111 protein-coding genes and 1 tRNA gene (1 of these 112 only partly in view) are annotated in these 113532 nt (G+C 60.1%); 76 read left to right on the forward strand and 36 right to left on the reverse strand.

The features are described from left to right. From purB to CFE47_RS00030, 6 genes are all read right to left on the reverse strand, one after another. Positions 1-922 (reverse strand): adenylosuccinate lyase (purB, locus tag CFE47_RS00005; protein ID WP_286834907.1); only part of this gene is annotated, 922 nt, incomplete at its 3' end. A 123-nt stretch (positions 923-1045) separates the two neighbouring features. Next, positions 1046-1669 carry a high frequency lysogenization protein HflD gene (gene hflD / locus CFE47_RS00010; RefSeq protein ID WP_185706642.1) on the reverse strand — a complete coding sequence of 208 codons (624 nt, stop codon included), beginning with the start codon at positions 1667-1669 and terminating at the stop codon, positions 1046-1048. After that, a complete protein-coding gene (gene mnmA / locus CFE47_RS00015) occupies positions 1666-2790 on the reverse strand; it encodes a tRNA 2-thiouridine(34) synthase MnmA (RefSeq protein WP_286834908.1) in 1125 nt (374 codons plus the stop codon). Before mnmA ends, hflD begins: the two co-directional genes overlap by 4 nt. A gap of 59 nt (positions 2791-2849) precedes the next feature. Beyond that, the gene (locus CFE47_RS00020) at positions 2850-3296 is read right to left on the reverse strand and encodes an NUDIX hydrolase (protein ID WP_286834909.1); all 447 of its coding nucleotides are present in this window, start codon (positions 3294-3296) and stop codon (positions 2850-2852) included. A gap of 62 nt (positions 3297-3358) precedes the next feature. After that, on the reverse strand, positions 3359-4576 hold the full coding sequence (locus tag CFE47_RS00025; protein ID WP_502695415.1) for a serine hydrolase domain-containing protein: 1218 nt from the start codon (positions 4574-4576) through the stop codon (positions 3359-3361). Positions 4577-4748: 172 nt separating this feature from the next. Further along, on the reverse strand, positions 4749-6974 hold the full coding sequence (locus CFE47_RS00030; protein WP_286834910.1) for an NADP-dependent isocitrate dehydrogenase: 2226 nt from the start codon (positions 6972-6974) through the stop codon (positions 4749-4751). A gap of 493 nt (positions 6975-7467) precedes the next feature. On the opposite strand from CFE47_RS00030, the gene icd reads away from it, so the two are divergent. Beyond that, positions 7468-8724: an NADP-dependent isocitrate dehydrogenase gene (icd, locus tag CFE47_RS00035; protein WP_286834911.1), complete on the forward strand. Its 1257-nt coding sequence runs from the start codon at positions 7468-7470 to the stop codon at positions 8722-8724. 81 nt (positions 8725-8805) lie between these two features. Here icd and cspD read toward each other — a convergent pair whose 3' ends face one another. Continuing rightward, a complete protein-coding gene (cspD, locus tag CFE47_RS00040; protein WP_286834912.1) occupies positions 8806-9084 on the reverse strand; it encodes a cold shock domain-containing protein CspD in 279 nt (92 codons plus the stop codon). A gap of 224 nt (positions 9085-9308) precedes the next feature. Here cspD and clpS point away from each other — a divergent pair, with 224 nt between their 5' ends. Further along, a complete protein-coding gene (gene clpS, locus CFE47_RS00045) occupies positions 9309-9677 on the forward strand; it encodes an ATP-dependent Clp protease adapter ClpS (protein ID WP_185706654.1) in 369 nt (122 codons plus the stop codon). Between the two features lie 29 nt (positions 9678-9706). Further along, positions 9707-11977 carry an ATP-dependent Clp protease ATP-binding subunit ClpA gene (gene clpA / locus CFE47_RS00050; protein WP_016975531.1) on the forward strand — a complete coding sequence of 757 codons (2271 nt, stop codon included), beginning with the start codon at positions 9707-9709 and terminating at the stop codon, positions 11975-11977. Between the two features lie 258 nt (positions 11978-12235). On the opposite strand, the gene infA is transcribed toward clpA, so the two are convergent. The 3 genes from infA to aat all read right to left on the reverse strand — a co-directional run bounded on the left by infA (position 12236) and on the right by aat (position 13998). Next, positions 12236-12454 (reverse strand): translation initiation factor IF-1, encoded by a 219-nt coding sequence (gene infA / locus CFE47_RS00055; protein ID WP_002553999.1) that lies wholly within the window; start codon positions 12452-12454, stop codon positions 12236-12238. 100 nt (positions 12455-12554) lie between these two features. Continuing rightward, positions 12555-13262: an arginyltransferase gene (locus CFE47_RS00060; protein ID WP_286834914.1), complete on the reverse strand. Its 708-nt coding sequence runs from the start codon at positions 13260-13262 to the stop codon at positions 12555-12557. Between the two features lie 55 nt (positions 13263-13317). After that, positions 13318-13998: a leucyl/phenylalanyl-tRNA--protein transferase gene (gene aat, locus CFE47_RS00065; RefSeq protein ID WP_286834915.1), complete on the reverse strand. Its 681-nt coding sequence runs from the start codon at positions 13996-13998 to the stop codon at positions 13318-13320. Positions 13999-14496: 498 nt separating this feature from the next. On the opposite strand from aat, the gene CFE47_RS00070 reads away from it, so the two are divergent. From CFE47_RS00070 to cysG, 6 genes are read left to right on the forward strand one after another with little or no spacing between them, the layout of a single operon-like run. Continuing rightward, entirely contained in the window at positions 14497-16905 is a 2409-nt protein-coding gene (locus CFE47_RS00070) for a DNA translocase FtsK (RefSeq protein ID WP_286834917.1), read from the forward strand. Positions 16906-16959: 54 nt separating this feature from the next. Beyond that, positions 16960-17583, forward strand: a complete 624-nt coding sequence (gene lolA, locus CFE47_RS00075) for an outer membrane lipoprotein periplasmic chaperone LolA (protein WP_286834919.1) — start codon at positions 16960-16962, stop codon at positions 17581-17583. 27 nt (positions 17584-17610) lie between these two features. Then, the gene (locus tag CFE47_RS00080) at positions 17611-18933 is read left to right on the forward strand and encodes a replication-associated recombination protein A (RefSeq protein ID WP_286834921.1); all 1323 of its coding nucleotides are present in this window, start codon (positions 17611-17613) and stop codon (positions 18931-18933) included. After that, entirely contained in the window at positions 18933-19307 is a 375-nt protein-coding gene (gene crcB, locus CFE47_RS00085) for a fluoride efflux transporter CrcB (RefSeq protein WP_286834923.1), read from the forward strand. The genes CFE47_RS00080 and crcB overlap by 1 nt, the downstream gene beginning before the upstream one ends. Before the next feature lie 16 nt (positions 19308-19323). Continuing rightward, complete coding sequence (gene serS, locus CFE47_RS00090; RefSeq protein ID WP_286834925.1) at positions 19324-20604, forward strand: serine--tRNA ligase; 1281 nt, start codon at positions 19324-19326, stop codon at positions 20602-20604. Further along, positions 20605-21999: a siroheme synthase CysG gene (cysG, locus tag CFE47_RS00095; RefSeq protein WP_286834927.1), complete on the forward strand. Its 1395-nt coding sequence runs from the start codon at positions 20605-20607 to the stop codon at positions 21997-21999. 137 nt (positions 22000-22136) lie between these two features. Here cysG and CFE47_RS00100 read toward each other — a convergent pair whose 3' ends face one another. The 6 genes from CFE47_RS00100 to tusD form a co-directional block, all read right to left on the reverse strand. After that, positions 22137-23135 (reverse strand): glutathione S-transferase family protein, encoded by a 999-nt coding sequence (locus CFE47_RS00100; RefSeq protein WP_286834929.1) that lies wholly within the window; start codon positions 23133-23135, stop codon positions 22137-22139. Positions 23136-23223: 88 nt separating this feature from the next. Then, positions 23224-24225, reverse strand: a complete 1002-nt coding sequence (locus CFE47_RS00105) for a glycosyl transferase family protein (RefSeq protein WP_286834931.1) — start codon at positions 24223-24225, stop codon at positions 23224-23226. After that, positions 24222-24557 (reverse strand): TusE/DsrC/DsvC family sulfur relay protein, encoded by a 336-nt coding sequence (locus CFE47_RS00110; protein ID WP_185706675.1) that lies wholly within the window; start codon positions 24555-24557, stop codon positions 24222-24224. Before CFE47_RS00110 ends, CFE47_RS00105 begins: the two co-directional genes overlap by 4 nt. Beyond that, positions 24554-24832 (reverse strand): sulfurtransferase complex subunit TusB, encoded by a 279-nt coding sequence (gene tusB, locus CFE47_RS00115; protein WP_185706677.1) that lies wholly within the window; start codon positions 24830-24832, stop codon positions 24554-24556. Before tusB ends, CFE47_RS00110 begins: the two co-directional genes overlap by 4 nt. Next, on the reverse strand, positions 24832-25182 hold the full coding sequence (gene tusC / locus CFE47_RS00120; protein ID WP_185706679.1) for a sulfurtransferase complex subunit TusC: 351 nt from the start codon (positions 25180-25182) through the stop codon (positions 24832-24834). The genes tusB and tusC overlap by 1 nt, the downstream gene beginning before the upstream one ends. Before the next feature lies 1 nt (position 25183). Further along, entirely contained in the window at positions 25184-25576 is a 393-nt protein-coding gene (gene tusD, locus CFE47_RS00125) for a sulfurtransferase complex subunit TusD (RefSeq protein ID WP_286834933.1), read from the reverse strand. Between the two features lie 157 nt (positions 25577-25733). Between tusD and CFE47_RS00130 the strand changes: the two genes are divergently transcribed. Beyond that, a complete protein-coding gene (locus CFE47_RS00130) occupies positions 25734-26897 on the forward strand; it encodes a CaiB/BaiF CoA transferase family protein (RefSeq protein WP_286834935.1) in 1164 nt (387 codons plus the stop codon). 105 nt (positions 26898-27002) lie between these two features. Here CFE47_RS00130 and CFE47_RS00135 read toward each other — a convergent pair whose 3' ends face one another. Further along, complete coding sequence (locus CFE47_RS00135) at positions 27003-27497, reverse strand: SprT family zinc-dependent metalloprotease (protein WP_185706685.1); 495 nt, start codon at positions 27495-27497, stop codon at positions 27003-27005. A gap of 129 nt (positions 27498-27626) precedes the next feature. Further along, complete coding sequence (locus CFE47_RS00140) at positions 27627-28229, reverse strand: Yip1 family protein (protein WP_185706687.1); 603 nt, start codon at positions 28227-28229, stop codon at positions 27627-27629. Positions 28230-28591: 362 nt separating this feature from the next. Here CFE47_RS00140 and ttcA point away from each other — a divergent pair, with 362 nt between their 5' ends. Further along, the gene (ttcA, locus tag CFE47_RS00145) at positions 28592-29416 is read left to right on the forward strand and encodes a tRNA 2-thiocytidine(32) synthetase TtcA (protein WP_185706689.1); all 825 of its coding nucleotides are present in this window, start codon (positions 28592-28594) and stop codon (positions 29414-29416) included. 67 nt (positions 29417-29483) lie between these two features. Then, entirely contained in the window at positions 29484-30155 is a 672-nt protein-coding gene (locus CFE47_RS00150) for a DNA-3-methyladenine glycosylase I (RefSeq protein ID WP_185706691.1), read from the forward strand. A 95-nt stretch (positions 30156-30250) separates the two neighbouring features. On the opposite strand, the gene CFE47_RS00155 is transcribed toward CFE47_RS00150, so the two are convergent. Genes CFE47_RS00155 through arsC form a run of 3 tightly spaced genes read right to left on the reverse strand, consistent with a single transcriptional unit; the run spans position 30251 to position 31615 of the window. Beyond that, positions 30251-30667 carry a DUF2069 domain-containing protein gene (locus tag CFE47_RS00155; protein ID WP_286834938.1) on the reverse strand — a complete coding sequence of 139 codons (417 nt, stop codon included), beginning with the start codon at positions 30665-30667 and terminating at the stop codon, positions 30251-30253. Further along, complete coding sequence (gene wrbA, locus CFE47_RS00160; RefSeq protein ID WP_185706695.1) at positions 30651-31265, reverse strand: NAD(P)H:quinone oxidoreductase; 615 nt, start codon at positions 31263-31265, stop codon at positions 30651-30653. The genes CFE47_RS00155 and wrbA overlap by 17 nt, the downstream gene beginning before the upstream one ends. Further along, on the reverse strand, positions 31262-31615 hold the full coding sequence (arsC, locus tag CFE47_RS00165; protein ID WP_286834940.1) for an arsenate reductase (glutaredoxin): 354 nt from the start codon (positions 31613-31615) through the stop codon (positions 31262-31264). The genes wrbA and arsC overlap by 4 nt, the downstream gene beginning before the upstream one ends. Positions 31616-31730: 115 nt before the next feature. Between arsC and CFE47_RS00170 the strand changes: the two genes are divergently transcribed. Beyond that, positions 31731-32192, forward strand: coding sequence for a TlpA family protein disulfide reductase (locus CFE47_RS00170; protein ID WP_286834942.1), 462 nt, complete (start codon positions 31731-31733; stop codon positions 32190-32192). 117 nt (positions 32193-32309) lie between these two features. On the opposite strand, the gene CFE47_RS00175 is transcribed toward CFE47_RS00170, so the two are convergent. From CFE47_RS00175 to CFE47_RS00190, 4 genes are all read right to left on the reverse strand, one after another. After that, a complete protein-coding gene (locus tag CFE47_RS00175; protein WP_286834944.1) occupies positions 32310-32714 on the reverse strand; it encodes an META domain-containing protein in 405 nt (134 codons plus the stop codon). After that, on the reverse strand, positions 32711-33151 hold the full coding sequence (locus CFE47_RS00180) for a hypothetical protein (RefSeq protein ID WP_286834946.1): 441 nt from the start codon (positions 33149-33151) through the stop codon (positions 32711-32713). The genes CFE47_RS00175 and CFE47_RS00180 overlap by 4 nt, the downstream gene beginning before the upstream one ends. A 71-nt stretch (positions 33152-33222) precedes the next feature. After that, positions 33223-34212 (reverse strand): 2-hydroxyacid dehydrogenase, encoded by a 990-nt coding sequence (locus CFE47_RS00185; RefSeq protein ID WP_286834948.1) that lies wholly within the window; start codon positions 34210-34212, stop codon positions 33223-33225. Positions 34213-34436: 224 nt separating this feature from the next. Beyond that, entirely contained in the window at positions 34437-37190 is a 2754-nt protein-coding gene (locus CFE47_RS00190) for a response regulator (protein ID WP_286834950.1), read from the reverse strand. Positions 37191-37395: 205 nt separating this feature from the next. Here CFE47_RS00190 and CFE47_RS00195 point away from each other — a divergent pair, with 205 nt between their 5' ends. Continuing rightward, complete coding sequence (locus CFE47_RS00195) at positions 37396-38124, forward strand: response regulator transcription factor (RefSeq protein ID WP_185706707.1); 729 nt, start codon at positions 37396-37398, stop codon at positions 38122-38124. Further along, a complete protein-coding gene (locus CFE47_RS00200) occupies positions 38111-39481 on the forward strand; it encodes a HAMP domain-containing sensor histidine kinase (RefSeq protein WP_286834952.1) in 1371 nt (456 codons plus the stop codon). The genes CFE47_RS00195 and CFE47_RS00200 overlap by 14 nt, the downstream gene beginning before the upstream one ends. 3 nt (positions 39482-39484) lie before the next feature. On the opposite strand, the gene CFE47_RS00205 is transcribed toward CFE47_RS00200, so the two are convergent. Continuing rightward, positions 39485-40000: a DUF2062 domain-containing protein gene (locus CFE47_RS00205; RefSeq protein WP_286834954.1), complete on the reverse strand. Its 516-nt coding sequence runs from the start codon at positions 39998-40000 to the stop codon at positions 39485-39487. Between the two features lie 135 nt (positions 40001-40135). On the opposite strand from CFE47_RS00205, the gene CFE47_RS00210 reads away from it, so the two are divergent. From CFE47_RS00210 to murB, 8 genes are all read left to right on the forward strand, one after another. Next, positions 40136-42361, forward strand: a complete 2226-nt coding sequence (locus CFE47_RS00210) for a DNA internalization-related competence protein ComEC/Rec2 (RefSeq protein ID WP_286834956.1) — start codon at positions 40136-40138, stop codon at positions 42359-42361. Between the two features lie 98 nt (positions 42362-42459). After that, a complete protein-coding gene (pocA, locus tag CFE47_RS00215; RefSeq protein WP_185706715.1) occupies positions 42460-43095 on the forward strand; it encodes a flagellar polar localization protein PocA in 636 nt (211 codons plus the stop codon). After that, the gene (gene pocB / locus CFE47_RS00220) at positions 43092-43520 is read left to right on the forward strand and encodes a flagellar polar localization protein PocB (RefSeq protein ID WP_185706717.1); all 429 of its coding nucleotides are present in this window, start codon (positions 43092-43094) and stop codon (positions 43518-43520) included. The genes pocA and pocB overlap by 4 nt, the downstream gene beginning before the upstream one ends. Next, on the forward strand, positions 43520-44530 hold the full coding sequence (lpxK, locus tag CFE47_RS00225) for a tetraacyldisaccharide 4'-kinase (RefSeq protein WP_286834958.1): 1011 nt from the start codon (positions 43520-43522) through the stop codon (positions 44528-44530). The genes pocB and lpxK overlap by 1 nt, the downstream gene beginning before the upstream one ends. Positions 44531-44554: 24 nt before the next feature. Then, positions 44555-44740, forward strand: coding sequence for a Trm112 family protein (locus tag CFE47_RS00230; protein WP_105522807.1), 186 nt, complete (start codon positions 44555-44557; stop codon positions 44738-44740). Further along, a complete protein-coding gene (gene kdsB, locus CFE47_RS00235; RefSeq protein ID WP_159957693.1) occupies positions 44737-45501 on the forward strand; it encodes a 3-deoxy-manno-octulosonate cytidylyltransferase in 765 nt (254 codons plus the stop codon). The genes CFE47_RS00230 and kdsB overlap by 4 nt, the downstream gene beginning before the upstream one ends. Then, positions 45501-45965: a low molecular weight protein-tyrosine-phosphatase gene (locus tag CFE47_RS00240; protein WP_286834962.1), complete on the forward strand. Its 465-nt coding sequence runs from the start codon at positions 45501-45503 to the stop codon at positions 45963-45965. The genes kdsB and CFE47_RS00240 overlap by 1 nt, the downstream gene beginning before the upstream one ends. Then, on the forward strand, positions 45962-46981 hold the full coding sequence (gene murB / locus CFE47_RS00245; RefSeq protein WP_286834963.1) for a UDP-N-acetylmuramate dehydrogenase: 1020 nt from the start codon (positions 45962-45964) through the stop codon (positions 46979-46981). The genes CFE47_RS00240 and murB overlap by 4 nt, the downstream gene beginning before the upstream one ends. 69 nt (positions 46982-47050) lie before the next feature. Here murB and CFE47_RS00250 read toward each other — a convergent pair whose 3' ends face one another. Continuing rightward, entirely contained in the window at positions 47051-47722 is a 672-nt protein-coding gene (locus tag CFE47_RS00250; RefSeq protein WP_185706727.1) for a Bax inhibitor-1/YccA family protein, read from the reverse strand. A 152-nt stretch (positions 47723-47874) separates the two neighbouring features. On the opposite strand from CFE47_RS00250, the gene CFE47_RS00255 reads away from it, so the two are divergent. The 4 genes from CFE47_RS00255 (at position 47875) to CFE47_RS00270 (ending at position 50873) form a co-directional block, all read left to right on the forward strand. Then, positions 47875-47965 (forward strand) — tRNA-Ser (locus CFE47_RS00255). Positions 47966-48262: 297 nt separating this feature from the next. Then, positions 48263-48637: a hypothetical protein gene (locus CFE47_RS00260; RefSeq protein ID WP_286834965.1), complete on the forward strand. Its 375-nt coding sequence runs from the start codon at positions 48263-48265 to the stop codon at positions 48635-48637. Positions 48638-48854: 217 nt separating this feature from the next. Continuing rightward, the gene (locus CFE47_RS00265) at positions 48855-50117 is read left to right on the forward strand and encodes a serine hydrolase domain-containing protein (RefSeq protein WP_286835675.1); all 1263 of its coding nucleotides are present in this window, start codon (positions 48855-48857) and stop codon (positions 50115-50117) included. Positions 50118-50375: 258 nt separating this feature from the next. After that, complete coding sequence (locus CFE47_RS00270; protein ID WP_286834967.1) at positions 50376-50873, forward strand: YuaE family lipoprotein; 498 nt, start codon at positions 50376-50378, stop codon at positions 50871-50873. A 266-nt stretch (positions 50874-51139) separates the two neighbouring features. On the opposite strand, the gene CFE47_RS00275 is transcribed toward CFE47_RS00270, so the two are convergent. Together CFE47_RS00275 and CFE47_RS00280 are read right to left on the reverse strand one after the other, a co-directional pair. After that, positions 51140-51613, reverse strand: coding sequence for a hypothetical protein (locus tag CFE47_RS00275; protein WP_286834969.1), 474 nt, complete (start codon positions 51611-51613; stop codon positions 51140-51142). A 476-nt stretch (positions 51614-52089) separates the two neighbouring features. After that, positions 52090-52557 (reverse strand): hypothetical protein, encoded by a 468-nt coding sequence (locus CFE47_RS00280; RefSeq protein ID WP_286834970.1) that lies wholly within the window; start codon positions 52555-52557, stop codon positions 52090-52092. A gap of 173 nt (positions 52558-52730) precedes the next feature. Here CFE47_RS00280 and CFE47_RS00285 point away from each other — a divergent pair, with 173 nt between their 5' ends. The 4 genes from CFE47_RS00285 to CFE47_RS00300 all read left to right on the forward strand — a co-directional run bounded on the left by CFE47_RS00285 (position 52731) and on the right by CFE47_RS00300 (position 58452). After that, the gene (locus CFE47_RS00285) at positions 52731-53792 is read left to right on the forward strand and encodes an NAD(P)/FAD-dependent oxidoreductase (RefSeq protein ID WP_286834971.1); all 1062 of its coding nucleotides are present in this window, start codon (positions 52731-52733) and stop codon (positions 53790-53792) included. Between the two features lie 583 nt (positions 53793-54375). Further along, positions 54376-55785: an NAD(P)/FAD-dependent oxidoreductase gene (locus tag CFE47_RS00290; RefSeq protein ID WP_286835676.1), complete on the forward strand. Its 1410-nt coding sequence runs from the start codon at positions 54376-54378 to the stop codon at positions 55783-55785. After that, positions 55772-57010: an NAD(P)/FAD-dependent oxidoreductase gene (locus CFE47_RS00295; protein WP_286834972.1), complete on the forward strand. Its 1239-nt coding sequence runs from the start codon at positions 55772-55774 to the stop codon at positions 57008-57010. Before CFE47_RS00290 ends, CFE47_RS00295 begins: the two co-directional genes overlap by 14 nt. A 26-nt stretch (positions 57011-57036) precedes the next feature. Then, the gene (locus tag CFE47_RS00300) at positions 57037-58452 is read left to right on the forward strand and encodes an FGGY family carbohydrate kinase (RefSeq protein WP_286834973.1); all 1416 of its coding nucleotides are present in this window, start codon (positions 57037-57039) and stop codon (positions 58450-58452) included. Between the two features lie 3 nt (positions 58453-58455). Here the strand turns inward: CFE47_RS00300 and CFE47_RS00305 are convergent, their stop codons facing one another. Further along, entirely contained in the window at positions 58456-59238 is a 783-nt protein-coding gene (locus tag CFE47_RS00305) for a DeoR/GlpR family DNA-binding transcription regulator (RefSeq protein ID WP_286834974.1), read from the reverse strand. A gap of 313 nt (positions 59239-59551) precedes the next feature. Between CFE47_RS00305 and eutH the strand changes: the two genes are divergently transcribed. From eutH to CFE47_RS00385, 16 genes are all read left to right on the forward strand, one after another. Next, the gene (eutH, locus tag CFE47_RS00310) at positions 59552-60799 is read left to right on the forward strand and encodes an ethanolamine utilization protein EutH (RefSeq protein ID WP_286834975.1); all 1248 of its coding nucleotides are present in this window, start codon (positions 59552-59554) and stop codon (positions 60797-60799) included. Between the two features lie 57 nt (positions 60800-60856). Continuing rightward, positions 60857-61213, forward strand: a complete 357-nt coding sequence (locus tag CFE47_RS00315; protein ID WP_286834976.1) for a DUF1937 family protein — start codon at positions 60857-60859, stop codon at positions 61211-61213. A 538-nt stretch (positions 61214-61751) separates the two neighbouring features. Then, complete coding sequence (locus tag CFE47_RS00320; protein WP_286835677.1) at positions 61752-62465, forward strand: hypothetical protein; 714 nt, start codon at positions 61752-61754, stop codon at positions 62463-62465. A gap of 163 nt (positions 62466-62628) precedes the next feature. Continuing rightward, positions 62629-62886, forward strand: coding sequence for a hypothetical protein (locus CFE47_RS00325; protein ID WP_286834978.1), 258 nt, complete (start codon positions 62629-62631; stop codon positions 62884-62886). Between the two features lie 349 nt (positions 62887-63235). Continuing rightward, entirely contained in the window at positions 63236-64084 is an 849-nt protein-coding gene (locus CFE47_RS00330; RefSeq protein WP_286834979.1) for a glycine betaine ABC transporter substrate-binding protein, read from the forward strand. Positions 64085-64172: 88 nt separating this feature from the next. After that, positions 64173-65285, forward strand: coding sequence for a quaternary amine ABC transporter ATP-binding protein (locus tag CFE47_RS00335; RefSeq protein ID WP_286834981.1), 1113 nt, complete (start codon positions 64173-64175; stop codon positions 65283-65285). Then, entirely contained in the window at positions 65282-66130 is an 849-nt protein-coding gene (locus CFE47_RS00340) for an ABC transporter permease (protein ID WP_286834983.1), read from the forward strand. Before CFE47_RS00335 ends, CFE47_RS00340 begins: the two co-directional genes overlap by 4 nt. Next, positions 66127-66972 carry an ABC transporter permease gene (locus CFE47_RS00345; protein ID WP_286834985.1) on the forward strand — a complete coding sequence of 282 codons (846 nt, stop codon included), beginning with the start codon at positions 66127-66129 and terminating at the stop codon, positions 66970-66972. Before CFE47_RS00340 ends, CFE47_RS00345 begins: the two co-directional genes overlap by 4 nt. A 1-nt stretch (position 66973) precedes the next feature. Next, positions 66974-67987: a transcriptional regulator SouR gene (gene souR, locus CFE47_RS00350; protein WP_286834986.1), complete on the forward strand. Its 1014-nt coding sequence runs from the start codon at positions 66974-66976 to the stop codon at positions 67985-67987. A gap of 138 nt (positions 67988-68125) precedes the next feature. Beyond that, positions 68126-68848: a GntR family transcriptional regulator gene (locus tag CFE47_RS00355; RefSeq protein WP_286834988.1), complete on the forward strand. Its 723-nt coding sequence runs from the start codon at positions 68126-68128 to the stop codon at positions 68846-68848. Positions 68849-68931: 83 nt separating this feature from the next. Continuing rightward, positions 68932-70251: an NAD(P)/FAD-dependent oxidoreductase gene (locus CFE47_RS00360; RefSeq protein WP_286834990.1), complete on the forward strand. Its 1320-nt coding sequence runs from the start codon at positions 68932-68934 to the stop codon at positions 70249-70251. Positions 70252-70411: 160 nt separating this feature from the next. Then, positions 70412-71743: an MFS transporter gene (locus CFE47_RS00365; protein ID WP_286834992.1), complete on the forward strand. Its 1332-nt coding sequence runs from the start codon at positions 70412-70414 to the stop codon at positions 71741-71743. A 38-nt stretch (positions 71744-71781) separates the two neighbouring features. Continuing rightward, positions 71782-72684 carry a dihydrodipicolinate synthase family protein gene (locus tag CFE47_RS00370; RefSeq protein ID WP_286834994.1) on the forward strand — a complete coding sequence of 301 codons (903 nt, stop codon included), beginning with the start codon at positions 71782-71784 and terminating at the stop codon, positions 72682-72684. Further along, complete coding sequence (locus CFE47_RS00375; protein ID WP_286834996.1) at positions 72684-74180, forward strand: aldehyde dehydrogenase; 1497 nt, start codon at positions 72684-72686, stop codon at positions 74178-74180. Before CFE47_RS00370 ends, CFE47_RS00375 begins: the two co-directional genes overlap by 1 nt. A 115-nt stretch (positions 74181-74295) precedes the next feature. Next, the gene (locus tag CFE47_RS00380) at positions 74296-75174 is read left to right on the forward strand and encodes a DMT family transporter (protein WP_286834997.1); all 879 of its coding nucleotides are present in this window, start codon (positions 74296-74298) and stop codon (positions 75172-75174) included. Between the two features lie 281 nt (positions 75175-75455). Further along, the gene (locus tag CFE47_RS00385) at positions 75456-75965 is read left to right on the forward strand and encodes a hypothetical protein (protein ID WP_233081340.1); all 510 of its coding nucleotides are present in this window, start codon (positions 75456-75458) and stop codon (positions 75963-75965) included. Positions 75966-76015: 50 nt separating this feature from the next. Here CFE47_RS00385 and CFE47_RS00390 read toward each other — a convergent pair whose 3' ends face one another. Next, the gene (locus tag CFE47_RS00390) at positions 76016-76642 is read right to left on the reverse strand and encodes a helix-turn-helix domain-containing protein (RefSeq protein ID WP_286835000.1); all 627 of its coding nucleotides are present in this window, start codon (positions 76640-76642) and stop codon (positions 76016-76018) included. A 5-nt stretch (positions 76643-76647) separates the two neighbouring features. Then, positions 76648-76806, reverse strand: a complete 159-nt coding sequence (locus CFE47_RS00395; protein ID WP_185706819.1) for a hypothetical protein — start codon at positions 76804-76806, stop codon at positions 76648-76650. Positions 76807-77029: 223 nt separating this feature from the next. Here CFE47_RS00395 and CFE47_RS00400 point away from each other — a divergent pair, with 223 nt between their 5' ends. The 3 genes from CFE47_RS00400 to CFE47_RS00410 all read left to right on the forward strand — a co-directional run bounded on the left by CFE47_RS00400 (position 77030) and on the right by CFE47_RS00410 (position 80829). Beyond that, entirely contained in the window at positions 77030-79144 is a 2115-nt protein-coding gene (locus CFE47_RS00400; RefSeq protein ID WP_286835002.1) for a TonB-dependent receptor family protein, read from the forward strand. A gap of 213 nt (positions 79145-79357) precedes the next feature. Continuing rightward, on the forward strand, positions 79358-79900 hold the full coding sequence (locus CFE47_RS00405; RefSeq protein WP_185706823.1) for a sigma-70 family RNA polymerase sigma factor: 543 nt from the start codon (positions 79358-79360) through the stop codon (positions 79898-79900). Beyond that, a complete protein-coding gene (locus CFE47_RS00410; RefSeq protein ID WP_286835003.1) occupies positions 79897-80829 on the forward strand; it encodes a FecR family protein in 933 nt (310 codons plus the stop codon). The genes CFE47_RS00405 and CFE47_RS00410 overlap by 4 nt, the downstream gene beginning before the upstream one ends. Here CFE47_RS00410 and CFE47_RS00415 read toward each other — a convergent pair. After that, a complete protein-coding gene (locus CFE47_RS00415) occupies positions 80826-82637 on the reverse strand; it encodes a sigma-54-dependent Fis family transcriptional regulator (RefSeq protein WP_286835005.1) in 1812 nt (603 codons plus the stop codon). The genes CFE47_RS00410 and CFE47_RS00415 overlap by 4 nt on opposite strands. 239 nt (positions 82638-82876) lie before the next feature. Here CFE47_RS00415 and CFE47_RS00420 point away from each other — a divergent pair, with 239 nt between their 5' ends. The 6 genes from CFE47_RS00420 to CFE47_RS00445 are packed head-to-tail and all read left to right on the forward strand — an operon-like array spanning position 82877 to position 88802. Continuing rightward, positions 82877-83971 (forward strand): ABC transporter ATP-binding protein, encoded by a 1095-nt coding sequence (locus CFE47_RS00420; protein WP_185706829.1) that lies wholly within the window; start codon positions 82877-82879, stop codon positions 83969-83971. Then, a complete protein-coding gene (locus tag CFE47_RS00425) occupies positions 83971-85068 on the forward strand; it encodes an ABC transporter ATP-binding protein (RefSeq protein ID WP_286835006.1) in 1098 nt (365 codons plus the stop codon). Before CFE47_RS00420 ends, CFE47_RS00425 begins: the two co-directional genes overlap by 1 nt. Further along, the gene (locus CFE47_RS00430) at positions 85065-85931 is read left to right on the forward strand and encodes a carbohydrate ABC transporter permease (protein ID WP_286835007.1); all 867 of its coding nucleotides are present in this window, start codon (positions 85065-85067) and stop codon (positions 85929-85931) included. The genes CFE47_RS00425 and CFE47_RS00430 overlap by 4 nt, the downstream gene beginning before the upstream one ends. A gap of 10 nt (positions 85932-85941) precedes the next feature. After that, positions 85942-86742 carry a carbohydrate ABC transporter permease gene (locus CFE47_RS00435; protein WP_003174634.1) on the forward strand — a complete coding sequence of 267 codons (801 nt, stop codon included), beginning with the start codon at positions 85942-85944 and terminating at the stop codon, positions 86740-86742. An 11-nt stretch (positions 86743-86753) separates the two neighbouring features. Then, entirely contained in the window at positions 86754-87026 is a 273-nt protein-coding gene (locus tag CFE47_RS00440; protein WP_286835008.1) for a DUF2160 domain-containing protein, read from the forward strand. A 33-nt stretch (positions 87027-87059) separates the two neighbouring features. Then, positions 87060-88802, forward strand: coding sequence for an ABC transporter substrate-binding protein (locus CFE47_RS00445; protein WP_185706837.1), 1743 nt, complete (start codon positions 87060-87062; stop codon positions 88800-88802). 114 nt (positions 88803-88916) lie between these two features. Here the strand turns inward: CFE47_RS00445 and CFE47_RS00450 are convergent, their stop codons facing one another. After that, positions 88917-89345: a hypothetical protein gene (locus CFE47_RS00450; protein ID WP_286835010.1), complete on the reverse strand. Its 429-nt coding sequence runs from the start codon at positions 89343-89345 to the stop codon at positions 88917-88919. 164 nt (positions 89346-89509) lie between these two features. Here CFE47_RS00450 and CFE47_RS00455 point away from each other — a divergent pair, with 164 nt between their 5' ends. Beyond that, the gene (locus tag CFE47_RS00455; protein WP_286835011.1) at positions 89510-90523 is read left to right on the forward strand and encodes an ABC transporter substrate-binding protein; all 1014 of its coding nucleotides are present in this window, start codon (positions 89510-89512) and stop codon (positions 90521-90523) included. Between the two features lie 67 nt (positions 90524-90590). Here the strand turns inward: CFE47_RS00455 and CFE47_RS00460 are convergent, their stop codons facing one another. Next, positions 90591-91487, reverse strand: coding sequence for a LysR substrate-binding domain-containing protein (locus CFE47_RS00460; protein ID WP_286835012.1), 897 nt, complete (start codon positions 91485-91487; stop codon positions 90591-90593). Between the two features lie 172 nt (positions 91488-91659). Here CFE47_RS00460 and CFE47_RS00465 point away from each other — a divergent pair, with 172 nt between their 5' ends. From CFE47_RS00465 to CFE47_RS00495, 7 genes are all read left to right on the forward strand, one after another. Next, positions 91660-92607 (forward strand): branched-chain amino acid ABC transporter permease, encoded by a 948-nt coding sequence (locus CFE47_RS00465; RefSeq protein WP_185706848.1) that lies wholly within the window; start codon positions 91660-91662, stop codon positions 92605-92607. After that, complete coding sequence (locus CFE47_RS00470) at positions 92604-93689, forward strand: ABC transporter permease subunit (protein WP_286835013.1); 1086 nt, start codon at positions 92604-92606, stop codon at positions 93687-93689. The genes CFE47_RS00465 and CFE47_RS00470 overlap by 4 nt, the downstream gene beginning before the upstream one ends. Next, positions 93686-94459, forward strand: a complete 774-nt coding sequence (locus CFE47_RS00475) for an ABC transporter ATP-binding protein (RefSeq protein ID WP_185706852.1) — start codon at positions 93686-93688, stop codon at positions 94457-94459. The genes CFE47_RS00470 and CFE47_RS00475 overlap by 4 nt, the downstream gene beginning before the upstream one ends. Beyond that, entirely contained in the window at positions 94452-95168 is a 717-nt protein-coding gene (locus tag CFE47_RS00480) for an ABC transporter ATP-binding protein (protein ID WP_286835014.1), read from the forward strand. Before CFE47_RS00475 ends, CFE47_RS00480 begins: the two co-directional genes overlap by 8 nt. Positions 95169-95237: 69 nt before the next feature. Further along, on the forward strand, positions 95238-96377 hold the full coding sequence (locus tag CFE47_RS00485; RefSeq protein ID WP_286835015.1) for a branched-chain amino acid ABC transporter substrate-binding protein: 1140 nt from the start codon (positions 95238-95240) through the stop codon (positions 96375-96377). 56 nt (positions 96378-96433) lie between these two features. Beyond that, positions 96434-96913, forward strand: a complete 480-nt coding sequence (locus CFE47_RS00490) for an L-2-amino-thiazoline-4-carboxylic acid hydrolase (protein WP_286835016.1) — start codon at positions 96434-96436, stop codon at positions 96911-96913. Beyond that, positions 96906-98141, forward strand: coding sequence for a Zn-dependent hydrolase (locus CFE47_RS00495; protein WP_286835017.1), 1236 nt, complete (start codon positions 96906-96908; stop codon positions 98139-98141). Before CFE47_RS00490 ends, CFE47_RS00495 begins: the two co-directional genes overlap by 8 nt. Before the next feature lie 133 nt (positions 98142-98274). Here CFE47_RS00495 and CFE47_RS00500 read toward each other — a convergent pair whose 3' ends face one another. Continuing rightward, complete coding sequence (locus CFE47_RS00500; protein WP_286835018.1) at positions 98275-99063, reverse strand: AraC family transcriptional regulator; 789 nt, start codon at positions 99061-99063, stop codon at positions 98275-98277. A gap of 85 nt (positions 99064-99148) precedes the next feature. Here CFE47_RS00500 and CFE47_RS00505 point away from each other — a divergent pair, with 85 nt between their 5' ends. From CFE47_RS00505 to CFE47_RS00560, 12 genes are all read left to right on the forward strand, one after another. After that, the gene (locus CFE47_RS00505) at positions 99149-100147 is read left to right on the forward strand and encodes a bile acid:sodium symporter family protein (protein ID WP_286835019.1); all 999 of its coding nucleotides are present in this window, start codon (positions 99149-99151) and stop codon (positions 100145-100147) included. A gap of 106 nt (positions 100148-100253) precedes the next feature. Beyond that, positions 100254-101039 carry an EAL domain-containing protein gene (locus CFE47_RS00510; protein ID WP_286835020.1) on the forward strand — a complete coding sequence of 262 codons (786 nt, stop codon included), beginning with the start codon at positions 100254-100256 and terminating at the stop codon, positions 101037-101039. Between the two features lie 64 nt (positions 101040-101103). Beyond that, on the forward strand, positions 101104-101730 hold the full coding sequence (locus tag CFE47_RS00515) for a response regulator transcription factor (protein ID WP_286835021.1): 627 nt from the start codon (positions 101104-101106) through the stop codon (positions 101728-101730). Next, positions 101731-105357: a transporter substrate-binding domain-containing protein gene (locus CFE47_RS00520; RefSeq protein ID WP_286835022.1), complete on the forward strand. Its 3627-nt coding sequence runs from the start codon at positions 101731-101733 to the stop codon at positions 105355-105357. Positions 105358-106454: 1097 nt separating this feature from the next. Further along, positions 106455-107000, forward strand: a complete 546-nt coding sequence (locus CFE47_RS00525; protein ID WP_286835023.1) for a fimbrial protein — start codon at positions 106455-106457, stop codon at positions 106998-107000. A 62-nt stretch (positions 107001-107062) separates the two neighbouring features. Then, positions 107063-107800 carry a fimbria/pilus periplasmic chaperone gene (locus CFE47_RS00530; protein WP_286835024.1) on the forward strand — a complete coding sequence of 246 codons (738 nt, stop codon included), beginning with the start codon at positions 107063-107065 and terminating at the stop codon, positions 107798-107800. Positions 107801-107837: 37 nt separating this feature from the next. Then, complete coding sequence (locus CFE47_RS00535; RefSeq protein ID WP_286835025.1) at positions 107838-110372, forward strand: fimbria/pilus outer membrane usher protein; 2535 nt, start codon at positions 107838-107840, stop codon at positions 110370-110372. Positions 110373-110385: 13 nt separating this feature from the next. Continuing rightward, entirely contained in the window at positions 110386-111504 is a 1119-nt protein-coding gene (locus CFE47_RS00540; RefSeq protein ID WP_286835026.1) for a fimbrial protein, read from the forward strand. A 9-nt stretch (positions 111505-111513) separates the two neighbouring features. Next, positions 111514-112725 carry an EAL domain-containing response regulator gene (locus CFE47_RS00545; RefSeq protein WP_286835027.1) on the forward strand — a complete coding sequence of 404 codons (1212 nt, stop codon included), beginning with the start codon at positions 111514-111516 and terminating at the stop codon, positions 112723-112725. Continuing rightward, positions 112722-112925, forward strand: a complete 204-nt coding sequence (locus tag CFE47_RS00550; protein ID WP_286835028.1) for an ANTAR domain-containing protein — start codon at positions 112722-112724, stop codon at positions 112923-112925. Before CFE47_RS00545 ends, CFE47_RS00550 begins: the two co-directional genes overlap by 4 nt. A gap of 73 nt (positions 112926-112998) precedes the next feature. Further along, complete coding sequence (locus CFE47_RS00555) at positions 112999-113352, forward strand: type 1 fimbrial protein (RefSeq protein ID WP_286835029.1); 354 nt, start codon at positions 112999-113001, stop codon at positions 113350-113352. Between the two features lie 123 nt (positions 113353-113475). Continuing rightward, on the forward strand, positions 113476-113532 hold the start of the coding sequence (locus CFE47_RS00560; protein WP_286835030.1) for a sugar transporter. It continues 1128 nt past the right edge of the window; 57 of the gene's 1185 nt are visible here — the first part of the coding sequence; it begins with the start codon at positions 113476-113478; the stop codon falls past the right edge of the window.

Here is a 113532-nt window from a genome sequence, read left to right on the forward strand (position 1 = left end):
AGTCGATCGGGTTGACCTTGTGCGGCATGGTCGACGAACCGATTTCACCGGCAATGGTGCGCTGCTTGAAGTAGCCCAGGGAGATGTAGCCCCAGATATCGCGATCGAAGTCGATCAGGATGGTGTTAAAGCGCGCAATGGCGTCGAACAGCTCGGCGATGTAGTCGTGCGGCTCGATCTGCGTGGTGTACGGGTTGAAGCCCAGGCCCAGTTCGTCTTCGATGAAGGCGCGGGCGTTTTCTTCCCAGTCGATCTCAGGGTAGGCGGAGATGTGGGCGTTGTAGTTACCCACGGCGCCGTTGATCTTGCCCAGCAGCGGCACGGCCGCGACTTGAGCGATCTGACGCTCCAGGCGGTACACCACGTTGGCCAGTTCTTTGCCCAGGGTAGTCGGCGATGCCGGTTGGCCGTGGGTGCGCGACAGCATCGGCACGTCGGCAAAGCGGATAGCCAGTTCGCGGATGGCGTTGGCGGTCTGGCGCATCAGGGGCAGCATCACGTCATCACGGCCTTCACGCAGCATCAGGGCGTGGGACAGGTTGTTGATGTCCTCGCTGGTGCAGGCAAAGTGGATGAACTCGCTGACCTGGGCCAGTTCCGGCAGCTTGGCCGCTTGCTCTTTGAGCAGGTACTCGATGGCTTTTACGTCGTGGTTGGTGGTGCGCTCGATCTCTTTCACACGTTCGGCGTGTTCGAGAGAGAAGTTTTCCGCCAGGGTGTTGAGCACAGCGTTGGCTTGCGCGGAGAACGCCGGCACTTCGCTGATGGCGGGGTGAGCGGCCAGGCGCTGGAGCCAGCGCACTTCAACCAGAACACGAGCACGGATCAGGCCGTATTCGCTGAAAATAGGGCGCAGGGCCTGGGTTTTGCCGGCGTAGCGGCCGTCAACAGGGGAAACCGCAGTGAGCGAAGAGAGCTGCATGGGGTGTTCTCGGACAGTCGGGCAACGAAATGGGGCGCGTATCATACATGAAAAAATCCGCCGGTCCGTCGCCAACTGACCGGCGTATTACGCGTAATGCTTGAACGTGGTGGTTGCTGCGACTTATTCGTTGCGCATCAACGGGTAAAGCTCTTTGAGCAATTTGCGACGGCTGATGACCAGCTGCCAACGATGACCCCCCAACTGGCGCCACAACCGCGCCGAACGAATACCGGCCAGGAGCAGGGCGCGGATTTTCGAGGCGTTGTTCGGTTGCTGCAAGTTGCGCATGTCGCCGTGGACCTGGATCCGCTGGCGCAAGGTGCTCAAGGTGTCCTGGTACAGCGCACCGCAGGCCGCGATCACGTTTTCGTGGGCTGGGCCGAAATGTTCTACCTGGGACTGAATCTGTGGAAGACGCTTGCCGATGACTTCGAGCATATCTTCGCGCTTGGCCAATTGGCGCTCAAGGCCGAGCATCGACAGCGCATAGCGCAACGGCTCGCGCTGCAGGGTGCTGGGGTCGCGCTCCAGGGCGCCGATCAGCGCTCGGTACCCTTCACGCAGCGCCAAGTCGTCGCCACCATAAACTTCCAGGGTGTCCTTGGGGTCGCGGATCAGCAAGCTGCCGAGCATGCAGGTCAGGCCTGCCTCGGTGACCTGGCCGGTCTTGGCGATCTTGTCCACCAGTACGGCGGCGAGGAAAACCCCGCCCAGCGCCGTCAACTGCTCCTGGATTGGGTTCATGCCTTGTTGCTCCAGGCTTGCGCGACTTCAATCACGCCGCCGCCCAGGCAGATTTCGCCGTCGTAGAACACCACAGACTGGCCAGGGGTGACGGCGCGTTGCGGGTCATCAAAGGTGGCGCGATAGCCGGTAGCGGTTTTTTCCAGGGTGCAGGGCTGGTCGCTCTGGCGATAGCGCACCTTGGCGGTCAGGCGGCGTGGAGTACTCAGGTCGATCGGGTTGACCCAATAGATTTCCGAGGCCAGCAGGGCGCCCGAGAACAGCAAGGGGTGTTCGTTGCCCTGGCCGACGATCAGCTCGTTGTTTTCAAGGTCTTTGACCAGCACGTACCACGGCTCTTCGCCGGCGTCCTTCAAACCGCCGATGCCCAGGCCCTGGCGTTGGCCGATGGTGTGGTACATCAGGCCATGGTGGCGGCCGATGACTTCGCCTTCGGTGGTCTTGATCTCGCCCGGTTGTGCCGGCAGGTATTGCTTGAGGAAGTCGCTGAAGCGGCGCTCACCGATAAAGCAGATCCCGGTGGAATCTTTCTTCTTGGCGGTGGCCAGACCGTGTTTCTCGGCGATCTTGCGCACTTCGGGTTTTTCCAGCTCGCCCACCGGGAACAGGGTCTTGGCGATCTGTTCACCGCCGACTGCGTGCAGGAAGTAGCTCTGGTCCTTATTCGGGTCCAGGCCCTTGAGCAGTTCGGTGCGGCCATCGATGTCGCGGCGGCGCACGTAGTGGCCAGTGGCGATCAGGTCTGCACCCAGCATCATGGCGTAGTCGAGGAACGCCTTGAACTTGATTTCGCGGTTACACAGGATGTCCGGGTTCGGCGTACGGCCGGCCTTGTATTCGGCCAGGAAGTGCTCGAACACGTTGTCCCAGTACTCGGCGGCAAAATTGGCAGTGTGCAGCTTGATACCGATCTTGTCACACACGGCCTGGGCGTCCGCCAGGTCGTCCATGGCGGTGCAATATTCCGTTCCATCGTCTTCTTCCCAGTTCTTCATGAACAGGCCTTCCACCTCATAACCCTGCTCCATGAGCAGAACGGCGGAAACGGAAGAGTCCACGCCGCCGGACATGCCGACGATGACGCGCTTCTTTTGTGTGTCAGAAGGGGCTGGATCACGCATAGGGTTTCAACGGGTGTCTTGAAAAAGGACGCGATTCTATCAGGCTCGGGCCTTCAAGGCTAAAGAGAAGGGCGGATCAATTCGAGACTGTGACGCTGGCCTGCCAAATAATCATCGATGCAGCGGATGATCAGCTCGCTGCGCCAGGCGTCGCGAACGTCCATCAGTTCGTCGCGTGTCAGCCAGCGGGCGCGCAGGATGCCTTCGTCGAGTTGATAGTCGGGGTGGTGTTTCAGCGCTTTGGCGATGAAGCAAACCCGTTGATAGGTCACGCCATTGCTGGGCGCGGTGTACAGGTAGATGCCCACGATACCGGTGGCTTCGACGTCCCAGCCGGTTTCTTCGAGGGTTTCGCGTACCGCGGCCTCGGTCAGGGTTTCGTGCGGGTCGAGGTGGCCGGCAGGCTGGTTGAGTACGGCGCGGCCGCCCTTGAGTTCTTCGACCATCAGGAAGCGGCCGTTGTCTTCGACGATGGTGGCGACGGTGATGTGGGGTTGCCAGGTCATGGAGAGGTCTCGAACGATCGGAGGGGCAGGCGCACATCATACAGAGGCGCCGCCCCAACCGTTTACTTCGCGGCTTTGGTAATGGCGTCGAAGGCGACCATGTCATCGATCACTTCGCCGCCCGTGGCTTTGGTTTGCGCTTGCCACACAACGATCACCACATTCTGGGTGGGGTTGAGGTAGATGAACTGACCGAAGATGCCTGCGGCCGTAAAGGCTTTGTCGGCCTTGGAGGCGTCAGTCCAGGCGGGCCACCACATGGAGGCGAAGTCGCCATATGCGGGGTCGGTGCCGGTGGTGGCGCTGGCGAAGCTCATCCAGCCTTGGGGCAGGACTTGTTGGTTGCCGGCTTTGCCGCCGCTGAGTACGAACTGGCCGAAGCGACCGTAATCCTCCAGCGTTGCGCTGATACCGCTACCGCCCACTTCGTTGCCGTTGGGGCCGTCGAGCCACCAGTTGGCGTCGGTTTGCATGCCGTAGGGGGCCCAGATCTTCTCGCTCAAGTACTGCGCCAAGGGCTTGCCTACGGCAGCGCTGACCAGTTGCCCCAGCACTTGTGTCTCGCCGGTGCTGTAGTTGGTACGGGTGCCAGGGGGCGCCGCGCTGGGCAGGCTCGCCATGAACTTCAGGGCTGAGCCGGGCACTTGTTCGGTTTGCAGCTTGAGCATCATGCGCCGGTCGGAAGTGGGGTCGGCGTATTTCTCGCTCCATTTCACCCCGGAGCGCATCGCAAGCACCTGGCGTACGGTGGCCTGGTCGTAACCGCTGCCGGCCAGTGCGGGCAGGTAGCGGGTCACTTTGTCGTCCAGGCTTTTGATGGAGCCATCCTGCAGTGCGGCGCCCACCAGGGTTGAGGTAATGGACTTGGCCACCGACATCGACATCCAGCGGGTCGCCGGTGTGTTGCCTTTTTCGTAGCGTTCAGTAACGACTTGGCCGTTCTTGATCACCAGCAAGCCTGTTACCCGATTGAGGGTGACGTAGTCATCGAGGCTGTAGTGCTTGCCTTCGTAGTCGAACGAAACCGCACCCAGGGGTTGGCTGCTGCGCGGTAGTGGAAAGGGATGGCCGCCGGCTGGAATGGTACGCACCGGAAACAGGCGGTCGATATTGCGGAAGGTGCTGACGGCGGCGTCGGGACTGAGTTTGCCGTCGTACATTGTTTGCACGTCGCCTATGGATTCTTGTGCATGGGGGTAGGTGGGTGAGTGGCTTGCGCAGGCGCTGAGCAATGCAATTGCCGAGGCCCAGGTCAGCACCTTGAAATGGGTTCTTTGCATAATGACTTCCCTTTTATTGTTTTCCGAATGGCTCGAGCAAACAACACAAAGCAAGTCCTGCGCCCATTTGCAGGAAAAAGGCCAAAAAAAATCCGGAGCCCTTTCAGGTTCCGGATTTTTCTGCTGGGTGAAGATCAGCGGGCGATCTTCACTTCAGCCACACCGTGAAGCATCACACCAGCGCAGCGATTGCCGTGTTGAGGGTGTTGCTTGGGCGCATGGCTTTGCTGGTCAGCTCTGGGTTTGGCGCGTAGTAGCCGCCGATGTCCACAGCCTTGCCTTGAACGGCGTTGAGTTCGGCAACGATGGTTGCTTCGTTCTCGCTCAGGGTTTTGGCCAGTTGGCTGAATTGCGCCTGCAGTGCAGTGTCTTCGGTCTGGGCAGCCAGGGCTTGAGCCCAGTACAGCGCCAGGTAGAAGTGGCTGCCGCGGTTGTCGATGTTGCCGACTTTGCGCGATGGCGACTTGTTGTTGTCGAGGAACTGGCCAGTGGCCTGGTCCAGGGTCTTGGACAGTACCAGGGCTTTCGGGTTGTTGTAGTTCACACCCAAATGCTCAAGGGAAGCCGCCAGGGCCAGGAACTCGCCCAGGGAGTCCCAACGCAGGAAGTTTTCTTCCAGCAGTTGCTGCACGTGCTTCGGAGCCGAACCGCCAGCGCCGGTTTCGAACAGGCCGCCGCCGTTCATCAGCGGCACGATGGACAGCATCTTGGCGCTGGTGCCAAGCTCCATGATCGGGAACAGGTCGGTCAGGTAGTCACGCAGAACGTTACCGGTCACCGAGATGGTGTCCAGGCCCTTGCGGGTACGCTCCAGGGTGAACTTCATCGCGTCGACTGGGGACATGATGCGGATGTCCAGGCCTTCGGTGTTGTGGTCTTTCAGGTAGGCCTGAACTTTCTCGACCACAACGCCGTCGTGCGCACGCTTAGGGTCCAGCCAGAAGATGGCCGGGGTGTTACTGGCGCGGGCGCGGTTGACGGCCAGTTTGACCCAATCCTGGATCGGCGCGTCTTTGGTCTGGCACATGCGGAAGATGTCGCCGGCTTCGACGTTCTGTTCCATCAGCAGGTTGCCCTTGCTGTCGGTGACGCGGACTACGCCGTCAGCCTTGATCTGGAAAGTCTTGTCGTGGGAGCCGTACTCTTCGGCTTTCTTGGCCATCAGGCCAACGTTTGGCACGCTGCCCATGGTGGTTGGGTCGAAAGCGCCATTGGCCTTGCAGTCTTCGATGACCGCTTGGTAGATGGTGGCGTAGCAGCGATCCGGGATCACGGCCTTGGTGTCGTGCAGTTGACCGTCGGTGCCCCACATCTTGCCGGAGTCACGGATCATGGCCGGCATCGAAGCGTCGACGATGACGTCGCTCGGCACGTGCAGGTTGGTGATGCCTTTGTCGGAGTTAACCATCGCCAGCGAAGGGCGAGCGGCGTAGACCGCTTGGATGTCAGCTTCGATCTGCGCTTGCTGGTCAGCCGGCAGGGCCTTGATGCGAGCGTACAGGTCGCCGATGCCGTTGTTCAGGTTGAAGCCGATCTGCTCCAGCACAACAGCGTGCTTGGCCAGGGCATCTTTATAGAACTCGGCAACGATCTGGCCGAACATGATCGGGTCGGAGACCTTCATCATGGTGGCTTTCAGGTGAACCGACAGCAGTACGCCTTGTTTCTTGGCGTCTTCGATTTCAGCGGCGATGAAGCTGCGCAGGGCTTTCTTGCTCAGCACGGCGGTATCGATGATCTCGCCAGCTTGTACCGAGGTCTTTTCCTTCAGGACGGTCGCGGTGCCGTCTTGAGCGATCAGCTCGATTTTCACAGCATCAGCGGCTTCGATCTGCACGGCTTTTTCGCTGCCGTAGAAGTCACCGTTGTTCATGTGCGCGATGTGCGACTTGGAGTCGGCAGCCCAGGCGCCCATTTTGTGCGGGTGCTTGCGTGCGTAGTTCTTGACCGACAGCGGCGCGCGGCGGTCGGAGTTGCCTTCGCGCAGTACCGGGTTCACGGCGCTGCCCTTGACCTTGTCGTAACGTGCACGGGTTTCTTTTTCCGCGTCGGTGGTTACGGTTTCCGGGTAGTCCGGCAGGGCGTAGCCCTGGGCCTGCAGTTCCTTGATCGCGGCTTGCAGCTGCGGAGTCGAGGCGCTGATGTTAGGCAGCTTGATGATGTTGGCTTCAGGCGTAACGGCCAGGTCGCCCAGTTCGGCGAGGTGGTCCGGGATGGCCTTGGCGCCCAGTTGCTCGGGGAAGCTTGCGAGGATGCGCCCGGCGAGGGAAATATCGCGGGTTTCCACAGCAATATCAGCGGAAGCGGTGAAGGCCTCTACGATAGGCAGCAGTGAATAGGTGGCGAGGGCTGGGGCTTCGTCGGTGAAGGTGTAGATGATCTTCGAGCGGGTGGGCATATTCGGATTAACTCTCTTCTTTGCTGAAAGCGTGCGCAGAAACTCGAGATGCGCCGGGTGGAGCGCGTTCGTTCAAAGTCATCCATGAGCGAAATGTCGAGGTTTCTTCGCGGTGATGTTGGGTTGCATCAGTCGAGCGTCAAGCGTTTGGACTATTGTAATAGTCCTGCTTTCTGGCTGAAGGCCACTGTCTAGAGCGGTCAGCCGTCGTGACTCTTGGGTCAGCGGCGGCATTATACATAGGTCGCTATGCTTACGCCGAGCCTTCATACAAAAGGTGTGTCGTCCATTGGTCTAAAGGTCGCAGGTACCTCGTTGCGCCCAAAGTCGCATGGCGTGCTCAAGATTGGCGATTTTGCCTTTGATTTCAGGCTTGTAGGCGACAAATTATGCTGTTTTCGATGCAAATGAGCATGGCGTGAGGTTTCAGTCGCCATTTATCTGGAGTAGGCTCGAACGCAGCCAGATGTTCAATCCATAGATGGAGTTCAGCATGGGATACAAGAAGATTCAGGTTCCAGCCGTCGGCGACAAAATCACCGTCAATGCAGACCATTCTCTCAATGTTCCTAATAACCCGATCATTCCTTATATCGAAGGTGACGGTATCGGCGTCGACATCAGCCCGGTGATGATCAAGGTGGTCGACGCAGCTGTTGAAAAGGCCTACGGCGGCAAGCGCAAAATCTCTTGGATGGAGGTATATGCCGGCGAAAAGGCCACTCAAGTCTACGACCAGGACACCTGGCTGCCCCAGGAAACCCTGGATGCGGTCAAGGATTACGTGGTTTCTATCAAGGGCCCGCTGACGACCCCGGTCGGTGGTGGCATTCGTTCACTTAACGTGGCCCTGCGTCAGCAACTCGATCTGTATGTGTGCCTGCGCCCAGTGCGCTGGATTGAAGGTGTGCCTAGCCCGGTGAAGAAGCCGGGCGACGTGGACATGACTATCTTTCGTGAGAACTCCGAAGATATTTACGCCGGTATCGAGTGGAAGGCTGGCTCGCCGGAAGCGATAAAAGTGATCAAGTTCCTTAAAGAAGAAATGGGCGTTACCAAGATCCGTTTTGACCAGGATTGCGGGATTGGCGTCAAACCTGTTTCGAAAGAGGGCACCGAGCGTCTGGCGCGTAAAGCCCTTCAATATGTAGTGGATAACGATCGCGACTCGCTGACCATCGTGCACAAAGGCAACATCATGAAGTTCACCGAAGGTGCCTTTAAGGAGTGGGCCTACGGTATTGCCGAGAAAGAGTTCGGCGCAACCTTGCTCGACGGTGGTCCTTGGATGCAGTTCAAGAACCCCAAGACCGGCAAGAATGTGGTGGTCAAGGATGCCATCGCCGATGCCATGCTCCAGCAGATCCTGCTGCGCCCAGCAGAATACGATGTGATCGCGACGCTTAACCTCAACGGTGACTACCTTTCAGATGCACTGGCGGCGGAAGTCGGGGGCATCGGTATTGCTCCGGGAGCTAACTTGTCTGACACCGTGGCGATGTTTGAGGCTACCCACGGCACTGCGCCGAAATATGCCGGTAAAGACCAGGTCAACCCGGGCTCACTGATCCTGTCGGCAGAAATGATGTTGCGCCACCTGGGTTGGACCGAGGCGGCTGACTTGATCATCAAGGGCACCAACGGCGCGATCTCGGCCAAAACCGTGACGTATGACTTTGAGCGCTTGATGGAGGGCGCGAAACTGGTCTCGTCGTCGGGCTTTGGCGATGCGTTGATTTCGCATATGTAAAGAAGCGCCAGAGTAAAACGGCCACCTCAAGTTGACTGGGGTGGCCGTTTTTTTGTTGGGCGCTTCACGCTCGTCGGCGGGTCAGGCCATTAGTTTCTTTTCTTTATGAGCGTATGGGCTTGCACTTTTATCAGCCACTTCGGCTTTGACTGCATCGATATTCACGGCGTGCAGTCCTTTTGGTCCCTGAATGATCTCAAAGCTTACCGCTTGGCCCGCCTTCAGCGTTTTATACCCTTCCATGATAATCGCTGAGTAATGCGCAAACAGGTCCTCGGTTTTTCCTTCTTCGTTGATGAACCCATAGCCTTTGGCATTGTTGAACCATTTGACCTTGCCATTGATCTTGACGCCAGACATAACCATATCCCTCTGCACCAGACTCCATCACTGGAGTATCATCCAGTTTATCCGTCCTAACCCGAATAAATAAGGTTGACTGCGCGGACCTTTTTTACCCACTGTGGGTTCTATTGGTTGTAACACCGATTTGCCGATAGTCAAGGCGACCAGTCGGTCAGAGTTGAAATTCTGACAGGTCGCCCCCACCACTGTATTTGAACCACTGACGAACCTTTCTTTCCATGCATGCAAACAGCCAGATTCGACTAACATTCAATCAGGATCGACCGGATCAGGACCATGATGACGACGGTTCTGCAGGCATTGCTGTTCAGGAGGCCAAGCCTGCCTTACAGGCACCGCCGATGTATAAGGTGGTTTTGTTCAATGATGACTACACACCGATGGATTTCGTGGTCGAAGTGCTCGAGGTGTTTTTTAACCTGAACCGCGAGTTGGCGACCAAGGTAATGCTGGCCGTTCACACAGAAGGACGGGCAGTATGTGGAGTGTTTACCCGCGACATCGCCGAGACAAAGGCCATGCAGGTCAACCAGTACGCCAGGGAAAGCCAGCATCCGCTACTCTGTGAAATCGAGAAGGACGGTTAACGCCGACCACTTGGGTATGAGGTGAAGCTATGTTAAACCGCGAGCTCGAAGTCACCCTCAATCTTGCCTTCAAGGAGGCCCGTTCGAAGCGTCATGAGTTCATGACTGTCGAACACCTGCTGCTGGCACTTTTGGATAACGAAGCTGCCGCCACCGTTCTGCGTGCGTGCGGCGCCAACCTCGACAAACTCAAGCATGACCTGCAGGAGTTTATCGACTCCACAACGCCACTTATTCCCGTCCACGATGAAGACCGTGAAACCCAGCCAACCCTGGGCTTCCAGCGAGTACTTCAACGTGCTGTTTTCCATGTGCAAAGCTCCGGTAAGCGTGAAGTCACAGGCGCCAATGTGCTTGTGGCGATCTTCAGCGAACAGGAAAGCCAGGCAGTGTTCCTGCTCAAGCAGCAGAGCGTTGCCCGTATCGATGTCGTCAACTACATCGCCCACGGTATCTCCAAGGTGCCTGGGCACGGCGATCATTCCGAGGGTGAGCAGGATATGCAGGACGACGAGGGCGGTGAGTCTTCTTCTTCGGGCAATCCACTGGATGCCTATGCCAGTAACCTCAATGAGCTGGCGCGCCAGGGGCGGATCGATCCGCTGGTGGGGCGTGAGCTTGAGGTTGAGCGTGTAGCGCAAATCCTTGCACGTCGTCGCAAGAACAATCCGTTGCTGGTGGGTGAGGCGGGCGTGGGTAAAACCGCGATTGCCGAAGGCCTGGCCAAGCGCATTGTCGATAACCAGGTGCCTGACCTGTTGGCCAACAGCGTCGTCTACTCCCTTGACCTGGGCGCGTTGCTCGCCGGGACCAAGTACCGTGGCGATTTCGAGAAGCGCTTCAAGGCGCTGCTCGGCGAGCTGAAAAAGCGTCCGCAAGCCATCCTGTTTATCGATGAGATCCACACCATCATTGGTGCCGGTGCGGCATCCGGTGGGGTGATGGACGCCTCCAACCTTCTCAAGCCATTGCTGTCGTCGGGTGATATCCGCTGCATCGGCTCGACCACGTTCCAGGAATTCCGCGGGATCTTCGAAAAAGATCGCGCGCTGGCACGTCGTTTCCAGAAAGTTGATGTGTCCGAACCTTCGGTTGAAGACACCATTGGCATCCTGCGCGGGCTGAAGGGGCGCTTTGAGGCGCACCACGGCATCGAATACACCGATGAGGCGTTGCGTTCTGCCGCCGAGTTGGCGTCACGCTACATCAATGACCGGCACATGCCGGACAAGGCCATCGACGTGATCGACGAGGCGGGGGCGTATCAGCGCCTGCAGCCGGTCGAGAAGCGTGTGAAACGCATCGACGTGCCTCAGGTCGAGGACATCGTGGCCAAGATCGCGCGGATTCCGCCTAAGCATGTCAACAGCTCCGACAAGGAGTTGCTGCGTAACCTGGAGCGTGACCTCAAGCTCACCGTGTTCGGCCAGGATGCGGCGATCGACGCGCTGTCTACCGCGATCAAGCTTTCGCGTGCGGGTCTCAAGTCGCCGGACAAGCCGGTCGGTTCGTTCCTGTTCGCAGGGCCTACCGGCGTCGGCAAGACCGAAGCGGCGCGGCAATTGGCCAAGGCCATGGGTATTGAGCTGGTGCGCTTCGACATGTCCGAGTACATGGAGCGTCATACCGTGTCGCGCCTGATCGGTGCGCCTCCGGGCTACGTCGGTTTCGACCAGGGCGGTCTATTGACCGAAGCGATCACCAAACAACCGCATTGCGTATTGCTGCTCGATGAAATCGAGAAGGCGCACCCGGAAGTCTTCAACCTGCTGCTGCAGGTCATGGATCACGGGACCCTCACCGACAACAACGGGCGCAAGGCGGATTTCCGCAACGTCATCGTGATCATGACCACTAACGCCGGTGCCGAAACGGCCGCGCGGGCCTCGATCGGCTTCAGCCATCAGGATCACTCTTCCGATGCGATGGAAGTGATCAAGAAGAGCTTTACGCCGGAGTTCCGCAACCGTCTGGACACCATTATCCAGTTTGGTCGCCTCAGTCATGAGGTTATCAAAAGCGTGGTGGACAAGTTCCTTACCGAGCTCCAAGCGCAGTTGGAAGACAAGCGCGTGCAGCTGGAAGTGACGGATGCGGCGCGCAGCTGGCTGGCCGAAGGCGGTTACGATGCGGCAATGGGTGCTCGCCCAATGGCGCGTCTGATCCAGGACAAGATCAAGCGGCCGTTGGCCGAGGAGATCCTGTTTGGCGAGCTTTCCGACCATGGCGGCGTAGTGCATATCGATCTGAAGGACGGCGAGCTGACCTTCGAATTCGAAACCACGGCTGAAATGGCCTGATCGCTGATCGCTATACAGCAAAAGGCGCCGAAAGGCGCCTTTTTGCTGTGTGCATAATCAGGCCGACCGCTCTTTCATGGCCTCTGAAGATCCACTGTGGGAGCTGGCTTGCCTGCGATAGCGGTGTATCAGTCACGCACGGGCAGACTGAACCATCGCTATCGCAGGCAAGCCAGCTCCCACAGGGTCAAGCAGTGATTGGTAAATAGCGCACACACAAAAACGCCCGGCATAACCGGGCGTCTTGTATTGACTTGCTTAGCGAGCGCGGTAAGTGATGCGCCCTTTGCTCAAGTCATAGGGCGTCAGCTCGACGCGCACTTTGTCACCGGTAAGAATACGAATGTAGTTCTTGCGCATCTTGCCGGAGATATGCGCGGTTACGACGTGCCCATTTTCCAACTCCACACGAAACATGGTGTTGGGCAGGGTGTCGACGACAGTGCCTTCCATTTCGAAGCTGTCTTCTTTCGACATGCAGTAAAGCCCTCGGTATCCAGTGAATGGCCCGGTGCAACTGCGCCAGGCAAAAGCGGCGTGCATTGTGCCCGAAAAAGGGTGTTTAAGCCAAGGGGTTCTAGTTAAGCGTGACCCATCTTTGATTAATCAGCAGTTCTATGGGCCGATATTGGGTCTTGTAGTTCATCTTTTTGCAGTTTTTGATCCAGTAGCCGAGGTACACCGCCTCCAGCTCCAGGCGCAATGCCTCGCCAATTTGCCAGAGAATCGCAAAACGTCCCAGGCTGCGACGCTCCTCGGTCGGTTCATAGAAGGTGTAGACCGCCGATAGACCGTTCGGCAGTAAATCGGTCACGGCCACCGCGACCAGGCGGCCATTCGCACGAAACTCGTAGAAACGCGAGAAGGGCAGGTCGCGCACCAGGAATGTTGAGAACTGGTCGCGGCTGGGGGGGAACATATCGCCGTCAGCGTGCCGTTGCTCGATATAGCGTTGGTAGAGGTCGAAATACTCTTCGGTAAACCGCGGCTTGGCCGATGTCACCGTCAGGTCGGCATTGCGCTTGAGGATGCGCTTCTGATTGCGTTCTGGCAGGAACTGCGCCACGGGAATACGGGCCGGCACGCAGGCATTGCAGTTCTGGCAATGAGGTCGGTACAAGTGATCGCCACTGCGCCGAAAGCCCATCTCCGACAGGTCGGCGTAGACATGCACGTCCATAGGCTGGCTGGGGTCGAGGAACAGCGTGGTGGCCTGCTCGTCGGGCAGATAGCTGCAAGAGTGAGGTTGAGTGGCATAAAACTTCAAGCGCGCCAACTCGGTCATGATCAACCCTCGGATAAGCTTTGAAATAAGTGTAAGCCAGGTGCGCGCATGTCGCCTAAGAAACCCATGGTCCAGCGTTGGGTTGGTCCAGATGGTCGCGCAGGAAACCTGCGAAGTCGCTACGGGATATGGCGCGGGCACCCAGGCTGTGCAAATGATCGTTGGGCATCTGGCAGTCGATCAATACAAAGCCCCAGGTTTGCAATTGACGGGTCAAGGTGGCGAAGCCGAATTTCGAGGCGTTGTCGGCGCGACTGAACATGGATTCACCAAAAAACAATTGACCCATTGCCAGCCCATACAGGCCTCCCACCAATTTGCCGTCGTCCCACACTTCCACCGAATGGGCGTGGCCGCGACGATGCAATTCCAGGTAGGCGCTCTGTATGCCCTCGGTGATCCAGGTGCCATCGGCATAGGCGCGGGGTGCGGCGCAGGCCTGGATGACGGCGGCGAAATCCTGGTCGAACGTCACCGTGTAGCGCTGCTGGCGCAATAACTTGCCCAGGCTGCGGGACACGTGCAATTCGTCGGGGAATATCACGGTGCGCGGGTCTGGTGACCACCAGAGAATCGGCTGGCCTTGCGAAAACCATGGAAAGCAGCCGTGGCGGTAGGCTTGCACCAGTCGCTCGGCCGACAGGTCGCCGCCGGCGGCGAGCAGGCCGTTGGGTTCGCGCATGGCTTTGGCCAGCGGCGGGAATGTCAGTGAGTCGCGTTGTAACCAGGTCAGCATGGTATCCAGGCTTGCGGAAGGGGAGGGGAGTGGCAGGTATGGCACCTGTCGCGGCAGTGCTGATTATTGTCGACGCAGCGTCATCGGGCCAGCCCGAATCGGGCATTGAGGTGGATTAGCGTTAGCGGGTGTTTCTGCAACTCTATGCCGGGGATGCGGTCGTAATCGGGTTCGGGCAATGCAGGCCTTTTGCCAAGCTGGCCTGGATTGCTAAAAACAGCTCATAAGCCTTTGTCAGCAAAGGCAATGCATGCTCAAATTGAACATGTTGTGACACTTAAATTGGCTATGCTGCTGGGTAAGGGGCAAGGGCGTGGCATCGCGGACGCAAACCCGTACAATGCGGCCTTTGTGGCGCTTTCGTCATTTCGCCAAGCAATCGCCCAGTGTTAAAAGTAGATTCAACGACGCTCGTTCATTTTTCAACTGCTCGGATTGGGCAGTATTTATCGTCATTCAATAGATGGACGCGCTAAAAGGCGCAGGAAAAGACCCGTTTTGAAGAAATCCGCCGCAACACCTAAAGCAGCAGTCGTGCCGGCCTGGCGCCAGCACCTGCACTATCGACTCAAGGAAGGCGCGCTGATCGCCATCGGCGCCCTGTGCCTGTTCCTGATGATGGCCTTGCTCACCTATGGCAAGGACGATCCGGGCTGGAGCCACAACAGCAAGATCGAAGACGTGCAGAACTTCGGCGGCCCCGCCGGTTCCTACAGCGCCGATATCCTGTTCATGGTGCTTGGCTACTTCGCCTATATTTTTCCGCTGTTGCTGGCCATCAAGACCTGGCAGATCTTCCGCCAGCGCCATGAACCGTGGCAGTGGAGCGGCTGGCTGTTCTCCTGGCGCCTGATCGGCCTGGTGTTTCTGGTGTTGTCTGGCGCGGCGCTGGCGCATATCCACTTCCATGCACCCACCGGCCTGCCGGCGGGCGCTGGCGGGGCGCTGGGCGAAAGCCTTGGCGACCTGGCGCGCAAGACCCTGAATATCCAGGGGAGCACCCTGATGTTTATCGCGCTGTTCCTGTTCGGCCTCACCGTGTTCACCGACCTGTCGTGGTTCAAGGTGATGGACGTGACCGGCAAGATCACCCTCGACCTGCTGGAGCTGTTCCAGGGCGCTGCCAACCGTTGGTGGGCGGCCCGTGTCGACCGCAAGCGCATGGTTGCGCAACTGCGTGAGGTAGACACCCGTGTCAACGAGGTGGTGGCGCCAAGCACCCCGGATCGCCGCGAGCAGGCCAAGGTCAAGGAACGCCTGATCGAACGCGAGCAAGCCCTGAGCAAACACATGTCGGACCGCGAGAAGCAGGTGCCGCCGGTGATCGCTCCCGCGCCGCCCAAGCCTGCCGAGCCGAGCCACCGCGTACAGAAAGAAAAGCAGGCGCCGCTGTTTGTCGACAGCGCCGTCGAAGGCACGTTGCCGCCGATTTCGATTCTTGACCCGGCCGAAAAGAAACAACTCAACTACTCCCCGGAATCCCTGGCCGCTGTTGGTCACCTGCTGGAAATCAAGCTCAAGGAATTCGGCGTCGAAGTGTCGGTGGATTCGATCCATCCCGGCCCGGTGATCACCCGTTACGAGATCCAGCCGGCTGCCGGTGTCAAGGTCAGCCGCATCTCCAACCTGGCCAAGGATTTGGCGCGCTCCCTGGCCGTGACCAGCGTGCGAGTGGTGGAAGTGATTCCCGGCAAGACCACCGTGGGTATCGAGATTCCCAACGAAGACCGCCAGATCGTGCGCTTCTCCGAAGTGCTGTCGACGCCGGAATACGACAACTTCAAGTCCCCGGTTACCTTGGCCCTGGGCCACGACATCGGCGGCAAGCCGGTGATCACCGACCTGGCGAAAATGCCTCACCTGCTGGTAGCCGGTACCACCGGTTCGGGTAAGTCGGTGGGTGTGAACGCCATGATCCTGTCGATCCTGTTCAAGTCCGGCCCGGAAGACGCCAAGCTGATCATGATCGACCCGAAGATGTTGGAACTGTCGATCTACGAAGGCATTCCGCACCTGCTGTGCCCGGTCGTCACCGACATGAAGGACGCCGCCAACGCCTTGCGCTGGAGCGTGGCCGAGATGGAGCGCCGCTACAAGCTGATGGCGAAGATGGGCGTGCGTAACCTGTCGGGCTTCAACGCCAAGATCAAGGAAGCCCACGAGCGCGGCGAGACCATTGATGACCCGTTGTACAAGCGCGAAAGCATTCACGACGAAGCGCCGAAACTGACCAAGCTGCCCACCATCGTGGTCGTGGTCGACGAATTCGCCGACATGATGATGATCGTCGGCAAGAAGGTTGAAGAACTGATCGCACGCATCGCCCAGAAGGCCCGTGCCGCCGGTATCCACTTGATCCTCGCCACCCAGCGTCCGTCGGTGGATGTGATCACCGGCCTGATCAAGGCCAACATCCCGACGCGCATGGCGTTCCAGGTGTCGAGCAAGATCGACTCGCGAACCATCATCGACCAGGGAGGTGCCGAGCAACTGCTGGGCCACGGTGACATGCTCTACATGCCGCCAGGCACCAGCCTGCCGATTCGGGTGCATGGCGCGTTCGTATCGGACGATGAAGTGCACCGTGTGGTGGAGGCCTGGAAACTGCGCGGCGCGCCGGAATACAACGACGACATCCTCAACGGCGTCGAAGAAGCCGGTAGCGGCTTTGAGAGCGGCGGCGGTGGCGGTGACGACGACGCTGAAACCGATGCGCTGTACGACGAAGCCGTGGCTTTCGTGCTCGAAAGCCGCCGCGCCTCGATTTCCGCTGTGCAACGCAAACTGAAAATCGGCTACAACCGCGCCGCCCGCATGATCGAAGCCATGGAAATGGCCGGCGTAGTGACCGCAATGAACACCAACGGCTCGCGCGAAGTCATCGCCCCCGGGCAGATGCGCGACTGATCCCGCGCCGCGTGGCAGCACGCGGCACGCCCTAACGACTCAATGAGGACTCCCATGCGTCTTATCCGCATGCTGTTGTTGCCGGCACTGGCCATGACCGCTGTTTCGGCCCACGCCGATCCGGCCTCTGTCGCCAGCCTGACCAACCTGTTGGACAAATCCAAGACCCTGACCGCGCGCTTCTCCCAGCTGACCCTGGATGCAGGCGGCACCCAGTTGCAGCAAACCGAAGGTGAAATGGCCGTGCAGCGCCCAGGCCTGTTTTACTGGCACACCGAAGGCAAGTCTGAGCAGACCATCGTCTCCGACGGCCAGAAAGTCACGCTGTGGGATCCGGACCTGGAGCAAGCGACCATCAAGAAGCTCGATCCACGCCTGAACCAGACGCCAGCGCTGCTGCTGTCGGGTGACGTGTCGAAAATCAACGAAAGCTTCGAAATTACCTCCAAGCAAACCAGCAACGTGATCGAGTTCACGCTCAAACCGAAGTCCAAGGACACGTTGTTCGACACCCTGAACCTGTCGTTCGGCAACGGTGTGATCAACAACATGCGCTTGATCGACAGCGTCGGCCAGCGCACCGATATCCTGTTCTCCGGGGTCAAGGCCAACCAGCCGGTGCCGGCCTCCAAGTTCAAGTTCGACATCCCCAAGGGTGCCGACGTGATCCAGGAATAATCTGCCCAGAGGTTTCAAACGCTGCCCATGGATTTGTTTCGAAGTGACCCGATTGCCCAGCCCCTGGCCGCGCGCTTGCGCTCGACCAACCTGGATGAGTACGTCGGGCAAGAACACCTGCTCGCTCGCGGCAAACCATTGCGCGAAGCCCTGGAGCAGGGTGCGCTGCACTCGATGATTTTCTGGGGGCCGCCGGGGGTGGGCAAGACCACCTTGGCGCGGCTGCTGGCGAAAGTCTCGGATGCGCACTTCGAAACGGTCTCGGCGGTGCTCGCCGGGGTCAAGGAGATCCGCCAGGCGGTGGACGTGGCCAAGCAGCAGGCCGGGCAGTACGGCAAGCGCACCATCCTGTTTGTCGACGAAGTGCATCGCTTCAACAAGTCGCAGCAGGATGCATTCCTGCCTTACGTGGAAGACGGCACGCTGATCTTTATCGGTGCCACCACTGAAAATCCTTCGTTTGAACTCAACAACGCTTTGCTGTCGCGGGCGCGGGTCTACGTGCTCAAGAGCCTGGATGAAGCCGCGATGCAAAAGCTGCTGCACCGCGCGTTAAGCGAAGACAAGGGTTTGGGTAAGCGCCAGCTGAGCGTCAGCGACGAAGGCTTCAAGATCCTGCTTACCGCCGCCGATGGCGATGGCCGCCGTTTTCTCAACTTGCTGGAAAACGCTTCTGACCTGGCCGAAGACGGCAGTGAGATAGGCGTCGACCTGCTGCAAAGTCTGTTGGGCGACACCCGTCGGCGTTTCGATAAGGGCGGTGAAGCGTTCTACGATCAGATTTCGGCGCTGCACAAGTCCGTGCGCGGTTCCAACCCCGACGGCGCCTTGTATTGGTTTGCGCGCATGATCGACGGCGGTTGCGATCCGCTGTACCTGGCGCGGCGCGTGGTGCGCATGGCCAGCGAAGACATCGGCAACGCTGACCCGCGTGCACTGAGCCTGTGCCTGGCCGCGTGGGATGTGCAGGAGCGCCTGGGCAGCCCGGAAGGCGAGTTGGCGGTGGCCCAGGCCATCACCTACCTGGCCTGTGCGCCGAAAAGCAACGCGGTGTACATGGGCTTCAAGTCAGCGTTGCGTGCGGCTGCCGAATACGGCTCACTCGAAGTGCCGCTGCACTTGCGCAACGCGCCGACCAAGCTGATGAAACAACTGGGCTACGGCGATGAATACCGCTACGCCCATGACGAACCGGACGCCTATGCGGCCGGCGAAGACTACTTCCCCGATGAGCTTGAGCCGCTACCGCTCTACCAGCCGGTGCCCCGTGGGCTGGAGCTGAAGATCGGTGAAAAGCTCAATCACCTCTCCCAACTCGATCGGCTCAGCCCCAAACAGCGGAGAAAGTAGTGCTCAAGACGATTCTTGCCGTGTCCGCAGCCGGCATCGCTGGTACATTATTGCGTTTCGCCACCGGTACTTGGGTCAGCGCCAATTGGCCCAGGTATTTTTATGCGGCGACCCTGGCGGTCAACCTGGTGGGCTGCTTGATCATTGGGCTGTTGTACGGCTGGTTCCTGTTGCGCCCGGAAGTGCCGATTGAAATTCGCGCCGGCTTGATTGTCGGCTTTGTAGGCGGTCTGACGACCTTTTCATCCTTTTCACTGGATACGCTGCGTTTGCTGGAAAGCGGGCAGGCCCTGGTTGCCTTTGGGTACCTGGGTATCAGCGTGTTCGGCGGGCTGCTCGCCACCTGGGCTGGCCTGTCCTTGACCAAACTTTGATAAACGAGAGACCGACATGCTCGATTCCAAACTGTTACGTAGCAACCTTCAGGACGTAGCGGACCGCCTGGCATCCCGTGGCTTTGCCTTGGATGTCTCGCGCATCGAAGCGCTGGAAGAACAGCGCAAGACCGTCCAGACCCGCACCGAAGCACTGCAGGCTGAGCGTAATGCGCGTTCCAAATCCATCGGTCAGGCCAAGCAGCGCGGCGAAGACATCGCGCCGTTGATGGCGGACGTCGAACGCATGGGCACTGAGCTGTCCGACGGCAAGGTCGAGCTGGAAGGCATTCAGTCCGAGCTGGATTCGATCCTGCTGGGCATCCCTAACATCCCCCACGAATCCGTGCCGATTGGCGAAGACGAAGACGGCAACGTCGAAGTGCGCCGCTGGGGCACGCCAAAAGCCTTTGATTTCGCGATCAAGGACCACGTTGCCCTGGGCGAATTGACCGGTGGCCTGGACTTCGAAACCGCTGCCAAGATGTCGGGCGCGCGCTTCTCGCTGCTGCGTGGCCCGGTTGCCCGTCTGCACCGTGCCCTGGCGCAGTTCATGATCAACCTGCACACCGCCGAGCACGGTTACGAAGAAGCCTACACCCCGTACCTGGTGCAGGCGCCGGCATTGATGGGCACCAGCCAGCTGCCGAAATTCGAAGAAGACCTGTTCAAGATCAGCCGTGACGGCGAAGCCGACCTGTACCTGATCCCGACTGCCGAGGTCTCGCTGACCAACATCGTCTCCGGCGAGATCCTCGACGCTAAAGAGCTGCCGTTGAAGTTCGTCGCCCACAGCCCGTGCTTCCGTAGCGAAGCCGGCGCATCGGGCCGCGACACGCGCGGCATGATCCGTCAGCACCAGTTCGACAAGGTCGAGATGGTGCAGATCGTCGAGCCGTCGACCTCCATGGAAGCCCTGGAAGGCCTCACCGCCAACGCCGAACGCGTCCTGCAACTGCTGGAGCTGCCATACCGCGTGCTCGCGCTGTGCACCGGCGACATGGGTTTCAGCGCGGTGAAGACCTACGACCTCGAAGTGTGGGTGCCGAGCCAGGACAAGTACCGCGAGATTTCGTCGTGCTCCAACTGCGGCGATTTCCAGGCCCGACGCATGCAGGCACGTTTCCGCAACCCGGAAACCGGCAAGCCGGAACTGGTGCACACTCTCAACGGTTCGGGCCTGGCTGTAGGCCGTACCCTGGTGGCGGTGCTGGAAAACTACCAGCAGGCCGACGGTTCGATCCGTGTACCTGAGGTGCTCAAGCCGTACATGGCGGGCGTTGAGGTCATCGGCTAAATGGAATTTCTGCCGCTGTTTCATAACCTGCGCGGCAGTCGTGTATTGGTCGTCGGTGGCGGGGAGATTGCCTTGCGCAAATCCCGGCTGCTGGCCGATGCCGGCGCGTTGCTGCGGGTGGTTGCTCCCCAGATCGAAGACCAGTTGCGTGAGCTGGTACTGGGCAGTGGCGGAGAACTGATTCTGCGCGGTTATCAGGAAGCCGACCTTGACGGTTGCACCCTGATCATCGCCGCCACCGACGACGAGTCGTTGAACGCGCAAGTGTCCAGCGACGCCAAGCGCCGTTGCGTGCCGGTCAATGTGGTGGATGCGCCCGCTTTGTGCAGCGTGATCTTCCCCGCGATTGTCGACCGGTCGCCGTTGGTGATTGCCGTGTCCAGTGGCGGCGACGCGCCGGTGCTGGCGCGCCTGATCCGCGCCAAACTGGAAACCTGGATTCCGTCCACCTATGGCCAACTGGCCGGGCTGGCCGCGCGTTTTCGTGCCCAGGTCAAAGGGTTGTACCCGGATGTGCAGCAACGCCGCGCGTTCTGGGAAGACGTATTCCAAGGGCCGATTGCCGATCGTCAATTGGCCGGGCAGGGCGCCGAAGCCGAGCGCCTGTTGATCGAAAAGGTCAACGGCGCAGCGCCCAATGCACCGGGTGAGGTTTACCTGGTGGGCGCCGGCCCTGGCGACCCGGACCTGCTGACCTTTCGCGCGCTGCGCCTGATGCAGCAAGCCGACGTGGTGTTGTACGACCGATTGGTCGCGCCCGCGATTCTAGAGCTGTGCCGCCGTGACGCCGAGCGCGTTTACGTCGGCAAGCGTCGCGCCGACCATGCCGTGCCCCAGGACCAGATCAACCAGCAATTGGTGGACCTGGCCAAGCAAGGCAAGCGGGTGGTACGCCTCAAGGGTGGCGATCCGTTCATCTTTGGTCGCGGCGGCGAGGAAATCGAGGAGCTGGCGGCCCATGGCATCCCGTTCCAGGTGGTACCGGGTATCACTGCGGCCAGCGGTTGCGCGGCGTATGCCGGGATCCCGCTGACGCACCGCGACTATGCGCAGTCGGTGCGCTTTATCACCGGGCATCTGAAGGACGGGACGTCGGACCTGCCCTGGCACGACCTAGTCGGCCCTTCGCAGACCTTGGTGTTCTACATGGGCTTGGTTGGCTTGCCGATCATTTGCGAACAACTGATCAAGCATGGTCGCGCGGCGGATACTCCGGCGGCGTTGATTCAGCAGGGCACCACGTCCAATCAGCGTGTCTTCACCGGCACCCTGGCGGATTTGCCACGCATGGTGGCGGAGCATGAAGTGCATGCGCCAACATTGGTGATCGTCGGTGAGGTTGTGGTGTTGCGCGAGAAGCTCAAGTGGTTTGAAGGCGCGCAGTCCCAGGTCTGACGTGGCTTTGTAGTGAGCGGGCTTTTCCCGCGCTGGGTGGCGAAGCCGCCCTAAACCCAGGCAATTCGGTCTTCCTGAAACACCGAGGCGGTCTTATTGGGGCGGCTTCGCCGCCCAGCGCGGGAAAAGCCCGCTCACTACATGCCGAATACCCGCTTGCCAATCAACCGCTCCCGATCATGCCCCGCATCAAACCCCTGCAACGGCCCCTTTGGCACAATGCCTGTCGGGTTAATCGTCCGGTGGCTGGCGTAGTAATGCCCCTTGATGTGCGCAAAATCCACGGTCTCGGCCACGCCCGGCCACTGATACAGCTCCCGTAGCCAATTCGACAAGTTCGAATAATCGGCGATCCTGCGAAAATTGCATTTGAAGTGGCTGTAGTACACCGCATCAAAGCGAATCAACGTGGTAAACAGACGCACATCCGCTTCTGTCAGGAACTCGCCCGCCAAATAGCGATGCTCGCCCAAGTGCTGTTCCAGGTAATCCAACTCGGCAAACACATCATCAAACGCGCTTTCATATGCCTGCTGCGACGTGGCGAAACCTGCGCGGTACACGCCATTGTTCACGGCAGGGTAGATACGTTCATTCAGCGCGTCGATAGTCGGGCGCAGCGCCTCGGGGTAGAAATCCAGTGTGTTGCCGGTTAGATCGTTGAACGCACTGTTGAACATGCGGATGATTTCCGCCGATTCATTGCTGACGATGCGATTCAATTTCTTGTCCCACAGCACGGGCACGGTGACGCGCCCCGTGTAGTCAGCGCTATCGGCGGTATAGCGCTGGTGCATGAATTCAAAATTGTCCAGCTTATCGCCTGTAGAGCCGTGGGTTTTGTCGAAGGTCCAGCCGTTTTCCAGCATCAGCCAACTGACCACGGATACGCCGATCAGGTCTTCCAGGCCCTTGAGCTCTCGCATGATCAGGGTGCGGTGGGCCCAGGGGCAGGCCAGGGACACATACAGGTGGTAGCGACCGGCCTCGGCCTTGAAGCCGCCTTCACCGCTCGGGCCAGGCGCGCCGTCGGCGGTCACCCAGTTGCGGCGTTGCGCCTGTTCGCGCTGGAAAGCGCCGTCTGCGCTACTTTCGTACCACTGGTCTTTCCAGTGTCCTTCGATCAGCAAACCCATGACTGGCTCCTCAACTAATAAGCGTTGGAGACCAGTCTAAAGGGATGAGTTCGATTTAAAAGCGCAAAGACTACGGGTGAATTATCGACTAAATCGATTTGTTCCGCGCATCCCAGTATTGCTGGGCCAAAACGAATGCTTGCTCACGTGGATGACCAAGACCGCGCAGTGTCAGCGCCATGGTGGCGATCAGGGCCAATTGTGGGTAGCTGTCCTCTACATCGCCACGCCACAGCGCTTTCAAATGCTCAGGCTCCAACGCAGCCGGTTTGACGTGGCGCTGGGCCGATAGGGCGGGCCATTCTTCATCCCAGCTTTCGCCGCCTGTGGTGCCGTACAGATGGCTTGCAGAGTCGGGGTTGATCTCGATTTCGCCGCCGTCGCCTTTCACCACAATCACGTTGTCACCCAGCAAGCCGCTGGCATCTCGGTGCACGCCCTGGTAACCCGGGTGGAAAATGCTTTGCAAGCCAAGACGCGCATTCAGCGGGTTAAGCAGGCGCGCCAGGGAGTGGATTGGTGAACGTAAGCCCAGGGTGTTGCGCAGGTCGATCATGCGTTGCAGTTGTGGTGCCCAGTCGCCCAGCGGGATAAACGCCAGGTTGCCGTGCTCAAAGGCACTTTCGACCTGCTGCCAGTTACGGCACAGCGGGATCTGCAAACCTTCCAGCAATTGCTCGGTGTATAGCCGACCCGCCGTGTGTGCCCCGCCGCCGTGCAGGAGGATGCGCACACCATTTTGTGCCAGGCACTTGGCTGCCAGCAGGTACCACGGCAGATGGCGTTTCTTGCCGGCGTAGGTTGGCCAGTCGACATCCACATTCAGCGCCGGCGCGTTGAGGCGTTCGCGCACGGCTTCGGTGAAGCCGGCGAGTTCTTCCGGGCTTTCTTCCTTGTGGCGCAGCAGCATCAGGAAGGCGCCGAGCTGGGTGTCTTCGACTTTCTCGTCGAGCAGCATGCCCATGGCTTCGCGGGCTTCCTCACGCGTGAGGTTGCGCGCGCCGCGCTTGCCTTTGCCCAGGATGCGCACGAACTGCGCAAAGGGGTGCTCGGCGGGAGTTTCTAGGGTCAGCGGGGCAAAGTCGGTCATAAGCAATTCGTCGGCCTGGGCAGGCCCGCCAGCTTGGCGGCGAGTTTGGCGGGAGTGCCGTTGAACAGTTTGTTGAGGTGCAGGCTGTTGCCTTTTTCCGGGCCCAGCTTCAAGGCGGTGTACTTGATCAGCGGGCGGGTGGCCGGGGACAGCTGGAATTCGGCGTAGAAGCCGCGCAGCAGGTCGAGGATTTCCCAGTGGTCGGGCGTCAACGCCAGCGGTTCGGCGGCGGCCAGTGCGTTGGCGACCTCGACGGACCAGTCGTTCAAGTCGACGAGGTAGCCGTCTTTGTCCAGCTCATAGGTGCGTTCGCCTACGGTCAAGGTGTTCATAGCCAGCTGTTGACCTTGTCGTAGTCGAGCGACAGTTGCACGAAACCTGGGTAGTCCACGCTGTCGGCCCAGTCCGGTAAGGGCAGGTTGCGCGCCTGCATGTCTTCGGCCAGCACAAACACCTTCACGCCCTTGGTGTGTAGGGCGGGGGCGTGCAGCCCGTAGGCGCCGTCGCCGCACAGCAGGATCGCGTCCTCGGCGCCGCAGATACGCAGGCAGCTGTCGAGGCGGCTGTCGGAAAACGGCGAGTGAGACACCACATGTAAAGTCGACATCAGAGGGTAATCACCTGGTCGTAGCGGTCAATCAATTGGGAAATAGCCTCGTTGCTCAACGGTTGCGCCTCGGTCGGTGGCGTCAAGCCACGCACGGCCATGCTGTGGCGGCAGACAAATACATCATCGATGCCGAACAGCCCCAAGGCCTGCAGGTTGGCGCTGAGGTCCTTTTGTTGCACGGCCTTGGCGTTCTGGTGCGGCGCGAGTTGGAACACGCCGTCATCCAAAAACAGCAAGCCGATCGGCAGGTCAAACGCGCCGCCGGCCAGCACGATATCCAGCGCTTCGCGCGCACTCGGCCCGGACCATGGCGCCTGGCGGCTGATCACCAATAAGGATTTGGACATTTCACGGCCCTCCAAAACAGATCAGGCGGTCGGCCGTTTGGGCGGCGTCGTGCAATTGGCCGAGGCCCGACAACGCCCACGGCGCCTGCAGGTTCACCGCGCTGCGTTGGTAGCGCGTGGCCTCTTCGGCATTGAGCACGCCACGGCGCAAGGCCGCGGCAATGCACACCACGCCATCAAGCTGATGCTGGCTGACAAACTCACGCCACTGGCGGGCGATATCTTGCTCATCTTGGGGCGCTACGACGTTGTTGGACGCGCTGTACACGCCATCCTGATAAAAAAACAACCGCACAATCTCATGCCCGCCGGCCAACGCCGCCTGGGCAAATAGCAAGGCGCGGCGCGAGGAGGGCGCATGGGCGGCGGAAAACAGGGCTATCGCAAACTTCATGGAACACTCTGCAAGTAAACGTGGGGCAATGATAAAGCCGCCGCCACGAAAAAGCCCGCCGTGATCAAAACGGTCACCGTTGCTGAGCGTTCTGACGATTGCCGGTAGGCGCAAGGCTGCCTAGTCTGTGGGCAATCGAAACGGAATTGGAGTGCCCATGTCAGGTCCCTTGGCGTCCCTCAAAGTGCTGGATTTTTCCACCTTGCTGCCCGGCCCGTTTGCATCATTGATGCTGGCAGACATGGGCGCCGAGGTATTGCGCATCGAATCGCCTACGCGCATGGACCTGCTGCGCGTGTTGCCGCCCCATGACCGAGGGATTTCGGCGAGCCATGCCTACCTCAATCGCAATAAGCGCAGTTTGGCACTGGACCTCAAGCAGGCTGAGGCGTTGGAGGTTGTACGAGCGCTGGTTAAAGACTACGACATCGTGCTCGAACAGTTTCGACCCGGTGTGATGGAGCGGCTGGGGTTGGGCTATGAGGCGCTGAAGGCGATCAATCCCAGGCTGATTTATGTGTCGATCACCGGTTACGGTCAGACCGGCCCCTACAAAGACCGCGCCGGGCACGATATCAACTACCTGGCACTGGCCGGCGTGGCCAGCTACACCGGGCGCCAGGACAGCGGGCCGGTGCCGCTGGGCGTGCAATTGGCGGATGTGGGCGGTGGTTCGTTGCATGCGGTGGTGGGATTGCTGGCGGCGGTCATTGCGAGGCAGCAGAGCGGGCTAGGGCAGTACCTGGATGTGAGCATGACCGACTGCTCATTCAGCTTGAACGCCATGGTGGGGGCGGGCTACCTAGCGTGTGGCGTGGAGCCGGTGCGCGAGGGGCATGTGTTAAACGGCGGCAGTTTCTACGATTACTACCGGACGCGGGACGGGCGTTGGATGTCGGTTGGCAGCCTGGAGCCTGTGTTTATGCAGCAACTCTGCACGGCATTGGGGCGTCCGGAGTTAGCGGCGCAGGGCTTGGCGCCCGAGCTCAAGGTTGCGCTGCAAGTCGAGTTCGAAAAGCGCAGCTTCGATGAGCTGTGTGAGCTGTTTTCGGGGGTGGATGCCTGTGTCGAGCCGGTGTTGAGCTTGAGCGAGGCGGTGGAGCATCCGCAGCTTAAAGCCCGCGAACTGATCAGTCAGGTGCCCAGTGGGGATGGTTCGACGCAGGCACAATTGGCCTGTCCGTTGAAATTCTCGCAAGGTTTGCCGGAACCACGGCATATCGGGGTTGCCGTGGGGGCGCACAGTGATGAGGTGTTGGCGCAGTTGGGGTTCAGTGCTCAGCGGATAGCGGAGTTGCGGCGTGCCAAAGTAGTTGGGTAGTGCCTGGACTGGCGCTATCGCAGGCAAGCCAGCTCCCACATTCGACCGCGTTGTCAGGTTGATCACCGATCAAATGTGGGAGCGGGCTTGCTCGCGAAGGGGCCCTCACTCCACCCGAGTTTCCCCAGTGAACACCAACGTCTGTCGACACCGCCGACACAAATACCGCCGCCCCTGACCCACCAGCCCATGGCGCTGCGACGAAAACGGAAAGTCACTGTCCGCACACGGGCATCGGTAGATATAGCGGGTCACCTGGCGGCGCTTCACTTCATAGGTATGACAACGGTCCGGCGGCAGTTCGTAAACCCCGCGCATGATCAATTGCCATTCCTCGCCATGGGGCTGGATGCGCTCGCCAAACAATTGGTGGGCGATCAAGTGCGCCACTTCATGGGCCACGGTCTGTTTCAGGAAGTGCTGGCTGTTTTCACGGTACAACTGTGGGTTGAAACGCAGCAGGTTCTCGTGCAAATGCGCGACACCGGCCTTCTGGCCCCGCAGCTTGAGGCTGACCTGGGGGCGTTTGAAGCTTCGTTTGAAAAAGGATTCGGCTTGCAGGAAACAATCTTCGACGCGGGTATTGAGTTGCTCGGGCATGCTGACCATATCTCCAGAGACCCCCAGTATGCCGCAAAACCAGGTGTTTCCGAATCTGTCAGGCGCCGAATGGTCATGCACAACGCACAAAGCCACCTTGCGGTGGCCTTGCTCACTGATTAAAACCGTTTAGTTGGTGTAGATCGGCCCTACGCCCAGGCCCCAGACAATCACCGTGAACGCCATGATTGCCACCAGTACAACCAGGCCCACGGCGAGTACTGAACTGGAAAACAGGAAACCTTCGTCCGGATCAATGTTCATGAAGGTCGGCAGCCCCACATACAACAGGTACACCGTGTAGCAAATCGCCGCTGTGCCGACGACCATGCCCAGCCACATATGCGGATACAGCGCCGCCAGCCCGCCGATAAACAGCGGTGTGGCGGTGTAGGTGGCGAACGCCACGCAACGCGACATGCTGGGGTTGGCGTCGTAAGTGCGGGCCATCCAGTGAATGAACGCGCCCATCACCGCTACGCCGCCGAGCATGGCTGCGTACGACATGATGGTCATCCACAGTGCGCTTTCCTGGGTCAGCATCACGGGCGCGCGACTGCCGATGACCCAGCCGACCTGGGTGGTACCGATAAAGGCTGATACGGCGGGGATCGCCGCGAGAATCAGGGTGTGAGTGAGGTACATGTGGCCGATGCTTTCTTCTTTATCGCCACGGATTTCCCGCCATTCCTGGTCGGGATGGGTAAACAGCCCCACGACGTGATGGATCATGCCAGTCACTCCTGTCGTTATTACCATCGCCCCCCATCGGAGCGCCCACGGGCCAATTGGCCTGAAAGGTCTGGATATATGTGCGACCTCAAGTCGCAGTATAGGAAGGGATGGCCGGAATAACTGTAGGGTCTTTAGAGCAAATTGCGCTGTAAATAGTGGGGCTAATCGCGGTGAGGACTGTCAGGTACGACTGGGTAGAGGTGGGAGCTGGCTTGCCTGCGATAGCGGTGGGTCTGTTTATCTATTCGGTTCTGATAGGCCGCAATCGCAGGCGAGCCAGCTCCCACAATGGAACTTGGCCAACCTTACCGGTAAAATGCCCCGCTTTTCGTCACACACCTCCAGCGGATCCAAGCGCCATGGGCACTCTTACGGTCAACCAGAACAAACTGCAAAAACGCCTGCGCCGCCTGGCCGGTGAGGCGGTCGCCGACTTCAACATGATCGAGGACGGCGACAAGGTCATGGTCTGCCTCTCCGGCGGCAAAGACAGCTACACCATGCTCGACGTGCTGTTGCACCTGCAAAAGGTCGCACCGATCAAGTTCGAGATCGTTGCCGTGAACATGGACCAGAAACAACCCGGTTTTCCCGAGCACGTGTTGCCGGCCTACCTCAAAGAATTGGGCGTCGAGTATCACATCGTCGAGAAAGACACCTATTCGGTGGTCAAGGAGCTGATTCCGGAGGGCAAGACCACCTGCTCGCTGTGCTCGCGCCTGCGCCGTGGCACGCTCTACACCTTTGCGGATGAAATTGGCGCGACCAAGATGGCCCTGGGGCATCATCGCGACGACATCGTCGAGACCTTCTTCTTGAATATGTTCTTCAACGGCTCCCTCAAGGCCATGCCGCCCAAGCTGCGCGCCGATGATGGGCGCAACGTGGTGATCCGCCCGTTGGCGTATTGCAACGAGAAGGACATCCAGGCCTACTCCGACCTAAAGCAATTCCCGATCATCCCGTGCAACCTGTGCGGCTCTCAAGAGAACCTGCAGCGCCAGGTGGTCAAGGAAATGCTGGTGGATTGGGAGCGCAAGACGCCTGGCCGTACCGAAAGCATCTTCCGCAGCCTGCAGAACGTGATCCCGTCGCAATTGGCCGACCGCAACCTGTTTGACTTCACCAGCCTCAAGATCGATGAGAGCGCCGCGTCGCGCTTCGTCAATGTAGTGAACCTCTAAGGTTCTTCAACGCTCTGAAAGACGGCGCTCATGGGCGCCGTTTTCATTTGAATCCCCAGGAGAGGGCATGCGCGATTACAAGTGGCTGCACGAATATTGTCTGAACCGCTTCGGTTCGGCGGCCGAGTTGGAAGCCCACCTGCCTGTGCCGAACACCCCGGCGCAATTGCGCAAGATCAGTGATGATCGCTATTTGTCGACCCTGGCTCTGCGGGTGTTTCGCGCGGGGCTCAAACACAGCGTGGTCGACGCCAAGTGGCCGGCGTTCGAGCAGGTATTTTTCGGCTTCGACCCGGAGAAAGTCGTGCTGATGGGCGCCGAGCACCTGGAGCGATTGATGCAGGACACGCGCATCATCCGCCATTTGGGCAAACTCAAGAGCGTGCCGCGCAATGCGCAGATGATCCTGGACATCGCCCAGGAGAAGGGCAGCTTCGGTGCCTTCATTGCCGACTGGCCAGTGACCGACATCGTCGGGTTGTGGAAGTACCTGAGCAAACACGGCCACCAACTGGGAGGGCTGTCGGCGCCGCGCTTTTTGCGCATGGTGGGCAAGGACACGTTTGTGCCGAGCTATGACGTGGTGGCGGCGTTGAACGCGCAGAAGATCGTCGACAAGGCGCCTACCAGCTTGCGGGATTTGGCGACGGTGCAGGGCGCATTCAACCAGTGGCACGCCGAGAGTGGACGGCCGATGTGCCAGTTGTCGATGATGCTGGCTTACACCGTGAATCATTGAGACCGGGGTGATCCTATCGCAGGCAAGCCAGCTCCCACATTTGAAAGGCGACACGGTTCAAAATGTGGGAGCTGGCTTGCCTGCGATGGCGGTCGTTAGGCCGCCACAGGTTCCGCCAACCGCCGATTGAGCTGATGCCGCCACCGCACATACAGCAGCGCCGTACAAAACACCGCCAGGCTCGCCAGCATCTCCAGCACCCCGAACCACTGCCGGTTCGGGTCATACGCCGCCAGCGCGCCCTTGATGAAGTACAGGTTCACCACGAAGCACATCCACGAGTGCCCACGTGCACTGCCCATCAGCATGCCCGGCGCCAGCACCAGCAGCGGCACCAGTTCGATCAGCAGGATCACCCACGGACGCGCGCCGTGCAGGTCGGCCACGAACAGGTAATACACGCACAACAAACCCACAAGGCCCAGAAACGCCAGCAGGCTTAACGCGCGCGCCACCTTGACCCGTGGCTCCAGCCACGCCTGGGGTGGCAGGACCTTAGGCTTCCTGGCCACGGCCACCCTCCAGCAGGGTAGCGGTGTTCGCCAAGCGCAAGCCGAGGGCGCGACACAGGGCGATTTCGTGTTGGTCGAGCATGCGCTTACCGTCAGGCCCGGAGTGGTGACTGGCGCCGTAAGGCGTGCCGCCGCCCTTGGTGTCGAGCAGGGCTTGTTCGCTGTAGGGCAGGCCGGTGATCAGCATGCCGTGGTGCAGCAGCGGCAGCAGCATCGACATCAGCGTGGTTTCCTGGCCACCGTGCAGGCTGGCGGTGGAAGTGAACACGCCCGCGGGTTTACCGACGAGGGCGCCGGTCAGCCACAGGTTGCTGGTGCCATCAAGAAAGTACTTGAGCGGTGCGGCCATGTTACCGAAGCGGGTCGGGCTGCCCAGGGCCAGTCCCGAGCAGTGTTTCAAGTCGTCCAGGCTGGCGTACAGCGCACCCTCGTCCGGGATGCTCGGCGCCACGGCTTCGCACTCGGTGGAAATCGCCGGCACAGTGCGCAGGCGTGCTTCCATCCCGCCTTGCTCGATGCCCCGGGCAATCTGCCGGGCCATTTCGCTTACCGAGCCATTGCGGCTGTAATACAGCACCAATACATATGGCGTAGTCACGGCAGGATCTCCAGCACGTTTTCCGGCGGACGACCAATGATCGCTTTATCGGCGGTTTCAAGGATCGGACGTTCCATCAACTTGGGATGCTCGGCGAGGGCGGCGATCAATTGCGCTTCGCTGAGGCTGGTGTCGGCCAGGTTGAGCGTCTTGTATTCGTCTTCACCGGTGCGCAGCAATTGGCGGGCGCTGATGCCCAGCTTGGCGAGCAAGGCCTTTAATTGCGTGGCATCCAGCGGGGTTTCCAGGTAGCGCACCACGGTTGGAGTGAGGCCGCGGGCTTCGAGCAGTTCCAGCGCACCGCGGGATTTCGAGCAGCGCGGGTTGTGATAAAGCGTCAGATCGGTCATGTGCGGGTCGCATCTTGCGTAAGGTGGCGGGTATTCTACCCGCGCTGCGACCCGTCCTTAAACCGTAAGAGGCGATAGGTCGCAGCCAACGTTCATTTTTACGAAGGATTACCCCATGACTAGGCGACTGATCGGTGCATTGGCGATCATCACAACCCTGCTGCTCAGCGGCTGCGGCAACGACTACGGTGTTGACCAATACGGCAAGAAAGTAGCGGCCGAACGTCTGGATAAACAGTGGGTGGTGGTCAATTACTGGGCCGAGTGGTGTGGCCCGTGCCGCACGGAAATCCCTGAGCTCAACGCGTTGGCGGAACAGTTGAAAGGGCAGAACGTGGGTGTGTTTGGCGTCAACTTCGACAATGTGCAGGGTGAAGAGCTGAAGGCGGCCAGTGAGAAACTGGGTATCAAGTTCACCGTGCTGGCGCAGAACCCGGAAGAGATTTTTGATATTCCCCGCAGCGAAGCGCTGCCGGTGACTTACATCATTGATGACAAGGGCAAGGTGCGCGAGCAGTTGATGGGCGAGCAGACGGCGGAAGGCGTTTTGGCCAAAATCAAGGCCTTGCGCGGATAAACATGTGGGAGCTGGCTTGCCTGCGATGCGAGCGGTGCGGTGTATCAGGTACACCGCACAGATGTCATCGCAGGCAAGCCAGCTCCCACAGAAAAGCCAGACCACTCTGAGGGTGGATTAGCCTTCTTCAAGCCACAAGCGAATCGGTTTGCCTTCTGCCGGCCAGAAACGCGTCTGCTCGATCGGCGAAATATCCCAGCGCTCTACGCCTTGCAGCGCCTGGAAGAAGCGATGTTCCTGCTCCATCAACGCCTCGGCGCAAAGCTTGCGGGTGCTGCCGATTTTGCCGAAGCTGAGCTTGTCGCCGTCGACGGTGTACGGTGCGAACCAATGGTTGCAGCCGCCATTGCCGTAGGCGCGGCCATCAGCACCGAGGGTAACGGTGAGGTGCGCGTAATCCATCAGCGGCCGTTCACCAATCCATTCCACCACGTAGCTGTGATCCTGCTTGAGCTTGACCGCATCGCTGGCGCAACCGGTGAGGCCGGCACCTAGGGCGGCGAGCAGAAGCAGGCCTTTCATTGGGCGGCCTTCTGGCATTTCGGGCAACGGTGTTTGTCGCCTTCGCTGGCCCAGCCCAACTCTTTGATACGTGCGTTGGCCGCCGGTTGCAGCGGTTCCTTGGTCAGTTTGGTTTCCACCGCGAATTCAAACTCCAGTACGCTGTCGCAGCTGTCGCAATTGACTTTCCAGGTGTGAATTTCCAACTCGCCGAATTTCGGCCCTTGGGCCATGGCGACCCACTGGCCCATTGGGCGGATGGAGTAGCGCGCGTCACCTTCGACGGTGAGGCGCATCGACAGGGTTTTACTGCCACGCAGGGTGACGATCAAGACGTCGCCATGTTTGATCGAACCACCGTTGCCGGTGACCTGGTAACGGCCCGGCACCAAGGCGCGGCATTCGATCAGGGTGTGTTGCGGGCTCAGCAAGCTGAAGCGGAAGTCGTGTTCGGCCATGGGTCCTCCAAATAGGCGCGGCATCCTATCACGGGTGCCCGCCTATCATGAGCCTGGTATGTGACCGCTGATCATCCTTCGACCAGGTTCTGCGCCCGGCCATCAGCCCATGCGGCAATGTTCGCCAGCGTGGTGCCGGCGATTGCTCCCAGGGCCTCGCGGGTCAGGAACGCCTGGTGGGCGGTGATGATCACGTTGGGGAATGTCAGCAGGCGCGCGAGCACATCGTCCTGCAAGGGCAGGTCGGAGCGGTCTTCGAAGAACAGTTGGGCTTCTTCCTCATACACATCCAACCCCAGGTAGCCGAGCTGGCCGTCCTTGAGCGCTTCGATCAGTGCGGGGGTATCGACCAGGCCGCCGCGCCCGGTGTTGATCAGCATTGCGCCAGGTTGCATATGGGCCAGGGAACGGGCGTTGACCAGGTGCTTGCTGTCGGCGGTGAGCGGGCAGTGCAGGCTGATGATCTGCGCCTGGGCCAGCAGTTCCGGCAGGCTTACGTAGCGTGCGCCGAGGGCCAGTACCTGCGGGTTGGGGAAGGGGTCGTAGGCCAGCAACTGGCAGCCGAAGCCGGCCATGATCTTGGCAAATGTGGCGCCGATCTGCCCGGTGCCGACTACGCCGACAGTCTTGCCCACCAGATCGAAACCGGTGAGGCCGTGCAGGCTGAAATCACCGTCGCGGGTTCGGTTGTAAGCGCGATGCAGGCGGCGGTTGAGCGCCAGGATCAGCGCCACCGCGTGTTCGGCCACCGCGTGGGGCGAGTAGGCCGGGACGCGCACGATGGTCAGGCCCAGGCGCTTGGCGGCGGCCAGGTCGACATGGTTGTAGCCCGCCGAGCGCAGGGCGATCAGCCGTGTGCCGCCGTTGGCCAGGTGTTCCAGCACCGGGGCGCTGAGGTCGTCATTGATAAAGGGGCAGACTACCTCGTGGTTTTCGGCCAGGGCAACGGTGTCGAGGTTGAGCCGGGCCGGCTGGAATTGCAGCTCTACGCCAGGTGGCAGTGGCTCGCCGAGGAAGCTGTCGCGGTCGTAGGTTTGGCTGCTGAATAGAATTACGCGCATTGAAAAGCTCCCTGCAATTAACAATTTAGAAACACGGAATCCGGAAGGTTGGATTGCGCTGTTGTAGTGAGCGGGCTTGCCCCGCGCTGGGGGGCGAAGCCGCCCTAAACCCAGGCACCTCGGTTTTACTGAAATACCGCGGCGACTCGATTGGGGCGGCTTCGCCCCCCAGCGCGGGGCGAGCCCGCTCACTACAAGGGGTCGTCTTCGATTGGTGATGGGGCTCAGGCGCTGACCCGCGCTTCACTGGCCAACCGGGTGATGGCAATGTCCAGTTCGTCCAGCGCACTCAGGGCCTTGGCGTCGTCCTGCTTGAGCAGGGTTTCGGCTCGTTGGCAGGCGGCGCGAAGCTGCGGCACGCCACAGTAGCGCGTGGCGCCGTGCAGGCGGTGCACGCGTTCGATCAAGGCGTTGTTGTCGTTCGCGTCACGGGCGATGGCGATGGCCAGGCGATCGGCTTCCAGCGAGGCCAACAGCATGGCCAGCATGTCGGCGGCCAAGTCGGTCTTGCCGGCGGCCAGGCGCAGGCCTTCCTCGTGGTCCAGTACCGGCAATTGCACGCCAGGGCCCACGCCGTCGGCTGCTCGTTCCGGGCCTTGATTGCGCAGGGCCAGGCCGGTCCACTTCAGCACCACTTGGGCCAGTTGCCGTTCGCTGATGGGCTTGGTCAGGTAATCGTCCATGCCACTTTGCAGCAAGGCGCGTTTTTCGTTGGCCATGGCGTGCGCGGTCAGGGCAACCACTGGCAGCGGGGTGCCATCGCGCTCGCTTTCCCATAGGCGAATCGCCTCGGTGCTCTGGCGACCGTCCATGCCGGGCATCTGCACATCCATCAGCACCAGGTCGAAGGCGTCTTGCTTGACCGCGTCGACTGCCGCGTAACCGCTTTCCACCGCACGTACCCTGGCGCCCATGTCCTCCAGGAGCGTCTGTACCAGCAGCAGGTTTGCCGGGTTGTCATCCACGCACAGCACACGTGGCGCACGGCTGGACAGCGGCTCGCCGGGATCGCCGCGTGACGGGCGCGGGCTGATCAGGTCGGACAAGGCTCGGCGCAATTTGCGGGTACACGCCGGCTTGGCCTGCAACTGGCTGTTGGGGTTGGGCACAGACTGGTTGAACAGCATCTGTTCGGTGGTGGGGCACAGCACCAGCACCTTGCAGCCCAGGTGTTCGAGGTCCCACAGGTGTTGATTGAGGCGCTCGGGCGGAATGTCATTGGCGGTGACGCCGAGCACCGCCAGGTCGATGGCCTGGTCGGTCTGGTGGGCGCTGGTGATGCCATTGGTCAGGCTTTCCAGGCTGTTGAACGGTGTGACTTCCAGGCCACAGTCTTCCAACTGATGCTGCAGGGCCTGGCGCGCCAGTTCGTGGTTTTCCAGTACCGCCACGCGATGACCCAGTAGCGGCGCTGAGGGCAGGTCCTCGACGTCATCGCGGGTCTTGGGCAAGTTCAGGCTGATCCAGAACTCCGAGCCTTCGCCCGGTGTGCTGTCGACACCGATCTCACCGCCCATCTGCTCGATCAAACGTTTGGAGATCACCAAGCCCAGGCCCGTGCCGCCAGGTTGGCGCGACAGCGAGTTGTCGGCTTGGCTGAACGCCTGGAACAACGCGCGCACATCTTGGCTGGACAGGCCGATGCCGGTGTCCTGCACGCTGATGCGCAGTTGCACGCTGTCTTCTTGTTCGTCCTCGATCATCGCCCGCGCCACGATGGTGCCTTCGCGGGTGAACTTGATCGCATTGCTGATCAGGTTGGTGAGAATCTGCTTGAGGCGCAGCGGGTCGCCCACCAGCGCCAGAGGCGTGTCGCGATAGACCAGGCTCACCAGTTCCAGCTGCTTGGCATGGGCGGCGGGGGCCAGGATGGTCAGGGTGTCTTGCAGCAAGTCGCGCAGGTTGAAGGGAATACTGTCGAGCACCAGCTTGCCGGCCTCGATCTTCGAGAAATCGAGGATTTCATTGATGATGCCCAGCAGGTTGTCGGCGGATTTCTCGATGGTACCCAAGTAGTCGAGCTGGCGCGGTGTGAGTTCGCTTTTTTGCAGCAGGTGGGTAAATCCCAGGATGCCGTTGAGCGGGGTGCGGATTTCGTGGCTCATGTTAGCCAGGAACTCCGACTTGATGCGGCTGGCTTCCAGGGCCTCTTTGCGGGCCAGGTCCAGCTCGATGTTCTGGATCTCGATGGTTTCCAGGTTCTGGCGCACATCTTCAGTGGCCTGGTCGATGCTGTGCTGCAATTCTTCCTGGGCGTTCTGCAGGGTCTCGGCCATGCGGTTGATGCCCGAGGCGAGTTGGTCCAGTTCCTGGCTGCCCAAGGGTGGCAGGCGGGTTTCCAGGTTGCCGTCCTTGAGTTGGGCCACGGCTTGCTTGATCTGGCCAATCGGCGAATTGATGGTGCGGCTGATGCGCAGTGCCAGGGCCGCGGTGCAAACCAGGCCTATGGCAATCAGCAGCAGGCTGGCGAACAGGCTGCGGTAGCCGCGCAACAGCATGCCGTTGTGGGACAGCTCCACCTCGACCCAGCCAAGCAGGCGGTCGGCTTCATCCGGGATCAGTTCACCGGCAAGGTTGCGATGGCGACCGAACACCGGCAACAGGTAGCGCGTGGCGTCGTTGCCGGTGCGTTGCAGCAAGTGGGAACTGTTGCCAACGGGCGGCTGGTTGAGCATGGTGGGGCCCGCGTGGGCGAGGGCGCCTCGGTCTGGACCGAGGAATGACACCGCCCGTACGTCCTGTTGTTCCAGGGATTGGGTGGCGATGCGCTCCAGTAGATCGGTATTGCGCGCGCTCAGGGCGGGGGCCACCAGGGGAGCCAGTTGCTCGGAGATCATTTCGCCGCGTTGGAGGAGTTGAGCCTGCAATTCCGAGAGTTGCATCCAGGTGAAATAGCCCCCCAACAACAACGCCATCAGGCTGGTCGGTAATAAGGTCAGCAACAGTACGCGGCCTTTTATCCCCATTCTTCTAAGCACGCCACTCTCCTGCTACCACATTGTTATCGATGATTCGCCCGGGCATCCGGCCCGCGCCACCTGCGCAGTGTAGCCATTTGCGCGATGTGGAATCTTGCAAATTAATGACATACAACAATCTTCACGTCATTGGGAGCCCGATGGCGATTGCCTGTAGCGGGGTAATCTTGAATAATCGGCCACTGAGAATGACTTGCAGACGCTAATGAATCCCGCAGCAGTTGGCCAACCCAGTATCCTGACGATCGAAGATGACCCTGTGCTCGGCGCTTATGTCCATGAGCACCTTGGTCGCTGTGGCTTCGACGTGACGTGGTGCCAGAACGGCCAGCAAGGGCTGCAGATGGCGCGAGACCAGGCGTTCGACGTGGTGTTAATGGACATCCTGCTGCCGGGAATGGATGGCCTGTCGATCCTCACTCACCTGCGCCAGAGCCATTCGATCCCCGTTATCCTCATGTCGGCCCTGGGCGCCGAGGCGGATCGCGTCAGTGGCTTCCGCCTGGGCGCCGATGACTACCTGCCCAAGCCGTTCAGCATGATTGAGCTGCGGGTACGCATCGAGGCCATCTTGCGTCGTGTGGCCCTGGACCGGCGCCCGCTGCCGACCCTGGCGCCTGTGCGCGATGACACGCGCACCCTGCGCTTCGATGATGAACTGTGCGACGTCTTCCACCAGGAACACTGGGCCAACCTGACCCGCAGCGAATACCGCCTGCTCGAAACCCTGCATCGCAACAGTGATGAAGTCCTCAGCAAGGCCTTCCTTTATCAGCATGTGTTGCAACGTGGTTATGCCCCCCATGACCGCAGCCTCGACATGCATATCAGCCAAATCCGCCGCAAGCTCAAGGCCATCGGTTATAGCGAACGCGAAGTGCGCACCGTATGGGGCAAGGGCTATGTCCTGAGCGGTCTCGATGACGGCATTTAAGCGTCCCTTGAAGCGGTTACCGGGTAAGCACTCGTTATTCTGGAAGCTGGCGTGCCTGTTGATCGCGTTCTGCTTGCTGATGATCTGGCTGAGCTGGTCCTGGGGCCGGTACATGGAAGAGCAAAACGCGTATCTGGACAAGGAGGCGAGGGCTACCTTGAGTGGCTACGCCGTCAGCGCCGAGCAGGCCTGGAACCGAGGCGGTGCCGAAGGCGTTGATGCGTGGTTGCAGGCAATGCGTGCGCGGGAGAGCACGTGGATCGGTGTGATTGGCAATGATCTGCAATCGTTGAGCAACATTCCGCTGACCGATAGGGAAAGCCAGCGCCTGACCTTCCTGCGCGGCCTGGATTGGCCAGTGAGTCGGCACGCGAAGGGCTTGCCGTGGCTGAAGATTCCGTTTCCAGTGGACCCCAATGTGGGCTCGCTGGTTATCGAGCTGCCCCAGCGTTTCCTGCCGGGGCGCTACCAGTTGTTCTGGCGAGTGGTAACTAACGGCGTGATCCCCGGATTGTTCACCCTGTTGCTGTGCGTCGGCCTGTATCGGCTACTGATCATGCCGCTCAATCAGCTGCGCGAGCAGGCCAATGCCTGGCGCGCTGATCAATTGCATACGCGACTGTCCCATGACGCCACCAGCCGCCAGGATGAGTTGGGCGAGCTGGGGCGGGCTTTTGACCATATGTCCGAACGTTTGCAGGGCACCGTGGTGTTGCAGCAGCAATTGCTGCGGGACATGTCCCATGAATTGCGCACACCGTTGAGCCGCTTGCGGGTGGCCTGTGACAGTGAGCAAGACCTAGCCCAACTGCGTGAACGCCTCGGCCGCGAGATCGACGCCATGCAGCGCCTGGTGGAAGGCAGCCTGCAACTGGCCTGGTTGGACACCGAGCGTGCGCCGCTGCCCAAGGAGGACATTCAACTGCAGGCCCTCTGGGACATGCTGCGTGAGAACGCGTGTTTTGAAAGCGATTGGCCGGCATCGCGCTTACCGTGCCTGCTGGAAGCCGATTGTTGGGTGCGGGGCGACCTGAATACGCTGGCCCAGGCCCTGGAAAATATTCTGCGTAACGCCATACGCCATTCACCACCCAATGGCGTGGTGAGCCTGGACGGTCGGCGCGAAGGTGACCACTGGCACCTGTGGCTGGAAGATCAGGGCGGGGGAATTGCCGAACAGGACCTGGAGCGCATTTTTGCGCCTTTCACCCGTTTGGAGGGTTCCCGCCCTGGCGATGGCGGGTTTGGCCTGGGCTTGAGCATCGCCCGCAATGCGGTGCAACGTCAGGACGGCAATCTCTGGGCGGAAAATACCGGGCGCGGCCTGCGGGTTCATCTGCGACTGCCGGCTCGCTAGGCTTCAACCGCGACGCTGTTTGCGCTTCTTCCATTGATGCGCGACCCACCAGCGCCAATAGCCCATCGTCAGGCAATAGGCCAGCGCACCCAGCACCAGTCCGAGTGCCACTGAGCCCAGCAGGAACGGCTGCCACAAGGTGCTCAGTTGGCCGCTGATCCACTCCCAGGTCAGGTTGTCGGGCAGGCTGCGGGGCGGCACGTTCATCAGCCAGGCCCCGGTCATGTAAGTGCAGATAAATACTACCGGCATGGTGATCGGGTTGGTCAGCCACACCAGGCTGACGGCGATCGGCATGTTGCCGCGCACCACGATCGCGAGGATCGCCGCCAGCAACATCTGCAATGGAATCGGGATAAATGCCGCGAATAGCCCCACCGCCATGGCTCGCGCCACTGAGTGCCGGTTCAGGTGCCAGAGGTTCGGGTCATGCAGCAATGTGCCGAGAAACTGTAATGACTTGTGTTCCCGGATACTGCTGGGATCGGGCATGTACCGTTTGAATAAGCGCCGGGGCATAAGGGGTCCAGGTCAAATCGAGGGGCAAGTATGCCCGCATTCTATAAACAGAAAATTCAGACTTTGTGACAAAACATCATAGGCTGCGCCAGGCACCCAGCTAAGACTGCATGGATCACTTGAAAGGGATGATTCATGAAGACAGGGATGTTTGCATTGGCACTGGGCCTGTTGGCCCTGCGTTGGCTGCCCGTGTTGCCGTCTGTCGGGTGGCTGCTGGCCATGCTGGTGCTCGTGTTGATGCTCTTGCCGTTTCGCACCTATCCCTTGGCATTTTTCCTGCTGGGCCTGAGTTGGGCGTGCATCAGTGCGCAATGGGCGCTGGATGATCGCCTGCGGCCAGCGTTGGACGGCCAGACTCGCTGGATCGAAGGGCGGGTAATCGGGTTGCCGCAACAGACGGGCGAGGGCGTACGCTTCGAATTAGCCGACAGCCGGGCGCGCAATGCCCTGTTACCCAAGCGCATTCGGGTGTCGTGGCGGGGCGGGCCAACGGTGCGCAGCGGCGAGCGTTGGCGTTTGGCTGTGACCCTCAAGCGCCCATCCGGGCTGCTGAATTTTCATGGGTTCGACCAGGAGGCCTGGTTATTGGCCCAGCGCATCGGGGCGACGGGCTCGGTAAAGGACGGTGAACGCCTGGCACCTGCGCGGAATGCCTGGCGCGACACGGTTCGCCAGCGCCTGCTGGCTGTGGATGCCCAGGGCCGCGAGGCGGGCCTGGCCGCGCTGGTGCTTGGCGACGGTTCCGGCTTGAGCCATGAGGATTGGCAGGTATTGCAGGACACTGGCACCGTTCACCTGATGGTGATTTCCGGCCAGCACATCGGGATGCTGGCAGGCCTGATCTACGCACTGATCGCAGGACTGGCGCGCTACGGTTGCTGGCCTAGTCGTTGGCCGTGGCTGCCTTGGGCGTGCGGCTTGGCATTCGCTGCCGCCCTGGGGTACGGCCTGCTGGCAGGGTTTGGCGTACCGGTACAGCGCGCCTGCGTGATGGTTGGGCTGGTGCTGCTGTGGCGCTTGCGTTTTCGTCATCTGGGGCTCTGGTGGCCCTTGTTACTGGCACTCAACGGGGTGCTGATCCTTGAGCCATTGGCCAGCCTGCAGCCGGGTTTCTGGCTGTCGTTTGCGGCGGTCGCGGTGCTGGTATTGGCGTTCGGCGGACGGCTGGGGCCGTGGAGCGTGTGGCAAGCATGGACCCGCCCGCAAGGGCTGATCGCCATCGGTTTGTTCCCGGTCTTGTTGGTGTTGGGGCTGCCGATCAGCCTCAGCGCGCCGCTGGCCAATCTGGTCGCCGTACCGTGGATCAGCCTGGTGGTATTGCCGTTGGCGCTGCTGGGGACTGCCTTGTTGCCGCTACCTTTTATAGGTGAGGGATTGCTGTGGTTGGCGGGCGGTGCGCTGGACGGGTTATTCATGGGCTTGGCGTGGCTTGCCGGGCAGTTGCCCGCCTGGGTTCCGACCGAGGTGCCGCTGGGCTATTGGCTGATAAGCCTGATAGGTGCCGTGGTGGTTCTGCTGCCCAAAGGCGTGCCTTTTCGCGTGTTGGGCTGGCCGATGTTGATGCTGGCGGTATTTCCCCCGCGAGAGCCAGTGGCCCATGGACAGCTAGAGGTGGTGCAGCTGGATGTTGGGCAGGGGCAATCCCTGATTCTGCGCACTCGCCATCACACCTTGCTCTACGATGCTGGCCCGCGCTCAGGAACGTTCGATCTGGGCGCACGGGTGGTGTTGCCGTCGTTGCAAAAGCTCGGCGTAGGGGTGTTGGACATGATGCTGCTGAGCCACGCTGACGCCGATCATGCCGGTGGCGCGGGAGCGATTGCCAGGGGGATACCCATCAAACGCGTAGTAGGCGGAGAAACCGAGGGGTTGCCCGCGTTTCTCGGCGCCCAGCCTTGCCTGAGTGGTGAACGCTGGATGTGGGATGGCGTGTCATTCGAACTCTGGCAGTGGCCGGACGCCACTAACGGCAATGCAAAATCCTGTGTCTTGCAGATCGAGGCCAATGGCGAGCGCCTGCTGCTGACGGGTGATATAGACCGCGCTGCGGAACAAGCCTTCCTGGCGTCACCACTCGCAGCGCCCACCGATTGGTTGCAAGCACCGCACCACGGCAGTCGCAGTTCATCCTCACGAGCTTTTTTGCAGAGGCTGGCGCCCAAGTCCGTGCTGGTTTCCCGTGGGCGCGGCAACGCGTTCGGCCATCCTCATCCTCAGGTTATGGCGCGCTACCACGCGTTGGGCAGCCAGGTGTACGACAGCGCTGAGCAAGGGGCTGTGCGTGTGCAACTGGGAGCCTTTACGCCACCGGTTGTTGCGCGCAGTCAACGCCGGTTCTGGCGTGAACGGTTACCTTAATCCTGAGTTACAAACGGCCAGTGCGGGGCTTGGGTCGACGAGCCCCGCTGCCGAACCTATATGGTAAAGTGGCGCACTTTTTCGAGGGGACATTCACTGTGTGGGAATTGGTCAAATCCGGCGGCTGGATGATGTTGCCGATCATCATGAGCTCTATCGCCGCACTCGGCATCGTTGCCGAACGCCTGTGGACCCTGCGCGCCAGCCGCGTCACCCCCGAGCATCTGTTGGGTCAGGTCTGGGGTTGGATCAAGAACAAGCAATTGGACAAAGAGAAACTCAAGGAGCTGCGCGCCAACTCACCGCTGGGTGAAATCCTTGCCGCAGGCCTCGCCAACTCCAAGCACGGTCGCGAGATCATGAAGGAGTGCATCGAGGAGGCTGCCGCCCGGGTCATTCATGAGCTGGAGCGCTATATCAACGCCCTCGGCACTATCGCCGCCATGGCGCCACTGTTGGGTTTGCTTGGCACGGTGCTGGGCATGATCGATATTTTCAGCTCGTTCATGGGCTCGGGCATGACCACCAACGCTGCTGTGCTGGCGGGGGGGATTTCCAAGGCATTGATCACTACCGCTGCGGGTTTGATGGTGGGTATTCCTTCGGTGTTCTTCCATCGTTTCCTGCAACGCCGCATCGATGAACTGGTGGTGGGCATGGAGCAGGAAGCCATCAAACTGGTGGAGGTGGTACAGGGCGACCGTGATGTGGACCTGGTTGAGGGCAGAGCGTGAAATTTCGCCGCAAGCAACGGGAAAATGTCGATATCAACCTCGCGTCGCTGATTGACGTGGTGTTTATCCTGCTGCTGTTTTTTGTCGTGACCACCACCTTTACTCGCCAGACCGAGCTACGCGTCGACCTGCCGGAAGCCGTCAGCGGATCGCCTGCGGAAGACCAGGAAGTCAAGCAACTGGATATCGCCATCAGCGCCGACGGGGTGTTTTCGGTCAATAACCAGTTGCTCGAGAAAAACGACCTGACCAGCCTGATGGCCGCCCTGGAAAAAGAATCCGGCGGTGATACCAAGATGCCGCTGTCCATCAGTGCCGATGGCAAGACCCAGCACCAGGCTGTCATTACCGCAATGGACGCTGCCGGCAAGCTCGGTTTCAGCCATCTGCGCATGACCACCATCGAGGCGGCGAGCCAACCCTGATGGCCATGTCTGATCGTTTGCTCAAGGCCTGGTATGAAGGCCATCCTGCGCTGGCGCTGCTGCGGCCGCTGGAGTCGCTCTATCGCCACGTAGTGCAGCGCAAGCGTGCGCGGTTTGTTGCAGGCGCAGGCGAGATTTATCAATCGCCGGTGCCAGTGGTGGTGGTTGGCAACATCACCGTGGGTGGCACCGGCAAGACGCCCTTGATCCTGTGGCTGATCGAGCATTGTCGGCGCAGTGGATTGCGCGTGGGCGTGGTCAGCCGTGGCTATGGCGCCAAACCACCGCAATTGCCGTGGCGGGTCGAGGCCAGCCAAAGCGCCGAGGTGGCCGGTGACGAGCCATTGCTGATCGTGCAGCGCTGCGGCGTACCAATGATGATCGATCCCGACCGCAGTCGCGCGGTCAAGGCTCTACTGGCCAGTGAAACCCTCGACCTGATCCTCTCCGACGACGGCCTGCAGCATTATCGCCTGGCTCGCGACCTCGAGTTGGTGTTGATCGACGCCGCCCGTGGCCTGGGCAACCGTCGTTGCCTGCCAGCCGGGCCATTGCGCGAGCCGGTGGAACGCCTGCAAAGCGTCGATGCGCTGCTTTATAACGGCGCTGAATCAGATCGCAACGACGGCTTTGCGTTTCGCCTGCTGCCGACGGCGCTGGTCAATTTGAAAACCGCTGAGCGCCGGCCGGTCGATCATTTCCCCAAGGGCCAGCAGGTCCATGCGGTCGCCGGTATTGGCAATCCGCAGCGTTTCTTCAATACCCTGCAAACGCTACACTGGCAGCCGGTACCTCATGCGTTTGCCGACCACGCGCCCTACAGCGCCGAGGTCTTGAATTTTTCGCCGTCATTGCCGCTGGTCATGACCGAGAAGGACGCGGTGAAGTGCCGCGCCTTCGCCCAGCCCGACTGGTGGTACCTTGCGGTGGATGCGGTGCCGTCGCCAGCGTTCGTCGCCTGGTTCGACACGCAACTGATGCGTCTGTTGCCCGCCCGACTCTTGCCTTAATACGCTTCTTTCCAGGAAACACTCATGGACACCAAACTGCTCGACATCCTCGCTTGCCCGATCTGCAAAGGCCCGCTCAAGCTCAGCGCCGATAAAACCGAGCTGATCAGCAAAGGCGCAGGCCTGGCGTACCCGATCCGTGATGGCATCCCGGTGATGCTGGAGAGCGAAGCCCGCACCCTGACCAACGATGAGCGTCTGGATAAATGACCACTGCCTTTACCGTTGTCATTCCATCCCGCTACGCTTCGACACGCCTGCCGGGCAAGCCGCTGCAACTGATCGGCAACAAGCCGATGGTCCAGTTGGTGTGGGAGCAGGCCTGCAAAAGCAGCGCCGAACGCGTTGTGATCGCCACTGATGACCCGCGTATCATCGAGGCCTGCAAAGGCTTTGGCGCCGAAGCGGTGCTGACGCGCGAAGACCACAACTCCGGTACCGACCGCCTGGCCGAAGTGGCCACGCAGTTGGGCCTGGCGCCAGATGCCATTGTGGTCAACGTGCAAGGTGACGAACCGTTGATCCCGCCCAGCGTGATCGACCAGGTGGCAGCCAACCTGGCAGCCCACAGCGAAGCCCGCATGGCCACCCTGGCCGAGCCCATCGAAGACATCGACACCCTGTTCAACCCGAACGTGGTGAAAGTGGTCAGCGACATCAATGGCCTGGCGCTGACCTTCAGCCGTTCGACCCTGCCATGGGCGCGCGACGCCTTTGCCAAGAGTCGTGACGTACTGCCAGAGGGCGTGCCGTACCGTCGCCATATCGGCATTTACGCCTATCGTGCGGGCTTCCTGCATGACTTCGTCAGTTGGGGCCCGTGCTGGCTGGAAAATACCGAATCCCTGGAACAACTGCGTGCCTTGTGGCACGGCGTGCGTATCCATGTTGGCGATGCGCTGGAAGCGCCACCAGCCGGTGTCGACACCCCGGAAGACCTTGAGCGCGTCCGTCGCCTGCTGGGTGCCTGATGGAAGTTCTGTTCGTTTGCCTGGGCAATATCTGCCGCTCACCCACCGCTGAAGGCGTGCTACGCCATAAATTGCGCGAAGCCGGGCTGGCAGGGCAGGTGGACGTCGCGTCCGCCGGTACGGGTGAGTGGCATGTCGGCAATCCACCGGACCAGCGCAGCCAACGTGCCGCGCTGGTACGCGGCTACGATTTGTCGGCGCAACGTGCCCAACAGGTCTCCCGCGCCGACTTTGCACGCTATGACCTGATCCTGGCCATGGACCACAGCAATCTGCGTAACCTCAAGGCCATGCAGCCGGGGCAGGGCAAGGCGGAGCTGGATCTGTTCCTGCGTCGCTACGACGCGGAAGTGGACGAAGTACCAGACCCGTACTATGAAGGCGAACAAGGCTTCGAAAAGGTTCTGGACCTGATCGAGCGCGCCTGTGATTTATTGGTGATCGAATTGAAGGGGCGGTTATGACCTTGCAGGTGCTGGCGCAGGTATCGCTCAAGCCATTCAACAGCTTTGGCATCGACGTGCGTGCGCAGTTGTTCGCCGAGGCGCACAGCGACAGTGATGTTCGCGAAGCTCTGGCCTACGCAGCCAATCAGGACCTGCCGCTGCTGGTAATCGGCGGTGGCAGCAACTTGCTGCTGACCCAGGACATTCCGGCGTTGGTCTTGCGCATGGCCACCCAGGGTATCCGGGTGTTGCAGGATGATGGCGCGAGCGTGGTCGTCGAAGCCGAAGCAGGCGAAACCTGGCACCCCTTTGTGTTGTGGACGTTAGCCCAAGGTTTTTGTGGCCTGGAAAACCTCAGTCTGATCCCAGGCACCGTCGGTGCTGCGCCGATGCAAAACATCGGCGCCTACGGCGTGGAGATCAAGGATGTATTCGCCGGCCTGACTGCCCTGGACCGCCACACCGGCGAACTGCGGGATTTCAGCCTGGAGGAGTGCAACTTCGCCTACCGTGACAGCCTGTTCAAGCATGAGACCGGACGCTGGCTGATCCTGCGGGTGCGCTTCGCCCTGAGTCGCGTCAGCCATCTCAAGCTTGATTACGGCCCGGTGCAACAGCGCCTGGCGGGGCAGGGGATCACCGAGGCGACGCCCAGCGATGTCAGTCGTGCCATCTGCAGCATCCGCAGCGAAAAACTGCCTGACCCTGCGGTGCTCGGCAATGCCGGGAGTTTCTTCAAGAACCCATTGGTATCCCAGCTGCTGGCGGCTGAGCTACAGGCGCTGTACCCGGACCTGGTGGCCTACCCACAGGCTGACGGGCAGATGAAGCTCGCCGCTGGCTGGCTGATCGACAAGGCCGGCTGGAAGGGCTTCCGCGACGGTGATGCCGGTGTACATAAGCTGCAGGCGCTGGTGCTGGTGAACTACGGCGGTGCCACAGGGCACGACATTGCGAATCTGGCCCTGCGTATCCAGCAGGATATCGCCCGGCGCTTCAAGGTTGACCTGGAAATGGAGCCTAACCAGTACTAAGTCCAGCCCTTGAAAACAAAAATGCCCCGTATCTTTCGATACGGGGCATTTTTTATTGCGGTAACAGGATCAGTCGTCGCGACCCATGATGCCGAAGATCTGCAACAGGCTGATAAACAGGTTGTAGATCGATACATACAGGCTGATGGTCGCCATGATGTAGTTGCGCTCACCGCCGTGGATGATAGCGCTGGTCTGGAACAGGATGCACACGGAGGAGAACAGCACGAAACCTGCGCTGATCGCCAGTTGCAGGCCGCTGATCTGGAAGAACATGCCCGCTACAACCGCTGCCAGCAACACGAAGAAGCCTGCAGTGATGAAGCCGCCCAGAAAGCTCATGTCCTTGCGAGTGATCAGCACATAGGCCGACAGACCACCGAACACCAGGGCCGTCATGGCAAACGCCGAGCTGACCACTTCCGCACCGCCGGCCATGCCGAGGTAACGGTTAAGGATTGGGCCGAGGATAAAGCCCATGAAACCGGTCAAGGCAAACGCAGACACCAGGCCCCAGGCCGAGTCACGCAGCTTGTTGGTCAGGAAGAACAGGCCATAGAAGCCGATCAGCACGACAAAGATATTCGGGTAGCCGACGCGCATTTGTTGCGCCACGAACGCCATTACACCGCTGAAGGCGAGGGTAAGGGCGAGCAAGCCATAGGTGTTGCGCAACACGCGGCTGACTTCAAGCTGCTCAGCCTGCGCGTTACCATTCACTGCGTAATTCTGTTCGCGCATGGCGACACTCCTTCGGTTTTGAAACGTTCAGTCGCAAAGATCATAACAGACGCTCTGTAACAAGCTATGCCGAGAGTTTGACAGTGTGTTTCATTCGGGTATTATGGCGCCCGCTGAGACAGGATGCGCTATTCTAATCCTGTGATGCACAAGGGAAATTGGCAGAGTGGTTGAATGCACCGGTCTTGAAAACCGGCGAACGTTAATAGCGTTCCCAGGGTTCGAATCCCTGGTTTCCCGCCAAGATTCAAACGAAAGCCCCGCATAGTCGGGGCTTTCGCGTTTCTGGGGTTTGTACGGCAAAGGTGCAGAATTGCGAGGCGTTCCATAACTATTGTGGAAGTGTTCCATTTTTTAGGCTTTGCGGCGGCTCCCTATCATCCCGTAAACGCGCTGGGTCATTTCCTGCTCGCGTCCCCAATGTCGACAATCTCCGACGCGGCCTATGGCCGAATACCCCGAACCTAAACCCTCCAACCACGCGGAATGCCTGGCTAGGTCGGTATGTTAGGATTTCGATTTTGCGTGAAGGATCACACGATGAAGATCAAGATGGCATCCGTAGTGCTGGCAGGTGCTTCCCTCATAACGTGTACCAATGCATGGTCTTGGTACATGAAAGGGGAAACGGTTCGCTTCAGTGCTCAGGAATGGAGCTATTGCAAGGCCGGGGCTACAGATGCTGCTGCCATCATGTACAGCAGGCAAATGGGGACGCCGCTTGAGTATCCGTACGACGCTTATACGGATACCCATAAAAAGATGAGGGCGAAGTTTATTGAAATGGCCGAAGGCTATCCAATAGAAAGCACGAAGGAAAAGAAAATGGAGGTGGCTGAAAAGTTCACGGCGGATATGCAGAGAGGCTGCCTCATGTACTTAAAGGCAGTCCAGCCAGAATCATTTGCTGAGTAAACGCTGGACCCTGTTGCAGTCGTGCAGACCAAACTCCCTTGGCCCGAATGAAGTGTTCTTGCAGCGTTACCACACCGTATCATGACAAGCTAAAGCGAGATGCCGTGACCTTGATCGGCATTTTTGCGACCAGCCTAAAGGGAGTTGAGCTATGAAGTCCGGCCGGATACAGCGCGGTGTCGGTGTACCACTCATTTACGCATTGCTCGCGTTTGTAATGCCCAGCGCTGCATTCAGTAGCGCACCCGTTCCCGATGCGCTGGAAAGTGACCCTGCCAAATTGGGTTGGATGGTCGGCTCTCCGCCGCCGCCCGAGCGCATGATTCGGTTCGATGATGGTAGTTACTTCCGTTTTCCGCAGATGCGTTGGAGCGTTGCTCACTTCAGGGAGTTGATGCCGACAACGAACGTGTCGCGTGGCCTTGAGTCTTCCGGGAAACTTGATATTGCACTGCAGGCTGGAATTGATCAGGTCAGTTTTGTTCCGCTAGGCGGTGACAGCAAGATGACCTGGCGTGATTCGTTGTTGGTGAACTACACCGATGGCATCGTCGTGTTGCACAAGGGGCGTGTCGTGTACGAGCGCTATTTTGGTTCGCTGAAGCCAGAAGGGCAGCATGCGGCAATGTCGGTCACCAAAACCTTCGTCGGTACCCTTGCAGCCATGATGGTGGCCGAGGGCACGCTTGATCCTGAACGCAAAGTTATGGACTACGTTCCCGAGTTGGGCAAGGCGGCGTTTGGCAGTGCGACTGTACGCCAGTTGATGGACATGACCACCGGCATACGCTTCAGCGAAAACTACGCCGACCCCAATGCCGAAGTTTGGGCCCACGCTGCGGCCGGTAACCCGCTGCCCAAGCCGAAAGACTATACCGGCCCGCGTTCGTACTACGAATTCCTGCAAACCGTGCAGCCGGAAGGCAAGCACGGCGAGGCATTCCATTACCGCACGGCCAACACCGACGCTTTAGGGTGGGTGTTAGCGCGGGTAAGCGGAAAACCGGTCGCACAACTGCTGTCAGAGCGTATCTGGAAAAAGCTTGGGGCAGAGCAGGATGCGTACATGACGGTTGACTCCACTGGCACGCCATTTGCGGGTGGTGGCCTAAATTTGGGGCTGCGTGACCTGGCCCGCTTTGGTGAAATGATCCGCAACCAAGGGCAATACAACGGGCAGCAAATCGTACCAAAAGCGGCAGTCGCCGATATCCGACGGGGTGCCAGCAAAGAGGACTTTGCCAAGGCTGGTTATACAACCCTGACAGGCTGGAGCTATCGCGACATGTGGTGGGTTACCCACAACGAACACGGTGCGTTCATGGCCCGAGGCGTTCATGGCCAGGCATTGTATGTTGATCCAAAGGCTGAGGTGGTGATTGCTCGTTTTGCCAGTCACCCGGTCGCCGCCAATGCTGCCAATGATGCGACGTCCCTACCGGCTTATGATGCGGTGGCCAGGTATTTGATGAGTCGGTAGCGCAAAGGGGTTACTTTCGGCTGACAATCTTGAGCCTTTTCTGCTTGTGAGACCGCTGGTTGGCCTTTGTGTTTTCTGACGAGCTTTTCCTCGTCAACCCTTTGTTTTTTTACTATTATCCCTCACCTGCGCACTCAAGGAAGAGCGGCTGAGCGCCTTGAGTCTGGTAGAAAATTTACACTCACCCATTGAGTGAATTAATACTTTTACCCAGAACCTAACGACTCAGCCAACCCTTATGACCTCCTGGTGAAACCGATGGATAAAATGTGTGGCATCGTTGTAGTGGTAGGACTGGCCCTTTCGGGATGCGCTACGAAAACTCCAGAAAAACCTAACGTGGCTCCACCGCCTGCCGTCGTTCAGGAAGCACCTCATGAAGTCGCCCCTTCGACACCCGAAAATTGGACTGTGCGATATGAGGCAGCACCTGCGAACGCCAATGCTCATGCCCCAGCTCCTGTCTCGCAGGACGTCGCTCAGTCAGAGTCAGACACGAACCTGAACGAAAATCGTGCTGAGCAATGCCGTAAAGAACTGGATGTTTTAAAGCTTTACAGCAAGGCGTCTTACACCAAGTACGAGGCGGAATACCAAGCCATTGCCGTCAAGACTGCTAAGTACATGGAAATTAAAGACTCATTGGGCGCCGACTTGAACTACATGGTTATGCCCGCTTATCAATTTCAAATTCGTGAGTTCTGCTTCCGAGTTAAGACCCGTTTGTCGGAACTCGTGCTTCGCCAAGCCAAATAATGATGCCGTGTTAGGGAAGGCTATTCACCCGTTAAGGAAACTCTGAAAAAGACTTTCTTCTCTGGTGAAATACCCGTCTCACGCGAATCGAACGGTTCAGCGCTGAAGAAGCAGATTGCCTTTGACGGTGCCAAATAGACTGGCAAACGCAAGCAGACCCGCCGCGAGCGCTTCTTGATCTAGAAAGGTCAAGTGGTGCCCCGGAGGGGTTTGATTACTTTGATGAAACTGCGTTTGAAACGGTAATGGTCCCAAGGCCGGGGACATCAATCGTGAAAGATTATCTGCTGCCGGTAACCATTCCCACCGACGAGCAGCGGGTACCTGCTTTCGTCTGTCAGTGAGCGCAATCGCGTTGAGTGATGTGTTTGGCTAAAGAGCACTTGGCACTCTGCGGCATCAAAAAAACGTCTGAGGAATGGAAGTGCAATATTGAGCATGGCCCTGTCAATCTTCAAGCAAACCACGATCAAATCCAGCTGATCAGTCAACTCCCGATACAGATCTATCGCCACAGTGCTTTCGTTCGCAGCGGACGAATAGACATGCACATCGCCCGCACCGATCGGCGTGCTATCGAAGTAAAAGTCATGCAGTTTTGCAATGTCGAGCTCGACTCCAGCGCCGTTCAATGCAGCTTTTAAATCTGCATTTGGGAAGTGCTCGTCCTCCGTCCATGAAACTAGATCGGACATTGATACGCAGATGTCGAACTCATTGGCGTAAACGATCGGGGGCATTCGTGGAAAGTCCAAATGATCAATTGAGCGAGTAACCCGAAGCAAAATAACTCACTTTGGTCGCGCCGATACTGGCGGACTTGAGAAATTTCCCATGTCAGGCGCATCCATCTCTGCCTGGCTACACGCCAAGCGCTTCGCTCGTTCCCGGGTCGCCCAAATTTCCCCGCCTGAATCTATTGGCCTGCCCTGTAACTTAAGGACAAACGCCAGACCTTTGATAGCACTGCTGGAACCTGCGCATTCCCAAACACGCTGCGCTTCAGACGTTGGCATGGGCGCATTTAATCTGGCGCTTGCACCCTCGGATAACTGAGGAGAACTGTTGGCGCAACCCGCAAGAGCCAGCGCGAGTAGAAGGGGGGGAAGTCGCATTTAAAATCCTTTTTTATGTGTTTGCGCGCGAACTCCAAATGAGTTCGCGCGCTAGCTTACCAAGCTTTAGATTGCCCGCGTGGCCCCATGCACGCCCATCGCTATTGAGGGCTGAGCCGCTTCATCGACCACCGTACCGTCTCTAGAGGCACTGGCGTTCCATCGGCCCAAACGGAGTTGCCTGTTTGCTCCATTTCCAGACTGTCGCCGCTGAAGTGTCCGGTAAATGTTTGTATCGTCGTGAGTTGCAAAACGCCTTCGCTATTTTTATTCACAAGGCGTCGCTCGCCTTTTAGCGAATCCCCTGTACGCGTGAAGATAACGGGGTTATCAACGCCGGGGTGGTCATGGGTGTAATAGCCCCATCGCTTGAAGACGACTGCTTGCGCTTCGGTAGTACGCCACCATATGAAGCGACTAGCGTCTTTGAAATAAACGTAAACGTGATATCTCGAGACAGGGTCTTCATTATCTGCGTACCACAAACCATTGGGCACAGGGACAGCGGGAGCTGTTGCGCAAGCGGAAAGAAGCACGCTCATAAAAAAGGAGAGAAATGTTTTTTTCATAAAGTCCATTTTCAGTTAAAAAGTGGGTCGCCTGGCTGTGATTAGTCCATGCGGCGATAAAAGTGGTTCATGAGAATCCGCTCAGCCAGCGCCATCAAGGCACTGCCCCGGTAAGACGTCAGCCACGGTTGCAAGCGTCAAAGAGCGTAACACCCGACGGAACGGAGCTTGATATGGGAAATGGAACGAACAAACGAGTCGTAGTGATCGGCGCGGGCATCGTGGGCGCGTCCCTGGCTTACCACCTGGCAAGCAAAGGCGCGAACGTCACTGTGGTCGAGGCTAACGACATAGCGTCAGGCGTGACGGGGACGTCGTTCGCATGGATCAATACTTCACCACCCCCCCAACACGACCCGATTGCCCAGTTGCGCGGCTCTGCAATCGAGGCGTACCGCCGGCTCGAGGCGCAGCTGCCCGGGCTGGAAATCCAGTGGACAGGTGCACTGATCTACGGCTTGGTTTCAGATCCAGTGATGTCCGCCTCGACAAAGCGTGTGTCTCAATCGCGAATTCTTGAGCTTGAGCCTAACCTCAAACATCCGCCAGAAGATGCCGTGTATGAGGCCGAGCAAGGCGCGTTGGATGCCGTGGCTGCCACCCATGCGTTGATCGCAGGTGCGCGGGATAAAGGCGCGAAGATCTTCACCCGTATACCGGTCCTGGGTTTTGCAACTCAAGGCACAGCGGTGATCGGAGTCGAAACCGCTACGGGTGTGATCGGTGCGGATGTTGTGGTACTGGCTGCCGGAACAGGCATCACGAAGTTGACGGATAGGCTTGAGGTTGCCCTTCCAATAGAGGCATCGCCCGCCATTTTTATCCGTTACACCTCGCAACCCAACCTGGTGCGCACGCTTATCTCCAACGCTGAAATGGAAGTACGGCAAAGTGCGCAGGGCACGTTACTGGCGGCAGAAGACTTCCTGGACGACGCTCTGGAGAACCAGCCAGAGGCAATAGCGTTGCGAACCGCCGTGGCAATCCAGAACGAACTTCACGGCGTCGTTTCCATCGAGCCTGAGTTGGCGTGTGTCGGGATCAGGCCCATACCGGCCGATGGCATTCCTATCATCGGGTACCTGCCAAAAGTCAGCGGCGTCTACGTGTGCGCCATGCATCCCGGCGTTACGTTGGCGGCGATTGTGGGGCGTCTTGCCAGTGAGGAGATCATTGATGGCAAGGCATCGTGCGCCCTTGACCCCTGTCGCCCTGACCGATTCAACCGCGAATAGCTGGTTTTCAATCTCTGCCCCAACTACCATCGCGTTTTTTCCTAAGGACGGACCGATGTTTCCAAGGTATTTGCGCTGGGTGTTTCTTGTCTGTGTGATCGGCAACGTTTTGCAGTTGCTGTTCACCGGGTTTCAGGTTTACGCGGGCTCCGTTCCTGCCTCCAAACTGATCATGCCGATTGTGATGATCGTCGTCTTTGGCTGGATATTCACACAGTCGACTAAAACGAATTAGGCTTCATCCCACCTCACAGCGTGATTGTGCCCGACGAGTGTGCATCGGTAACCCTACGGTGCACCTTTGTGTCGAGACGTAGCACTTTCAGGCATTTTTGACCGATCCCACACCCTGCCCACAAGCGTGGACACTGACCGAGTAGAGGGCACGCCCTTTTATTCGGTCATATTGATTGCCTCCATTTCATTGATCCTGCTTCTAGTGTCCTCCCGCTCGTCCATGCGTATTTCTGGTGAGCTGCCCGGATACTCTTGCCAAGTCGGTCATCCCCACGCCAAATCGGTCACTGGCATACGCACTGCACACTCATTCGGTCATAAAGTCTTCACCCGGATAGGCAAACCCATGACGAATTCAACTCCCTACAACACTGACACCTATGACGTCGTCGTCATCGGCGCCGGTGTGGTGGGCTGTGCAATGGCGAGGCGCTTTACGCTCGAAGGCGCGCGCGTTCTCTTGTTGGAAAAAAGCCCGGATATCTTGTCCGGCGCGAGCAAGGGCAACAGTGCGATTTTGCATACCGGCTTTGACGCGCCCCGTGGCAGCGTTGAGCTTGAGTGCATGCAGGCGGGGTATCGTGAGTACCTGGAGATCCATCGGAGCATGTCGTTGCCCCTGCTGGAAACGGGGGCGATGGTGGTGGCATGGAATGAGGAAGATCTGAACAAGTTGCAGGGCATCATCCAGCAGGCCCACGACAACGGCGTCGCAGACGTCAGGTCCATTGATCGCACGGGTGTGAGGGCACGGGAGCCGCACCTTGCGTCAGAGGCGCTCGGCGCGGCGCTGGTGCCGGGTGAGTTTCTGATCGACCCGTGGTCGGCGCCCCTGGGTTATTTGCTGCAAGCCATGCTGCACGGTGCCCAGGTGCGTTTCAACGCGCAAGTCACGGGTGGTCAATTCGATGGGCAGGCATGGTCGCTTGCCACCACCGTCGGTGAGGTCAAGGCGCGTACAGTGATCAATTGTGCGGGGCTGTTTGGCGATTACCTTGAGCGTGATCTGCTGGGAGAGGCGAGCTTTTCCATTCACCCGCGCAAGGGTCAGTTCGTGGTGTTTGACAAGGCGGCCTCGCGCTACCTGGGCAACATCATTTTGCCGGTGCCGAACGAGCGCACCAAAGGCATCGTGTTAACCAAAACGGTCTACGGCAACCTGTTGGTGGGGCCGACTGCCGAAGAACAGGACGACCGCGTTCATGCAGGGCTCGACAGTGCAGTGCTGCAGCAACTGGTGGACGCAGCTGTGGAACGCATTCCGGCCCTTGAGGGTATGCCCGTGACGGCCACCTATGCCGCGTTGCGGCCGGCCACGGAAAAAAAGGAATACCGCATACGCAAGGTCGACGGTAAAAACTGGATCACGGTGGGTGGCATCCGGTCCACTGGCCTGACGGCCGCGCTGGGCATCGCCAAACACGTATTCGGTCTCTACGAGGGGCGCCATGCCCCCGTGGCTGCCCACGAACTGCAATGGCCAGCGCTGCCCAACCTGGCCGAGCACCTGACGCGCGATTACCAACAGCCCGGTTATGGCGAGATCATTTGCCACTGTGAAATGGTCACGCTCAGGGAAATCAACGCAGCACTTGCCAGTGCACTGCCGCCCGGTGATTTGGGCGGGCTCAAGCGGCGTACCCGCGCCTGCATGGGACGTTGCCAGGGTTTTTACTGCGGGGCGCGAGTGGCGCAATTAAGCGCTGACCGTCTTGCCATTCCGCTTGCTACAGGTGTTTGCCATGAATCGCACTGAAATCGAATACGTCGACGTTGCCATTATTGGTGCGGGCCCGTCCGGTCTTTCTGCTGCGGTGGCGCTGCGCAAACTGGGCGTCAACAAGGTATTGGTGATTGAACGCGAACCTGAGGCTGGGGGGATTCCCCGTCACTGTGCGCATCCGCCGTTCGGGGTGTGGGAATATGGCCGTCTCTACAGCGGGCCGGGCTACGCCAAGCGTAATGTCAGTGAGGCACTCAAGGCCGGGGTCGAGATACGCCTGAGGCATTCGGTGACTCGCCTCGGTGCCAACGGGCGCCTGGAAATGGTGAACCCGGAAGGGGTCAAGACCGTCCAGGCGCAACGGGTGCTGATTGCCACCGGTGCGCGGGAAACGCCACGCTCGGCACGCTTGGTGGGCGGGGATCGGCCAGTGGGGGTGATCAACACCGGCGCCTTGCAGTCCTACCTTTACCTGGAGCACCTCAAGCCCTTTGAGCGGCCGCTGATCGTCGGCACTGAGCTGGTCAGCCTGTCCTCAATCCTGAGTTGCAAGCGGGCAGGCATTCAGCCTGTGGCCATGATCGAAGCCAATGACCGGGCCACGGCACGCTGGCCGCTGTCGCTTTTCCCACGGTTGTGCGGGGTGCCGATGCACTACGGTGCGCAGTTGGTTGAAGTGCATGGCACCGGTCGCGTCGAAGGCGCGAGCGTGCGCTTGGCCGATGGCAGCGTAAAGGAATTTGACTGCGATGGCGTGCTGCTGACCGGTCGGTTCACACCCGAGTCCAGCCTGGTGCGCCTTGGCGACCTCGCAGTAGACCCCCTGAGCGGTGGACCGGTAATTGACCAGTATGGGCGTTGTTCAGACCCGGCTTACTTTGCCGCCGGCAATGTGTTGCGCCCGATCGAAACGGCGGGCTGGTCGTTTCGCGAGGGGCGCAGGATCGCCGGTTTGATCGCACAAGATTTGCAGGGGCAACTTCCGGCGGCAGGTAAGGCCGTCGAGGTAGTGTGCAAGGGGCCCCTGAAATTATGCGTGCCCCAACGGCTGAATCTTTCACCCGTGCAAGGGCTGCAGCACCTGCAGTTGCGCGTGAGCAAGGCCGCGCGGGGGCGTCTGGTGGTGCGAGCCGATGGTCGCGACCTGTGGTCGCGCGGGCTTTCGTCACTGCCGGAGCGACGCATCCTGGTGCCCATCGCCAGCCTCAACGTGCCCCAGGGCGCCCAGAAACTTGAAGTCGACTTTGTCGCCGAATAAGAAACAACAGCCGAGGAGACCCAAGGATGCGTATTGCCGCAATCGATCAAGGCACCACCAGTACCCGCGTCATGGTCGTGGACCAGAATGGCTCTGCCGATATCCAGCTCTCGCTGCGCCACCAGCAGCATCATCCGCATCCAGGTTGGGTGGAGCACGACCCACTGGAGTTGCTCAACAATATCCAGCGCTGCCTGGAGGCCACCGGGCGAGTGGATGCCATTGGCATTGCCAACCAGGGCGAGAGTTGCCTGGCATGGGATGCCGTGACCGGAGAGCCACTGTCGCCGGTGATCGTCTGGCAAGACAACCGCACCGCCGCGCAGATCGCGATGTTGCGCGGCGAGGGGCTTGAAGCGATCACGCTTGAGCGCGCCGGTTTGCCGTTGGACCCGTATTTCTCTGCGAGCAAATTGGCCTGGATTGTCCAGAATCTGCCGGCGGCAAAAAGTGCCGCAAGCACAGGACGGCTGCGCCTGGGGACGACTGACGCCTACTTCCTTGACCGACTCACCGGTGTCTTCGCCACCGACGTGACCACCGCATCGCGAACCTCGCTGATGAATTTGTCCACGGGGCAGTGGGATGCACAGTTATGCGAACTCTTCGGCGTGCCGATCGAGTCGCTGCCGGAGATCCGCGACACCGTGGGCCATTTCGGCGAGATCGGCATCACCCCGGTCACGGCGTCGATTGTCGACCAGCAGGCGTCGCTTTACGGGCACGGCTGCCGCAGTGAAGGGGACGCGAAGATCACCTTCGGCACCGGGGCGTTTGCCCTGACCTTGACCGGCGACCAGATCATCCGCGCACCGGACAAAGGCCTGTTGGCCACGATTGCCTGGCAGGTTGCCGGCAAGCCGACCTACGCCATGGACGGTGGTGTCTACGACGCAAGCGCCGCCGTCGAGTGGGCAGGGCGACTGGGGCTGTTTTCGGATTTTTCGGAGTTGGCCGCGTTTGATGAGCCGCCGGCGATCTCGCGCCAGTTGGCGTTTGTACCGGCACTGTCCGGCCTTGGCTGCCCGCATTGGGATCGAAGTGCCGCTGCACTCTGGGTCGGCATGAATGGCGGCACGACCCGCCAGGATATGTGCCAAGCCCTGCTTGAAGGGGTGGCACTACGCAGCGTCGAGGTGATTACCGCGATGGATGGATTTCTCAAAGTGACCGATCGCTTGTCCATCGACGGCGGGTTGGCGCGCAGCCCTTACTTTGCCCAGTTCCTGGCGGATGCGCTGCAACGCTGCATCGTGACCCAGCGTTTTGATGAGCTGACCTCGTTTGGCTGTGCGGCATTGGCGGCCAAAGGCCTGGGTATCGAGCTGAAGCCACCACGCAACACCAGTACCAAGTTCCGGCCCAAAGTCAGTGCCGAACAAGCGCTCCAGTGGCGCGCAACCTTCTCTGACGCGGTCAAGCGCACCCGCGACTGGCGCTAGGCGTCATTGCCATTCTGAACGGCTGATGGGCGGCGCCTCATGCACTTCGACATGCGCGTCCGCCAAGGCTTTGGCAAGCTCGCCCATGGGCTTGCGGTCAATGATCAGCCGGTCGATGCGCTCCAAGGGAAACACCTGGAACAATGCCCGTTTGCCCAGCTTTGAGGAGTCTGCAATCACCGTGAGGTAACGGGTGCGGGCGATCATCGCGCGGGTGATTTCGGCTTCCTCGATGGAAAAGTCGAAGGCCCCGTCCGCGCTCAAGGCGCCGATGGTCACCACCGCATGTTCGGCGTTGAAGCGGGCGATCTGTTCCATGGCCAGTGCGCCGATGTTCTGCTCCGACTCAGGGCGATACTCGCCTCCGATCATGAACACCCGGTTGCCGCTGGCACCGATACTGCCTGCGATCAGCAGCGAGTTGGTGATCACGGTGATGCGGCTGAGCCTGGCCAGTTCTCGGGCAAAAAACAGCGTCGTGGTGCCGGTGTCGATCAGCACGCTGTCGCCTGGCGAGTAGAGTCCTGCGGCATAGCGGGCGACCGCGCGTTTTTCCGCGGAGTGCTCATTCATTCGGGTCTGGAACGCGTTTTCATGCTCGCCGCTTGGCGGCAGCGAAGCCCCGCCATGAAACTTGGTGACCTGGCCGTCTTCGGCCAGCGCGGTTAGGTCCCGGCGAATGGTTTCTTGTGAGGTGCTGAGCGTGCGCGCCAGTTCATCCACAGAAATGCGCTCGCGCTGGCGCAGCAGCTCAAGGATGTGTTGGCGTCGTTCGGTAGGGCGCATGGGCTTTCCTCTGGTGCTACGCGAAGTGCTCGTTGAACGCCCGGTTTTGTTACCCAGGCCCACAAATGGGGCACCGGTAACACGGTTTACGCAGCCAGGCCGGACGCTGGCGCCCAAGGTGTTTGGGAATCGGCCAGTTCGGCCTCAACCCGCAGGCGTTGTACGGTAAGGCGCCAGAGCACATTACCCTTAGGAGTTGACCGAATCCAGTGTGTTTAGTGTTCAAAACCACATCAAAACCACGAATGGCATGTGAAGTGTTTAGTAATACAGCAAAACAGCAGTCGACTCAGAACATAGAAAGGTGGACGCAATGGCGGAATTCGGAAACTACGTAATTTATCTGATCATGATCGGTGCCGTGGTGGGGGCATTTGCATCGGTGATCAAACCGGACAGTGGCTTGGGCAAGGAGTTTGTGAACGGCATCCACTCCATCGGGCCGGTGTTTCTGGCCCAGGCGGGGATCATGGTGGCGATTCCTTATCTGTCGCGCTTTATCGAAGTGGCCCTGGGGCCGTACTTCGGTGCGATGGGCTCCGATGTGTCCATCGCCGCGTTGTCGATCATCGCGGTGGATATGGGCGGTTACCAGTTGGCCGATGCGCTGGCCGCCAACCGAGATATGTGGATCACCGCGATGATCGTCGGCTACACCTCGGGCGCCACCATCGTCTACCTGATCCCGGTGGGCCTGATGATGCTCGAGCGCAAAGACCATAAATACCTGGCCCTGGGCGCGATGGCCGGGCTGATCAGTATTCCGTTCGCGGTGCTGGCCTCACTGATGATGATTACCGGGTTCAACCTGCCGGTGCGCGACATCGTCTCGACCACCTCCCCGGCGCTGCACTACCTCACCCTCGACTTTGTCGGCTGCGTGAAACTGCTCGCGCCGCTGTTTGTGTTTTGCTTCCTGCTGGCCGCGGGCCTGCGTTACAAGGCGACCTTGATGGTGGGTGGCTTCCTGGTGTTCGGCAAGGTGATGGACGCCTTCATCAAGATCATCCTGGCGCTGGCAATCGTTGAGCACTTCACCGGTTTCTTCATGAAGAACTTCGGTGTCTGGGGCTTCGACCCGATGTTTGCCGACCAGAAAGAGCTGTTCCGTGCCATCGAAATTGCCGGGTACATCGGGATCATGCTCGCGGGCACTTTCCCGATCTGCTACCTGTTCAACCGCTACTGCAAAAAGCCGATGCAAGTCATGGGACGCCATCTGGGCCTGTCGCCCGATGGCGCGGCCGCGTTTGTGATGGTGTTTGCCAACATTATTGCCGTGTACCACCTGTTCAAGAAGATGAACGCACGGGACAAAGTACTGTGCGTCGCCCTCGGGGTCTGCGCCCAGGCCACCATCGGCGATCACCTGGCGTTCACCGCCAACTTCCAGCCGACGCTGATCATGCCGATCCTGCTGGCCAAGCTGTTTGGCGGTCTGCTCGCCGTGGGTATTGCCATCAAGATCTCGGTGCCAGCCGCCCAGCGGTATGAGGCGGCGGAAAAGGCCGAGGAAAACGCGTCCGACGAGGCCGCAACTGCAGTGCCCCAACCGGTTTGAAACCACCTGCTTCATCATCGGGAAGGGCTAGGACCCTTCCATTTTCAAGAGGTAAACATGCGAAAGATTTTTCTGGCCTGCCCCTACAGTCACGCCGATGCATCAGTCACCCACGACCGTTTCATCGCCTGCAACAAGGTGGCCGCTACCATTATCGAGGCTGGTCATGCGGTGTTCAGCCAGGTCTCGATGTCTCACCCCATCAATCTGGCCTTTGAAGGCAAGGACAGCGCGGCCATTGGCAAGCTCTGGGCACCGGTGGATGCGTTTTTCATGGACGCGCTGGACGAACTGATCATCCTTGATCTGCCAGGGTGGGATCTCAGTTCAGGTATCAAGCGAGAGGTCGAGTTCTTCAAGAGCCGCGGCCGTCGAGTGAGCCTGTGGTCAGAGGTGGAAACCGAGTTCCAGTAACCGGCCGCAGCCACTGTTCCCATAGGGCGTGCCACACTGAAGTAAAGGGTGAGCACGCCCAGCAACAGGTTGTGTGCCAATTACGCGCCGCGCCCCGATTGCCGGGGCGCGGATGGCCGATGATTGCGGGCTGTTACTGGTCGATCAGCAGAACAGCTGAGCCACCGATAACAGGCAAATCACTTGAACAATCATTTGCGCTCGAATTGGATGTTTCATCGCCGTCACCCTTCAGTACAGTCGCCGCTAAATAATGCCGAAGGCGTTATAACCAACCCGCCAATCCCTGACTCGCCCAGTCTGCTGCCAGCAACACACGCGACTGTTCCTATGAGTATAGGTACTGCAACGAAATTTTCACGATCGCGCCTTTTCGCGGCGCCACGGGCTCGGTTTACGACTATCTGCCCTGCTTCATTGCACTTTTTTTCATTTCTCCGCTCTATCTTTGTCCCAGCCCGCCGAACCCTCCGCGCGGGCAGCAGAACCAGATCGGGTGCCGATGGATCGCACGTTTCCTTTTTCAAATACCCTGTGGATGCGCCTGCCAATGCTGCTGGCAGCGATGCTGATGCTGTGTGCCGGCGGTTGCACGCAGCAACAGGGGCGGGATATCGCCAAGCAGTTCAGCAACGGCAAACCCGATGAGTTCTTTCAGACCAGTGTCGATCGCATGGCGACCCTGGGCATGCGCGACAACCTGCAAAGCCTGTACTTGCTCATGAACAAGCTCTACCTGCGCAACCCCAACCAGTGGCGTCAGTCGGGTTACCCAGATGCGGTAACGGCTGCGCGTGAGATTCGCCAAGCCATCGAGCAGCGTCGCGCTTTACCCGCCCTTGGTGAGCGTCGCGACCTGGCGGCCCTGAGTTACTCCTTGAGCCCGGAGTTCAAGGGCGACCGGGTCGGGGCGTTTATCTATGCAATTGGCAGCATGTTGGTAACGGCCCACGGTGGGCGCACCGAGTTCTACATGACCGACTCCATCAACCCGCAGTTCGTCAGCAATGCCGCGCGCAATATCGAAAAGGCCACCTGGTTGCTGGGCAAACGCCAGGATGCCAATGGGGTGCTGCTGTTGTTCTCCAACGAAATCTCGGAGGAGGGCAGCAACCTCAGCTTTGCGGTCGAGTTTGGCAAGATCGTTGCGCGCCTGGACCTGTTGACCCAGATGCTTGACGAGCGTTACCGGCGCATCGGGCTTAACTATGCGCAGAGCCTGTTGTTGATGAATTTCTTGCCGGTGCAGTGATCAGCGCGACAGGCTTTGGTATGTCCAGTGAGTGCTCTCATATACTATCGGTACGGTGTTTCGCTTTCCTGCGTAGGAAGCCGCCTATCTTGCCTTGTGGCGCTTGAAACACCGTCCAGTGAGCAATAGCCTCGGATTTTTCCGAAGAAACGAGGCCTCCACCATGGGTAAGCGAAAAACGGATTGGCCTACTGATCGCGAAATACGCCTGCGCTTTATTCTCTTCGCCGTGATCGACGCGGCCAGCGTTCAGGGTGTGCCTGCCGAGTTGCTACTGGCAGCACACAAACTACTGCGCGATTCGCCCACCGACGCGCAACTGCGCAACGTCCTGAGCGAAATCCTCGACACAGAGGAGATGTCCGGTTTCAGATTCATGCCGGGATCGGAAACAGAAGAGTTCATGCAAACCCTCTACTAGATTCACCTTCATTCCCCTTTCGCAAGCTTGACGGGAGTCGGCCACCAGGTCGGTTCTCCCTGGAAGTGCGGCCCTCTTTACGACTCTGGCCATTTTCTGCCGTGGTCGAGCATCTCAAAAACGACCCGATACTTTTCTATAACCGACGTGTCGATTTTGCTGCGTGGATTTATAACCTGTTGATCTCAAATAAAAAAATATTATTTAAATTGTGTTTTATGTGAATTCTAAATGTATACAGAGAAAATACATTCTATTGACCGGCACTTTTGACCATGCGAATCTCAGTTGTACAGGCAGCCTATACCGGGGCTTGACACTAAAAAAACAACGTAGAACGAGGCGCGCCATGAAGACATTTTGGAAGACCGTTTGTGCGATTGCGTTAGTAGGATGGGTGACTCTCCCGGTCCAGGCCGAAGAAAAAACCATCACCGTCGGCACCATGTCGTGGGAGGACTTGACGCCGATCACCGGTATCACCAAGAAAGTTCTGGAAAATGCCGGCTACACCGTAAAAGTGGTGGAGTTCTCCGAGATCGGCATCGCGTACGCCGCGTTGACCAAGGGCGATGTGCAAGTCCTGGCGTCGCAGACCGATTACGCTACCCAGGATTACTGGAACAAGAACAAGAACCGTCTGGAAAAGCTCTCGCCGGTGTCCTATGGCTTGTACCAGGCCATCGCGGTGCCGAAGTACGTCGATATCGATTCGTTGGAACAACTCAACGATAACGCTGACAAGTTCAGCGGCAAGATCATCGGCATCGAACCCGGTTCGGGCTTGATGAGCGACGCCAACAAAGCCGTGAAGGACTATGGTGTCAAGCTGCAATTGCTTGAAGGCAGTACCGCCGCCATGACCGCCGCCCTCAAGTCCGCCGTCGACCGTAAAGAATGGGTGGCAGTGACTATTTGGGAGCCGTCGTGGATGGCTCAGAAGTTCGACCTCAAGTTCCTCAAAGATCCAAAAGGCTCCTTTGCACCGCCGCAGGCTTACTACTGGATCGGGCACAAAGGCTTCACCGCCGAATACCCCCACGCCCGTGAAGTCATCGCCAGCGTGTACGTGCCATTGGCCGATATCACCGCCATCAACGGTGTGGTCAAGGACGGCAAGACCATGGATGAAGCCGTCGCCGGCTGGGCTGACAACCACGCTGACTTGATGAAGCGCTGGGCCAATATCAAACAATAAGCATCGATGTTTTTTGCCACTGCCAGGTACGGATAACGCGTTCTGATCAATTAGAAAAACCAGTCCAACTGGTTCAATAGGCTTAAGAATGACAACGGTCAAAATAGACACCAACGAAGTGCTTGTGGATTGCCAGTCGGTCTGGAAGATCTTCGGTCAGAATGCCAAGGCGGCGATGGAAGCGGTGGTCCACAAGGGCCTCGGCAAAACCCAGGTCCTGCAGGATTTCAGCTGCGTGGTCGGGGTATCGGATGTGAGCCTGCAGGTTCGCCGCGGAGAAATCTTTTGCATCATGGGCTTGTCCGGCAGTGGCAAATCGACCTTGATCAGGTTACTCAACAAATTGATCACCCCCAGCGCTGGCAAGGTGCTGGTTAAGGGTAAGGATTTGTCCGCCTTGTCCCCGGCTCAGTTGCGCGATGTACGGGCTAAAAATATCGGCATGGTGTTCCAGAGCGTGGCGTTGCTACCTAATCGCACTGTGCTGGAAAACACCGCGTTCGGCCTGGAAGTGCAGGGCGTCGGTAAGGCTGAACGCTACAAGGTGGCGGAACGCGCGCTAGCCAAGGTCGGGCTGACCGACTGGGCCTCGCGCTATCCCAGCGAACTGTCTGGCGGCATGCAGCAGCGCGTCGGGCTGGCGCGGGCACTCACCGCCGACCCGGAAATCATCCTGATGGACGAGCCGTTCAGCGCCCTTGATCCATTGATCCGGCGTCAATTGCAGGACGAGTTTCGCCAACTCACCAAGGAGCTGGGCAAGTCCGCCGTGTTTATCACCCACGACTTGGAAGAGGCGATTCGTATCGGCGATCGCATCGCCATCATGAAGGACGGGGTGATTATTCAGGTAGGCACCGCCGAAGAGATCGTGTTGAACCCTGCAGATGACTATGTAGCTGAATTCGTCGCAGGCATTTCACGCCTGCACCTGGTCAAGGCCCATTCGGTGATGACGCCAATTGCGCGCTACACCCAAGCCTTCCCGCTGTGCGACTTTTCACGGCTGACCCAGACTTCGCCGGATACCGATATCGATGCACTGATCGGCCTGACCATGCACGCCGACCTTGAGCCACTGGCCGTGGTCGAGCACGGCGTGGTGGTCGGTGTGATCACCGCCAAGGACCTGCTGCGCGGTGTGCAGGGCATCCCCAACGACGCCCAGGCCATCGCTCCCGTGCTGGAGACATCGCCATGAGTACCCCGGACTTCTCGGTGCAATTCGATGCCGCCGTGGACTCGGGCCTGATGTGGCTGCAGGACAACGGCGAGGCCTTCTTCGAGGGTGCCAACACCGCGTTGACCGCCGTGTTCAAGGGCGTGCAGTGGTGCATCGCAGCCCCGCCGTTCTACGTGATCGCCTTGGTGATCGGCCTTTTGGGCTGGCGCATGGTGGGCGCGCGGTTTGCCGTGTTATCGGCGTTGGCGTTGCTGGTGTGCAGTTTCATCGGCTTGTGGCCTGAAACCGTCAGCACCCTGGCGCTGGTGCTCACCGCGACCTTGCTGGCGCTGCTGGTGGCCGTGCCGTTGGGCGTGTTGGCGGGGCTGACGCCAGCGTTCGACCGTGTGGTCGACCCGTGCCTGGACCTTGTGCAAACCCTGCCGCCTTATATCTACCTGCTGCCCGCCATCGCGTTGCTCGGCTACGGCCCGGCCACCGCGTTGCTGGCCACCTTTATCGTCGCGGTGCCACCGGCGCTGCGCCTGACCTCCCTGGGCATCCGCATGACGCCCAAGGAATTCGTAGAACTGGGGGATGCCAGCGGCGTCACCGGCTTGCAGATGTTCTTCAAGATCCGCCTGCCATTCGCCATGCCCAGCATCATGGCGGGGGTCAACCAGAGCCTGATGATGGCATTCGGCATGGTGGTCATCGCCGGTATCGTTGGCTCCGGTGGCCTGGGCGAAACCATCTATGGCGCAGTGCGCACCCTGGATATCGCCAAGTCGATCAATGCCGCCCTGGCCATCGTTATCCTTACCATGATTCTCGACCGTCTCGCGCAAGCCGCCGCACAGTCGCGGATGGGAGCAAGCCAATGAACCTGACGGACTTCCGTTTTTCGCCGGGCGCATTCCTGGCACCCGCCATCGATTGGTTGAACGCCAACCTGCATGGTTTGTTTGTGGTTATCAGCAAGATCATTGAGGCCACGCTGGGCGCCATCGAGACGGCGTTGCTTGCGCCCCATGCCTATGTGCTGATTGGAGTAGTGGTGCTGGCAGCCTGGGTGCTGGCCAACTGGCGCGTAGCACTGTTTGCCGGGCTGATGTTGGCGTTTTGCTTGTTTGCCGGGCTGTGGGTGGCGTCGATGCAGACCATCGCGCTGGTGTCGGTGGCGGTGCTGATCTCCGTCAGCGTGGCATTCCCGCTGGGCATCCTGGCGGCGCGGGTCAAGCGTGTGGACGCGGCGTTGTTGCCGATCCTCAACATCATGCAAACCGTACCGCCGTGGGTGTACCTGATTCCCGCCGTGATGCTGTTCAGCCTGGGTCGGGTGCCGGCGATCATCGCCACCATCGTGTATGGCATTCCGCCGATGCTGCGCCTGACCACCCTGGCGTTCAAGCAACTGCCCAAGGACCTGCTGGAGCTGGGCCAGGCCATGGGCGCCTCGCCACGGCACATCCTCTTCAAGATCGAATTGCCCACTGCTGCGCCTACGCTGCTGGTGGGGTTGAACCAGTGCATCCTGCTGTCGCTGGCGATGGTGGTATTGGCTGGGTTGGTTGGTGCAGGCGGGCTTGGCGCCGAAGTGACCCGTGGTTTGACCCGCATGGAAATGGGCCTCGGTTTGCGTGCCGGCCTGGCGATTGTGGCGGTGGCGCTGTTGCTTGATCGCCTGTCACGCGGCGCGTTGCAGCGCCACGCACGGCGAACATAACGTGGTAGTTCGACGTCAATTCAGCGATGCCATGCAGTGCAAGAACCTGCGCTACCTCAATGATCATCACGGCCAGGAGGTGCGCAAGGCGCGGGCGGGTTTTGTGCTGTTGGAGCATTTTTCGCTACCGGCCTTTACCCAGACCCTCGACACCATCGTCACCGCCAACCTGCTGCGACCGGAGTTGTTTGCGACAAAAACCTTTAGCCTGACCACTGACGAAATCGTCAGCGACCTGGGCCTGGTGATCCGCCCGGACGAGCGCCTGACGCTCAAGGCGGTGTGCGAACTGGACCTACTGGTGATCTGCGGCGGTTATCGCACGCCGCTGCGCTACAACGATGAACTGAGCTTGCTACTGGAAGCGGCGGCGGAGCAGGGCGTGGCGCTGGCCGGGATATGGAACGGCGCGTGGTTCCTGGGGCGGGCAGGGCAGTTGGAGGGTTATAGCTGCGCGGTTCATCCGGAGCACCGTCCTGCCTTGGCCGAGATCGCCCGGCTGACCCATGTGACGAGTGAAGCCTACGTGGTAGACCGCAATCGCCTGACGGCATCGAGCCCCACCGGGGCGTTCTATATGGCCCTAGAGTGGATCCGCAGCCTGCACGGCAAAAGCCTTACCGATGGCATCGAAGACATCCTCGCGTTTGAAGCCTCGCGGTTCCGGCGCGTCAAACCGATGTTGAGTGTGTCGGTCAGCGGGCCATTGCGGGAGGTGATCAACCTGATGGACGTGAACCTTGAAGAGCCACTGCAAATGCACGACCTGTGCCTGTATGCCGGGCGCTCAAGGCGCCAGATCGAACGCTTATTCAAGGAGCAACTGGGCACCTCGCCGCAGCGCTACTACATGGACCTGCGCATCACCGAAGCGCGGCGCTTGTTGCAGCACACCTCGCTGACCATCGTCGAGGTGTCGGTGGCTTGTGGGTTTGTGTCGCCGAGCCATTTCAGCAAGTGCTACAGCGCCTATTTCGGGCATCGGCCGTCGAAGGAAATCCGCCTGGTCAAATAGCCCAAAAGCCCCGTAGGCAGAGGGCTATGAATGATGTTTATGTTGTGTATTTTAATTGTAGACACAAAGTATTTTGTTGTTTTATAGTGCGAATACAGGTAGTAGACCGTGTGCACTTACTACTAGGAAGGTTTCACCATGGCTACCAAAGAACTCAGCACCCCGGCTCCCGTCGAGCCAACCCTGGACCGCAAGGCTGTATTGGGTGAAGCGCTGCGGCGCCGCATCCTCAGCATGGAGTTGGCACCGGGGGCCGTGGTGGACGAGTTGGCGCTGTGTGATGAGTTCGGTTTATCGCGCCCACCGGTGCGTGAACTGATGCGGCAGATGGCGGCGGAGGGGTATATCGACCTCGAAGCCAACCGCGCTGCACGGGTGTCGGCAATGAGTTACCAGTCGCTGCGCAGTTTCTTTTTGGCGGCGCCATTGATTTACATCGCCACCACGCAACTGGCGTGCTCCCACGCAACGCCGGGTGAAATCGAGGAATTGAAGCGCATACAGGCTTTGTTTCGCACGGCCATCGAAGAAAAAGATGTCGAGAACCGTGTGTTGTACAACGACGAGTTTCACCTGCAGATCGGCAAGATGGCCCACAACGCCTACTTGATGCCGAGTCTGCAGCGCTTGCTGATCGACCACGCCCGTTTGGGCAAGATCTTCTACCGCCATCCCACCACAGTGGATATGCAAGAGGACCTGGAAGTGGCCGCCCAGCAGCACGACGACATGATCAGCGCAATTGAACACCACGATCCGGTTTTGGCCGGGGAAATCGTGCGGGCCCACCTCGAACTGTCCCGTCGGCGGATGTCCGAGTACGCGGCGCCCGAAGGCCTGGATGTAGCGCTCACCTTCTGACCTGTCGAGACCGGCCAGTGTGACGCGATGCAAACGGGTTAGCTGTTAGCTCTAACAACTATAAAAGAACCCAGGTCGCGAACATGGCACTCATTAGAAACACCCCGGCAGACGATTCAACCTGCGGCTGGTTTCACCTCAGCCCGCCGCGTGTGGCCCGGCCACCGCACAGTGGCACGCGAACCGCGCGCTGGGCCGTGGTAGGGGCGGGTTTCACCGGCCTTGCGGCGGCGCGCCAGCTGGCGCTGAATTTCCCCGATGACGAGATCGTGCTGATCGAGGCGCAAGAAGTGGGCTACGGCGCCTCCGGGCGCAACGCCGGCTTTGCCATCGATTTGCCCCACGACATTGGCGCCGAAGACTATATCGGCGATATCGCCACCGCCAAGATCAGCATGGAACTCAACCTCGCCGGGCAGTCCATGCTGCGTGCGCTGGTGGACCAACACGCCATCAACTGTCAGTGGCGCGACTGCGGCAAGTACCAGGCCGCCATCGAAGACCGGGGCATTGCCGTGTTGGATGCGTACCGTCGCGGTCTCGACAAGCTTGGCCAGCCGTACCAGGTGATCGAGGGCGACGAACTGCCCAACCGCATCGGCACCCGGTTTTACCGCAAGGCATTGTTCACCCCAGGGACCGCGCTGGTGCAACCGGCGGCGCTGGTCAAAGGCCTGGCAGACACCTTGCCGTCCAATGTCACCCTCTATGAAAACACGCCGATCACCGAAGTGGAGTACGGCGACAAGACCTTGCTGATCCACAAGCACGGCCGCATCGTCGCCGACAAGCTGGTGCTCACCAACAATGCGTTCGCCATGAGCTTCGGTTTTCTCAAAAGCCGCATGTTGCCGATCTTCACCTACGCCAGCCTCACCCGTCCGCTGGACGAAGAAGAACAGGCGCGCCTGGGTGGCGACCCGTTCTGGGGCGTTATCCCTGCCGACCCATTCGGCACCACGTTGCGCCGCACCGTCGACAACCGTTTGCTGGTGCGCAACAGCTTCAGCTTCAACGCCGATGGGCGTAGCAATCCCAAATACCTGCAGCGGTTTGTGAAGCGCCATAAAGAGTCGTTCGACCGCCGCTTCCCGCTGCACCGCGAGGTCAATTTCGATTACACCTGGGGCGGTTCCCTGAGCCTGTCGCGCAACCATATGGCGCACTTCGGCGAGTTGGCCAAAAACGTCTACGGCGCTCTGTGCTGCAACGGCCTGGGCGTCACCCGCGGCACCGTCACCGGCACCTTGCTGGCTGAGTGGCTGGCGGGCAAAAGCAATCACCTGGTGGACTTCCTGTTGACGTCCCCGGGCCCGAGCAGAAACCCACCAGAGCCGCTGCTATCAGCGGGTGTAAATATGAACTTGCTATGGGGGCAAAGCCGCGCCGGCCAGGAAAGCTGATTCGCAACACGCAACAGAAGTGATACCGAACTTAATCTATTGATTGGAAAACAGCAGGCGTATTAGCGACTGCGGTTTCTGATTGAGACGGCTTTCATTCGCCTGGATTTCAAGTGTGCGTTGTACCCGGCGAATGAACGAAGCGAAGTAGGAGATAATAATGACAAGTCCGAATGCCTCAGTTGAGGATGTACCGCTTAATAACTTTCACCGTTTGCTCACGGCCCGTTCGGGCGGTGGTTCATTCGTCGACGGTTATGTTTTAAGTATTATCGGCATTGCCATGTTGCAAGTGACCGGCGCCCTGGAACTGACTGAATTCTGGCAGGGGCTTATTGCCGCTTCTGCCTTGATCGGTGTGTTCTTCGGCGGGTTTATCGGTGGTTGGTTGACCGATAAGTTGGGGCGCAAGAAAGTGTATTTCATTGGCCCGTCGTTATTTATCGTGTGTTCCCTGGCGCAGTTCTGGGTCGAGTCGGCGTGGGTGTTATTCGCCTTGCGATTCATCATTGGTTTGGCGGTGGGTATTGAATACCCGGTGGCCACTTCATTGTTGGTGGAGTTCCTGCCGAAGAAACAACGCGGCCCACGGCTCGCCGCACTGACCATCCTGTGGTTTGCCGGTGCCGCGTTCGCCTATGTAGTGGGCAACGCCATTATCAACACCGGCGCCGGCGACGCTTGGCGCTATGCCTTGGCCAGCGCTTCGGTGATTGGCCTGGTGCTGTTCGTGTTGCGCCTGGGCACCCCGGAATCGGCCCGTTGGTTGCTCAGCAAAGGCCGCGACGCCGAAGCCGAGCAGGTCATCAAGCGCGTCTACGGGCCGCACTACTCGCTGCGCGATCTGCCGGAGCAACCCGACGAACGCAAGATGACCTTCCGCGACCTGCTGCGCTCGGGTTACGGCAAGCGCCTGTTCTTTGTCTCGGTGTTCTGGTCGTGCTCGATCATCCCGGTGTTCGCCGTGTATGCCTTCGCCCCAAAAGTGCTGCAAGCCCTGAACCTCAAAGGCGAGTGGGCCTCCTATGGCTCGATGTTCATCACCCTGTTGTTTGTAGTCGGCTGCGTCCTCGCCACCCGGCTGATCAACACCATTGGCCGACGCAGCATGCTGATCCACAGCTTCCTGTGGTCGGGCCTTGCCTTGCTGTTGCTGGCGGCATTTTCCAATAGCCACGAGCTGCTGGTGCTGTGCCTGTTTGGCGCCTACGCGGTGTTTATCGGCGGCGCGCAAGTGCTGCAACTGGTCTACCCCAACGAATTGTTCCCTACCGAAATCCGCGCCTTTGCCGTGGGTATCGGCACCTCGCTGTCGCGGGTTGGCGCGGCTGTGGGCACGTACCTGGTGCCGCTCTCGCTGACCTCCATCGGTATCGGCAACACCATGTACGTCGCGGCTGGCGTGACCTTTGTCGGCCTGGTAGCCGCCTGGGCCATGGCCCCTGAAACACGCTCATTGAACTTGCGGGACGCAGCGGCATTGAGCAACTGAACGAAAAAACCACCCCTTTTACTGTTGGAGAAACACTCATGAAATTTGAAGGCATCTACACCCCGGCAATCACTCCGTTGACCGCCACTGGCCAGATCGACACTGCAGCCTTCGCCGAAGTGCTGGAATACCTGATCGAATCCAAGGTGCACGGCATCATCATCGGCGGCTCCACCGGTGAGTACTACGCGCACACCTCCCAGGAACGCATTGACCTGGCGGCCCATGCCAAGGAAGTCATCGGCAACCGCGTCGCGCTGATCGTCGGCACCGGCGCCATCCGCACCGAAGACTCGGTGGAATATGCCAAGGCCGCCCGCGCCATCAAGGCCGATGCGATCCTGGTGGGTTCGCCGCCATACGCACTGCCGACCGAAGAAGAAAACGCCATCCACGCCCTGACCGTAGACAAGGCGGCCGACCTGCCGATCATGCTCTACAACTACCCGGGCCGCATGAGCGTGAGCATGGGCAACGAATACTTCAAAGCCGTATCGGCTTCGAAGAACGTCGTGGCCATCAAGGAAAGCTCCGGCGACATGGGCCAAGTGCATCGCCTCGCCACCCAGTTCCCGAACATCGCGCTGTCCTGCGGTTGGGACGACCAGGCCCTGGAATTCTTCGCCTGGGGCGCCCGCAGCTGGGTGTGTGCCGGTTCGAACTTCGTACCGCGTGAACACGTGGCCCTGTACGAAGCCTGCTTGATCGAAAAAGACTTCGACAAAGGCCGCAAGATCATGGGCGCGTTCATGCCGTTGATGGACTACCTCGAAGGCGGCAAATTCGTCCAGGCCATCAAGGCCGGCTGCGCCTTCAACGGCCTGCGCACTGGCAGCGTTCGCGCACCGCTGCAACCGCTGACCGAGAGCGAAAACCAAGCGCTGCAAACCGTTATCACCAACCTTAAGCGCGACGTTGCGCACATCGTCGGAGGTGCATGATGACTCACCTGTTGAGCGCTGCCGAATACGCCGCAATTGCCAAGGACATTCAGTTCCCAACCCAGTCCTTCATCAATGGCGCGTTGCACACGTCTGCCTCGGGCAAGACCTTCGCCACCACCAACCCGGCCACCGGCGAGTTGCTGGCTGAAATCACCGCGTGCAACAGCGCCGATGTGGATTACGCCGTGGCTTCGGCCAAGCAGGCGTTCGACGATGGCCGCTGGCACAAACTCAGTCCCGGCACGCGCAAAAAAGTCCTGCTGCGTTTTGCCGACCTGCTGGAGCAGCACTCCCACGAACTCTCCGTGCTCGAAAGCCTGGACAGCGGCAAGCCAGTGCGTGAGTGCCAGTTGACCGACGTGCCGGAAACCATCCACATGATCCGCTGGCACGCCGAGCTGATCGACAAGATCTACGACAACACCGCGCCGGTGGGCCACGACGCCCTGACCCTGGTGGTGCGCGAAGCCATCGGAGTGGTCGGCCTGGTGCTGCCGTGGAACTTCCCGCTGCTGATGCTGGCCTGGAAAATCGCGCCGTCCCTGGCGGCCGGGTGCTCCATCGTGGTCAAGCCCGCCAAGGAAACCACCCTGACCGCGCTGCGCGTGGCTGAGCTGGCGTCCCAGGCGGGTATTCCGGACGGCGTGTTCAACGTGGTCTCCGGTGGTGGTCGCGAAGTCGGTGAGCCGTTGGGTCGCCACATGGACGTGACTATGGTCAGCTTCACAGGCTCCACCGACACGGGCCGTCTGTTCCTGCAATACGCGGCCGAGTCCAACCTCAAGCGCATCGTGCTGGAACTGGGCGGCAAAAACCCGGCCGTGGTCATGAACGATGTGGCCGACCTGGACTTGGTGGCGGGGCATATCGTCAACGGTTCGTTCTGGAACATGGGCGAGAACTGCTCGGCGTCGTCGCGCCTGATCGTGCACGCCGACATCAAGGACGAGTTGCTCAAGCGCATTGGCGTCCAGCTGCAAGACTGGAAGATGGGTAGCCCGCTCGACCCGGACAACCGCCTGGGCTCGATGGTCAGCAAGGCGCACTTCGACAAGGTCAGCTCGTACCTGGTGAACGCCAGCGAAGGCAACCAGCGCGTGGTGTTCGGTGGCAAGACCGAAGACGGCATCTACGTGCAACCGACCGTGGTCGATGGCGTGAGTGCCGACAGCCTGCTCTTCAAGGAAGAGATCTTCGGCCCGGTGCTGACCGTCACCACCTTCAACACCCTGGAAGAAGCCGTCAGCCTGGCCAACGACACCATCTACGGCCTGGCTGCCTCGGTGTACACCGACAACCTGCGCAACGCGATCAAGCTGTCCCGCGAGATCCGTGCCGGTATCGTCACCGTCAACTGCTTCGGCGAAGGCGATGCCTCGACGCCGTTCGGTGGCTACAAGCAGTCCGGTTTCGGCGGGCGTGACAAGTCCATCTGGGCCCACGACCAGTACACCGAAATCAAGACCATTTGGATCGACACCTCCGAAGGCTAAAAAACCAGGCGCCCCTCTACAAAGCTCCACGCAAGCGGCGATTGGGGCGCCTTCCTCTCAACCGGGCCAACAATAAGAAAGCCATGGCCCAGCTCGTTTTCTCGAAGCCCTTTTCATGACTGCCTATCGCACTGCCCTTACGTCTGCACATGTCACCGCAATACTGTTTGGCTTGACCGGAATTTTTGGGGCGCTGATCCATGCCAGCGCCAGTGTGATCACCTTCGGCCGTGCGGCGTTTGCCATGCTGGCTTTGGCGGTGTTCGCGCTTCTACAGGGACGCGCGTTGCTGCGTGACCTGAACCGCAAGAAACTCTTTATCTACTTCATCTCGGGGCTGATGCTGGCCGCGCACTGGGTCACGTTTTTTATCGCGATCAAAGTGGGCGGGGTGGCCGTGGCGACCCTGGGATTTGCCAGCTTTCCGGCCTTTATCACTTTGCTCGACATGGCGGTGTTCCGCGACCGGCCGCACCTGGTCGAGGCGCTGTTGTTGCTGCTGGTTACCCTTGGCCTGGTGTTGGTCACGCCCTCGTTTGAACTGGCGAACCAGGGCACCGTCGGATTGTTGTGGGGCATCGCATCCGGCTTGTCTTTTGCCTTGCTGGCGATGACCAACCGTCGCGCCACCGATGGCCGCAATGGCGTGCAGGTGGTGTTCTGGCAGAACGCGACCGTCGCGCTGATCATGGCGCCGTTTGCCGCCTTCGACCTGGCAGGCCTCGATGCTGTCGATTGGACCAACTTGGCCATCCTCGGCGTGCTGTGCACGGCAGTGTCCCAAGCGTTGTTCGTCAAGAGCCTCAAGGGCCTCAATGCACGCAGCGCTGGCATGATCATTTCGTTGGAACCGGTGTACGCGATTGCCTGTGCCTGGTGGTTGTTCCACGAGGCGCCGTCCTATCGGATGTTGGCGGGTGCGGCTTTGATAGTGCTGGCGATTGTGCTGTCGGCGCAGGGTAAAAGCCACGGACCGCAGGTGGCGACCAGTTGAGGAGAGGTTTTTAAGCCGTGGTTAGACCGATTATTTCCTTCTGATAGGTCGACATATTTATTTCGAATATCCATGGCGCCTACTTCATGCTTATAGCGGATGGATAGGGCGTTATGGTGACGAAATGCGTGCTACAACATCCATTTGAGCTGTTTTGTTCGTCTAAGCTTCCCTCCGAGCATCCAATCCTGCTGCTCTGTCGCCGTCTTGCGTCGCCGCCCGGCGTCCTTAGAATCGGCGCCAGAACTTAGCCATTTCCTGTCGATTACGGAGTTTCGAACATGATGAACGCAATGCAGATGCCGATGAACACCACCATGCCCATGATGCCAATGATGGGCATGCCGATGATGATGGCCACGATGACCTGCCACATGGCCGGCGACGGCATGATGTGCACCATGAAGCCGGCTGCTGGCATGGACATGGCTCAGTTCAAGACCAACGCCGAAATGATGGCGATGATGATGAACTGCGGCATGCCGATGATGATGCAGTGCGCCAATATGTCGATGATGTGCATGTCGGCCGACGCCATGAACATGATGACCTCCATGAACATGTCGATGATGCCGATGATGGCCATGGGCATGCAGATGCCGATGATGAAGTGCGTGATGGAATGCACCATGATGGGCGACAGCATGATGTGCAAAATGATGCCGATGCCAGGCATGAGCATGGCCATGATGGAAAACTGCTGCATGCTCATGAACAAAATGATGAACGACTGCGCCATGCCGATGATGATGAGCTGCAACGGCATGCCGATGATGTGCTGCACCTGCTGATAGGTCGCGCACTATAAAAAACGCCCCGACCTGTCGGGGCGTTTTGCATTTCAGTCCAGCCGTTCGGGGTAGGTGATCACTAGGAACGCCACCGCCTCGCTGTCCGCCGGGTTGCGGTAGCGGTGGGGTTGGTCGGCGTAGAACAGAATCGAATCACCGGTGGAAAGCAGGTAGCGCTCATCATTGACGCTCACTTCCAGCACGCCTTGGGCGACTACCAGGTTTTCCTGGATGCCAGGGCCATGGCCTTCGGAAACTTCTTCACCCAGGGCGCGCAGGCGGATCTCATAGAATTCCGATTGGCGCGCGGTGTCGTAGGGGAACAACGCGCGGCTGATGAACGCGCCATCCGCACTCACCAGGCGTTTGCTCTGCTGCGCCGGCAACACCTCGACACCCTCAAAGGCGCGATCTTCCAGAAATGCCGCCACCGACACCTTCAGACCCTTCGCAATCTTGCACAGTACCTTGATCGACGGCACGCTGCGCCCGGACTCGATCTGCGCCAGCATCGCCCGGCTCACGCCGCAGGCGCGCGCCAAACCGTCCAGCGACAAATGGCGCTTGCTGCGCAGGCGTTGCAGGTTGTGGGCGACGCACAGGCTGATCACATCGTCGTCGGTTTTCGGTTTGGGCAAGGGTTCAGGCGGTTCGGGGAGCACGTGCAGGAAATTCATCGGCCTTACGCCCGGCGGGTATCGCTGGACAGAGCGGCCTGTACGGTCAACACCGCAAGCCCGGCACGCGCTGCGTACATCGCCCACATCAGCTCGGCCGCTGCGCGCGCCTGGCGGCGTTTACGGTGGAGCGTGAAGTCGATGACGTTGGCAGTTGTTTGCATGGGGGCGTTCTCGTGGGACGTGGTTGACTCAGTGGCTCCACAGTAATCGTTGAGGGTTATTTCTTTAAATACTGAGTTTGCATGTGGTAATTCGATTTTGGACTTAGAAAATAATCTTGGTCCGATGCTGTTGTGGGAAAGGTCTGGTCCGTTATTTAGGCGTGACCTGGCGTGCGCGCCTGCCATCCCATCACTGCCCCCGAACTCCCCAAGGACCTTCCCGATGCTGCTGCGCCAACCTCCGCTCCTGTTTGCCGCCCTGACTTTAAGCTCACTGGTACACGCCGAAGACCTGCAACTGGCTCCAGTGGAAGTCACCAGCGGCGAAGCCAGTGCCGGCGAAGTGGCCCAGGCCCAGCTTAAAAGCGTGCCCGGCGGCACCAACTACATCGACATGAGCAGCGTGGCGCAGGGCCGGGTCAGCACCAACGAAGACGTGTTCAAGTACCAGCCCGGGGTGTACGCGAAGGCGGCGAATAACGAAGGCATCAAGCTCTCCATCCGTGGCTCCGGCCTGAACCGCAGCCCTGGCGCCCACGGTTCCGGGTTGTATGAAATGTTTGACGGCCTGCCGCTGACCGGCCCCGGCGGCACGCCCTACGAGTTGAAGGTGCCCCTGTGGCAAAGCCGCGTCGAAGTGCTGCGCGGCGCCAATGGTTTCGATCAGGGCGCGCTGGCCTTGGGCGGCGCGGTCAACTACGTGACCCACACCGGCTACGATGCGCCCAAGCTGCAACTGCGCTATGAGGCGGGCAGCAAAGGCTACATGCAGCGCGAAATCAGCTCGGGCCAGGTGCTGGGTGACGCTGACTACTACATCAGCCTCACCGACTCCGAATCCGACGGCTACCAGCGCCAGAGCGCCGCCACCGGCAAGGGCTTCGCGGCCAACTTCGGCTACCGCTTCAGCCCCGAACTGGAAACCCGCTTCTATATCCGCTACCGCGAAACCACCAACGACACGCCTGGCAAACTCACCCGCGACCAGATCAACCACGACCCGCGTGCCGCCAACAGCCTTAACGCCGCCCGCGACTCCAAGCGCCTGGAGCCGGGCTCTACCTGGATCGCCAACAAGACCACCTTGCAGCTGGACGACAACTCCCGCCTGGAGTTCGGCCTGGCGTACCACGACTATCCGATGGACCTGCGCGAAGGCACTATCCGCCTGAAAGTCGCCTACACCGACATCAGCAGCACCCTCAACTACATCCGTCAGGACACGCTGTTCGGTCACGACAGCAAGACCACCATCGGCCTGCGCACTACCCAGGCGATGCCCAACAACGGCGGGGCGGAATATGTGCGTATTCCTTCAACAGATCCCACAAAATATTACGCGCCGGGCACCAAGACCCGCGACTACAGCTACCTGGGTTCGGATACCGTGCTGCATATCGGCAACGACCTGGAATTGGTCCCCGACCTGTGGCTGACCACCGGCCTGGCGGCGATCTATACCCGTCGCGAAACCGAGGTGAGCTACCCAGAGACCCATGCAAAAGTGAGCCAGCATGACTGGGACTACGCACCCCGTGTTGGCCTGCGCTATGACTTCACCCCGCAACTGCAGGTGTACGGCAACCTGAGTCGCTCGGTAGAGCCGCCGCACGCCTGGTCGATGATCTGGGGTTCCAACAAGTACTTCACCAGTGGCCCGGCCAGCGGCTATGCGCGTGAAGGCGTCAGCCTGAAAAACCAGACCGCCACCACCCTGGAAATCGGTGGCCGAGGCGAGCAATGGTTCGGCCAATGGGACCTGGCGCTGTACCGCTCCGAAGTGCGCCACGAACTGCTCACCGTGGAAACCCAGGCCCAGACTTCGACCACCAACGCCATCACCGCCGAAAACAACGCCAGCCCCACCGTGCACCAAGGCCTGGAACTGGGCCTGCTCAGCCCGTTGTGGGAGGGCGGTCGCAACGGCCGGCTCGCCCTGCGCCAAGCCTATACCTACAGCGACTTTCACTACCGCGACGACGACCGCTTTGGCGGCAACACCTTGCCGGGCATCCCCAAGCACTATTACCAGGCGCAAGTGCGCTACAGCCATCCGACGGGTTTCTACACCAGCCTCAATACCGAACATTCCTCCAAGGTGGCGGTGGATTACGCCAACTCGTTCTATGCCGCGTCCTACACCCTGCTGGGTGCCACCTTCGGCTACGACGCACCGAAGCAGGACTGGCAGGCCTGGGTTGACCTGCGCAACCTGACCAACAAGCGCTACGCCAACACCGTCACGCCGGGTTATGACGACAAAGGCCTCGACGCGGCGCGCTCCACCCCTGGCGATGGTCGTGGCATCTACACCGGCGTGTCCTGGGCCTGGCGCTGATCCTGTAGTGAGCGGGCTTGCCCCGCGCGGCGGCGTGCCAGGCAGCTTGGTTTTTCCTGACACACCGCCGCGCGGGGCAAGCCCGCTCACTACAAATCCAGCCCCACATAAAGTTAGGGTGTTTTCAGAGACGGGGAGGCCCTTGCTCCTACGTCGTTTTACTGGCATTGTTCGCGCAATTGGTAATATTTCCCATTTGAGATACTTTTGCGCATGCATGACATTCCGGCCGCGCTGGGCGATTCCGTCCGCCAGCAGACCCTAACGGCGATGTACAGCGAGCACCATGGCTGGTTGCACGGCTGGCTGCGCAAAAAACTTGGGTGTTCCCAGCATGCCGCCGACTTGGCGCACGACGCGTTCATCCGCGTACTGATGCTGGCCGAACCGCACACCATCAAGGAGCCGCGTGCTTTCCTGGCAACCACGGCAGGCCGCTTGCTGATCGATGGCGCACGCCGTCGACGCATCGAAAAAGCCTACATGGAAGCCCTGGTCATCCAGTGCGAAGACGCGGGCATGCCCGACCCGGCTGCGATCCACGTAGCGCTGCAAGCCTTGGAACGCATCGCCGAAATGCTCGCCGGCCTACCCGCCAAAGCACGTGACGCCTTCCTGCTGAGCCGCCTCGACGGGCTGACCTACAGCGAGATCGCCACGCGCCTGAACGTGTCCTCCAGCACCGTCAAAAACTACATCTCCAGCGCCCTGGTGCACTGCTACCACAGCCTGCACGGGGCGGATCCGCTGGCATGACCTCTGAACAAATCATTCAGCAAGCCGCGAATTGGCTTACGCGCTTGCACGACGAAGATGTCACAGAGGCCGACCGCCACGCCTTCGACGCCTGGTGTCATGCCGACCCGCGCCACGCCGTTGCCATCGAACGCATGCGCGGCCTGTGGGGCAGCCTCGACACCTTGCCCGCAAAGCCCGCACGCATGGCCTTGAACCGCGCGTTTACCCCGCAGCGCTCACGCGGCGTTCAGGTGACGGGCGTGCTCGGCGTGGTGCTGTGCGCCTGGCTGGGCCTGCAGCATTTGCCGGTATGGATGGCCGATCAACGTACCGGCGTCGGCGAGCGCCGCCAGGTTGTCCTTGAAGATGGCAGCCGGTTGCAGCTCAACAGCAACTCGGCAGTGGACGTGAAATTCGACGGCCACCAACGCGTGATCGAACTGCTACAGGGCGAGTTGTGGGTCGACGTGGCCAAGGATGCGCAACGGCCGTTCGTGGTGCGCACCGACCAAGGCACGGCGACTGCATTGGGCACGCGTTATCTGGTCAAGCGCGTTGAAAACGGGACCACGCTGGTGACGGTAATCGAGTCCACCGTGGCGGTTAAAGGTGATACCAGCGAAGGGGTCAAGGTCGCAGCCGGCCAGCGCTCGATCCTCGACCACGGTCAGGCCCAAGCGCCGCAAGCCATCGGCAACAGCGACCCGGATGCCTGGACCCGTGGCCTGCTCAAGGTCAACGACCAACCCCTAGACGAGGTGCTGCAAAGCCTGGCCAGCTACCGCCACGGCCTGGTGCGTTTCGATCCCCAGGCGCTGAAAAACCTGCGAGTGTCCGGCGTGTTCAAGCTCGACGACACCACGGCTGCTCTCGCGGCGCTGGCGGATAACCTGCCGATCCAGGTGGAGTACTTCACCGACCTGCTGGTGGTGGTCAAGCCGCGTTAAGGTTGGCGCAAGCGCTTGTACAGCGTATTGCGGCTCACCCCCAGCTCTCGCGCCAGGTGGGAGATATTTCCGCCGGCGGCCTTCAAGCGCTGGTTCAGATCGATGCTGTCATCCAGCCCCTCACTGGGTGGCAGCGGCGCCGCCAGGTTCAAGTCCACAAAGAAATCATCCGGCAAATGCTCCGGGCGGATCGGCTGCTCCTCGGCCATCGCCAGCGCCACCTGCAACACGCTGCTCACCTGGCGCAAGTTGCCCGGCCACGGGTGCTGCTCGAACAGTGCCAACACCTCGGCGCTCAGCCCGGCCCATTGGGTGGGCTCGCGGTGTTGCTGCCACAGTTGCTGGAACAATGCTCGCTTGTCGGTACGCTCACGCAACGGCGGCAATTCCAGGGTCAGGCCGCCGATGCGGTAGTACAAATCCTCGCGAAAGCGCCCCGCCTGCACCAACTCCCGAAGTGCGCGGTTGGTGGCCGAGATGATGCGCAAATCCACCGGGAACAACTCACTGCTGCCCACCGGTTGCACGCAACGTTCCTGGAGTACCCGTAACAGCCGCGCCTGGGTCGGCAGCGGCATATCGCCAATTTCGTCGAGAAACAGCGTGCCCTTGTCGGCTTTGCGGATCAGCCCGATGCTGCCTTTCTGATTGGCCCCGGTGAACGCGCCTTTTTCGTAGCCGAACAGTTCCGATTCCACCAACTCCGCAGGAATCGCCGCGCAGTTGACCGCGATAAGCGCCTGTTGGCTGCGGGAACTGGCCTGGTGCAGGGCCTTGACGAACACCTCTTTGCCCACGCCGGTTTCACCGTGGATCAGCAGTGGAATGTCTTTTTCCAGCAAACGCTCGGCTTGGCGAACGGCTTTCTCGACACGAACATCGCCAAAGTGCAGGGCCTGGAGCGCAGGGGTAGACGGCTTTGCCGGCACCGGTTCAGTGAAGACCCGTGCCTGCACCGGCATTTTCTTGGGACGCTTCAATACGCATTGAAAACGATTGCGTCCGGCCGCCTGCAGCGAAAACGGCAAGCCCTCCGGCTGGTTGAGCAGTTCCAGCAGCGACACCTTGAACAAGCTGTCGATCATCACCCGCGACAGGCTGATGCCCAGCAAATTGTCGGCACGTCGATTGGCCGACAGCACCTGGCCACTGTCATCAAAGATCAACAAGCCCGCCCATTGGCTGTCCAGGTTGCTCAGGCCAGTGTTGAAAGTCAGCTGGAAATGCTCGTCGCGAAACAGGTTGAGGATCAGCCGATTCTCCACGGTCTGGCTCATCATCTTGACCATGCCCAAGGTGTGGGAGGGCGGCAGGTAGCTGTCGCTGGACACATCCAGCACCGCGATGATCTCGCGCTGGGCATCGAAGATCGGCGCGGCCGAGCCGGTCATGAAGCGGTTGGCCTTGAGAAAGTGTTCGTCGTGCTCGATATGCACCGCCTGGGCACAGGCCAGGGCGGTGCCAATGGCGTTGGTGCCGCTGGAACGTTCCCGCCAGCTCGCGCCAGGGTTGAAACCACGGGCCAGCTTGGGCTCGATAAAGCGCTGGGTGCCCCATGAGGTCAACACCTGGCCCTGGTTGTCGGCCAGCATGATCAGGCAGTTGGAATTGCTGAGGATATTTTCGTAGTAGGGCAACACTTCCTGATGGGTGGTCTGCACCAGGGAATGCTGGCTTTCCAGCAACTGGCTGATGCCCTCGGCGGGGAGCTGGTCGAAGCTGGGCGTGCTTTGGTGGTCCAGGCCGAAGGCGCGGCAACGGCGCCAGGATTCCTGGATAAGGGTGTCGTGAGCCAAGGGTTCGGCCATGGGGTGACCTGCATTTTTATTGTTATGGGGTGTTGCACATTTACCCTGTGATGGGCATGAGAGTGTTGTTCAGAACTGTTCATTGTCAACCCCCGGACTGTTCAGTTGATCACCCTGATTGTTCACTCCCGAACATCCGATCTAGCCCATTTCCTTACACATCAACCGCTTGCGGTTTTGGCACGAAACTCGCTCTGACGACTGGCCAGATTCATTCCAATAATAAAAAAGGTCGTGTCATGTCATTGACCCTGGAACATGTCTCCCGCGTCGTAGAAGGCCAAACCTGGATCGACGACGCCACCCTGCGTTTCGAAGCCGGTTCCTTCAACGTATTGCTCGGCCGCACCCTGTCCGGCAAGACCAGCCTTATGCGCCTGATGGCCGGTCTCGACAAGCCCGACAGCGGTCGCATCCTGATGAACGGTGTGGACGTCACGCAAAAGCCGGTGCGCCTGCGCAACGTGTCGATGGTGTATCAGCAGTTCATCAACTACCCCACCATGACCGTATTCGAAAACATCGCCTCGCCGTTGCGCCAGGCCGGTGTGTCCAACGAGCTTATCCAGAGCAAGGTGCTGGAAACCGCCAAGATGCTGCGCATCGAAAAGTTCTTGCAGCGTCATCCTTTGGAGTTGTCCGGTGGCCAGCAGCAACGCACGGCCATGGCCCGCGCGCTGGTGAAGGATGCCGAGCTGATCCTGTTCGATGAGCCCTTGGTCAACCTGGACTACAAACTGCGCGAAGAGCTGCGTCAGGAAATGCGCGAGCTGTTCAAGGCGCGCCATACCATTGCCATTTATGCCACCACCGAACCCAACGAGGCCCTGGCCCTGGGCGGCACCACCACCATTCTCCACGAAGGGCGGGTGATCCAGAGCGGCAAGGCCGCCGAGGTCTATCACCAGCCGCAGACCGTATTGGCCGCCGAGTTGTTTTCCGAACCGCCGATCAACCTGATGCCGGGGCGTATCAGTGGCAATGAAGTGAGTTTCGCCAACTTCGTGCACTTCCCGCTCAACGTCGATTTGCGCCCGATCGGCGAAGGCGAATTCCGTTTTGGCGTGCGCCCCAGCCATATCAGCCTGGTCCCCAGCAACGACGATGACCTGGAACTGGCGGTGACCGTGGAAGTTGCCGAGATCAGCGGCTCGGAAACCTTCCTGCATGTGCGCAGCGAACACTTCCTGTTGGTGCTGCACCTGCCGGGCGTGCATGAGTACGACGTCGACGCGCCGATCCGCGTGTACATCCCCACCCATAAACTGTTTGTGTTCGATGGCCAGGGCCGTTTGGTCCAGGCCCCCGGACGCCGCGTTGCGAGGGTTGCCTGATGGCCGAGATCCATTTGCAGAACCTGGCCCACAGCTATAGCCCTACGCCCAGCGGTCCAGAGGACTACGCCATTCGGGCAATGAACCATGTGTGGGAGCAGGGCGGGGCTTACGCGTTGCTGGGCCCTTCGGGCTGCGGCAAGTCAACCTTGCTCAACATTATCTCCGGTCTGCTCAGCCCGTCCGAAGGGCAGGTGCTGTTCGACACCAAGGTCGTCAATGACCTCACCCCGGAAAAACGCAACATTGCCCAAGTGTTCCAGTTCCCGGTGGTGTACGACACCATGACGGTGTTCGACAACCTGGCGTTTCCTCTACGAAACCAGGGTATGGCCGACGCGAAAATCCACAGCAAGGTGCAGGAAATCGCCGAAGTCCTCGACCTGCAAAACCTGCTCACCAAGAAAGCCCGCAACCTCACCGCTGACGAAAAACAGAAAGTCTCCATGGGCCGTGGTCTGGTGCGTGATGACGTGTCGGCGATCCTGTTCGATGAGCCGCTGACGGTGATCGATCCGCACCTGAAGTGGAAACTGCGGCGCAAGCTCAAGCAGATCCACGAGCAGTTCAACATCACCATGGTTTACGTCACCCACGACCAACTGGAAGCCTCGACGTTTGCCGACAAGATCGCGGTGATGTACGGCGGGCAGATCGTGCAGTTCGGCACGCCGCGCGAGTTGTTCGAACGGCCAAGTCATACCTTTGTCGGCTATTTCATCGGCAGCCCCGGGATGAATCTGATCGAGGTGCAGGCCGAGGCGGGCGGGGTGCGCTTTGCTGGCACCCATCTACCGCTGTCAGAAGCGTTGCAGCAACGCATCACCGATACGGATTGCAAGAAGTTGCAGGTAGGCATTCGCCCGGAATTTATCCACGTGTGGGACGAGTACAACCCTGACGCGCTGCAAGCGGCTGTCGCACATGTCGAAGACCTCGGCACCTACAAGATCATGACCTTGAGCCTCGACGGTGCAGCGTTGAAGGTGCGCCTGGCCGAAGACAAACCGGTGCCAGAGGGCAGCGCCTCCATCAGTTTCCCCGCGCAATGGCTGATGGTTTATGCCGACGACTACCTGCTGGAGGTGCAGCCATGAACAAGGTGCAGAACAACAAGGCCTGGTGGCTGGTGTTGCCGGTGTTCCTGCTGGTGGCGTTCAGCGCGGTAATCCCGATGATGACCGTGGTCAACTACTCGGTGCAGGACATCTTCGACCAGTCCAGCCGCTACTTCGTCGGCGCGGACTGGTACAAACAAGTGCTGCTCGACCCACGCCTGCACGACTCCTTGCTGCGCCAGTTCATCTACTCGGCCTGCGTGCTGCTGATCGAAATCCCACTGGGTATCGCGATTGCACTGACCATGCCGACCAAGGGCCGCTGGTCATCACTGGTGCTGATCATCCTCGCCATACCGCTGCTGATCCCATGGAACGTGGTCGGTACCATCTGGCAGATCTTCGGCCGCGCCGACATTGGCTTGCTCGGTTCCAGCCTTAACGCCATGGGCATCAGCTACAACTACGCGGCCAATACCGCAGATGCTTGGGTCACTGTGTTGGTCATGGACGTGTGGCACTGGACTTCACTGGTCGCGCTGCTCTGCTACTCAGGTTTACGGGCCATCCCGGACGTGTACTACCAGGCAGCGCGGATTGATCGTGCATCGTCTTGGGCGGTGTTCCGACATATCCAACTGCCGAAGATGAAGAGCGTGCTGTTGATCGCGGTGATGCTGCGCTTTATGGACAGCTTCATGATCTACACCGAGCCCTTCGTACTCACCGGCGGCGGGCCGGGGAATGCCACCACGTTCCTCAGTCAGACACTGACCCAGATGGCCGTCGGCCAATTCGACCTGGGCCCGGCGGCGGCGTTTTCCCTGGTGTACTTCCTGATCATCCTGTTGGTGTCCTGGCTGTTCTACACCGCCATGACCCACTCCGACGCCAACCGCTGAGGCCGCCAACATGAGCAAGCGCAAGGTTATTCCGCTGCTGATCTACATTCTGTTCCTGCTGGTGCCGATCTACTGGCTGCTGAACATGTCCTTCAAGAGCAACACCGAAATCCTCGGCGGGCTGACGCTATTTCCGCAGGATTTCACCCTGGCCAACTACAAAGTGATCTTCACCGACCCGAGTTGGTACACCGGCTACCTCAACTCGCTGTACTACGTGAGCCTGAACACGGTGATCTCCCTCAGCGTGGCGTTGCCGGCGGCCTATGCGTTTTCGCGCTACCGCTTCCTCGGCGACAAGCACCTGTTCTTCTGGCTGCTGACCAACCGCATGGCGCCGCCAGCGGTGTTTTTGCTGCCGTTTTTCCAGTTGTATTCGTCGATTGGCCTTTTCGACACGCACATTGCCGTGGCACTGGCCCACTGCTTGTTCAACGTACCGTTGGCGGTGTGGATTCTGGAGGGCTTCATGTCCGGCGTGCCCAAGGAAATCGACGAAACCGCCTACATCGACGGCTACAGCTTTCCGAAGTTTTTCGTGAAAATCTTTATCCCGTTGATCGGCTCCGGCATCGGCGTGACGGCGTTTTTCTGCTTCATGTTTTCGTGGGTCGAATTGCTGCTGGCGCGCACCCTGACGTCGGTCAACGCCAAGCCCATCGCGGCGGTGATGACCCGCACGGTCTCGGCCTCGGGTATCGATTGGGGCGTACTGGCAGCGGCGGGGGTGTTGACCATCCTGCCGGGCATGCTGGTGATCTGGTTTGTTCGCAACCACGTGGCCAAGGGCTTTGCCCTGGGCCGGGTCTAAAGGAGTCGATGATGGAATGGATGGCCTGGACCACCCCCACAGCGTTGTTCTTCGCCGCCATCGGCCTGTTGCTGGTGGGCATGACCACGTGGGAACTGCGCTCGCCGAGCATACCTCGGCGTGGTTTTTTACCGATCAGCACCACCCGTGGTGATCGCTTGTTTATCGGTCTTCTCGGCAGCGCCTACCTGCATTTATTGGTGATTGGCGTAACCGGCTGGAGCATCTGGGTCGCGACTGCGCTGTCCCTGGTGTGGCTGTTGTGTGTGATGCGTTGGGGCTAGTGCTCCGCTTGAATAAACAACCAGGAGGTCTCTATGTTCGATAAAAACAATAAGCTGCGACATAGCATTTCATTGGCCGCCGTATTGGCCCTCAGCGGTTTGAGCGCCACGGCCTGGGCCGATGCGTATGAAGATGCCGCGAAAAAATGGATCGGCAGCGAATTCAAACCGTCCACCCTCACGGCCGAACAGCAGCTTGAGGAACTCAAGTGGTTTATCAAGGCCTCGGAACCGTTCCGTGGGATGAAGATCAACGTGGTGTCGGAAACCCTCACCACCCACGAGTATGAATCCAAGGTACTGGCCAAGGCGTTCACTGAAATCACCGGGATCAAGCTGACCCACGACCTGCTGCAAGAAGGCGACGTGGTGGAGAAGCTGCAAACCCAGATGCAGTCCGACAAGAACATCTACGACGGCTGGGTTAACGATTCCGACTTGATCGGTACGCACTTTCGCTACGGCAAGACCGAATCCATCACTGACCTGATGGCCAATGAAGGCAAGAATTTCACTTCGCCAACCCTGGATATCAAGGACTTCATCGGTATCTCCTTCACCACCGCGCCGGACGGCAAGATCTACCAACTGCCCGACCAGCAATTCGCCAACCTCTATTGGTTCCGCGCCGACTGGTTCGAGCGGCCAGAGCTCAAAGCCAAGTTCAAGGAAAAGTACGGCTATGAGTTGGGCGTACCGGTGAACTGGTCGGCCTATGAAGACATCGCCAAGTTCTTCAGCGAAGACGTCAAGGAAATCGACGGCAAACGCATCTACGGGCACATGGACTACGGCAAGAAAGACCCATCCCTGGGCTGGCGCTTCACCGATGCCTGGTTCTCCATGGCCGGTGGTGGCGACAAAGGCCTGCCCAACGGCTTGCCGGTGGACGAGTGGGGCATTCGCGTGGAGGACTGCCACCCGGTGGGTTCCAGCGTTACCCGTGGCGGCGACACCAACGGCCCGGCCGCCGTATTTGCCACGCAAAAATACGTGGATTGGATGAAAGCCTACGCACCACCGGAAGCGGCGGGCATGACCTTCTCCGAATCCGGTCCGGTGCCGTCCCAAGGCAATATCGCCCAGCAGATTTTCTGGTACACCGCGTTTACCGCCGACATGGTCAAGCCAGGCCTGCCGGTAGTGAATGCCGACGGCACGCCGAAATGGCGCATGGCGCCGTCGCCTGTAGGGCCTTACTGGGAAAAGGGCATGAAGAAGGGCTATCAGGACGTAGGCTCATGGACCTTCCTCAAGTCCACGCCAGAGAAACAGAAACTCGCGGCCTGGCTCTATGCGCAGTTCGTGACCTCGAAAACCGTCTCGCTGAAGAAAACCATCGTCGGCCTGACGCCGATTCGTGAGTCCGACATCAACTCACAGGCCATGACCGACATGGCGCCGAAACTCGGTGGGTTGGTGGAGTTCTATCGTAGCCCGGCGCGCACCGAATGGTCGCCGACCGGCACCAACGTGCCGGACTATCCACGCCTGGCGCAACTGTGGTGGAGCAACATCGCCGCCGCCGCCAGCGGCGAGAAAACCCCGCAACAGGCGCTGGACAACCTGGCCAAAGAGCAAGACGCCATCATGACGCGCCTGGAGCGCTCCAAGGTGCAACCGGTGTGCGGCCCGAAAATGAACGAAGAGCGTGATGCCCAATACTGGTTCGACCAGCCGGGCGCGCCGAAGCCGAAACTGGCGAATGAGAAACCTAAAGGGGAGACCGTGGCATACAGCGACCTGCTCAAATCGTGGGAGGCAGCGCGTAAGTAATCGAGTTGGATAAACCAAAACGGCACTCAGGTGCCGTTTTGTTTGGATTGAAATACATGCTTCAGAACAACGCGATCAAATGTGGGAGCTGGCTTGCCACAGTTTTTTATAGCGTTACGCCGCCTGCGGCTGGATCTGCAGCGCTCCCTCCACATCCTTGACCAACTCACTGGCCAAAAACAACGGCACCAACCGCTTGTGCAGCTGGGGCTCGACGAACTCTTTCACCGTATCCAGTACCAGCACGCCGCTCAGCGGCAGCTCGGCCTTGGTGTACGACAACCACGCCTTCTTCAACACCTGCAACACATCGCTGCCCGCTGTGGTGGCGAAGCGGCGGTGCGTGGGTTTGCCGTCGAAGGTGAAGGTGTGCTGGAACGCGTAGCCGGTTTCATCGCCACCGCTGGCGGTGCAGCGCATGCAGGTGCACGGGCCGTCGCCGAAGGCGCTGCGCAGGTAGCTGTTGAAGTCCACCACGGGTTTGAGTGACAGGCGCTTATCCACCTCGAACAGGTCCCCGGTCATTTTTTCGTCAGTGTTCAACGTGCATGTCCTCGCAGGTTCAGCGGTTTTTCAAAGCGCGGCACAATACCAGCCATGCGCGTGTTTGTGGGCCATTTTGCATAACAATAGACCCCGATATTCTTTTGTTGTCTTAAAAACCCTGGCTACCCTCGCTCACCTTCTCAAAAGTGCGGCAGACTCCCATGACCTTCAAGCGCTCCTCCCTGACCCTGCTGGCCGCCTCATTGGCTGCCGCGACGGCCTTGCTCAGCCCTGGTGCCCAGGCCGAAGGCAAGATCAGCATCGCCCAGCAATTTGGCATCGGCTACCTGATCCTCGACGTGGTGCGCGACCAGAACCTGATCGAAAAGCACGGCAAGGAACAGGGCCTGGATATCCAGGTGGAGTGGAACAGCATTTCCGGCGCTACCGCGATGAACGAGTCGCTGCTGGCCGGCGCGCTGGACGTGGTGTCGGCCGGTGTGCCGCCGATGCTCACCCTGTGGGACCGCACCAAGGGCAAGCAGAACGTCAAGGCCATCGCCTCCCTGGGGTCGATGCCGAATTACCTGCTGACCAACAACCCCAGCGTAAAAACCCTCAAGGACTTCACTGAGAAAGACCGCATTGCCGTGCCTGCCGCTGGCGTGGGTTTCCAGTCGCGCACCTTGCAGATCGAGACTGCCAAGCAGTTCGGCGATGCCAACTACAAGAAGTTTGACGACATCTCCATCAGCCTCGCTCACCCCGATGCCACCGCCGCGCTGATTGCCGGTGGTTCGGAGATCAACGCGCACTTCTCCAGCCCGCCGTTCCAGTACCAGGAACTGTTGAATCCCAATGTGCACAAGGTGCTCAGTTCCTACGACATACTGGGTGGGCAGGCGACGTTCAACGTGCTCTACACCACGCAAAAATTCCACGACGACAACCCCAAGACCTACAAGGCGTTTTATGACGCGCTGGCCGAGGCCGAGAAGATCATCAAGGCCGACAAACCGGCAGCGGCCAAGGCTTACATCCGCGTAGAACAGTCGAAGTTGCCGTTGGATCTGGTGGAGAAGATCGTCCAGGACCCGGAGATCGATTTCACCATCGTGCCGCAGCGAACCTATATCTATGCCGAGAAGTTGCAGGAATTGGGTGTGCTGAAAAACAAGGCGGCGAGCTGGAAGGACTACTTCTTCGAAGAGGCCCATGGCGGTAACGGCAGCTAATTTCAGGTGTGACTCAATTCAAAATGTGGGAGCGGGCTTGCTCCCACATTTGGAGTTGTGTGGGTGCCTAAACCGCGATCAAGGTCTGCTTGATCCAGTCATACAAGTCATTGCCTTCGCTCGATAACTCGCTATTGGCCCGCCGGCACAAGTAGTACTGGCGACCATCATTGACCTCCAGTTCAAACAGCTTCACCAATTCACCACTGGCCACCAATGGCGCCACCAGCGGCTCGCGCAGCAACGCGCACCCAAGGCCAGTGAGGGTGGCCGTCAGCGCCAATTGCCCGTCCTCCAGCAGTAGCCCATTCAACGCCGTGGCATCCACCTCGGCGGCCTCGAACCATTGGCCCCACGTGCCACGCTCTTCGTCGTGCAGCAGCGGCAGCTCACTCAACGCTTGGGGTGTGTCGATAGGCCCGTGCTGCGCCAGGAACGCTCGGCTGCAATACGGCGTCACCGCACCCGAGATCAGCGGCTCGCTGTGATACCCCGGCCAGTGCCCGGTGCCAAAGCGGATCGACAGGTCGGCCGCATCGCTGGGGTAGCTGCGGTGGTTGGCGTAGGTCACGTTGATGTCCAGCGCCGGGTGATCTTTCAAAAAACTCGCCAGGCGCGGGATAAACAGGTTGATGCCAAACAGCGGGATCAGGCTGATGGTCACCTGGCGCGTGGCGCTTTTTTCGCGCACGTGCTCAGTGGCGCTGCGCAGCACCGCAAATGCCGAGCGAATCGCGCGGTAGTACTCGCGACCTTCGTCGGTCAGCACCAGGTTGCGGCCCTGGCGCAAGGTCAGCGGCTGCTGCAGGAAGTCTTCGAGCAAATGCAGTTGATGGCTGATGGCCGAGGCGGACACGTCCAGCTCGCGGGCAGCGGCATTCACCCCACCATGGCGCGCAAAGGCTTCGAAAGTGCGCACGGCACGCAGGGGAGGGTCATTGGCTAACTGTTCTGATTTATTCATGTATTGAATTAAATACCAACTCTCGCTGCGAATAAAGAGCCATAAGCGCCGTATTTACGGCATAAATAGCGTGTTTCAGCTTTGATATAACCATATGACTTTCTGATATTTGATAAAAACAGAATAGATGCTTAGTGTGCCGCCCTTGTACGCACTGAGGTCGATGGTTTTCATGGATGCGTTTATCCAACAACTGCTCAACGGTTTGATGACGGGCAGTCTCTACGCGCTGGTGGCCCTGGGTTACACCATGGTCTATGGCATTTTGCGCATCATCAACTTCGCCCACGGCGATGTGTTGATGATCGGCGCGCTGGTGGGCCTGTCGGTGATTCGCCTGTTGCAGGCGACCTGGCCGGCCTTGCCGCCAGTGCTGGTGTTGCTCTGTGCCACGGTGGTCGCCATGGCCTTTTGCGCGGTGCTCGCCGTGGTGATTGAGCGCGTCGCTTATCGCCGGCTGCGCCATGCCCCGCGTCTGGCGCCATTGATCAGCGGTATCGGCGTGTCGCTGCTGCTGCAAACCATCGCGATGTTGGTGTGGACCCGCAACCCGCAGATGTTCCCGCAACTGCTGCCGTTGGAACCCATTGAGGTACTGGCGGGCGCATCGGCACATCCAGCGATTACCAACGTCACGGCACTGACCACCATCGCCATCGCCTTGTCGGTGATGGTCGCGTTGCTGGTGCTGGTCGAGCGCACGCGCTTCGGCCGGGCCATGCGCGCCGTGGCGGAAAACCCCCAGGTCGCCAGCCTGATGGGTATCAGCCCCAACCGCATCATTGTCATCACCTTCGCCATTGGCGGCGCGTTGGCGGCACTGGCCGGCATCATGATGGCCAGCAACTACGGCAGCGCGCATTTCTACATGGGCTTTTTGCCCGGCATCAAGGCCTTCACCGCAGCGGTGTTGGGCGGCATCGGCAACCTCAAGGGCGCCATGCTCGGCGGCTTGTTGTTGGGTTTGATCGAGGCGTTGGGCACCGGTTACTTGGGCGCGGCCACCAACGGCGTGTTCGGCAGTAATTACCAGGATGTGTTCGCCTTTATCGTGTTGATCGCGGTGCTGGTGTTCCGGCCTTCCGGCTTGTTGGGCGAACGTTTGGCGACCCGCGCATGATCAAGTCTCTCTCACCCAATAAACGCGCGAGCCTGGGCTTGTTGCTGTTCGCCGTTGCGCTGGTGCTGGCGCCCTGGATCGTCGGCCATGCGGGCGGCAACACTTGGGTACGCACCCTGGATTTTGCCCTGCTGTACATCATGCTCGCCCTCGGGTTGAACATCGTGGTCGGCTACGCGGGGCTGCTGGACATGGGCTTTATCGCGTTCTACGCGGTGGGTGCCTACCTCGCGGCGTTGCTTTCGTCGCCGCATTTGCTGCAACAGTTTCCCGCGTTGGCGGCGTTGCTGCCGGCGGGCATGCACACCTCTATCTGGTTGATCCTGCCGTTGGGTGCGTTGCTCGCCGCAGGTTGTGGCGTGGTGCTGGGCGCACCGACGTTGCGCTTGCGCGGTGACTACCTGGCCATCGTCACCCTGGGCTTTGGCGAGATCATTCGCATCCTGCTGCGCAACCTCGATCGCCCGGTGAACATCACCAATGGCCCCAAAGGTATTTCCCAGGTCGACCCGGTCAGCCTGTTGGGCGTGAACCTCGGTCGCACCCAAGAGCTGTTCGGCCTGCGCCTGCCCTCGGTGTACCTCTATTACTACCTGTTTGCCGCACTGGTGGTGCTGATCCTGTTCGCCTGCATTCGCCTGGAGCGTTCGCGCATCGGCCGTGCCTGGGTGGCGATCCGTGAAGACGAAGACGCAGCCCAGGCCATGGGCATCAACACCGTGCGCCTCAAGCTGCTGGCGTTTGCGATTGGCGCGGCGTTCGGCGGCGTCAGCGGGGCGTTGTTCGCCTCGTTCCAGGGCTTTGTTTCGCCGGAATCCTTCACCCTCAACGAGTCCATCGCGGTGTTGGCGATGGTGGTGCTGGGCGGCATGGGGCATATCCCCGGGGTGATCCTCGGTTGCGTGTTGCTGGCGGCCTTGCCCGAAGCCTTGCGCGCCAGCATGAGCCCCTTGCAGCAGGCGCTGTTCGGCCAGGTGCTGGTGGACCCGGAAATCATCCGCCAGCTGTTCTACGGCTTGGCGCTGATCCTGGCGATGCTCTATCGACCCGCCGGTTTGTGGCCCAAAGGAGTGGCACGATGAACGCACCGTTGTTGCAGATCGACAAGGTCAACAAGCACTTCGGCGGCGTCGCGGCGCTGACCGACGTGAGCCTGAGCATCCAGCCCGGCGAGATCTACGGCTTGATCGGCCCCAATGGCGCCGGCAAGACCACGTTCTTCAACGTGATGACCGGGCTCTACACCCCGGACTCCGGGCGCTTCCAGCTCGATGGTCGTGACTACCAGCCCACCAGCGTGCACCAGGTGGCCGAGGCGGGCATCGCGCGCACCTTCCAGAACATCCGTCTGTTCAACAGCATGAGCGCCCTGGAAAACGTCATGGTCGGGCGCCACGTGCGCACCCGCAATGGTCTGTGGGCAGCGTTGAGCCAGCACCGCCGCGCCCGGGAAGAAGAGGCGCAGACCCGCGCCCACGCCCATCGTCTACTCGCTTATGTGGGCCTGGCTGGCTATGCCAATTACCGCGCCGACAGCCTGAGCTACGGCCACCAACGCCGCCTGGAAATCGCCCGTGCCCTCGCCACTGAGCCACGCCTGTTGGCGCTGGATGAACCGGCAGCGGGCATGAACGCCAGCGAGAAAGTGCAACTGCGCGGCCTGCTGGAAAAGATCCGCGACGATGGCCACACGCTCTTGCTGATCGAACACGACGTAAAACTGGTGATGGGCGTGTGCGACCGCATCAGCGTATTGGATTACGGCCAAGTCATCGCCGTGGGTCCGCCGGCTGAGGTGCGCCAACACCCGGCGGTGATCCAGGCCTATCTGGGAGCCAGTGCGCATGTCTGAAGCACTCTTGAAAGTCGACGGCTTGCAGGTGCGCTACGGCGCCATTGAAGCCGTCAAATCCCTCGACCTGCATATCAACGAAGGCGAACGCGTCACGTTGATCGGCGCCAACGGCGCGGGCAAGACCTCCAGCCTCAAGGCCCTGACCGGCTTGCTGCCGGCGTCCAGGGGTGAGATCCGTTTTGCCGGCCAATCGATTCTCGGCCAGGCACCGGAAAAGCTTCTGCGCCAAGGCATCGCCATGGTCCCTGAAGGCCGTGGGATATTCGCGCGCATGAGCGTGTTGGAAAACCTGCAGGCCGGTGCGTTTTTGCGCCGCGACAATGAGCAAGTGCAGCGCGAAATGCGCCAACTGTACGAACACTTCCCGCGCCTGGAAGAACGCTTGCACCAGTCGGCCGGCTTGCTCTCGGGCGGCGAGCAACAAATGCTCGCCCTGGCCCGCGCGCTGCTGTCGCGCCCGCGCTTGTTGATCCTCGATGAACCGTCCATGGGCCTGGCGCCGATCATGGTGGAGAAGATTTTCCAGGTAATCGACGACGTCTGCCGCCAGGGCATGACCCTGTTGCTGGTGGAACAGAACGCACGGTTGGCGCTGCAAGTCACCGACCGCGCCTACGTGATGGACACCGGGCGTATCAGCCTCACCGGCCCCTCGCAGGATTTGCTGGAACACCCCGAAGTACGCAGCGCGTACCTCGGCGAATGAACCAAACCCCATGACGCTACCGGACGCCCGGCGTGTTCCGACCCGCCCGAAAAGAAGCAGGAACTACAGATGAATACGTTGAAGAAAACCGCACTGATCGGCTTGGCCCTGAGCAGCCTGGCCAGCGCCGTCGCCCAAGCCGACCAGACCGTACTGATCGGCCTGGCTGGTCCGCTCACTGGCCCCTCGGCACGGATCGGCAAAGACCTGGAAAACGGCGCCAGGCTGGCCATCGACCAAGCCAACGCCAAGCACCCGAAGATCAACGGTGAAGCCGTGACCTTCAAGCTGGTTTCCGAAGATGACCAGTCCGACCCGCGTACCGCCGTCACCGTGGCCCAGCGTCTGGTGGATGAAGGTGTGGTCGGCGTGGTTGGCCATTGGAACACCGGCACCAGCATCCCGGCAGCGCGGGTTTACCACGATGCCGGTATTGCCCAGGTCGCCCCAGTGGCTACAGGTCATGCGTACACCCAGCAAGGCTTTGATACGAGCTTTCGCATCATGGGCCATGACGACGATGGCGGTCAGGTGGCCGGCGACTATGCTTTGAACACACTCAAGGCCAAGCGCATCGCTGTAATCGACGACCGTACCGCGTTCGGCCAGGGCCTGGCGGACCAGTTCGTCAAGTCCATCGAGGCCGGTGGCGCCAAGGTGGTGGGGCGTGAGTACGTGGACGACAAGACCATCGACTTCAGCGCCGTGCTGACCAATATCCGCAGCCAGAACCCGGACCTGATCTTCTTCGGCGGCGTTGACTCTCAGGCCGCACCGCTGGCCCGTCGCATCAAGCAGTTGGGCATCAAGGCGCCATTGATGGGCGCCGGTGGTTTTGTCAGCCAGACGTTCCTGGAGCTGGCGCAGAACGAAGGCGAGGGCGTGATTGCGCTGGAACCGGGCTTGGCGATCTCGCAGATGCCCGGCGGCAAGGCGTTCGAACAGGCGTACAAAGAACGCTACAAGCACGGTATCGAACTGCATGCCCCGTTCGCCTATGACGGCGTGGGCGTGCTGGTCGCGGCCATCGAGAAAGCCGACTCGGTTGACCCGCAGAAATACCTGCCGGTCTTGCGTGCCATCAGCTACCCGGGCGTGACTGGCACCATTGCGTTCGATGCCGAAGGCAACTTGAAGAAACCGTCGTTCACCGTTTACCAGGTCAAGGCCAACCAATGGCAGCCGGTCAGCGTGGCAGGCGGCAATTAATCGTTTTGTCGGGCGCCTTGGGGCGCCCGATGCTGTGGAGCTGATGGAGGCACACAATGAGCAAACTGGAAGGTGAACTGGGCATCCTGGCCCGGCGGCGGATCGAGGCCGAAATCATCAAGCCGATCTACGAGATTCTCAAGCGCGAGCAGGGCCAGGCGTTTGCCGCAGCGGTGATCGGCGAGGCGGTGGGCAACGCGGCGATCCAGGCGGGCAAGCATTTTGCCGCGCTGGAAGAAAATGCCGACCTCAAGAGCTTCGTCGAGCTGCAAGTGCTGTGGGAGAAGGACGACGCGCTGAAAGTCGAGATCATCGCCAGCGATGCCGAGCACTACGACTACGACGTCAAGCGCTGCCGCTACGCCGAGATGTACAACGAGATGGGCCTGGGCGAGATCGGCCACTTGCTGTCGTGCAACCGCGACGAGCTGTTTATCGTCGGCTTTAACCCGGACATTGAACTGACTCGCACCCAGACCATCATGGGCGGCGCGCACCACTGTGATTTCCGTTATCGGGCCAAACCTCATGAATAACCTGGCGCGGGTGAATGGCGAGCGCCTGTGGGGCTCGCTGATGGAAATGGCGCAAATCGGCGCCACCGAAAAGGGCGGCGTATCGCGCCTGGCCCTGACCGATGAAGACCGTCGAGGCCGCGACCTGTTCGTGCACTGGTGCGAGGCCGCCGGCTGCAGCATTCGCGTGGACGCCATGGGCAATATCTTCGCCCGGCGTGCCGGTCGGCATGACCATCTGGCCCCGGTGCTCACCGGCTCCCACGGCGACTCCCAACCTTTTGGCGGCAAGTACGACGGCATCTATGGCGTGCTCGCCGGGGTGGAAGTGCTGCGCAGCCTGAATGACCTGGGCATCGAAACCGACCGGCCTATCGAAGTGGTCAACTGGACCAACGAAGAAGGCTCGCGGTTTGCTCCGGCGATGATTTCGTCGGGCGTCTACGCCGGTGTGTTTGACCTGGAATACGGTTTGTCCCGCGAGGACAAGTCGGGCGTGACCATTGGCCAGGCGCTGCAAGAAATTGGCTACGCCGGGGCCCATCCGGTTGGCGGCCAAGCGATACATGCCGCGTTTGAACTGCATATCGAACAAGGCCCGATCCTTGAGGCGCAGGACATCACCATCGGCGTCGTTACCGGTGCCCAAGGTCAACGCTGGTACGAAGTGGAACTGACCGGTCGCAGTGCCCACGCAGGGACCACACCCATGGACCATCGCCTGGATGCCTTGCTCGGCTTTGCCCGCGTGGTCGAGGCGGTCAACGGCCTGGGCCTGGAGCAGGGCGCCGAAGGACGCGCGACCGTCGGCATGGCGAATATCTTCCCCAACTCGCGCAACGTGGTGCCGGGGCGGGTGTTTTTCAGCGTGGAGTTCCGTCACCCGGATGAAGCGGTGTTGGCGCGTCAGGACCAGCAGTTACGCGACGCCGTAGCAGGTATCGCCGAGGCGATTGGCTTGGGGCACAGCGTGAAGCAGATCTTACAGTACGCGCCGATTGCGTTTGACGCGGATTGTGTCGAGGTGGTGCGGGCCTCGGCCGAGGCGCTGGGCTACAGCCATCGACCGATGATTTCCGGTGCCGGGCATGATGCCTGCTACCTGAACAAGGTGGCGCCGACAGCGATGATTTTTGTGCCGTGTGTGGATGGGCTTAGCCACAACGAAGCGGAAGAGATTTCCCAGGAATGGTCGACGGCGGGGGCGGATGTGCTGCTTCAGGCCATTCTGGCCAAGTCCCACCTCTAAAAGGTTCATGCAAATCCCATTGTGGGAGCTGGCTTGCCTGCGATAGCGGAGTATCAGTCAATACAGGTGCTGGCTGGCACACCGCTATCGCAGGCAAGCCAGCTCCCACCTTTGATCTTCATTGTCTGAAGGATCAGCGGAAGAACTCCCCCGGCGTGGCCTCAAACTGCTGCCGAAACGCATTGATAAACGCCGACGTCGACTCATACCCACACCCCAACGCCACGTCCGTCACGCGCTCGCCTTGCTCCAACGCAGGCAGGGCGGTCAGCAACCGCAACCGCTGGCGCCACGCGCGAAACGTCAGCCCGGTGTCACTCAAGAACAGCCGGCTCAAGGTCTTCTCACTCACCCCCAGCTTCTGGCTCCACTGCCCCAGCGTGGTCTGCTGCTCCGGGTGTGAGTTCAGGCTGCGGTAGATCTGGCGCAAGCGCGGGTCCAGCGGCAGTGGCAGCATCAAGTCCACTTGCGGCGCCGCCGCCAACTGGTCCAGCACCACCTGGGCCAGGCGTCCATCCGGCCCGTCCTCGGCATATTCCACCGGCAGCTCGCTGAAGCTGCGGATCAATTCGCGCAGCAAGCTGCTCACCTCCAGCACATGACAACGCTCGCTGGCCCAGGCGGTGACGCTGCAATCGAGGTACAGGCTGCGCATTTCGGTGTGGGGCGAGCTGAACACCCGATGCGGCACGCCTGCGGGAATCCACACCGCACGCTGGGGCGGGGCGACGAAGCGGCCGACGCCTGTCTGGATCTCCAGCACCCCGGAAATCGCGTAGGACAATTGCACCCACGGGTGGCTGTGTCGGCGGGTCAGTGCACGATTAGGCAAGGATTCGGTGCGCCCATACACCGGGCGTGGCAGGCTGGAAAGCCCGGGCACACTGCGGCGGACCGTCTTGTCATGTCCTTTAGGCGGCATTTACTGGCTCATTGGCGTTAGTCGGTAACAAGGCGTTACGTTAGAGTCGCGACGATGCTCTTGGCAACCCCTGGAAGATTTGCTTATGACCCGCCCGCGTTTTCTGCCCGACAACTTCACCCTCACCCTGATCGCCACGGTGATCCTCGCCTCCCTGCTGCCCGCCAGCGGCCAGACCGCCGTGGCCTTTGGCTGGGTGACCAACCTGGCAATTGCGCTGCTGTTTTTCCTGCACGGCGCCAAGCTGTCGCGCCAGGCCATCGTGGCCGGTGCCGGGCATTGGCGCCTGCACTTGCTGGTGTTCAGCCTGACCTTCGTGCTGTTTCCGCTGCTGGGCCTGGCACTCAAGCCGGTGTTGTCACCGCTGATCGGCAAAGACCTGTACATGGGCATGCTCTACCTCTGCGCCTTGCCGGCCACGGTGCAGTCGGCAATTGCCTTCACCTCCCTGGCGCGGGGCAATATCCCGGCGGCGATTTGCAGTGCTGCGGCGTCGAGCCTGTTCGGGATCTTTCTCACGCCGTTGCTGGTGACCCTGTTGCTCAATGTGCACGGGGAGGGCGGTTCTACCGTCGATGCCATCCTCAAAATCAGCGTGCAACTGTTGCTGCCGTTTATCGCCGGGCAGATCGCCCGCCGCTGGATCGGCGAGTGGGTCGGGCGCAATAAATCCTGGCTCAAATTCGTCGATCAGGGCTCGATCCTGCTGGTGGTGTACGGCGCGTTCAGCGAAGCGGTCAACGAAGGCATCTGGCACCAGATCCCGCTGTGGGAACTGGGCGGCCTGGTGGTGGCGTGCTGCGTATTGCTGGCGTTGGTGCTGGTGGCTTCGACCATATTGGGCAAGGCCTTTGGTTTCAACCAGGAAGACCGCATCACTATCCTGTTCTGTGGTTCGAAGAAAAGCCTGGCGACCGGTGTGCCAATGGCTCAGGTGTTGTTCGCCGGGGCGACTATGGGCGTGTTGATCCTGCCGCTGATGCTGTTCCACCAGATCCAGTTGATGGTCTGCGCGGCACTGGCCCAACGCTATGCCAAGCGGCCGGAATCGATTCCGGAATTGATGGGGCAAGTCGACCCTTAATAATCTCTGGGAAATTTCCTACATAACAGCAGGAAGCTTCCCTTACAGATTCGGAATATTCCCGGCCACTATCACCGCCTTCGCACCCGCAAAGTGGTTGGTAAGCATGGCCCCTTCTTCCGTCAAACCCTTGCCCAGTGAGCTGGAGATCCAGCGTGGCCTAGCCCTGGGTGAGTTTCGCGCCTGGTTCCAACCCAAATTCGACCTGCGCACCGGCCAACTGGCCGGTGTAGAAGCCTTGGTGCGGTGGGAGCATCCGGCGCGGGGCGTGCTGTTGCCCGAAGACTTCCTTGCCGCCGTGCTGGCCTATGACCTGATCGACGACATGTTCAAGCAACTGCTGGAACAGGGCCTTAGCCTTATGGGTGTGCTGCGTAGGCAAGCGCTGCCGCTGGAACTGGCGTTCAACCTGCACGCGTCGCAATTGCTCGACGGTGGTTTGGTCGCGCATATCCAATGGGCCCTCGGCCAGCATGGTTTTCCAGGCTCGTCCCTGATGTTCGAGTTCGCCGAAAACGGCCTGCTGAATGCCTCACCCGCCGTGCAGGAAAACCTGCTGCGCCTGCGCATGCTGGGCTGTGGTTTGTCGATTGATGACTTCGGCAACGGCTTTTCGTCCCTCAAGCTGCTCTGCCAGCTGCCCTTCAGCCAGCTCAAGCTGGACGGCGAATTTGTGCGCCACTGCCCGAGCCTGGTCAGCAGCACCCTGGCCCTGGCCAATTTTCTCGGCATGAGCCTGGTGATCGAAGGCGTCGGCAGTCCGCGGATCCTTGACGGCGCGCGGGCCCTGGGCTGTGAACTGGGCCAAGGCTTTTTCCTGGCACGGCCAATGGCGGGCTACCGCCTGCTGCCCTGGCTGGAAGCGCATGCCAACGGCCGCTCAAACTTCTAAGAAATTTCCTACACTCAGGTCGCGCTCGTGTATTTTGGGGCGGATTTGTCTCACAGGGGTTGTTATGTTTAAAGCGTTAGTCGTGGATGATCATCCGTTTATTCGCTCCTCGGTGAAGATGCTCTTGAAGCAGGAAGGCTTTGAGGTCGTGGCCGAAGCCGATAACGGCGCCGACGCGATACAGCTGGCTCGCGAGCATGAGCCCGAGTTGATCGTGCTGGATATCGCCATGCCCAAGCTGGATGGCCTGGAAGTGATCGCGCGTCTCTGCGGCCTTGGCCTGTCAAGCAAGATCCTGGTGCTGACCTCCCAGTCGCCGCAGTTTTATTCCATGCGCTGCATGAAGGCCGGCGCGGCGGGCTACATCTCCAAGACCAATGACATGGACGAGTTGGTCAAGGCGATCAAGGCGGTCATGAGCGGCTACACCTTCTTCCCCAACCTGGCCCTCAGTTCAGTGCGCCGCAGTGATGCCGAGACCACCGACCTGGAACTGATCCAGACCCTGTCGGACCGTGAGCTGACCATCCTGCAGCAATTGTCCCAGGGCTTGAGCAACAAGGAAATCGGCGACGCGATGCTACTCAGCAATAAAACCATCAGCACCTACAAGACGCGCCTGATCGAGAAACTCAAGGTCAAGTCGGTGGTGTACCTGGCCGATTTCGCCAAGCGTAATAACCTGGTCTGAATGAACACTTTCCTGCGTAAATGGCTGCTGGGTGTGTGGTTGGTCGCCGGCTTGAACGGCGCTGTACTGGCGGCTGCCCCGGCACAAACATTCCAGGTGTTGGGACGCTCGCACGTGTCCGATTACGGCGTGTCGCTGTCGGAACAGGACTGGAGTCTGTTACGCAGCAAAGGCGTATTGGTGATGGGCGCCTCGGCGCCGGATTACTCCCCGTTCGCCATGACCACCAATGGCCGCGACTACGAAGGACTCACCGCCGACTACGCGCAATTGCTCAGCGAGCTGTTGCGCACACCCGTGGAAGTGCGCCGCTTTGCCTCCCGCGCCGAAGTGATCGACGCACTCAAGCAGGGCGAGGTGGATTTCCTCGGCACCGCCAATGGCTATGAACAAGCCGATCATGACCTGCTGATGTCGACCTCCTATGCCGAGGACCAGCCAACCCTGGTCACCCAGGTCGCCAACAGCCAGACCCTCACCGAAGGCTTGGCCGGCAAAAAGATTGCCATGCTTTACCACTACCTGCCGCCAGAAGCAGTGCAGGCGTTTTACCCCGAGGCCACGTTGCAACTCTATCCTTCGACCCTGAGTGCAATTGGCGCTGTCGCTTTCGGCAATGCCGACGTGTACCTGGGCGACTCCATTAGCGCCCAGTACCTGATCAACAAGAACTACCTGAACAACGTGCAACTGGCCGACTTTTCCCAGATGGAAGTCAGCAATTTTTCCTTCGCGGTGGCGAACGCCAACAACCGTCTGCTGCACATCATCAACACCGCGCTGGCGGCGATCCCCCAGAGTGAGCGCATGACTATCCTGCGTCGCTGGAGCGCCGGCGGCGGCAGCATGCCGGGGCGTACGGTGCTGAATTTCAGCGCCAGCGAGCAGCGCTGGATGGCCGCTCACCCGCGCTTGAAGGTGGCGATCGACGACAGCTTTGTGCCGTTCTCGTTTTTCAACGAAGACGGCGAGTTTCGCGGGATCAGTGCCGATGTGCTGGCCAAAGTCGCCTTGCGCACCGGCTTGAAGTTCGAGGTGCGCAGCACGCAGTCTGTGGCCGGCATGATCGAGCAGATTCGCACGGACAAAGCCGACCTGCTGATCACCCTCACACCCAGCCAATCCCGTGAAAGCCAACTGCGGTTTACCCGGCCCTACTTGAGCATGCCGTACGTGCTGATCAGCCGCATCGGCCCAAACAGCCCGGCAACCCTGGATGAAATGGCCGGCAAGCGCCTGGCGGTAATCACCGGTAACCCGGTGCGTGACCAATTGCTCGACGATTTCCCGAACATCACCTTGGTCAACGCCGAGAATGCCCAGCAAGCCATGGCCCTGGTGGCCAATGGGCAGGCGGATGCCGCCGTCAACTCGTTGATCACCGCGCGCTACATGATCTCCCGCCAATACCGTGACCAATTGCGCATCACCACCACCGTCGGCACCGAGTCGGCGCGTGTTGCCTTCGCCACGTCGCGTGGCGCGCTGGAGCTGTATTCGATCCTGGAAAAAGCCCTGCTGAGCATTCCGCCGGAAGAGATGGACGAAGTCACCAACCGCTGGCGCAGTGAGATCGTGGTGGATGACAGCTATTGGCTGCGCAACCGTACCTTGATCCTGCAGGGGTTTGCCGGCGCGGCACTGCTGCTGTTGGTGGCTTTCGGCTGGATCGCGTACCTGCGCATGTTGATGCGCCAGCGCAAACAGGCGCAGATCGCCTTGAACGACCAGATGGAGTTCATGCGCGTGTTGATCGACGGCACGCCGCATCCCATCTATGTGCGCGACCGCGAGGGGCGGTTGCGGATCTGCAACAGCGGCTACCTGCAAGTCTTCGGTGTGGAGCGCGAAGCGGTGATTGGCAAGACTGTGGTCGAAGGCGTGCTGAAAAGTGCCGACGAGGCCGCCGCCTACCATGCAGACTATTTGCAGGTGATGGCCGAAGGCGTGCCGAGGGTGCAGGACCGCAGCCTGACCATGGATACGGACAGCGTGTTGACGATCTACCACTGGATGCTGCCGTATCGCGGCAGCGACGGTGAGGTCAGCGGCATGATTGGCGGCTGGATCGATATCAGCGAGCGTCAGCATCTGCTCGAAGCCTTGCGCGAGGCCAAGGAAGGTGCCGACGCGGCCAACCGTGCCAAGACCACCTTCCTGGCGACCATGAGCCATGAAATCCGCACGCCGATGAACGCGATCATCGGCATGCTTGAACTGGCGATGAAGAAGGCCGACCAAGGCGTCACCGATCGATTCTCCATCGAAGTCGCTTCGGGTGCGGCCCGTGGCTTGCTGGATTTGATCGGCGATATCCTCGACATCGCCCGCATCGAATCCGGCCGCCTGTCACTGGCGCCGGAGCGCGCCAACCTGCGTGAACTGGTGGAGTCGGTAGCACGAATCTTCGAAGGGCTGGCGCGGCAGAAACACCTGCAACTGATCCTCGACCTCGACCCGCGTATCAACCGCGAGGTGTTGGTGGACCCGCTGCGCTTCAAGCAGATCGCGTCCAACCTGCTGAGCAACGCCATCAAGTTCACCCAGCACGGTCAAGTGCGCCTGCGGGTCAGTGCCGAACCGAGCCACGGTGACGAACGCCTGGCAATCTGCCTGCGGGTGGAAGACACCGGCAGCGGTATTTCCCAGGACGACCAGCAGCGCCTGTTCAGCCCGTTTGCCCAGGCCAGCAACGCTGGGCAGTCGGCGCGCGGTGGGTCGGGACTGGGGTTGATGATCAGCCGCACCCTGTGCGAAATGATGGGCGGCAGCCTGGTGCTGCACAGCGTGCTGGGGCAGGGCACCCAGGTGGAAATGCGCGTCAGCCTGCCGACCCTCGCTACGCTGGACGCGCCAGCCGCTGTCGAGCCTGTTCAGTTGCACGCGGCGCAGTCGCTCAACGTACTGGTGATCGACGACTACCCGGCCAATCGCCTGCTCCTAACCCAGCAACTGCATTATCTTGGCCACCGCGTGGTCGACGCCGAAGACGGTGCCCACGGCCTGCGTGCCTGGCGTGCGCAGCCCTTCGACGTGGTCATCACCGACTGCAACATGCCGCTGATGAATGGCTACGACCTGACCCGCGCGATTCGTGACGAAGAGCGCGCCAGAAGCCTGCCTGCCGGGCTTATCCTCGGCCTGACCGCCAACGCCCAACCCGAAGAAAAAGACCGCTGCCTGGCTGCGGGCATGGACGATTGCCTGTTCAAGCCCATCAGTTTGCAGGGCCTCAGCGCTCACTTGGCATGCTTGACGCCGCACAGTGGGCCGGTAGCGGTTGACGTCCAGTCGGACGACATCGACCTCACCAGCCTGGAGCAGCTCAGCCGTGGCGACCCGGCCTCGATCAAGAGCCTGCTGCATGACCTGGCCACCAGCAATCAGCAAGACATGTCGCGGTTAATGCAGCTGTTTACCCAGCATGACGTGACGGGGCTTTCTGACCTGGCACACCGGGTCAAGGGAGGCGCGCGGATTATCAAGGCGCAGCGTTTGATTCAGGCGTGTGAAGGGTTGGAAACGGCTTGTGAGGGGTTGAATTCGGCGGTGTTGACTGATGCGGTGGATGGGTTGCAGCGGGCCATGGAGCAGTTGGAGCGGCGGTTGGAGAGTTATTTGGTGTAGGTGTGTATATCCGTTGCTGCGGTAACGGCCTCCTATGGTTCCGCCCTTACGGCGGGTCACTTTTGGAAGAGCGCCAAAAGTAACCAAAAACGCTTCGCCCCAACACTCGGCACCTCGCCTAGGCTCGGTGTGCCCTCACTCCGGCTTTGGAGCGTGGGCCGCCGCGATGGGCCATCCTTGGCCCAGCGCGGCTAACCCGGCGTCCTGCCGGGTTACCCACGCTCCAAAGCCTGCGTTCGGCCAGCGTGTTTGACGGGGCGCTTTTAGATCAAAAGCAAGAGCGCGGCGGCCTTAGAGCCGACCGGTTAGTGTGTGCCGATCACCGTTCAAACTGTGGGAGCTGGCTTGCCTGCGATGGCATCAACTGGGTGTGCCTGATGTACCGAGTTGTTTGCATCGCTGGCAAGCCAGCTCCCACAGAAAAGCAGGTTTCACAGGGTAAGGAAGCCGGACACGGTCAAAAATGTGGGAGCGGGCTTGCTCGCGAATGCGGTGGATCAGCCAATGAATGTGTTGACTGACACACTGCATTCGCGAGCAAGCCCGCTCCCACATTTGGATCTCCATATATCAGGCAGACCTCGGTTTGCTTCGGCTCTGGCTCTGTTTTTGATCTTGATCTTGATCTTAAACGCCCCGTTAAACCACGCTGGCCGAACGCAGGCTTGAATCCGTGGGTACCCCGGCAGGACGCCGGGTTAGCCGTCCTGGGCCAAGGATGGCCCATGACGGCGGCCCACGGATTCAAGCCGGAGTGAGGGCATGTCGAGCCTAGGCGAGACACCGAGTGGTGGGGCGAAGCGTTTTGCTTACTTTTGCGCTCTTCAAAAGTGAGCCGCTGTAAGAGCGGAACCATAAGCCGCCGTTACCTAAACAACGGATATGCCCCCCCAAAAAATCCCACCCCCAATCAAATCCCGTGGGAAATATCCTACAAGCCGGAGGGACGCGTACTACAGGATCAGCCACCCCCAAAGCGGAAGATAAACCCCGTCGACACAGCAGATGCTTTGTTAATACCAGGCGCACATCAGGCACCTGACAACTCATCAACGCATGGCGACAGTGTTTAAAAACTTTCCCATTGGAGTTGCACCATGAAGATCAAAGCCCTCTCGCTCGCTGCCCTGGTTTGCGCAACCGGCACCCAGTTCGCCAACGCCGCCGATGGCACCATCAATTTCAACGGTGAGCTGGTCAACCAGACCTGCACCATCGCCGTAGACGGCGTTGTCAGCCCAGCCGTGGCTACCGTGACCCTGCCGACCATCTCCACCGGCCTGCTCACTGCCGCTGGCCAAGCCGAAGGCCGTACCGGTTTCAACATCCAACTGAGCAACTGCGTCGGCGCTGCCGCCACGGCGGCTGCGTTCTTCAACTCGGGCGCTACCGTCGACCCGATCACCGGCAACCTGAACAACATGACCGGCACTGCCACCAACGTGCAGTTGCAACTGGTCGATGCTCAAGGCGGCGCCGTGATCCAGGCCGGTAACACCAACCAGCTCACCCAGACCACCCGCAACACCATCGACGGCACCGGTTCGGCCAACATGCCGTACGCCGTGCAGTACTTCGCTACCGGCCCTACCACCCCTGGCACCGTGGTCAGCTCCATCACGTACAACGTCGACTACCAGTAAGCCGCAGGCACGTCTGCGCGCAGCCTATGCGGCGCGCCGATGTGCGGCTGATGAGGTGTGTTATGTCCTGCCTGAAAATGCTTCGTCGTAGTGCATGCGTGGCCCTTGCCACATTGGTCTGCTCCCAGGCCATGGCCGGTGTGGTGATCACCGGTACCCGTCTGGTTTACCCGGCGGGCCAGAAGGAAATCACCGTCAAATTGAACAACAACGGTTTGCACCCCGCGCTGGTCCAGGCTTGGGTCGATACCGGTGATATCAAGTCCAGTCCCACCAGTTCCAAGGCGCCGTTTGTGCTGTCGCCGCCGGTGTCGCGCATCGACCCGAGCAAAGGCCAGAGCCTGCGCCTGATGTTCACCGGTGCGCCATTGGCCAGTGACAAGGAGTCGGTGTACTGGCTCAACATCCTGGAGATCCCACCCAAGGCCGAAGGCCCGGTGGATCTGAATGTGCTGCAGATGGCATTTCGTTCGCGGATCAAGGTTTTCTACCGTCCCGATGGCCTGCCCGGCAGCGCCACTGACGCCCCATCCGCACTGCAATGGAAGGTGATCCCCCAGGGTCAGGGTTACGCGTTGCAAGCGTTCAACCCGAGTGCTTTCCACGTGTCTTTGGTGGAGTTGAACCTGGCGGTGGGCAACCAGCGCTTCGAAGGTGAAAACGGCATGGTCGGCCCCGGTGCGACCCACGTGTTTGCCGTGAATGGCCTCAAGACCTCACCCGGCGCTGCCCAGGTCGAGTTCAACGCCATCAATGACTACGGCGCCTTGATGCCGATGCAGCAACCGCTCAAGCCCTGATCTGCACGCTAACGCTCCAGCGTACGAGTAACTGACCATGACTGATTCCCGCCTGGGCCACGGCCCGCAGGTGCAACCGCGCTTTGCCCTCAATCCGCTCACCGCTGGGGTGTTGACTGCCCTTGTGGCGCTGCTGGCCCCGTCGGCATGGGCCGAAGACGTGCAATTCAACGACGCCTTTCTGCCCGAAGACTCCCGCAGCCTTGACCTTACCAGGTACCAAAAGGGCAACCCGGTGCTGCCGGGTAACTACCGGGCGGATGTGGCGGTCAATGGCAGTCTGGTCAGTCGTCAGGACATCCGCATCAATGCCGATGCGGACGGTAGCCATCCCGTGGTGTGTTTCAACAGTGGCCTGCTGCAGTTGATCGGCGTGGACATGCACAAGCTGTCGGTGCACGCGACCGCCGCCCTGGAGAGCGGTGCTACCTGCCTGGACCTGGGCCAGTTGATCGAAGGTGCTTCTGCGACTTTTTCGCCGGCCAATCAACAACTGGATATCAGCATTCCGCAGATCGCCCTGCGCCGGGATGCCCGTGGGTATGTCAGCCCTGAACTGTGGGACCGTGGCGTCACCGCCGGCACCCTGAGCTACACCTTCAACGCCAACCACAACAAGACCGACTTCGGCACCTACGATTCGGCTTACCTGGGCCTGAACGCGGGCTTGAACCTGGGCGACTGGCGCCTGCGCCACAACGGCTCGTTGAATTGGCAGAAGGACACCGGGCAGAACTACCAGACCCTCAATACCTACGCGCAGCGTGATATCACGAGTCTGCAAAGCCAACTGACCGTGGGCGAAGCCAACACCAGTGGCGAGATCTTCGACACCCTGGCCTATCGCGGTGTGCAATTGGGCACCGACGACCGCATGTTGCCCGAGTCCCAGCGTGGCTACGCGCCGGTAATCCGAGGCATTGCCCGCACCGGTGCGCGGGTGGCGGTGCGTCAGGCTGGCAACCTGCTCTACGAAACCACCGTGGCGCCAGGCGCGTTTGTGATCGATGACCTGTACGCCACCGGCTACGGCGGCGACCTGGACGTCACGGTCTACGAGGCGGATGGCAGCGAGCAGCGTTTCATCGTGCCATACGCCGCCACTGCCCAATTGCTGCGGCCCGGCACGTCGCGCTTTAGCGTGACCGCCGGTGAAACCCGCAGCAACTACCTCGACAGCCAAGCCAAGCTGGTGCAGGGCACCTATCAACTGGGCCTGAGCAATATTTTCACCGGCTACGGCGGGGTGCAGGGCAGTGACGATTACCGCGCGTTGCTCGGCGGCCTGGCGTTCGCGACGCCGATAGGCGCCATGGCGGTAGACGTGACCCAGGCCCAGACCGACCTCAAGAGCGGCCAGGCCAGCGGGCAAAGTGTGCGCATGAGCTACAGCAAGAACATCCTCAGCACCGGCAGCAACTTCGCCGTGGCCGCCACGCGGTTTTCCACCCAGGACTACTTGGATTTCAGCAATGCCATGCAGTTGCTGGATGTCGAACGCACGGGCCTGGACACGTCCTTGTTCGGCCGTCCGCGCAGCCGCCTGACCCTCACCGCCAACCAGGCCCTCGGGCCCTGGGGCCAGGTGGCGTTCAGCGGGTTTACCCAGAATTACTGGAACCAACCGGGGCGCGACGTGCAGTACCAGTTCAGCTACAGCAAGCAGGTGCGCCAGGTCAGCTATGGCATCAGCGCCAACCGCAGCCGAGTCGGATTGGGCGAGATGGACACCAGTGTGTTGTTCACCGTGAGCATGCCACTGGAGTTCGGCAAGTCCACCAACCAGCCGCAGCTGTCGGCGCGTGTGATACGTGACACCCAGCGCACCTACAGCGAGCAAGCGACCCTCAGCGGCACCGCCGGTCAAGATCGCCAGTACCAATACAGCCTCACCGGCGGCCATGAGGGCGCCAGCGCCAGCAACAGTACGTCGGTCAACGGCCAGTACATCGGGCCTAAAGCGATTGTTGGCGGCACGGTCAGCCGTGGCCAGGGTTACGACAGCCTGTCACTGAACGCCAGCGGCAGTGTGGTCGCCCACCCCGAGGGCGTGACCTTTACCCCGTATCGCGGCGAGACCATGGCGGTGATCAGCGCACCCGGCGCAGAAGGCGCCAAGGTGGTTGGTTTTCCGGGCTTGAAACTCGATGGCCGGGGCAATGCGGTGGTGCCGTACCTGCGCCCTTACGAGCTGAACGAAGTGGCGATCGACCCGATGGGCTCCTCGCTGGATGTGGAACTCACCGAAACCAGCCAGCAAGTGGCGCCGCGTGCCGGTGCGGTGGTGGCGCTCAAGTACGGCACCAGCACCGGTGAAGCGCTGCTGCTCAACGTGACCCTGGCCGATGGCCGCGCACTGCCGTTTGGCGCCAGCGTGACCGATGACCGGGGCGTGTCGGTGGGCGTAGTGGGGCAGGGCGGCCAGCTGTACGCACGGGTCAAGGACGACGCACGGCGCCTGCTGATCAGTTGGGGGAGCAAGGCCGGTCAGCAATGTGCATTGCCGTTGCCCGCCGGCAAAAGTGACGGCCAGCAGTTGCGCCAGGTGGATGTGGTGTGTGCGGCGAACTAATTCGGAGGTGTTTATGAAGTACGTATTGGCGGTTTTGGTGTGTGTGTTGAGTATGCTCGGCAGCCAGGTGGTGTTCGCCGCGACCTGCCGGTTCGCGGACGATAATGCGGTGGGCAACCGGGGGGTGGTCGTGACCATGCCCTTGTCGGGTGGCAGCCTGACCGTAGGGCGAGATGTGCCGCTGGGTGCGGAGGTGTATCGACAAACGTTCTACCCGGCGAACAACATCAGTGTCACCTGCAACGACATCACGACGTACGCCATTGAGCGCAATTTCTTTACCCGAACCCCCTTGCCGTTGAGCAGTTGGTCATCGGGTCCCTACGCCGGAAAAGTCTATCAAAGCGGAGTCGCAGGGATCGGCATCGTGGTGACCCACGCGAATGACGTGCTGCCCTACGATTGGAACTGGATGAACTGCACCGGTTGGACATCGGCCTGCACGATCCGCCTGTTGCCGTTTTCGACGTCGTTCACCGTGTTGTTTATCAAGACCGGGCCGGTGTCGCCAGGTGTGGTCAATGGCAGCAACATTCCATCGGCCGGCCGTAACCTGATCACCGACACCACCATTGATCCGGTCCGGCTCAGTTTCTCCGGCAGCATCAACATCGTCTCACGCACCTGCGCCACGCCGGATGTCACCGTGGCGATGGGCACCCATAAAGTCAGTGAGTTTTCTGGCCGCAATACCTTCACGCCCTGGCAGGACTTTTCCATTGCGCTGAACAACTGCCCGGCGTTCAACGGTTACTACCAGACCAGCGGGCCGACCTGGACGAGTGACGGCGGCAGCGGCCTGGTGGAAAACCTGAACTCACGCAAGAACAACGTGCTGCGCGTACGCCTCGACCCGACGTTGGCGGCGATCAACCCGACCCAAGGCATCCTGAACGTGAATCCCAGCGCCCCAGGCGACAACCCTGCGGCCAGCGGCGTTGGGGTGCAAGTTGCCGACAGCCACGGTGGCCCGTTGCGATTGGCGGCGTTGCTGCCCAGCGGCATCACCCCGCGTGCCGACGAAGGCGCGAGCTATTCCATCCCGCTCAAGGCGCGTTATATCCAGACCGCAGACACCATCACCGCCGGCCCGGCCAACGCCACGGCCACCTTCACCATTGACTACTACTGAGGCCTTGCCATGTCTTTTCTATCGCTGCGGGTGCTGGTGCTCGAAGACCATTTGTTCCAACGCTCCGTGGCCGTCAGCCTGCTGAAACAACTGGGCTGCGGCGAAGTGCTGGAAGCCGCCAACGGCAACGAGGCCCTGGCCGCCCTGCAACGCGCAGGCTTTGTGGACGTGGTGGTGTGCGACCTGCAAATGGACGGCATGGACGGCCTGGAATTCATCCAGCGCATCAGTGCCACCGGGCAAGTGGGTGCGATCATTGTGAGCAGTGGCCTGCCTAGGGATGTGCGCCGCGCCGTGCGGCAAATGGGGGCCTTGCTGGGGGTCAACATGCTCGGGGATATCGGCAAGCCCTTGCAGGCGGACGCGTTGCAACCGTTGCTCGAACTTGCGTTGAGCCAACGCCCGGTGGCCCTTGAGGCACAGTCGCCACTGGACAGTGCCGATGAGCAACAGGTGCGCCGGGCGATCCTCGATCAGGAGTTGGAAGCGTATTACCAACCCAAGTTCGACCTGCAGACCGGCGCGGTACTTGGGGTGGAAGTACTGGCGCGCTGGAACCATCCGTTCAAGGGCGTGTTGTCGCCGGCGGTATTTTTGCCGGCGATGGAGCAGGCAGGCCTGATGGATGAGCTGTTGTTTGCGCTGATGCAGCAGGCGCTTACCTTGCAGCGCAGCGCCAAGGGGCAGGGCTTGAGCCTGAACCTGGCGTTCAACCTGCAAGCGGCGCAATTGGCGGATGCCGGGTTGACCGCCCACATCAAGGGCATGCTGGCCGCCTACCAGGCCCCGTGCAGCGGTATCACCTTTGAACTCACCGAAAGCGGCCTGCTGGAAGTGCCTGCCGTGTCCCTGGAAAACCTGGTGCGTTTGCGCATGCTGGGCTGTCGGCTGTCCATCGACGATTTTGGCGCAGGGTTCTCATCGTTGCAGCGCCTGTGCCAGTTGCCGTTTACCGAGATCAAGCTCGACGGCGAGTTCGTGCGCGGCCTGGCCCATGAGCCTCGTTGCCGTGCGATCATCGGCAGTACCCTGGCCCTCGGCAAGACGCTGGACATGTCGGTGGTGGTGGAGGGCATCGAAACCGCCGAGCAGCAACAGCAGTTGCTGGAACTGGGCTGCACCCAGGGCCAGGGCTACTGGCACGCACGCCCCATGGGCGGGGCCGACCTGATGCGCTGGCTGCAAGACAGCGCGCAACAGCGCCGCCGGAGCCAGCCATGATCAACAAACGTCTGCGCATCATGATTGTCGACCCGGCGCACCCTGAACGCCTGAGGCTGGAACGGGACTTCAATCGCCAGGGTTATTACGCCATCGCCCCGGTATCGAGCCTGGATGAGATGTCCGCCTTGCTGGAGTACGGCGACCTGCGCTTTGACCTGGTGGTGATCAACGCCGACCTCGTCGCCCAGCGCGATTAAGGAGACCAAAAGGCCTAAAGTCCGCTCTTGATGTGTCGATGACCTTCTTAACAACCCAAGAAGGAGCGTCGACATGAACATCAAGTGTTTGTCATTGGCTACCGGCTTGCTTGCGATGTGGGCGGGGAGTTGCCTGGCCAGCGGCGTGATTCAATTTCGCGGCAGTGTTGTGGCGCCGGGCTGCGAGGCCGGCGCATCGAGCGGCTCAACTTTAGAACTGAGAGGGTGCCCGCAGGCCTTTCGCGGCAATCAGTTCGATGTAAAAACCATCCGCAGCGTGCAGGCGGTTGGCAATGCGCCGGTCAACGTCAAGTTGGTGAGCGACAGTGGTGAAGGAAGGTATTACGACCAGCGGTACAAGCTCGTGGACTCCCGTGGAAAGCCAATTCAGTCGGGGGCCTACATCGTCACCATGACCGCGCCGTGATGAAACTGATGGCTTTTTGATCAGTTTCAGCATCAACAGACCGCCGAGAAACCTATAGAATACTCGGCGGCGGCGCTTGTCCTGGGTGGCCGCTTGATCATCGTCCGAGTACCGCGCCCTTCAATGAGCATTTCAGCCGCAACCCCCCAAGCCAATTGGCAACCGGTCATCGCCCTCGCG

It is taken from the genome of Pseudomonas sp. PGPPP1 (assembly GCF_002255865.1).
Lineage (GTDB): Bacteria > Pseudomonadota > Gammaproteobacteria > Pseudomonadales > Pseudomonadaceae > Aquipseudomonas > Aquipseudomonas cremoris.

Coding starts and splice junctions, on each gene's coding strand:
- murB (WP_286834963.1), top strand. CDS start 45,962: ATGACCTTGCAGGTGCTGGCGCAGGTATCGCTCAAGCCATTCAACAGC.
- CFE47_RS00465 (WP_185706848.1), top strand. CDS start 91,660: ATGGATGCGTTTATCCAACAACTGCTCAACGGTTTGATGACGGGCAGT.
- kdsB (WP_159957693.1), top strand. CDS start 44,737: ATGACCACTGCCTTTACCGTTGTCATTCCATCCCGCTACGCTTCGACA.
- CFE47_RS00400 (WP_286835002.1), top strand. CDS start 77,030: ATGCTGCTGCGCCAACCTCCGCTCCTGTTTGCCGCCCTGACTTTAAGC.
- CFE47_RS00100 (WP_286834929.1), bottom strand. CDS start 23,135: ATGGGTTTGCTGATCGAAGGACACTGGAAAGACCAGTGGTACGAAAGT.
- CFE47_RS00460 (WP_286835012.1), bottom strand. CDS start 91,487: ATGAATAAATCAGAACAGTTAGCCAATGACCCTCCCCTGCGTGCCGTG.
- CFE47_RS00305 (WP_286834974.1), bottom strand. CDS start 59,238: ATGCGCCCTACCGAACGACGCCAACACATCCTTGAGCTGCTGCGCCAG.
- CFE47_RS00415 (WP_286835005.1), bottom strand. CDS start 82,637: ATGGCCGAACCCTTGGCTCACGACACCCTTATCCAGGAATCCTGGCGC.
- CFE47_RS00380 (WP_286834997.1), top strand. CDS start 74,296: ATGACTGCCTATCGCACTGCCCTTACGTCTGCACATGTCACCGCAATA.
- CFE47_RS00030 (WP_286834910.1), bottom strand. CDS start 6,974: ATGCCCACCCGCTCGAAGATCATCTACACCTTCACCGACGAAGCCCCA.
- CFE47_RS00385 (WP_233081340.1), top strand. CDS start 75,456: ATGATGAACGCAATGCAGATGCCGATGAACACCACCATGCCCATGATG.
- CFE47_RS00480 (WP_286835014.1), top strand. CDS start 94,452: ATGTCTGAAGCACTCTTGAAAGTCGACGGCTTGCAGGTGCGCTACGGC.
- infA (WP_002553999.1), bottom strand. CDS start 12,454: ATGTCGAAAGAAGACAGCTTCGAAATGGAAGGCACTGTCGTCGACACC.
- CFE47_RS00170 (WP_286834942.1), top strand. CDS start 31,731: ATGACTAGGCGACTGATCGGTGCATTGGCGATCATCACAACCCTGCTG.
- lolA (WP_286834919.1), top strand. CDS start 16,960: ATGCGTCTTATCCGCATGCTGTTGTTGCCGGCACTGGCCATGACCGCT.
- CFE47_RS00105 (WP_286834931.1), bottom strand. CDS start 24,225: ATGACCGACTTTGCCCCGCTGACCCTAGAAACTCCCGCCGAGCACCCC.
- CFE47_RS00540 (WP_286835026.1), top strand. CDS start 110,386: ATGAAGTACGTATTGGCGGTTTTGGTGTGTGTGTTGAGTATGCTCGGC.
- CFE47_RS00300 (WP_286834973.1), top strand. CDS start 57,037: ATGCGTATTGCCGCAATCGATCAAGGCACCACCAGTACCCGCGTCATG.
- tusB (WP_185706677.1), bottom strand. CDS start 24,832: ATGTCGACTTTACATGTGGTGTCTCACTCGCCGTTTTCCGACAGCCGC.
- serS (WP_286834925.1), top strand. CDS start 19,324: ATGCTCGATTCCAAACTGTTACGTAGCAACCTTCAGGACGTAGCGGAC.
- CFE47_RS00455 (WP_286835011.1), top strand. CDS start 89,510: ATGACCTTCAAGCGCTCCTCCCTGACCCTGCTGGCCGCCTCATTGGCT.
- tusC (WP_185706679.1), bottom strand. CDS start 25,182: ATGTCCAAATCCTTATTGGTGATCAGCCGCCAGGCGCCATGGTCCGGG.
- CFE47_RS00355 (WP_286834988.1), top strand. CDS start 68,126: ATGGCTACCAAAGAACTCAGCACCCCGGCTCCCGTCGAGCCAACCCTG.
- CFE47_RS00345 (WP_286834985.1), top strand. CDS start 66,127: ATGAACCTGACGGACTTCCGTTTTTCGCCGGGCGCATTCCTGGCACCC.
- CFE47_RS00335 (WP_286834981.1), top strand. CDS start 64,173: ATGACAACGGTCAAAATAGACACCAACGAAGTGCTTGTGGATTGCCAG.
- CFE47_RS00500 (WP_286835018.1), bottom strand. CDS start 99,063: ATGCCGCCTAAAGGACATGACAAGACGGTCCGCCGCAGTGTGCCCGGG.
- clpS (WP_185706654.1), top strand. CDS start 9,309: ATGCATGCAAACAGCCAGATTCGACTAACATTCAATCAGGATCGACCG.
- CFE47_RS00315 (WP_286834976.1), top strand. CDS start 60,857: ATGCGAAAGATTTTTCTGGCCTGCCCCTACAGTCACGCCGATGCATCA.
- CFE47_RS00505 (WP_286835019.1), top strand. CDS start 99,149: ATGACCCGCCCGCGTTTTCTGCCCGACAACTTCACCCTCACCCTGATC.
- lpxK (WP_286834958.1), top strand. CDS start 43,520: ATGGCCATGTCTGATCGTTTGCTCAAGGCCTGGTATGAAGGCCATCCT.
- CFE47_RS00550 (WP_286835028.1), top strand. CDS start 112,722: ATGATCAACAAACGTCTGCGCATCATGATTGTCGACCCGGCGCACCCT.
- CFE47_RS00360 (WP_286834990.1), top strand. CDS start 68,932: ATGGCACTCATTAGAAACACCCCGGCAGACGATTCAACCTGCGGCTGG.
- CFE47_RS00320 (WP_286835677.1), top strand. CDS start 61,752: ATGCGCCTGCCAATGCTGCTGGCAGCGATGCTGATGCTGTGTGCCGGC.
- CFE47_RS00375 (WP_286834996.1), top strand. CDS start 72,684: ATGACTCACCTGTTGAGCGCTGCCGAATACGCCGCAATTGCCAAGGAC.
- CFE47_RS00340 (WP_286834983.1), top strand. CDS start 65,282: ATGAGTACCCCGGACTTCTCGGTGCAATTCGATGCCGCCGTGGACTCG.
- CFE47_RS00430 (WP_286835007.1), top strand. CDS start 85,065: ATGAACAAGGTGCAGAACAACAAGGCCTGGTGGCTGGTGTTGCCGGTG.
- CFE47_RS00135 (WP_185706685.1), bottom strand. CDS start 27,497: ATGCCCGAGCAACTCAATACCCGCGTCGAAGATTGTTTCCTGCAAGCC.
- hflD (WP_185706642.1), bottom strand. CDS start 1,669: ATGAACCCAATCCAGGAGCAGTTGACGGCGCTGGGCGGGGTTTTCCTC.
- tusD (WP_286834933.1), bottom strand. CDS start 25,576: ATGAAGTTTGCGATAGCCCTGTTTTCCGCCGCCCATGCGCCCTCCTCG.
- CFE47_RS00205 (WP_286834954.1), bottom strand. CDS start 40,000: ATGCCCCGGCGCTTATTCAAACGGTACATGCCCGATCCCAGCAGTATC.
- CFE47_RS00390 (WP_286835000.1), bottom strand. CDS start 76,642: ATGAATTTCCTGCACGTGCTCCCCGAACCGCCTGAACCCTTGCCCAAA.
- CFE47_RS00370 (WP_286834994.1), top strand. CDS start 71,782: ATGAAATTTGAAGGCATCTACACCCCGGCAATCACTCCGTTGACCGCC.
- CFE47_RS00240 (WP_286834962.1), top strand. CDS start 45,501: ATGGAAGTTCTGTTCGTTTGCCTGGGCAATATCTGCCGCTCACCCACC.
- clpA (WP_016975531.1), top strand. CDS start 9,707: ATGTTAAACCGCGAGCTCGAAGTCACCCTCAATCTTGCCTTCAAGGAG.
- CFE47_RS00520 (WP_286835022.1), top strand. CDS start 101,731: ATGAACACTTTCCTGCGTAAATGGCTGCTGGGTGTGTGGTTGGTCGCC.
- CFE47_RS00445 (WP_185706837.1), top strand. CDS start 87,060: ATGTTCGATAAAAACAATAAGCTGCGACATAGCATTTCATTGGCCGCC.
- CFE47_RS00490 (WP_286835016.1), top strand. CDS start 96,434: ATGAGCAAACTGGAAGGTGAACTGGGCATCCTGGCCCGGCGGCGGATC.
- CFE47_RS00295 (WP_286834972.1), top strand. CDS start 55,772: ATGAATCGCACTGAAATCGAATACGTCGACGTTGCCATTATTGGTGCG.
- CFE47_RS00270 (WP_286834967.1), top strand. CDS start 50,376: ATGGATAAAATGTGTGGCATCGTTGTAGTGGTAGGACTGGCCCTTTCG.
- CFE47_RS00420 (WP_185706829.1), top strand. CDS start 82,877: ATGTCATTGACCCTGGAACATGTCTCCCGCGTCGTAGAAGGCCAAACC.
- CFE47_RS00275 (WP_286834969.1), bottom strand. CDS start 51,613: ATGCCCCCGATCGTTTACGCCAATGAGTTCGACATCTGCGTATCAATG.
- arsC (WP_286834940.1), bottom strand. CDS start 31,615: ATGACCGATCTGACGCTTTATCACAACCCGCGCTGCTCGAAATCCCGC.
- CFE47_RS00325 (WP_286834978.1), top strand. CDS start 62,629: ATGGGTAAGCGAAAAACGGATTGGCCTACTGATCGCGAAATACGCCTG.
- CFE47_RS00530 (WP_286835024.1), top strand. CDS start 107,063: ATGTCCTGCCTGAAAATGCTTCGTCGTAGTGCATGCGTGGCCCTTGCC.
- CFE47_RS00020 (WP_286834909.1), bottom strand. CDS start 3,296: ATGACCTGGCAACCCCACATCACCGTCGCCACCATCGTCGAAGACAAC.
- CFE47_RS00175 (WP_286834944.1), bottom strand. CDS start 32,714: ATGAAAGGCCTGCTTCTGCTCGCCGCCCTAGGTGCCGGCCTCACCGGT.
- CFE47_RS00440 (WP_286835008.1), top strand. CDS start 86,754: ATGGAATGGATGGCCTGGACCACCCCCACAGCGTTGTTCTTCGCCGCC.
- icd (WP_286834911.1), top strand. CDS start 7,468: ATGGGATACAAGAAGATTCAGGTTCCAGCCGTCGGCGACAAAATCACC.
- CFE47_RS00200 (WP_286834952.1), top strand. CDS start 38,111: ATGACGGCATTTAAGCGTCCCTTGAAGCGGTTACCGGGTAAGCACTCG.
- CFE47_RS00425 (WP_286835006.1), top strand. CDS start 83,971: ATGGCCGAGATCCATTTGCAGAACCTGGCCCACAGCTATAGCCCTACG.
- CFE47_RS00250 (WP_185706727.1), bottom strand. CDS start 47,722: ATGCGCGAACAGAATTACGCAGTGAATGGTAACGCGCAGGCTGAGCAG.
- CFE47_RS00485 (WP_286835015.1), top strand. CDS start 95,238: ATGAATACGTTGAAGAAAACCGCACTGATCGGCTTGGCCCTGAGCAGC.
- CFE47_RS00285 (WP_286834971.1), top strand. CDS start 52,731: ATGGGAAATGGAACGAACAAACGAGTCGTAGTGATCGGCGCGGGCATC.
- CFE47_RS00150 (WP_185706691.1), top strand. CDS start 29,484: ATGCGCGATTACAAGTGGCTGCACGAATATTGTCTGAACCGCTTCGGT.
- CFE47_RS00260 (WP_286834965.1), top strand. CDS start 48,263: ATGAAGATCAAGATGGCATCCGTAGTGCTGGCAGGTGCTTCCCTCATA.
- CFE47_RS00195 (WP_185706707.1), top strand. CDS start 37,396: ATGAATCCCGCAGCAGTTGGCCAACCCAGTATCCTGACGATCGAAGAT.
- eutH (WP_286834975.1), top strand. CDS start 59,552: ATGGCGGAATTCGGAAACTACGTAATTTATCTGATCATGATCGGTGCC.
- CFE47_RS00130 (WP_286834935.1), top strand. CDS start 25,734: ATGTCAGGTCCCTTGGCGTCCCTCAAAGTGCTGGATTTTTCCACCTTG.
- CFE47_RS00545 (WP_286835027.1), top strand. CDS start 111,514: ATGTCTTTTCTATCGCTGCGGGTGCTGGTGCTCGAAGACCATTTGTTC.
- CFE47_RS00110 (WP_185706675.1), bottom strand. CDS start 24,557: ATGAACACCTTGACCGTAGGCGAACGCACCTATGAGCTGGACAAAGAC.
- CFE47_RS00060 (WP_286834914.1), bottom strand. CDS start 13,262: ATGACCGAGTTGGCGCGCTTGAAGTTTTATGCCACTCAACCTCACTCT.
- CFE47_RS00510 (WP_286835020.1), top strand. CDS start 100,254: ATGGCCCCTTCTTCCGTCAAACCCTTGCCCAGTGAGCTGGAGATCCAG.
- CFE47_RS00265 (WP_286835675.1), top strand. CDS start 48,855: ATGCCCAGCGCTGCATTCAGTAGCGCACCCGTTCCCGATGCGCTGGAA.
- CFE47_RS00365 (WP_286834992.1), top strand. CDS start 70,412: ATGACAAGTCCGAATGCCTCAGTTGAGGATGTACCGCTTAATAACTTT.
- CFE47_RS00210 (WP_286834956.1), top strand. CDS start 40,136: ATGAAGACAGGGATGTTTGCATTGGCACTGGGCCTGTTGGCCCTGCGT.
- cspD (WP_286834912.1), bottom strand. CDS start 9,084: ATGTCTGGCGTCAAGATCAATGGCAAGGTCAAATGGTTCAACAATGCC.
- CFE47_RS00330 (WP_286834979.1), top strand. CDS start 63,236: ATGAAGACATTTTGGAAGACCGTTTGTGCGATTGCGTTAGTAGGATGG.
- aat (WP_286834915.1), bottom strand. CDS start 13,998: ATGCTGACCTGGTTACAACGCGACTCACTGACATTCCCGCCGCTGGCC.
- CFE47_RS00290 (WP_286835676.1), top strand. CDS start 54,376: ATGACGAATTCAACTCCCTACAACACTGACACCTATGACGTCGTCGTC.
- CFE47_RS00405 (WP_185706823.1), top strand. CDS start 79,358: ATGCATGACATTCCGGCCGCGCTGGGCGATTCCGTCCGCCAGCAGACC.
- CFE47_RS00230 (WP_105522807.1), top strand. CDS start 44,555: ATGGACACCAAACTGCTCGACATCCTCGCTTGCCCGATCTGCAAAGGC.
- CFE47_RS00555 (WP_286835029.1), top strand. CDS start 112,999: ATGAACATCAAGTGTTTGTCATTGGCTACCGGCTTGCTTGCGATGTGG.
- CFE47_RS00180 (WP_286834946.1), bottom strand. CDS start 33,151: ATGGCCGAACACGACTTCCGCTTCAGCTTGCTGAGCCCGCAACACACC.
- CFE47_RS00185 (WP_286834948.1), bottom strand. CDS start 34,212: ATGCGCGTAATTCTATTCAGCAGCCAAACCTACGACCGCGACAGCTTC.
- CFE47_RS00525 (WP_286835023.1), top strand. CDS start 106,455: ATGAAGATCAAAGCCCTCTCGCTCGCTGCCCTGGTTTGCGCAACCGGC.
- ttcA (WP_185706689.1), top strand. CDS start 28,592: ATGGGCACTCTTACGGTCAACCAGAACAAACTGCAAAAACGCCTGCGC.
- CFE47_RS00535 (WP_286835025.1), top strand. CDS start 107,838: ATGACTGATTCCCGCCTGGGCCACGGCCCGCAGGTGCAACCGCGCTTT.
- CFE47_RS00395 (WP_185706819.1), bottom strand. CDS start 76,806: ATGCAAACAACTGCCAACGTCATCGACTTCACGCTCCACCGTAAACGC.
- CFE47_RS00515 (WP_286835021.1), top strand. CDS start 101,104: ATGTTTAAAGCGTTAGTCGTGGATGATCATCCGTTTATTCGCTCCTCG.
- cysG (WP_286834927.1), top strand. CDS start 20,605: ATGGAATTTCTGCCGCTGTTTCATAACCTGCGCGGCAGTCGTGTATTG.
- CFE47_RS00140 (WP_185706687.1), bottom strand. CDS start 28,229: ATGATCCATCACGTCGTGGGGCTGTTTACCCATCCCGACCAGGAATGG.
- CFE47_RS00475 (WP_185706852.1), top strand. CDS start 93,686: ATGAACGCACCGTTGTTGCAGATCGACAAGGTCAACAAGCACTTCGGC.
- CFE47_RS00280 (WP_286834970.1), bottom strand. CDS start 52,557: ATGAAAAAAACATTTCTCTCCTTTTTTATGAGCGTGCTTCTTTCCGCT.
- CFE47_RS00470 (WP_286835013.1), top strand. CDS start 92,604: ATGATCAAGTCTCTCTCACCCAATAAACGCGCGAGCCTGGGCTTGTTG.
- CFE47_RS00410 (WP_286835003.1), top strand. CDS start 79,897: ATGACCTCTGAACAAATCATTCAGCAAGCCGCGAATTGGCTTACGCGC.
- CFE47_RS00025 (WP_502695415.1), bottom strand. CDS start 4,576: ATGCAAAGAACCCATTTCAAGGTGCTGACCTGGGCCTCGGCAATTGCA.
- CFE47_RS00435 (WP_003174634.1), top strand. CDS start 85,942: ATGAGCAAGCGCAAGGTTATTCCGCTGCTGATCTACATTCTGTTCCTG.
- mnmA (WP_286834908.1), bottom strand. CDS start 2,790: ATGCGTGATCCAGCCCCTTCTGACACACAAAAGAAGCGCGTCATCGTC.
- CFE47_RS00495 (WP_286835017.1), top strand. CDS start 96,906: ATGAATAACCTGGCGCGGGTGAATGGCGAGCGCCTGTGGGGCTCGCTG.
- CFE47_RS00080 (WP_286834921.1), top strand. CDS start 17,611: ATGGATTTGTTTCGAAGTGACCCGATTGCCCAGCCCCTGGCCGCGCGC.